Annotated in this window: 107 protein-coding genes and 1 other RNA gene (1 of these 108 running past the window's edge); 66 read left to right on the top strand and 42 right to left on the bottom strand. The window is 64.8% G+C overall.

The annotated features are described in order from the left end of the window. Window positions 1–66 precede the first annotated feature (66 nt). Window positions 67–240: a DUF1328 domain-containing protein gene (locus tag JQ616_RS33215; RefSeq protein ID WP_024580088.1), complete on the top strand. Its 174-nt coding sequence runs from the start codon at window positions 67–69 to the stop codon at window positions 238–240. A gap of 15 nt (window positions 241–255) precedes the next feature. Here JQ616_RS33215 and JQ616_RS33220 read toward each other — a convergent pair whose 3' ends face one another. Then, entirely contained in the window at window positions 256–771 is a 516-nt protein-coding gene (locus JQ616_RS33220; RefSeq protein ID WP_433996026.1) for a thioesterase family protein, read from the bottom strand. A gap of 110 nt (window positions 772–881) precedes the next feature. Between JQ616_RS33220 and JQ616_RS33225 the strand changes: the two genes are divergently transcribed. After that, window positions 882–2,306, top strand: coding sequence for an FAD-binding oxidoreductase (locus JQ616_RS33225; RefSeq protein ID WP_212022138.1), 1,425 nt, complete (start codon window positions 882–884; stop codon window positions 2,304–2,306). 199 nt (window positions 2,307–2,505) lie between these two features. Beyond that, window positions 2,506–2,898 carry a hypothetical protein gene (locus JQ616_RS33230; RefSeq protein ID WP_212022140.1) on the top strand — a complete coding sequence of 131 codons (393 nt, stop codon included), beginning with the start codon at window positions 2,506–2,508 and terminating at the stop codon, window positions 2,896–2,898. Window positions 2,899–3,182: 284 nt separating this feature from the next. Here the strand turns inward: JQ616_RS33230 and JQ616_RS33235 are convergent, their stop codons facing one another. The 9 genes from JQ616_RS33235 to JQ616_RS33275 form a co-directional block, all read right to left on the bottom strand. After that, entirely contained in the window at window positions 3,183–4,871 is a 1,689-nt protein-coding gene (locus JQ616_RS33235; protein WP_212022142.1) for a SulP family inorganic anion transporter, read from the bottom strand. 96 nt (window positions 4,872–4,967) lie between these two features. Beyond that, window positions 4,968–5,627 carry a hypothetical protein gene (locus JQ616_RS33240; protein ID WP_249137567.1) on the bottom strand — a complete coding sequence of 220 codons (660 nt, stop codon included), beginning with the start codon at window positions 5,625–5,627 and terminating at the stop codon, window positions 4,968–4,970. Between the two features lie 342 nt (window positions 5,628–5,969). Further along, on the bottom strand, window positions 5,970–6,755 hold the full coding sequence (locus tag JQ616_RS33245) for an HvfC/BufC N-terminal domain-containing protein (protein ID WP_212022145.1): 786 nt from the start codon (window positions 6,753–6,755) through the stop codon (window positions 5,970–5,972). After that, complete coding sequence (gene bufB / locus JQ616_RS33250) at window positions 6,752–7,600, bottom strand: MNIO family bufferin maturase (protein ID WP_212022416.1); 849 nt, start codon at window positions 7,598–7,600, stop codon at window positions 6,752–6,754. The genes JQ616_RS33245 and bufB overlap by 4 nt, the downstream gene beginning before the upstream one ends. Window positions 7,601–7,768: 168 nt before the next feature. Continuing rightward, entirely contained in the window at window positions 7,769–8,032 is a 264-nt protein-coding gene (gene bufA2, locus JQ616_RS33255; protein ID WP_212022147.1) for a BufA2 family periplasmic bufferin-type metallophore, read from the bottom strand. Between the two features lie 290 nt (window positions 8,033–8,322). Continuing rightward, window positions 8,323–10,113, bottom strand: coding sequence for a thioredoxin domain-containing protein (locus tag JQ616_RS33260; protein ID WP_212022148.1), 1,791 nt, complete (start codon window positions 10,111–10,113; stop codon window positions 8,323–8,325). 88 nt (window positions 10,114–10,201) lie between these two features. Beyond that, entirely contained in the window at window positions 10,202–10,666 is a 465-nt protein-coding gene (locus tag JQ616_RS33265; RefSeq protein WP_212022150.1) for a DoxX family protein, read from the bottom strand. Window positions 10,667–10,793: 127 nt separating this feature from the next. After that, window positions 10,794–11,525, bottom strand: coding sequence for a cytochrome c biogenesis CcdA family protein (locus JQ616_RS33270; RefSeq protein ID WP_212022152.1), 732 nt, complete (start codon window positions 11,523–11,525; stop codon window positions 10,794–10,796). A gap of 370 nt (window positions 11,526–11,895) precedes the next feature. Continuing rightward, window positions 11,896–12,642, bottom strand: a complete 747-nt coding sequence (locus JQ616_RS33275) for a FadR/GntR family transcriptional regulator (protein ID WP_249137570.1) — start codon at window positions 12,640–12,642, stop codon at window positions 11,896–11,898. A gap of 186 nt (window positions 12,643–12,828) precedes the next feature. Here JQ616_RS33275 and JQ616_RS33280 point away from each other — a divergent pair, with 186 nt between their 5' ends. The 8 genes from JQ616_RS33280 to JQ616_RS33315 all read left to right on the top strand — a co-directional run bounded on the left by JQ616_RS33280 (window position 12,829) and on the right by JQ616_RS33315 (window position 24,777). Continuing rightward, on the top strand, window positions 12,829–13,860 hold the full coding sequence (locus JQ616_RS33280; protein WP_212022156.1) for a TRAP transporter substrate-binding protein: 1,032 nt from the start codon (window positions 12,829–12,831) through the stop codon (window positions 13,858–13,860). 7 nt (window positions 13,861–13,867) lie between these two features. Beyond that, a complete protein-coding gene (locus JQ616_RS33285) occupies window positions 13,868–15,724 on the top strand; it encodes a TRAP transporter large permease (protein WP_212022158.1) in 1,857 nt (618 codons plus the stop codon). 12 nt (window positions 15,725–15,736) lie between these two features. After that, complete coding sequence (locus JQ616_RS33290) at window positions 15,737–16,720, top strand: hydroxyacid dehydrogenase (RefSeq protein ID WP_212022160.1); 984 nt, start codon at window positions 15,737–15,739, stop codon at window positions 16,718–16,720. A gap of 162 nt (window positions 16,721–16,882) precedes the next feature. Beyond that, entirely contained in the window at window positions 16,883–18,079 is a 1,197-nt protein-coding gene (locus tag JQ616_RS33295; RefSeq protein ID WP_249137572.1) for an ABC transporter substrate-binding protein, read from the top strand. 18 nt (window positions 18,080–18,097) lie between these two features. Next, window positions 18,098–18,955, top strand: a complete 858-nt coding sequence (locus JQ616_RS33300) for a branched-chain amino acid ABC transporter permease (RefSeq protein ID WP_212022162.1) — start codon at window positions 18,098–18,100, stop codon at window positions 18,953–18,955. Next, window positions 18,955–20,754 (top strand): branched-chain amino acid ABC transporter ATP-binding protein/permease, encoded by a 1,800-nt coding sequence (locus JQ616_RS33305; protein ID WP_212022164.1) that lies wholly within the window; start codon window positions 18,955–18,957, stop codon window positions 20,752–20,754. The genes JQ616_RS33300 and JQ616_RS33305 overlap by 1 nt, the downstream gene beginning before the upstream one ends. Beyond that, the gene (locus tag JQ616_RS33310) at window positions 20,735–21,481 is read left to right on the top strand and encodes an ABC transporter ATP-binding protein (protein WP_212022166.1); all 747 of its coding nucleotides are present in this window, start codon (window positions 20,735–20,737) and stop codon (window positions 21,479–21,481) included. Before JQ616_RS33305 ends, JQ616_RS33310 begins: the two co-directional genes overlap by 20 nt. A 164-nt stretch (window positions 21,482–21,645) precedes the next feature. Beyond that, window positions 21,646–24,777 (top strand): adenylate/guanylate cyclase domain-containing protein, encoded by a 3,132-nt coding sequence (locus JQ616_RS33315; protein WP_212022168.1) that lies wholly within the window; start codon window positions 21,646–21,648, stop codon window positions 24,775–24,777. Here the strand turns inward: JQ616_RS33315 and JQ616_RS33320 are convergent. Then, window positions 24,698–25,369: a class I SAM-dependent methyltransferase gene (locus JQ616_RS33320; RefSeq protein WP_212022170.1), complete on the bottom strand. Its 672-nt coding sequence runs from the start codon at window positions 25,367–25,369 to the stop codon at window positions 24,698–24,700. The genes JQ616_RS33315 and JQ616_RS33320 overlap by 80 nt on opposite strands. Window positions 25,370–25,384: 15 nt before the next feature. Continuing rightward, entirely contained in the window at window positions 25,385–25,861 is a 477-nt protein-coding gene (locus JQ616_RS33325; protein WP_212022178.1) for a hypothetical protein, read from the bottom strand. 205 nt (window positions 25,862–26,066) lie between these two features. On the opposite strand from JQ616_RS33325, the gene JQ616_RS33330 reads away from it, so the two are divergent. Then, window positions 26,067–27,353 (top strand): MFS transporter, encoded by a 1,287-nt coding sequence (locus JQ616_RS33330; RefSeq protein WP_212022186.1) that lies wholly within the window; start codon window positions 26,067–26,069, stop codon window positions 27,351–27,353. Window positions 27,354–27,357: 4 nt separating this feature from the next. On the opposite strand, the gene JQ616_RS33335 is transcribed toward JQ616_RS33330, so the two are convergent. Continuing rightward, on the bottom strand, window positions 27,358–27,969 hold the full coding sequence (locus JQ616_RS33335; RefSeq protein WP_212022188.1) for a TetR/AcrR family transcriptional regulator: 612 nt from the start codon (window positions 27,967–27,969) through the stop codon (window positions 27,358–27,360). Window positions 27,970–28,127: 158 nt separating this feature from the next. On the opposite strand from JQ616_RS33335, the gene JQ616_RS33340 reads away from it, so the two are divergent. Both JQ616_RS33340 and JQ616_RS33345 read left to right on the top strand, forming a co-directional pair. Next, a complete protein-coding gene (locus JQ616_RS33340) occupies window positions 28,128–29,360 on the top strand; it encodes a cytochrome P450 (RefSeq protein WP_212022190.1) in 1,233 nt (410 codons plus the stop codon). Window positions 29,361–29,588: 228 nt separating this feature from the next. Next, window positions 29,589–33,347, top strand: coding sequence for an AsmA family protein (locus JQ616_RS33345; RefSeq protein WP_212022192.1), 3,759 nt, complete (start codon window positions 29,589–29,591; stop codon window positions 33,345–33,347). Window positions 33,348–33,410: 63 nt separating this feature from the next. Here JQ616_RS33345 and JQ616_RS33350 read toward each other — a convergent pair whose 3' ends face one another. The 6 genes from JQ616_RS33350 to ssrA form a co-directional block, all read right to left on the bottom strand. Next, window positions 33,411–33,764 (bottom strand): VOC family protein, encoded by a 354-nt coding sequence (locus JQ616_RS33350; RefSeq protein WP_212022194.1) that lies wholly within the window; start codon window positions 33,762–33,764, stop codon window positions 33,411–33,413. Window positions 33,765–33,816: 52 nt separating this feature from the next. Beyond that, window positions 33,817–34,092, bottom strand: coding sequence for a ribbon-helix-helix domain-containing protein (locus tag JQ616_RS33355; protein WP_021077181.1), 276 nt, complete (start codon window positions 34,090–34,092; stop codon window positions 33,817–33,819). Further along, window positions 34,089–34,292, bottom strand: a complete 204-nt coding sequence (locus JQ616_RS33360; protein WP_212022196.1) for a DUF4169 family protein — start codon at window positions 34,290–34,292, stop codon at window positions 34,089–34,091. The genes JQ616_RS33355 and JQ616_RS33360 overlap by 4 nt, the downstream gene beginning before the upstream one ends. A gap of 276 nt (window positions 34,293–34,568) precedes the next feature. After that, window positions 34,569–35,984, bottom strand: coding sequence for a class II fumarate hydratase (gene fumC / locus JQ616_RS33365; RefSeq protein WP_212022198.1), 1,416 nt, complete (start codon window positions 35,982–35,984; stop codon window positions 34,569–34,571). A 177-nt stretch (window positions 35,985–36,161) separates the two neighbouring features. After that, entirely contained in the window at window positions 36,162–36,677 is a 516-nt protein-coding gene (locus tag JQ616_RS33370; RefSeq protein WP_212022200.1) for an SspB family protein, read from the bottom strand. A gap of 144 nt (window positions 36,678–36,821) precedes the next feature. Beyond that, window positions 36,822–37,200, bottom strand: a transfer-messenger RNA (tmRNA) gene (gene ssrA, locus JQ616_RS33375). Window positions 37,201–37,277: 77 nt separating this feature from the next. Between ssrA and JQ616_RS33380 the strand changes: the two genes are divergently transcribed. The 12 genes from JQ616_RS33380 to JQ616_RS33435 all read left to right on the top strand — a co-directional run bounded on the left by JQ616_RS33380 (window position 37,278) and on the right by JQ616_RS33435 (window position 47,802). Beyond that, a complete protein-coding gene (locus tag JQ616_RS33380) occupies window positions 37,278–37,889 on the top strand; it encodes a chromate transporter (protein ID WP_212022203.1) in 612 nt (203 codons plus the stop codon). After that, complete coding sequence (locus tag JQ616_RS33385) at window positions 37,886–38,419, top strand: chromate transporter (RefSeq protein ID WP_212022205.1); 534 nt, start codon at window positions 37,886–37,888, stop codon at window positions 38,417–38,419. The genes JQ616_RS33380 and JQ616_RS33385 overlap by 4 nt, the downstream gene beginning before the upstream one ends. Before the next feature lie 93 nt (window positions 38,420–38,512). Beyond that, window positions 38,513–39,013, top strand: coding sequence for a tripartite tricarboxylate transporter TctB family protein (locus JQ616_RS33390; protein ID WP_212022207.1), 501 nt, complete (start codon window positions 38,513–38,515; stop codon window positions 39,011–39,013). 7 nt (window positions 39,014–39,020) lie between these two features. Beyond that, window positions 39,021–40,535: a tripartite tricarboxylate transporter permease gene (locus JQ616_RS33395; RefSeq protein WP_249137574.1), complete on the top strand. Its 1,515-nt coding sequence runs from the start codon at window positions 39,021–39,023 to the stop codon at window positions 40,533–40,535. 133 nt (window positions 40,536–40,668) lie between these two features. Further along, window positions 40,669–41,649, top strand: a complete 981-nt coding sequence (locus tag JQ616_RS33400) for a tripartite tricarboxylate transporter substrate-binding protein (RefSeq protein WP_212022211.1) — start codon at window positions 40,669–40,671, stop codon at window positions 41,647–41,649. Between the two features lie 177 nt (window positions 41,650–41,826). After that, window positions 41,827–42,621, top strand: a complete 795-nt coding sequence (locus tag JQ616_RS33405; protein ID WP_050628412.1) for a thymidylate synthase — start codon at window positions 41,827–41,829, stop codon at window positions 42,619–42,621. Then, a complete protein-coding gene (locus tag JQ616_RS33410) occupies window positions 42,621–43,106 on the top strand; it encodes a GNAT family N-acetyltransferase (protein WP_212022213.1) in 486 nt (161 codons plus the stop codon). The genes JQ616_RS33405 and JQ616_RS33410 overlap by 1 nt, the downstream gene beginning before the upstream one ends. Further along, entirely contained in the window at window positions 43,106–43,618 is a 513-nt protein-coding gene (locus JQ616_RS33415) for a dihydrofolate reductase (protein ID WP_212022215.1), read from the top strand. The genes JQ616_RS33410 and JQ616_RS33415 overlap by 1 nt, the downstream gene beginning before the upstream one ends. Before the next feature lie 144 nt (window positions 43,619–43,762). Beyond that, window positions 43,763–44,902 (top strand): FtsH protease activity modulator HflK, encoded by a 1,140-nt coding sequence (hflK, locus tag JQ616_RS33420; RefSeq protein ID WP_212022217.1) that lies wholly within the window; start codon window positions 43,763–43,765, stop codon window positions 44,900–44,902. Next, window positions 44,899–45,798 (top strand): protease modulator HflC, encoded by a 900-nt coding sequence (gene hflC / locus JQ616_RS33425; protein ID WP_212022219.1) that lies wholly within the window; start codon window positions 44,899–44,901, stop codon window positions 45,796–45,798. The genes hflK and hflC overlap by 4 nt, the downstream gene beginning before the upstream one ends. Window positions 45,799–45,893: 95 nt before the next feature. Then, on the top strand, window positions 45,894–46,094 hold the full coding sequence (locus JQ616_RS33430; protein ID WP_050628416.1) for a DUF2065 domain-containing protein: 201 nt from the start codon (window positions 45,894–45,896) through the stop codon (window positions 46,092–46,094). 208 nt (window positions 46,095–46,302) lie between these two features. Next, window positions 46,303–47,802, top strand: coding sequence for a Do family serine endopeptidase (locus JQ616_RS33435; protein ID WP_212022229.1), 1,500 nt, complete (start codon window positions 46,303–46,305; stop codon window positions 47,800–47,802). Between the two features lie 100 nt (window positions 47,803–47,902). Here JQ616_RS33435 and serB read toward each other — a convergent pair whose 3' ends face one another. Next, window positions 47,903–48,808, bottom strand: a complete 906-nt coding sequence (serB, locus tag JQ616_RS33440) for a phosphoserine phosphatase SerB (protein WP_212022231.1) — start codon at window positions 48,806–48,808, stop codon at window positions 47,903–47,905. Here serB and miaA point away from each other — a divergent pair. The 8 genes from miaA to ilvC all read left to right on the top strand — a co-directional run bounded on the left by miaA (window position 48,807) and on the right by ilvC (window position 56,834). Further along, entirely contained in the window at window positions 48,807–49,736 is a 930-nt protein-coding gene (miaA, locus tag JQ616_RS33445; protein ID WP_212022420.1) for a tRNA (adenosine(37)-N6)-dimethylallyltransferase MiaA, read from the top strand. The two genes, serB and miaA, sit on opposite strands and share 2 nt — an antisense overlap. 361 nt (window positions 49,737–50,097) lie before the next feature. Further along, window positions 50,098–51,873 carry an acetolactate synthase 3 large subunit gene (locus JQ616_RS33450; protein WP_212022233.1) on the top strand — a complete coding sequence of 592 codons (1,776 nt, stop codon included), beginning with the start codon at window positions 50,098–50,100 and terminating at the stop codon, window positions 51,871–51,873. Window positions 51,874–51,887: 14 nt separating this feature from the next. Beyond that, window positions 51,888–52,874, top strand: a complete 987-nt coding sequence (locus JQ616_RS33455) for a threonine dehydratase (RefSeq protein ID WP_212022235.1) — start codon at window positions 51,888–51,890, stop codon at window positions 52,872–52,874. 21 nt (window positions 52,875–52,895) lie between these two features. Further along, window positions 52,896–53,438 carry an acetolactate synthase small subunit gene (gene ilvN, locus JQ616_RS33460; RefSeq protein ID WP_212022244.1) on the top strand — a complete coding sequence of 181 codons (543 nt, stop codon included), beginning with the start codon at window positions 52,896–52,898 and terminating at the stop codon, window positions 53,436–53,438. A 3-nt stretch (window positions 53,439–53,441) separates the two neighbouring features. Then, complete coding sequence (locus JQ616_RS33465; protein WP_050628421.1) at window positions 53,442–54,137, top strand: class I SAM-dependent methyltransferase; 696 nt, start codon at window positions 53,442–53,444, stop codon at window positions 54,135–54,137. Between the two features lie 35 nt (window positions 54,138–54,172). Then, window positions 54,173–55,048 (top strand): EamA family transporter, encoded by an 876-nt coding sequence (locus JQ616_RS33470; protein ID WP_212022246.1) that lies wholly within the window; start codon window positions 54,173–54,175, stop codon window positions 55,046–55,048. 7 nt (window positions 55,049–55,055) lie between these two features. Further along, window positions 55,056–55,664 carry a LysE family translocator gene (locus JQ616_RS33475; protein WP_212022248.1) on the top strand — a complete coding sequence of 203 codons (609 nt, stop codon included), beginning with the start codon at window positions 55,056–55,058 and terminating at the stop codon, window positions 55,662–55,664. Between the two features lie 150 nt (window positions 55,665–55,814). Next, on the top strand, window positions 55,815–56,834 hold the full coding sequence (gene ilvC / locus JQ616_RS33480) for a ketol-acid reductoisomerase (protein ID WP_028342350.1): 1,020 nt from the start codon (window positions 55,815–55,817) through the stop codon (window positions 56,832–56,834). A gap of 170 nt (window positions 56,835–57,004) precedes the next feature. Here the strand turns inward: ilvC and JQ616_RS33485 are convergent, their stop codons facing one another. Both JQ616_RS33485 and JQ616_RS33490 read right to left on the bottom strand, forming a co-directional pair. Continuing rightward, window positions 57,005–58,111, bottom strand: coding sequence for a DUF2336 domain-containing protein (locus tag JQ616_RS33485; protein ID WP_212022250.1), 1,107 nt, complete (start codon window positions 58,109–58,111; stop codon window positions 57,005–57,007). A gap of 187 nt (window positions 58,112–58,298) precedes the next feature. Continuing rightward, complete coding sequence (locus JQ616_RS33490) at window positions 58,299–59,318, bottom strand: adenylate/guanylate cyclase domain-containing protein (protein WP_212022252.1); 1,020 nt, start codon at window positions 59,316–59,318, stop codon at window positions 58,299–58,301. 136 nt (window positions 59,319–59,454) lie between these two features. On the opposite strand from JQ616_RS33490, the gene JQ616_RS33495 reads away from it, so the two are divergent. Both JQ616_RS33495 and JQ616_RS33500 read left to right on the top strand, forming a co-directional pair. Further along, window positions 59,455–59,853 (top strand): lysozyme inhibitor LprI family protein, encoded by a 399-nt coding sequence (locus JQ616_RS33495; RefSeq protein ID WP_249137578.1) that lies wholly within the window; start codon window positions 59,455–59,457, stop codon window positions 59,851–59,853. 28 nt (window positions 59,854–59,881) lie between these two features. Continuing rightward, complete coding sequence (locus tag JQ616_RS33500; protein WP_212022254.1) at window positions 59,882–60,115, top strand: hypothetical protein; 234 nt, start codon at window positions 59,882–59,884, stop codon at window positions 60,113–60,115. Window positions 60,116–60,232: 117 nt separating this feature from the next. On the opposite strand, the gene JQ616_RS33505 is transcribed toward JQ616_RS33500, so the two are convergent. Beyond that, window positions 60,233–60,853, bottom strand: coding sequence for a hypothetical protein (locus JQ616_RS33505; protein ID WP_212022256.1), 621 nt, complete (start codon window positions 60,851–60,853; stop codon window positions 60,233–60,235). Between the two features lie 108 nt (window positions 60,854–60,961). Between JQ616_RS33505 and JQ616_RS33510 the strand changes: the two genes are divergently transcribed. The 5 genes from JQ616_RS33510 to JQ616_RS33530 all read left to right on the top strand — a co-directional run bounded on the left by JQ616_RS33510 (window position 60,962) and on the right by JQ616_RS33530 (window position 66,833). Continuing rightward, entirely contained in the window at window positions 60,962–61,663 is a 702-nt protein-coding gene (locus tag JQ616_RS33510) for a TetR/AcrR family transcriptional regulator (protein WP_212022258.1), read from the top strand. 167 nt (window positions 61,664–61,830) lie between these two features. After that, window positions 61,831–63,543: a sulfatase-like hydrolase/transferase gene (locus tag JQ616_RS33515; RefSeq protein WP_212022260.1), complete on the top strand. Its 1,713-nt coding sequence runs from the start codon at window positions 61,831–61,833 to the stop codon at window positions 63,541–63,543. Window positions 63,544–63,719: 176 nt separating this feature from the next. After that, a complete protein-coding gene (locus JQ616_RS33520; protein ID WP_212022262.1) occupies window positions 63,720–64,898 on the top strand; it encodes a COG1470 family protein in 1,179 nt (392 codons plus the stop codon). Then, complete coding sequence (locus JQ616_RS33525; protein WP_212022264.1) at window positions 64,895–65,881, top strand: ABC transporter ATP-binding protein; 987 nt, start codon at window positions 64,895–64,897, stop codon at window positions 65,879–65,881. Before JQ616_RS33520 ends, JQ616_RS33525 begins: the two co-directional genes overlap by 4 nt. Next, on the top strand, window positions 65,871–66,833 hold the full coding sequence (locus JQ616_RS33530; RefSeq protein ID WP_212022266.1) for an ABC transporter permease: 963 nt from the start codon (window positions 65,871–65,873) through the stop codon (window positions 66,831–66,833). The genes JQ616_RS33525 and JQ616_RS33530 overlap by 11 nt, the downstream gene beginning before the upstream one ends. A 13-nt stretch (window positions 66,834–66,846) precedes the next feature. Here JQ616_RS33530 and JQ616_RS33535 read toward each other — a convergent pair whose 3' ends face one another. The 3 genes from JQ616_RS33535 to JQ616_RS33545 all read right to left on the bottom strand — a co-directional run bounded on the left by JQ616_RS33535 (window position 66,847) and on the right by JQ616_RS33545 (window position 69,563). Continuing rightward, window positions 66,847–68,406, bottom strand: coding sequence for an ABC transporter permease/substrate-binding protein (locus tag JQ616_RS33535; RefSeq protein WP_212022267.1), 1,560 nt, complete (start codon window positions 68,404–68,406; stop codon window positions 66,847–66,849). Continuing rightward, on the bottom strand, window positions 68,403–69,191 hold the full coding sequence (locus JQ616_RS33540) for an ATP-binding cassette domain-containing protein (protein WP_212022269.1): 789 nt from the start codon (window positions 69,189–69,191) through the stop codon (window positions 68,403–68,405). The genes JQ616_RS33535 and JQ616_RS33540 overlap by 4 nt, the downstream gene beginning before the upstream one ends. A 156-nt stretch (window positions 69,192–69,347) precedes the next feature. After that, complete coding sequence (locus tag JQ616_RS33545) at window positions 69,348–69,563, bottom strand: hypothetical protein (RefSeq protein ID WP_212022271.1); 216 nt, start codon at window positions 69,561–69,563, stop codon at window positions 69,348–69,350. Between the two features lie 230 nt (window positions 69,564–69,793). On the opposite strand from JQ616_RS33545, the gene JQ616_RS33550 reads away from it, so the two are divergent. The 4 genes from JQ616_RS33550 to JQ616_RS33565 all read left to right on the top strand — a co-directional run bounded on the left by JQ616_RS33550 (window position 69,794) and on the right by JQ616_RS33565 (window position 72,153). Continuing rightward, entirely contained in the window at window positions 69,794–70,630 is an 837-nt protein-coding gene (locus tag JQ616_RS33550; protein ID WP_212022280.1) for a metal-dependent phosphohydrolase, read from the top strand. Between the two features lie 125 nt (window positions 70,631–70,755). Then, a complete protein-coding gene (locus tag JQ616_RS33555) occupies window positions 70,756–71,466 on the top strand; it encodes a hypothetical protein (RefSeq protein WP_249137579.1) in 711 nt (236 codons plus the stop codon). A gap of 35 nt (window positions 71,467–71,501) precedes the next feature. Then, complete coding sequence (locus JQ616_RS33560; RefSeq protein ID WP_212022282.1) at window positions 71,502–71,774, top strand: DUF3551 domain-containing protein; 273 nt, start codon at window positions 71,502–71,504, stop codon at window positions 71,772–71,774. Window positions 71,775–71,892: 118 nt separating this feature from the next. Continuing rightward, a complete protein-coding gene (locus JQ616_RS33565; RefSeq protein WP_212022284.1) occupies window positions 71,893–72,153 on the top strand; it encodes a DUF3551 domain-containing protein in 261 nt (86 codons plus the stop codon). A 33-nt stretch (window positions 72,154–72,186) separates the two neighbouring features. Here JQ616_RS33565 and JQ616_RS33570 read toward each other — a convergent pair whose 3' ends face one another. The 7 genes from JQ616_RS33570 to JQ616_RS33600 are packed head-to-tail and all read right to left on the bottom strand — an operon-like array spanning window position 72,187 to window position 78,111. Continuing rightward, a complete protein-coding gene (locus JQ616_RS33570; RefSeq protein WP_212022286.1) occupies window positions 72,187–73,386 on the bottom strand; it encodes an FAD-dependent monooxygenase in 1,200 nt (399 codons plus the stop codon). A gap of 15 nt (window positions 73,387–73,401) precedes the next feature. Then, window positions 73,402–73,797, bottom strand: coding sequence for a hypothetical protein (locus tag JQ616_RS33575; RefSeq protein WP_212022288.1), 396 nt, complete (start codon window positions 73,795–73,797; stop codon window positions 73,402–73,404). Window positions 73,798–73,820: 23 nt separating this feature from the next. After that, window positions 73,821–74,015, bottom strand: a complete 195-nt coding sequence (locus tag JQ616_RS33580; RefSeq protein ID WP_249137580.1) for a hypothetical protein — start codon at window positions 74,013–74,015, stop codon at window positions 73,821–73,823. Between the two features lie 15 nt (window positions 74,016–74,030). Then, window positions 74,031–74,633, bottom strand: a complete 603-nt coding sequence (locus tag JQ616_RS33585) for a 3-phenylpropionate/cinnamic acid dioxygenase subunit beta (RefSeq protein ID WP_212022290.1) — start codon at window positions 74,631–74,633, stop codon at window positions 74,031–74,033. A 30-nt stretch (window positions 74,634–74,663) separates the two neighbouring features. After that, entirely contained in the window at window positions 74,664–75,470 is an 807-nt protein-coding gene (locus JQ616_RS33590; RefSeq protein ID WP_212022292.1) for an SDR family NAD(P)-dependent oxidoreductase, read from the bottom strand. After that, window positions 75,467–76,816, bottom strand: coding sequence for an aromatic ring-hydroxylating oxygenase subunit alpha (locus tag JQ616_RS33595; protein ID WP_212022294.1), 1,350 nt, complete (start codon window positions 76,814–76,816; stop codon window positions 75,467–75,469). The genes JQ616_RS33590 and JQ616_RS33595 overlap by 4 nt, the downstream gene beginning before the upstream one ends. A gap of 56 nt (window positions 76,817–76,872) precedes the next feature. Next, the gene (locus JQ616_RS33600; RefSeq protein WP_212022428.1) at window positions 76,873–78,111 is read right to left on the bottom strand and encodes an ABC transporter substrate-binding protein; all 1,239 of its coding nucleotides are present in this window, start codon (window positions 78,109–78,111) and stop codon (window positions 76,873–76,875) included. A 129-nt stretch (window positions 78,112–78,240) separates the two neighbouring features. On the opposite strand from JQ616_RS33600, the gene JQ616_RS33605 reads away from it, so the two are divergent. Continuing rightward, on the top strand, window positions 78,241–79,038 hold the full coding sequence (locus tag JQ616_RS33605) for an IclR family transcriptional regulator (RefSeq protein WP_212022296.1): 798 nt from the start codon (window positions 78,241–78,243) through the stop codon (window positions 79,036–79,038). Here JQ616_RS33605 and JQ616_RS33610 read toward each other — a convergent pair. Next, a complete protein-coding gene (locus JQ616_RS33610) occupies window positions 79,014–79,937 on the bottom strand; it encodes a ketopantoate reductase family protein (RefSeq protein ID WP_212022304.1) in 924 nt (307 codons plus the stop codon). The two genes, JQ616_RS33605 and JQ616_RS33610, sit on opposite strands and share 25 nt — an antisense overlap. 202 nt (window positions 79,938–80,139) lie before the next feature. Here JQ616_RS33610 and JQ616_RS33615 point away from each other — a divergent pair, with 202 nt between their 5' ends. Beyond that, window positions 80,140–80,955 carry an ABC transporter ATP-binding protein gene (locus JQ616_RS33615; protein WP_212022306.1) on the top strand — a complete coding sequence of 272 codons (816 nt, stop codon included), beginning with the start codon at window positions 80,140–80,142 and terminating at the stop codon, window positions 80,953–80,955. Beyond that, window positions 80,955–81,740: an ABC transporter permease gene (locus JQ616_RS33620; protein WP_212022308.1), complete on the top strand. Its 786-nt coding sequence runs from the start codon at window positions 80,955–80,957 to the stop codon at window positions 81,738–81,740. Before JQ616_RS33615 ends, JQ616_RS33620 begins: the two co-directional genes overlap by 1 nt. Here JQ616_RS33620 and JQ616_RS33625 read toward each other — a convergent pair. Both JQ616_RS33625 and JQ616_RS33630 read right to left on the bottom strand, forming a co-directional pair. After that, window positions 81,737–82,558 (bottom strand): phosphatase PAP2 family protein, encoded by an 822-nt coding sequence (locus JQ616_RS33625; protein ID WP_212022310.1) that lies wholly within the window; start codon window positions 82,556–82,558, stop codon window positions 81,737–81,739. The genes JQ616_RS33620 and JQ616_RS33625 overlap by 4 nt on opposite strands. A 305-nt stretch (window positions 82,559–82,863) precedes the next feature. Further along, window positions 82,864–83,712 (bottom strand): helix-turn-helix transcriptional regulator, encoded by an 849-nt coding sequence (locus JQ616_RS33630; protein WP_212022311.1) that lies wholly within the window; start codon window positions 83,710–83,712, stop codon window positions 82,864–82,866. 92 nt (window positions 83,713–83,804) lie between these two features. Between JQ616_RS33630 and JQ616_RS33635 the strand changes: the two genes are divergently transcribed. Beyond that, window positions 83,805–84,695 carry an SDR family oxidoreductase gene (locus JQ616_RS33635; RefSeq protein WP_212022313.1) on the top strand — a complete coding sequence of 297 codons (891 nt, stop codon included), beginning with the start codon at window positions 83,805–83,807 and terminating at the stop codon, window positions 84,693–84,695. A 19-nt stretch (window positions 84,696–84,714) separates the two neighbouring features. Then, a complete protein-coding gene (locus JQ616_RS33640; protein WP_212022315.1) occupies window positions 84,715–85,440 on the top strand; it encodes an SDR family oxidoreductase in 726 nt (241 codons plus the stop codon). A gap of 155 nt (window positions 85,441–85,595) precedes the next feature. Here JQ616_RS33640 and JQ616_RS33645 read toward each other — a convergent pair whose 3' ends face one another. Together JQ616_RS33645 and JQ616_RS33650 are read right to left on the bottom strand one after the other, a co-directional pair. After that, window positions 85,596–86,921: a 4Fe-4S binding protein gene (locus tag JQ616_RS33645; protein ID WP_212022316.1), complete on the bottom strand. Its 1,326-nt coding sequence runs from the start codon at window positions 86,919–86,921 to the stop codon at window positions 85,596–85,598. Between the two features lie 463 nt (window positions 86,922–87,384). Beyond that, window positions 87,385–87,834 carry a cupin domain-containing protein gene (locus JQ616_RS33650; RefSeq protein ID WP_212022318.1) on the bottom strand — a complete coding sequence of 150 codons (450 nt, stop codon included), beginning with the start codon at window positions 87,832–87,834 and terminating at the stop codon, window positions 87,385–87,387. A 169-nt stretch (window positions 87,835–88,003) separates the two neighbouring features. Here JQ616_RS33650 and JQ616_RS33655 point away from each other — a divergent pair, with 169 nt between their 5' ends. The 8 genes from JQ616_RS33655 to JQ616_RS33690 all read left to right on the top strand — a co-directional run bounded on the left by JQ616_RS33655 (window position 88,004) and on the right by JQ616_RS33690 (window position 95,602). Continuing rightward, window positions 88,004–89,029, top strand: a complete 1,026-nt coding sequence (locus tag JQ616_RS33655) for an ABC transporter substrate-binding protein (protein WP_212022320.1) — start codon at window positions 88,004–88,006, stop codon at window positions 89,027–89,029. A 64-nt stretch (window positions 89,030–89,093) separates the two neighbouring features. After that, window positions 89,094–89,795, top strand: a complete 702-nt coding sequence (locus tag JQ616_RS33660; RefSeq protein ID WP_212022322.1) for an NUDIX hydrolase — start codon at window positions 89,094–89,096, stop codon at window positions 89,793–89,795. Between the two features lie 191 nt (window positions 89,796–89,986). After that, window positions 89,987–91,297, top strand: a complete 1,311-nt coding sequence (locus tag JQ616_RS33665) for an ABC transporter substrate-binding protein (protein ID WP_212022324.1) — start codon at window positions 89,987–89,989, stop codon at window positions 91,295–91,297. A gap of 23 nt (window positions 91,298–91,320) precedes the next feature. Next, window positions 91,321–92,094 carry an ABC transporter ATP-binding protein gene (locus tag JQ616_RS33670; RefSeq protein WP_212022326.1) on the top strand — a complete coding sequence of 258 codons (774 nt, stop codon included), beginning with the start codon at window positions 91,321–91,323 and terminating at the stop codon, window positions 92,092–92,094. A 5-nt stretch (window positions 92,095–92,099) separates the two neighbouring features. Further along, entirely contained in the window at window positions 92,100–92,804 is a 705-nt protein-coding gene (locus tag JQ616_RS33675; protein WP_212022431.1) for an ABC transporter ATP-binding protein, read from the top strand. A 2-nt stretch (window positions 92,805–92,806) separates the two neighbouring features. Further along, window positions 92,807–93,688: a branched-chain amino acid ABC transporter permease gene (locus JQ616_RS33680; protein ID WP_212022328.1), complete on the top strand. Its 882-nt coding sequence runs from the start codon at window positions 92,807–92,809 to the stop codon at window positions 93,686–93,688. Further along, complete coding sequence (locus tag JQ616_RS33685) at window positions 93,685–94,695, top strand: branched-chain amino acid ABC transporter permease (RefSeq protein ID WP_212022330.1); 1,011 nt, start codon at window positions 93,685–93,687, stop codon at window positions 94,693–94,695. The genes JQ616_RS33680 and JQ616_RS33685 overlap by 4 nt, the downstream gene beginning before the upstream one ends. Continuing rightward, on the top strand, window positions 94,661–95,602 hold the full coding sequence (locus JQ616_RS33690; RefSeq protein ID WP_212022332.1) for a polyphosphate kinase 2 family protein: 942 nt from the start codon (window positions 94,661–94,663) through the stop codon (window positions 95,600–95,602). The genes JQ616_RS33685 and JQ616_RS33690 overlap by 35 nt, the downstream gene beginning before the upstream one ends. 152 nt (window positions 95,603–95,754) lie before the next feature. Here the strand turns inward: JQ616_RS33690 and JQ616_RS33695 are convergent, their stop codons facing one another. After that, entirely contained in the window at window positions 95,755–97,953 is a 2,199-nt protein-coding gene (locus JQ616_RS33695; RefSeq protein ID WP_212022334.1) for a hypothetical protein, read from the bottom strand. Window positions 97,954–98,295: 342 nt separating this feature from the next. Then, complete coding sequence (locus tag JQ616_RS33700; protein ID WP_212022336.1) at window positions 98,296–98,721, bottom strand: nuclear transport factor 2 family protein; 426 nt, start codon at window positions 98,719–98,721, stop codon at window positions 98,296–98,298. Window positions 98,722–98,859: 138 nt separating this feature from the next. On the opposite strand from JQ616_RS33700, the gene JQ616_RS33705 reads away from it, so the two are divergent. The 4 genes from JQ616_RS33705 (at window position 98,860) to JQ616_RS33720 (ending at window position 103,707) form a co-directional block, all read left to right on the top strand. Beyond that, on the top strand, window positions 98,860–99,429 hold the full coding sequence (locus tag JQ616_RS33705; protein ID WP_212022338.1) for a bifunctional transcriptional activator/DNA repair enzyme AdaA: 570 nt from the start codon (window positions 98,860–98,862) through the stop codon (window positions 99,427–99,429). 427 nt (window positions 99,430–99,856) lie between these two features. Then, the gene (locus JQ616_RS33710) at window positions 99,857–101,419 is read left to right on the top strand and encodes a 2-isopropylmalate synthase (RefSeq protein WP_212022340.1); all 1,563 of its coding nucleotides are present in this window, start codon (window positions 99,857–99,859) and stop codon (window positions 101,417–101,419) included. 524 nt (window positions 101,420–101,943) lie between these two features. Continuing rightward, complete coding sequence (locus tag JQ616_RS33715) at window positions 101,944–102,936, top strand: LysR family transcriptional regulator (protein WP_212022342.1); 993 nt, start codon at window positions 101,944–101,946, stop codon at window positions 102,934–102,936. Window positions 102,937–103,068: 132 nt separating this feature from the next. Further along, a complete protein-coding gene (locus JQ616_RS33720) occupies window positions 103,069–103,707 on the top strand; it encodes an HD domain-containing protein (protein WP_212022439.1) in 639 nt (212 codons plus the stop codon). 10 nt (window positions 103,708–103,717) lie between these two features. On the opposite strand, the gene mobA is transcribed toward JQ616_RS33720, so the two are convergent. Both mobA and JQ616_RS33730 read right to left on the bottom strand, forming a co-directional pair. Further along, window positions 103,718–104,335, bottom strand: a complete 618-nt coding sequence (mobA, locus tag JQ616_RS33725) for a molybdenum cofactor guanylyltransferase MobA (RefSeq protein ID WP_212022344.1) — start codon at window positions 104,333–104,335, stop codon at window positions 103,718–103,720. Next, window positions 104,328–105,212, bottom strand: a complete 885-nt coding sequence (locus JQ616_RS33730; RefSeq protein WP_212022346.1) for a formate dehydrogenase accessory sulfurtransferase FdhD — start codon at window positions 105,210–105,212, stop codon at window positions 104,328–104,330. The genes mobA and JQ616_RS33730 overlap by 8 nt, the downstream gene beginning before the upstream one ends. A gap of 184 nt (window positions 105,213–105,396) precedes the next feature. Between JQ616_RS33730 and JQ616_RS33735 the strand changes: the two genes are divergently transcribed. The 4 genes from JQ616_RS33735 to JQ616_RS33750 all read left to right on the top strand — a co-directional run. After that, window positions 105,397–106,650, top strand: coding sequence for a molybdopterin molybdotransferase MoeA (locus JQ616_RS33735; protein WP_212022347.1), 1,254 nt, complete (start codon window positions 105,397–105,399; stop codon window positions 106,648–106,650). 200 nt (window positions 106,651–106,850) lie between these two features. After that, on the top strand, window positions 106,851–108,563 hold the full coding sequence (locus tag JQ616_RS33740) for an NAD(P)H-dependent oxidoreductase subunit E (RefSeq protein ID WP_212022349.1): 1,713 nt from the start codon (window positions 106,851–106,853) through the stop codon (window positions 108,561–108,563). 37 nt (window positions 108,564–108,600) lie between these two features. Beyond that, window positions 108,601–111,387, top strand: a complete 2,787-nt coding sequence (gene fdhF, locus JQ616_RS33745) for a formate dehydrogenase subunit alpha (protein WP_212022351.1) — start codon at window positions 108,601–108,603, stop codon at window positions 111,385–111,387. 31 nt (window positions 111,388–111,418) lie between these two features. Continuing rightward, window positions 111,419–111,958, top strand: the 5' portion of a protein-coding gene (locus JQ616_RS33750) for a substrate-binding domain-containing protein (RefSeq protein ID WP_249137582.1). 171 nt of this gene lie beyond the right edge of the window; the window shows 540 of its 711 coding nt (coding positions 1–540); the start codon lies at window positions 111,419–111,421; its stop codon lies beyond the right edge, outside the window.

The following is a 111,958-nucleotide window of genomic DNA, read 5'->3' on the forward strand; positions in this document are numbered from 1 at the left end:
ATTGTTTCAACAGGTGCAGCGCTGGACCGAGGGGCCGCGCAACGAAACGAAGCGAGAGGTTTGATCATGTTGAGCTGGGTCGTCACATTCCTGGTCATCGCCCTGATCGCGGGCGTTTTGGGCTTCGGCGGCATTGCCGGCGCCTCGATCGAAATCGCCAAGGCGATCTTCTTCATCGCCATCATCCTGTTCCTGGTGTCGGCGGTGGTCGGATTGGCGCGCGGCCGAACACGTGTCTAGCGGGCGTTCGATCGATCACACCTTCGCCGAGGGCATCGCCACGTTGCGGCCGATGCCCTCGGGACGCGGAACGCCCGCATAACTCCCAACGATCGCTTGCGCCCGGGCGCGGATATCAGGCGGAAATGGCGCCACCTTGCGCGCCTCCATGTCGATATGCAGCGTGAGGTTTTCCGAGGTCGCCGACAGCCAGCCCTCGGTGGCGTGGCGCAGCTCCTCGAACGTGTGCAGCCGCTTCTCGTCGGCGCCGAGCAGGAAGACCGAAACCTGCACGGGATCGCCGAGATGGATTTCCCGCAAGTACCGGACGTGGCACTCTGCGGTGAAGGTCGAGCAGTGCCGCGTCTTCATGTAGGCCGGCCCGATGCCGAGCTGCAGCCACATCTCGTCGATGGCGCGGTCGAACATCACGTTGTAATAGGCCATGTTGAGATGGCCGTTGTAATCGATCCATTGCGGGTCGATCTGCATCACCGACGATTTGAACGGGGCTGATGGAAGCGGCATCTCGCTGGCGGTCACTGAAGTCATCTCCCATCCCGGTCTGTTGGCGTCTGAGCATGAACTTTTTTCAAGTCAGGCTCTCTTGACCCCTTATACAAGCTTTGCCACGGTCGGCTAAAGCCGGGAGGAATTTTGACGTGGCGACAACGATTTCGAGCAATCTGACGCGACCTGAGCCGCAAGCCCTGAAGCGCACGATCGACGCGCTGGCGGCGCGGTTCGGCAACCGGCTCGTGACGTCGCAAGCGGTGCGCGAACAGCACGCCCATACCACCACGTGGCTGCCGAACCAGCCGCCGGACGCGGTCGTCACGGCGCAGGAAACCGCCGACATCCAGGACGTGGTGCGGATCTGCTCGGCCAACCGCGTGCCCGTCATCGCCTTCGGCACCGGAACGTCCCTGGAAGGGCAGGTCAACGCGCCCGCCGGCGGCGTCTGCATCGATCTGCGCGACATGAACAAGGTGCTCGCGGTGCATGCCGAGGACCTCGACTGCGTGATCCAGCCCGGCGTGACGCGGAAGGCGCTGAACGAGCATCTGCGCGACCAGGGCCTGTTCTTCCCGATCGATCCCGGCGCCGACGCCTCGCTCGGCGGCATGACCTCGACCCGCGCCTCCGGCACCAACGCGGTGCGCTACGGCACCATGCGCGAGAACGTGCTGGCGCTGAAAGTGGTGCGCGGCGACGGCGAGATCATCACGACCGGCACCCGCGCCAAGAAGTCGTCGGCCGGCTACGACCTGACGCATCTGTTCGTTGGCGCCGAGGGCACGCTCGGCATCATCTCGGAACTGACCATCCGCCTGCGCGGCATCCCCGACACCATCGCGGCCGCTGCCTGTTCGTTCGAGACCGTGGCCGGCGCCTGCCAGGCCACGATCCTCGCGATCCAGACCGGCATCCCCGTCGCCCGTATCGAGCTGCTCAATGCCGCACAGGTGAAGGCCTGCAACAGCTACTCGAAACTGTCGCTGCCGGAAACGCCGCTGCTGCTGCTGGAATTCCACGGCAGCGAGGTCGAGGTCGCCGAGCAGTCGAAGAATTTCCGCGATATCGCCGCCGAATGCGGCGGCGGCGACTTCACCTGGACCACCAAGCCGGAAGACCGCACCAAGCTGTGGCAGGCCCGGCACGACGCCTACTGGTCCGTCAAGGCGCTGCGTCCCGGCGACAGCATTGGCGTTGTCGCAACCGATGTCTGCGTGCCGATCTCGCGGCTTGCCGACTGCGTCACCGAGACCGAGGACGATCTGAAGCGGCTCAATCTGCTGTCGCCGATCGTCGGCCATGTCGGCGACGGCAATTTCCACTGCTCGCTGCTCTGCGACGTCAACGACAAGGACGAGATGGCGCGCGGCGAGGAGTTCATGCATCGCCTGGTCGAGCGCGCGCAGGCGATGGACGGCACCTGCACCGGCGAGCACGGCATCGGCCAGGGCAAGCAGAAATATCTGAAGGCCGAGCTTGGCCCCGAGGCGCTCGACGCGATGCGGGCGCTCAAGCTCGCGCTGGATCCGCAAAACATTTTCAATCCCGGAAAGATCGTTCCTGCGCCCTGAGCGCGGAGCACTTTCTTGCCCGCTATGTGTGACGCAGTGTGATCACGGCTTCTCGCTTCGGGCGCGCATCGCGCACGGAGCGACCAATTTGGTGTGACCTCAACGCCATAGTTCACCGCTTGCTCGGCGTCGCGCAGACTCTGCCATTCACAGCTTGCACCAGGGCCAGCTATGCTTGCCACGCTTTCGAGGCACGGCAATGTGGTTGTTCAACAAGGTCAAGCGTAAGGATATCTGGGACGATCCCGTCGCGCAGCCGCTCGGCGACATCGAGGCTGCGCACAGGATTCGTGCGATCTGCCGCGATGCGGCCGGCTGCGCCGAGGCGATCGGCTCGCCCGGCAAGCGTTCGCCGAACCAGCAGCAGATCGAGCGCGATCGCTACGAGCGTGCCGCCAAGGCCGCGATGGAGACCGCGATGAAGATCTCCGACGAGCTGGTGCGGGATTCCGCGGTGCGCGAGATCGTCGGTCTGTGCATGAAGGCCAACAACATCAAGACCGGGCGGGCGCTGTTCCGCGCCATCCACGCGGGCTCGATCAAGGCGGAGGTGCTGAAGGAGCATCCGACGCTGGAGGGTGAGCAGGCGTGAGTCGCGCGACCCGAGCCGTTTGAAATCAGCCTCATCGGTCTCGCTTTGCCAAAAATATCGAAAACAACCCCATGCAAAGTAGCCGGCGGTGGCCGGCGTTCGACCAGCTACTTGACACGTCGGGCAATTCACGCGTATTTTTCCAATATTCCGAAATCGCGTAGACGCACGCTTACCCGGTTCCGTAGCCCGGATGGAGCGAAGCGAAATCCGGGGCTGTTCGTCGACGTTCGAGGGGATCCCGGATCACGCTGCGCTTCATCCGGGCTACGACTTCATTAAATCTACGCCTGCCCACCGAGCGTACGCACCGCCTCATCGACGCTGTGGAAGACGTGGTCCCGTTGCAGTGCCTGGTAGAGATCGAAGCGCTCGAAGGCGTCCTGCGCGCGGGTGGATTCCAGCCGTGCCACCGCCACCGTCACGCCGTCATCGCGGCATTCGCGAAACAGATCGCGCAGCGCCTGCGCAGCGGTGAAGTCGATCTCGATCATGCCGCTGGCCTCGATCACCAGCAGATGCAGCTTGGACGTCGCCCCGCCGATGATCTTGAGCACGCCGCTGTGGAAACCTTCCGCATTGAGGAACGACAACGGTGCCTGCAGGCCGACGACGGCAATGCCGGGCTTGCGCTCGCCGGTGACGTGCGGGCCCGTCGGCCACCAGATCGTGGTGCCGGGGACGTGGACGAATTCCACCAGCTGGCCTCGCGTCGTGGTCCAGATGCCATGCAGCAGCGACAGCGCGATGCCGACCGCGACACCTTGCTCGATCGGCAGCACGATGATCGCGGCTGCCGTCGCCGCCACCAGCAGGAACTCGTAGAACGACTGGCGGAAGATCGCGACGATCTGCTTCACACGAATGATGCGCAGCGCGACGAACAGCAGCACGCCGCCGAGCGCAGCATCAGGCACGTGCTGCAGCAGCGTCGCGCCGAATGCCAATAGCGCGAGCACAATGGCCGCGGCAAACAGCCCCGAGATTTGCGTCTGTCCGCCGGTCTCCGAGACAATGCCGGTGCGCGGCGGACTGGCGTTGACGGGAAAGGCGCCGAACAACCCGGACAGAACGCTGCCGGCGCCGGCGCCGAGGAAATCGCGATCGACGTCGGCCGGCTTGTTCGGATCTGACAGGAACGAGCGCGTCGTCGCCGCGGTCTGCACCATGACGACGACGGCGATCAGGATCGCCAGCGACAGCAGCTTGATCCATCGCTCCGGCGCGATGTCCGGAAATGACGGCTTTGGCAGCGTGCCCGGCACAATGCCGACCACCTTGACGCCCTTGCTCTCGAGATGACCGGCAATCACAGCGATGGTGGCGACGACAAGGCCGATCAGCGCGCCGGGGATGCGTGCGCTGATCTTCTCCGATCCGGCGACCAGCGCCAGCACGCCGAGGCCGATCACGAGCGTGTAGAAATTGGTCTCGCCGATTTTCTCGGTGAGAACGCCGAGCTTGTAGAGCGTCGGCCCGTCCGGCGTGGTCAGGCCGAGCACGCCGGGCAGTTGCGAGACCAGGATGTGGACGGAAATGCCGGCGAGGAAGCCGACCGTGACCGGCGTCGACAGCAGATTGGCGATCCAGCCGAGCTTGAACAGGCCGCCGGCGATCATGATCGCGCCGACCATCAGCGCCAGCGCCATCGCGAACGCCTGATAGTCCGGCGAGCCCGCCGTCGCCATCAGCGCCAGACCGCCTGCGAAGATCGGCGTGATGGTGGAGTCGGCGCCGCAGGACAGGAAGCGGTTGGCGCCGAACATCGCAAAGCCGAGCGAGCCCGCCATGAAGGCGAAGAAGCCGATCTGCGGCGAGAAGCCGCCGAGCCGGGCGGTCGCCATCTGCTCGGGGATCGCGATCGCTGCCAGCGTCAGCCCGGCGATCAGGTCGCCCGGCAGGTCGCTCGGCCGGAACGCCTTGAGCGAACGAAAGATCGGCCAATTGGCGCGCGTCGGATGAACTTCGGCCATCGGTCTCCCAAGCAGACTGCGGCGATTCGCCGATAGTCCGCCATCGCGCGGCCAAAAGCCAGTGGAGTTGGGCTGTGCGGCCGCGAAGGGCACCGGCTAGTGCGGAGGCGCGGCCGTGATCGCCTTTCGGACCGCCGCCAGCGGCGCGCCGTCGTCAAAGGTGACGCCGTCGCCTTGCAGCGTGACGCCGAGGTCGCGCCACAGTGCGGCGAGGTCGGGTGTCACCGGCTTTGACCCCCATTCGCTGTGCAGCCGCTCCAGCACATCGACGCCGACGGCCTTGTCGGCGGTCGCGAGCACACGTGCGATCGGCCAGTCCTTTTCATGGTTGCCGCCGGCGGCGAGCACGCCGCGCATGGCATCCTGCAACCCGAATTTGTTGCCGGTCCGCTTGCGGATCTCGACGTCAGCGAACAGGCAGAACATCGCGCCGCCCCAGTATTTGCGGCCCCAGGTATCGGTGTTGTCGAGGCCCTGGTCGCCGGCCTGCGGCAGGCCCTTGGGCATGTCGCGCATCATCGCCTGCCAGATCTCCTGCGCCGTGAGATCGCCGGCCTGCACCCGCGCGACCGGCTCGACATAGACCGCGAGCCCTTCCGACAGCCAGGCATAGCGGTCGTCGAGGTCGGGCAGGGCGGTGTGCACCATCTCGTGGACGATCACCCAGTCGCGCTTCAGATCGTCTGCGCCGGCGTCGCGGCCGATCGGCAACCGGATCGCGGCGCCGCGATAGCCCCAGGTGGTGCCGCCGCGCACGCGCGCGCCGTCGACCGGGACCAGCAGCAGCCGCAGCGAGCTGACGGGAAACCGGCCATAATAGATCGAGACCGCGCGGGGCCTTGATCCAGTCGAATATCGTGTCCTTGGGCAACGTCATGTCGCCGGGGGCAAAGGCGACATGGATGGTGCCGCCGGGCACGTCGAGATCGGTCTTCGACAACCGGTCGAAGGCGTCGTAGGGCATGCCGTTGCCGCGCATGAACTCGGACTGCGCCTCGACATGACAAGATGCGATGCCGAGGATGATGGCGGCGATCAGCATCGCTGCGGCGATCACGCGATATGTCGAGATGCCTTTCATCGCGGCCTGCCGCGTCCCTATTCGCGAATGGATGCCGCCGTCAGCAGTCCCGCCGTGATCCAGCCATGCAGGTAGCCGGCGCCGCGCGCCGCCGCATTGTCGGGATCGTCATAGGTCGCAAGCATCTCGCAGAGCACGCCGAACGGAATGCCGCCGGAGGCTTCGTCCCACATCATCGCTTCCTCCGCCGGCAGCTCGCGGAACATCGGCGTAGTGTCCTGGCGCCAGGTCAGGACGCGCGCGGGCTCGGCGAGCGTCTCCACATCGGGCGGCGTCTCGTCGTTCTTCAATGCCATCCAGATCGCGACGGCATTGGTGGTCAGGTCGATCCGGGCCGCGCTCGGATGCGGCCGGAACACCAGCTCGTTCCACATCTCGGGCGCGAAACCGGCCATGGCCTCGAGAGCAAGCACGTCGCCTTCGCCGGCGTCGAAGGCGTCGTTCAACGCCTTCTCCAGCGCGGCTAGGTCGGCGAGCACGGGATGGCTGCTGTAGGGCTCGGTGGATCTCAGGAACTCCGGCAAGCCTTGCGAGAACCAGCGCAGGTTCGGATGCTCGGACGGCCGTGCCTTGACGTAGGCATGACCCATGTCGTCGAACATCTCGTCGCCGAGAAAGCGATGCAGCAGTTCGTGGTCGTTGCGGACAGCCTCGACCAGCCGCGAGCCGTAGGCATGGCGGTAGACGCCGAATAGCGTGTCGCGCGTCTCCCGCGGGCTGTCGAGGATTTCGGACAGGATGCTCCCGTCATCGGTCAGGATGGCGCGCTGAAACTCGCTCTGCTGGCGCGCGAAGTCGCTCATTGCGTCGGCGCTCTCGCGGGCAGGTTTTGCTCCGCGATCTCGCGGGTCCGCCTGACCTCGATCAGCAATTCGTCGAGCGGCGGGATGTTGTCGTCGCGCTCGATCATGGTCGAGACGCGTCCGAACCGCTGCAAGGCCGCAACATAGAGGTCCCAGACATCCTCGCACACCGGATGGTCGTGCGTATCGATGATGTGCGTCCCCATATGGCTGTGGCCCGCCATGTGGAATTGCACCACGCGATCCGCCGGAATGCCGTTGAGGAAGGTCATCGGATCATAGCCGTGGTTGAAGGCGCTGACATAGACATTGTTGATGTCGAACAGCAACCAGCAGCCGGAACGGCGCGACAGCTCGGAGAGGAATTCCCACTCCGTCATCTCGGAATTGTTGAACTGCACATAGGTCGAGACGTTCTCCAGCACGATGGCGCGGCCGAGGAAGTCCTGCACCAGCTGCACGCGGCTGACGACATGGTCGAGCGCCTCCTGCGTGTAGGGGATCGGCAGCAGATCGTGCAGGTTCTTGCCGTGCACCCCGGTCCAGCACAGATGGTCCGACACCCATTTCGGCTGCACGCGCGTTGCGAGGTCCTTGAGGCCCTGCAGATACGCGAAGTTCGGTGGCGCGGTGGAAGCGATCGACAGCGAGACGCCGTGCATCACCACGGGATAGCGCTCGCAAATCCGGTCGAGGATGCGCAGCGGCTGGCCGCCCGGCAGCATGTAGTTTTCGCTGATCACCTCGAACCAGTCGATCGGCGGATTGCCGCTCAGGATCTCGTCGTAATGCTGCGCGCGCAGCCCGAGACCGAAGCCGAGGAAGGCCGGCCTGGCTGATGTCATCGGGCGCTCCGCCGACGCGATCGGCCGGTCGGGCAATCGGCTCGCGACGTTCATGGCGCCTCCACATCGCTGGCTCCGCAATCGCGGTGCCGAGGTCCGGAAATTATCATGAAAGCGGGGCCCGGCCTACACCGCGCCCCGCCGATCACGCGAGTTCGCCCCGGGCGATCAACCCTTGACGTATGAGCCGCCGAGCTTGGCGCACTGCTTCTCGGTGCTCATCGAGAAGCCGGTGCCCTTGCAGGCATTCAGGCCCTTGCAGGAATTGGCGCCGCCCTTGCAGGCGCTCTGGCCCTTGCAGGCATTGCCGGCCATGCACTTGCCCATGGCGGCGTTCGCGGGCGTCGAGGTGGTCGAAACCACGGAGCCGGCGAGGAACATGGTGGCCGCAGCGACGGCAAGCGTTGCGCCGGACTTCGAATTCAACTTCATGACGATCTCCTCGGTGTTTGTTTTGAATGCAGTCAGCGTGGCGCCGTGAGCATCCGATGATCGATCGATCCCCAGACCGCACAACGAGTGGTCGGAAAGCAGTCGGATCGCAGGAGGTTTGGCTCGGCTGCCGCGGTCTGAATGCTCGTCCGGAATCAGCTACGGGGCTCCGGCGATTTGGTTACACGGTTTCGGAAGAAAATTTTCGAACCGGCCGGTTGGGCGATGCATTCATGTCGCGCGGCGGCGGTTCATCGTTGTTCCGTTGCGTTGCACAACAGGTCGATCGGCTAGTTCTGGGCAGCACGCGCCGGTTTCAGCTTGGCCATCTGGCGCACATTGGCCTCCAGCTCCGCGGCATTGAACGCAGGGAACGAGCAGATGCGGTTGCTGCAGGCAAAGGCTGCGGGCTCACCGAGATCGGGATAGTCGACGTCGGCATTGGGCAGCTTGCCCTCGCGCAGGTCGAGCCATTCGAGTCGCTTGTAGCGGGCGGGCAGGGCACGCGCGACGACGTGCAGGGCCTGCGCACGGCCGTCGTCCTTGTGTCCGACGATCGTCACATGCGTCGGCTCGACTGCCAGTTCCTCGTCGGCGAGCAGCACGCCGGGCAATGGACGCGGCATCTCGGCGGACGCGGCCGCGAGATAGCGCATCGCATGCGCGGCCTGTTCGCGGCCGCGGTCGTCGCCCGTGTAGCGATTGAGCATGTTCATGAAGCGCGCGACCTGAATCTGGTCGTCGATCAGTTTTGCAGGTTTTGCGAACACGCCCGTCTGTCCTTCTGACGTCTTCGAGGTGAGGAAGCCGCCGGCGTCGTCGCGGAACGTCGCGGCGAAATTGCCGGCCTTGGTCGCTGCTGTCAGCCAGTCGCGATTGCCGGTCGCGGCGTAGAGATCGAGCAGGGCCTGTCCCATCGCGACGGTGTCGCCGAGGAAGGGGCCGCCGCGATCCTTGTCGCCATGGCGGAAGCCGCCATCCGGCAGTGCGCGGTTGGCGAGCACCCATCGTGCTGCGCGCTCGGCCGTCGTCAGTGCCTTCGGATCGTTGGTGATATTGTAGTAGGCCGCCAGTCCGGAGATCGCCCAGCCGTTCTCGCGTGCGTAGAGATTCTTGTCGATGCGCGGCAGGCCAAGCCTGCGGCGCTCGGCATCCGCGAGAGCATAGTATGTGTGGCCGTCGACATCGTGATTGAGGTCGGCGTCCTGGCTGACATAGAAGGCGCCGTCCCGGCTCAGCATGAAATCCGTGAGGTAACGCGCGACATTGCGCGCGGCGGCGAGATATTTCGGATCCTTCCACTGCGCATAGGCCTGGCTGTATTGCCGCAGATATTGCGACTGGAACGAGATGATCTTCTCGAAATGCGGATGGCTCCATGAGCCGGCCTCGGAATACTGGAACACGCCGCCCCACGCCGGATCGATCAGCGCGATCGCGGCATCGAGCGTCTGCCTTGCGCGTTTCGTCGCGGTGGCGTCGCCGGCCTCGGCGCGGCTGATCGCAAGGTCGAGGCTGTCGGCGTCGATATATTTCTGGTTCTCGCCCCAGCCGCCGAGCTTCTCGTCATAGGATTCGTCGAACGTTTTGGTCAGCTCAGCGCGTTGCGCCTTGCCGAGAAAGGCCGACGCGGCGGGCTTGATTTCGAAGGCCTCGCCGACCGATGGGCCCGGCGAGGGATCGTCGATGATCGCCTTGAGCAGCGATTGCATCCGTTCGGGCTCGATGTAGCCCCTGATCTTGGCGATCTCGGTGCCATCGGGCGCGAACACGATAGTGGCGGGCCAACCCCAGTCGCCGTAGCGGCTCGAAAGATCCGGATTGGCATCCTGGTCGACCCGAACCGGGAGATATCTTGCCGACAGCAATTCCTGCACCTTGGGGTCGGCGTAGGTCGTCTTCTCCATCACGTGGCACCAGTGACACCACACCGCTTCGAGATCGAGAATGACGAAGCGCTTCTCGGTCGTGGCGCGCGCGAACAGATCGTGGCTCCAGTCGCTCCATGCCGGGCCGTCGGCCGCCGACGCAGGCGATGCGATCAGCAGGGCGAGAATGGCGGCAAGGCGGACGGTCGACATGGCAAGCCCTCGGTCAGCGCGTGGTTGTGCCAGCTACGCGTCGATTGGGTCCGGGGCTCGCCACGTCACGGGATTGTGAGGGCGCCGCTCAGATCGGCTCCTTCCGGCCCGCCGTCAGGTTGACCAGCAGGCGATCGAGCGAGGCGGCGCCGGGACCCGCAATCGCAAGCCACATGAAGGCGGCGAAATAGGTCGCTTCCTCGAACCCGAGCAGCGTCTCCAGCGAGTCGACATCACCCCACTTCGCCGACTTGATCGCGACGATCATGACCACCGCAAGCATCGCGGCCGGGATGCGGGTGAACAGGCCGAAGATCAGCATCAGGCCGCCAAAATATTCGACGCTGGACACGAAGGGTGTGAGGATGTTCGGGAACGGAATGCCCCAGCCGACGAAGTTCTCGGTGACCTGGGCGAGGTTGTTGAGCTTGCCCCAGCCGGCCAGCATGAAGGTGTAGCCGACGACGAGCCGCATGATCAGCGGCCCGGCCCAGGAAAAATGCGAGGCGATCCGGGCCGGCAGCAGAATCAGCAGGTTGACGATGAAATTCATGCGAAACCCCTCCCGAATATCGCGCCGCGCCGTTTGCGTCGGCGATAACGGCGGCAAACGACACGAGCCAAAGTTACGGCCGCGTCTTGGCAGGAGTTTCGCTTGTTATGGCGGGCTTGTTACGCCGCTAGCCGATATTCTGCAGCGCCGGGAAGGTTTCCAGCAGCCAGACGCTGACGCCGGAGACGGCGCCGGTCAGGAAGCCGATGCCGGTGATCACCATCAGCACGCCCATCACGCGCTCGACGGTGTCGAGATGGCGTTTCATCCGCGCGAACAGCGAGGAGAACTGCTTGACCATGAAGGCCGCGAGCAGGAACGGGATGCCGAGCCCGGCGGAGTAGACCGCGAGCAGGCCGGCGCCTTTGGTCACCGTGGCCTCCGCGGCCGCGATCGAGAGGATCGCCGCGAGAATCGGTCCGATGCACGGGGTCCAACCGAACGCGAACGCCAGGCCCATGACATAGGCGCCCCACAGCCCCACCGGCTTGGGTGCGGTCAGCCGCCCCTCGCGCATCAGGAGGCCGATCCGGGTCACGCCGAGGAAGTGCAGGCCCATGATGATGATGACGATGCCGGCCAGGATCGAGAGCTCGGCCGACCAGGCGCGCACCAGCCCGCCGACGATGGACGCGCTGGCGCCGAGCGCGACGAACACGGTGGAGAAGCCGAGCACGAACATCAGCGCCGCGGTCATCACCGCGCGCTTGGACGCCGCGGTGGCGCCGTCCTGGTTGACGTGCTCGATGGTCGCCCCGGTCAAATAGATCAGATAGGGCGGCACCAGCGGCAGCACGCAGGGCGACAGGAAGCTGACCAGGCCGGCAATCAAGGCTGCCGGAATCGAGACGTCGTGCATCAAAGAACCTTCGCGGAATAGCTGGTCTGTCTTGGCGTCTACGCGGCCAACAATCCAGAAGTTTCGGCAGCCAGGCATTCAACTATGGTCACAGGCCCGTGTGCGGGGGCGGGTAGACCAAGGCGGGCGGCATCCGGCTGCTGGGCGGCATATGGTTCCGTCATTCTCCGGTGCGCAATTTCAGCGGCCGCGCAACATATTCGATGTCGTCCCTGCCTAGTGCGCAATTGCGCACGGGAGCAGGGACCCATAACCACCGGTGCCGATTATCGCGCGATGCCGGAATGTCGAGTCCCTTTCGCAGCACCCGCCGCGGCGTATGGGTCCCTGCTTTCGAAGGGACGACGATGAGGCGAAAGCTGTGCGCCCATCACCGCTTGCGCGCGTCCCGTGGCGCCGCCGTCTCGAACTCGCGGCCGCGAATCCGCACCAGATCGTCGGCGGAATGCGCCAATAGCACTACTGTGGCGGCGCGCGCGGCCTCCGCATCGCCGGCCACGATCGCGTCGAGCACCGCGCGGTGTTCGATCAGCGCGCGTGGACGGTGCGAGCCGGTTGCGGCGATCGTGAAACTCTGACGTAGCGTGATCTCGAACATCTGGGCGATCGGCCAGAAGAACTCGTTGCGGGTCGCGAAATAGATCGCCTGGTGGAATTTGATATCGGCGGCGACGAACTCCTCATTGGTCTTCGCCGCATCCATGCCGTCGCACCCGGCGCGGATGCGGGCGATGTCGTCTTCCCCGGCATGGGTCGCCGCCAGCGCTGCCGCGGCGGGCTCGACCCCGGAGCGCAGCTGGAACAGTTTTGCCAGATAGCGATCGATCTCGGCGCTCTCGAGGTGCCAGCGCAGCACGTCGGGATCGAGCTGATTCCACTGCTCGGGCGGCCGCACCCGCGTGCCGCTCTTCGGCCGCGACTCGATCAGGCCCTTGCCGGTCAAAGTGCGGATCGCCTCGCGCACCACGGTGCGGCTGACGTCCATCATCTCGCAGATCTGCATTTCCGGCGGCAGCGTCTCGCCGACGCCGATCTCGCCGCGCACGATGCTGCTGCCGACCCGGTCGGTGACCTGGCTGTGCACACTCCGGCGCAACGCGTTGGATGTCTGGAACATTGGAAGCCTCGCTGCGGTTGGTGCCAGCGTCGCCTCCGCGCCCTCTTGCACAACCGTATCGTATTTGTCATACATTATGACAAAAGCGCTGCCAAGCTGGCACCGACCGGCACCAGCGGCCAAGAGAACGCCAAGACCAACAAGATCCGTGACCGACAAGGTCCGTTCCTGGGGAGGAGCACCATCATGACGTCGAACCGCGTGAGCCGCCGCATTGTGCTGCAGTCGTCGGTCACCGCTGCCGCGTGGCTTGCCGCCGCGCCTGCCATCATCGGCCGCGCAGAGGCCGCGACCATGAAGATGCGGTGCTCGTCGTCGCTCCCCAACGATCCCAAATACGCCAACGGCCGCGTCTACTACGACAATCTGGTCAAGAGCCTGAAGGCGAACGGGCTCGGCGAGCAGATCGAGGTCACGTTCTTCCCCGACAACCAGCTCGGCCAGGAGATCGACGTCATCAATTCGGTGAAGCTCGGGGTCATCGACCTGATGGTGTCGGGCTCGTCGATCTCGGCGAATCTCGTGCCGTTGGTCGGCACGTTCGACCTCGGCTACCTCTTCAACAGCTTCCAGCAGCAGACCAAGGCGTTCGACGCCGGCGCGGCCAAGCCGATCGAGGATGCGCTGCTCAAGGGCGGCAGCATCCGCATCATCGCCTGGGCCTACAATTTCGGCGCGCGGAGCGTGTTGTCGAAGAAGCCGGTGAAGACGCCGGAGGATCTCGCCGGCTTGAAGATCCGCACGCTGCCCAACCCGATCATCACCGAATGTCTGCGGCTGATGGGTGCGGCGGCGACGCCGCTCGCGTTCGGCGAAATCTATACGGCGCTGCAGGCCGGCGTGCTCGACGGCCTCGAGCACGATCCGCCGACCATCCTGGCCAGCAAGTTCTACGAGACGTCAAAAAACTACGCCTTGACCCAGCACATCTTCTCGCCGCTCGCGGTCTATTTCAGCGACACCACGTTCAACCGCATGGATCCCAAGCTGCGCGAGGGGTTCCTCGATGCCGCAAAGAAGGCCGCGGCCGAGACCCGCACCCACGGCCTCGCGGTGGAGAAGGAGGCGCTGGCGTCGCTGGCCGAGAAGGGCGTCACGGTCGTCGAGTGCGACAAGGACGCATTCCGCAAGCGCGTGTTGCCGCAGACCGACAATTTCATCAAGGCGCGGCCCGAGGCGAAGGCCGTCGTCGATCTGATCCGCTCTAGTCAAGCCTGAGGCCGGCATGTCAGTCGCCGCAGTCGCGACGAGAAGCAGCACCGATCGGATCACGGCGCCGCTGCTCGCCATCAGTGATGCGATCGCCGCGATCCTGCTCGCCGCCGATCTCATCGTGGTCTGTGTCTCGGTGCTGGCTCGCTTCCTGTTCAACGCGCCGGTCGAGTGGTCGGACGACGTCGCCCGCGGCCTGATGGTCGGGTCGAGCTTCTTCGGCGCGGCCAGTGCGCTGGCTCGCAGCGAGAATCTCGGCGTCGCCTTTTTCGTCGACATGCTGCCGACGGGCGTGCGGCGCGTCGTCGACGCGGTCGGGGCGCTGCTCGTCACCATCATTGCGGCCTACGTCGCGTTCAACGCCGTCAAGATGGGCTGGCTGACCACCGGCCAGACCTCGGGTTCCGGCCTGCCGCTGGAGTGGACGTTCTATCCGATGGGCGTCGGCGCAGCCTTCATGACGGTGTTCGCCATCGAGACGTTCTGCGGCCGGCCGCTGCGCGACATGGTGTCCGGCATCGTCGCGACCGCAGTCATCGTCGGCCTCTATCTCGCCTGGGATGCGTTCGCGCCGTCGTCGGTTCCGTCGTCGCAGGCGTTGATGCTGATCGGCTTCTTCCTCACTTTGTTCGGCGGATTGCCGATCGGCTTCGCGCTGGCGCTGGCGGCGCTGATCTTCATCTGGGTGGAGGGCACGCTGCCCGGCGTGATCTTCGCCCAGCAGATGGCGCGCGGCATCGACAATTTCGTGCTGCTGGCGATCCCGTTCTTCATCCTCGTCGGCTATCTGATGGAAGCCAACGGCATGTCGGTGCGGCTGATCGAACTGCTGCAGCGCGCGGTCGGGCGGATGCGCGGCGGGCTCAACGTCGTGATGGTGATGTCGATGGTGCTGTTCTCCGGCATCTCCGGCTCGAAGATGGCCGACGTCGCCGCGGTCGGCTCGGTGCTGATCCCGGCGGCGCGCCGCTCGCGGCAGAATCCGGGCGGCGCCGTCGCGCTGCTCGCGGCCTCCGCTGTGATGGCGGAGACCATTCCGCCCTGCATCAACCTCATCATCCTCGGCTTCGTCGCCAATCTCTCGATCGGCGGACTGTTCGTCGCCGGCATGCTGCCGGCCGCGCTGATGGCGCTGGCGCTGATCGCGGTGTCGATCGTGTTCGGCAAGCGTCCGGCCGCGAACGAGGAAGCCGAGCCACGCGCGGCGGTGTCGGGGCTGTGGACCGGCGCGATCGCCTCATTCGGGCTGATCTTCATGATCTTCTTCGGCTTCAAGAGCGGTTTCGCCACCGCGACCGAGATCTCGGCCTTTGCCGCGGTCTACGCCATCGCGGTCGGCAGCTTCCTGTTCCGCGAGCTCGGCGCGAAGAGCCTCGCGCACTGCTTCGTGCAATCGGCTGTTCGTTCGGGGCTGGTGCTGTTCATTGTCGCCGCGGCGCAGTCGCTGGCCTTCATCCTGACCTTGCAACAGGTGCCGCACGCGGTCGGCGACCTCATGCTGGCGATCTCGGGCAGCCACGGCGTCTGGCTGTTCATGCTGCTGTCGATCCTGGTGCTGGTGGTAATGGGTTCGGTGCTCGAGGGCGCGGCGGCGCTGATCATCTTCGGCCCGCTGCTGCTGCCGGTCGCGGTCAAGCTCGGCATCGATCCCTTGCATTTCGGTGTCGTGCTTGTGATCGCGATGGGGCTCGGGCTGTTTGCGCCACCGCTTGGGCTCGGGCTTTATGGGGCCTGCCTGATCGGCAATGTGCCGATCGAGCAGACCATCAAGCCGATCGCAGGCTATCTCGGCCTGCTGCTGCTGTGCCTGCTGGTGATCGCCTTCGTGCCGGCGATCAGCACGGCCCTGCCGCATGCGCTCGGCTATTAGGGGAGTGGACGCGTGAAGGTGTTGCTTGCCCATACCCCGCAGATGCGCCGCGACTATTATGGCGAGCGTAGCCTGAGCGGCCTGCGCGCGGTCGCCGACGTCAGATTGCATGAAGGTAACGAGGCGCTCGACGCGGCGGCGCTGGTCAAGGCCGCCACCGACGTCGACATCATCGTCGCCGATCGCACGACCCAGGGGCCGGGCGAGATCTTTCCGCTTCTGCCGAAGCTCTGCGCCTTCGTGCGCTGCGCGGTCGATATCCGTAACATCGATGTGGCCGCGGCATCCGCCGCCGGCGTGCTGGTGACGCAAGCGAGTGCCGGCTTCGTCCAGTCAGTCGCCGAGCTCGCGCTCGGCTTCATGGTCGATCTGTCGCGCGGTGTTTCGCGGGCGACTGCGGACTATCACGCGGGCAGGGCGCCTGAGGTCGTGATGGGCCGCCAGCTCGCGGGCAGCACGGTCGGCATCATCGGCTATGGCAGCATCGGGCGCTATCTTGCGAACCTTGCCAAGGCGCTTGGTATGACTGTGCTGGTCGCCGATCCCTATGCGTCCATCGACGATCCAGCGATCGCACATCTGCCACTCGACGATCTCCTGGCGCGCGCGGACTATGTCGTCTGTCTGGCGATCGCCAATGCAGAGACCGAGAACCTGATCGGACAAGCGGCCTTGGCGCGGATGCAGCGGCACGCGTTCTTCATCAACCTGTCGCGCGGCAACCTCGTCGACGAGGCGGCACTTGCGGCCGCGCTGCGCGATGGCCGGATTGCCGGTGCCGCATTGGATGTCGGCCGCGCGCCGGACCAGATGCCGACGCCTGAGCTCGCAAAGCTCGGCAATGTGATCGCAACGCCGCATGTCGGCGGCCTGACGCCACAAGCCATCGAGCATCAATCGTCGGAGACCGTGCGCCAGGTCGCGAAGATCGTCGCCGGCGAGATTCCCGTCGGCGCGGTCAATGCCGCGCACTGGACGCGGCGGCCGCGGCCATGAAAGTTCGGCAACGCCTAATGCTATCGGAAGGGCTGGACAAGACCTTTACATCCAGCTCAAACTTGAGCCCGTCAAACCGCGGCCGCTGAGCGCGCGGATAATCAATGAACGGACGTCCCGCAGCAAACGACGGGCGCCGGAAGGAAACAGGGAGTGCATCACATGGCCATTTCACGCCGTGACGTTTTATTGGGCAGCGCCGGTGCACTGGGCGCCGCGTCGTTCTCCTTCCCCGCTCCAGCGATCGCACAATCGGAACCGATCAAGATCGGCTGTCTCGCCGCGATCACCGGGCCGAGCTCGGCGCCGACTGTCGGCTTCAACCGCGGCGTCAATTTCGCGGTCGACGCCATCAACGGCTCGGGCGGGGTGAAGGGCCGCAAGATCGAGCTCGTGATGCGCGACACCCAGGGCGATCCGACCAAGGCGGTGAACGCCACGCAGGAGCTGATCAGCCAGGCCAAGGTTCACGCGATCTGGGGGCCGCTGAATTCCGGCGAGGCGCTGGCGACGACGCCGATCATGGCGCGCGCCAAGATGCCGGACCTGCATCCCTGTGTGGTCGAGACCCTGATCGATCCGGTCAAGTTCCCCAATGCGTTCCGCATCGCGCCGTCGAACAGCCAGTGGGACGATGCGGTCCGCAATTATTGCCTGAAGATCCTCAAGGTGAAGAAGGTCGCCGTGATCGGCGATACCACCGGCTATGGCGTCACCGCGGTCGGTGCCTCCGTCGCGGCGTTCAAGAAGGACGGCGCCGAGGTGGCCTATCAGGCCAATGTCGATTCCACGCAGCCCGACATGACGCCGGACATGCTGCGCGCCAAGAATGCGGGCGCCGAGGCGATCGTGGTGTGGAGCGTCTCGACCGGCATGGAGGCGCGCATGTTCAACACCCGCGCCGCGATGAACTGGGACGTTCCCTTCGTCGGCCACCCCTCGATGGCGTCGGGTGAGCTTGCGAGCCTCGTCGCAAAACCGGAGAACTGGAAGAAGGTCTATGCGATCGGCTACAAGAGCTGCAGCTATGACAGCGCCGGCAAGCTGCCGCCGAAGAGCGAGGATCTGGTCGCGCGGCTGACCAAGGCCAATATCGCGCTGAACGATACGTTGCTGTGGTGGGTCGCCGGCGGCATCGACTGCATCGAGCTGATCGCCAAGGCGGTCGCGGAAAGCGGCTCGACCGATAGCGCAGGGATCATCAAGTACTGGAACTCGCTGTCGACCTATCCCGGCTATTTCGGCAATTATCGCTTCTCGCCGACCGAGCATAACGGATATTTGACCGAAGAGATCGTGATGTCGGAATCGAGCACGGCAAAGAACGGCACCTTCGCGCTGGCGCCGGGGTATACATAAAGGGCGAGGGCACAGCCGATGCTGGCCTCGATCCTTGCATCCGGTCTCGCGGCGGGCGCGATCTACGCGTTGGTCGGCGTCACCTACAACACGATGTTCTCGACGTCGCGGGTGATGAGCTTCACCGCCGGCCAGCTGGCGATGCTGGGCGGCGTGTTCGGCTCGATGTTCACGCTGAAGCTCGGCCTGCCGATCGCTGTTGGCTTCGTGCTGACGCTGGCCTGCTGTGCGGTGATCGGGATCATCACCGAATTCGTCGCGGTGCGGCCGGTGCTCAAGAGCCTCGACCAGCATCTCTACGTGCTCTCGACCTTGGCGGTCGCGCTGATGATCCAGCAGGTCACGGCGATCAAATGGGGCACCGAGCCGCAGCCGTTCCCGCGCATCGTGGGCTTGGGCGAGGGCGTGCTGGATGAGAAGTTCTGGCTGCCGGTGGTCGCCTGCGCCGTCACCATCATCGGCCTCGAATATCTCTACCGCCGCACCCTGGTCGGTCGCGCGTTCCTGGCCATCGCGGAGGACAATTTCGCGGCGCGGGCGCTTGGCCTGCCGGAGCGTAATCTGCGCGTCGCAAGCTACGCGCTCGCCGGAATGGTCGGCGGCATCGCCGGATTTTCCGGCGGGCAGTTGCTGCTCGCCTTCTTCGCCAATGGCGCGCTGCTGAATTTCTACGGCTTCGTGCCGGTGGCGCTGGGCGGGCTCGGCAACAACAGGGGCGCGATCATCGGCGGGCTGGCGCTCGGCCTGTTCCAGCAGGCGGCGAACTTCCTGGTCGGCGGCATCTTCTCCTCGGTCGCGGTGTTCACGCTATTCATCGTGGTGCTGCTCGCAGCTCCACAGGGACTGTTCGGCGCCTCGACCGCGCGGAGGGTGTGATGAGCTCGGTCGCAGCCGCTCCGCCCCGAACCGACAGCGGCGCCTGGCGCGCCGCGCTGCCGCACGTCCTGCCGTTCCTCGGCATTCTGGCCGCGGCCGCGCTGCTGCCTTTCGTCAGCAATGATTACTGGGTGCTGATCGGCACCCGTGCCGCGATCTACTGGGTGCTGGTGTCCGGCCTCAATCTGGTGGTCGGCTTTGCCGGCCATCTCGCGATCGGCTATGTCGCACTGCTGACGCTCGGCGCCTACACGACCAGCGTGCTGGTCGCGGGCAATGTGATGCCGGCCATTCCGGTGTTTGCCGCCTTGCCGGTTGCAGGCCTGATCGGCGCGGTGTTCGGCGTGATCGTCGGCCTGCCGGCGTTGCGGTTGCGTACCTTCTACTTCGCGATGTCGACCTTGGGCTTTGCGACCATCGTGACCCAGATCGCGCTGGCCTGGCAGAGCGTGACAGGCGGCGGCATCGGCATATCAGGTCCGGAATTCCCGGCGCCGTTCAACACGCCGTGGGGCTTTTACGGTCTCTGCATCGGCTTCGCCGCGTTCACCACCTGGATGAGCGCCAACATCGCGCGCAGTCGCTTCGGCCGCGCCCTGATTGCGGTGCGCGATGCCGAGGTCGCGGCCGAGGCCAGCGGCATCTCCAAGCCGAACATGCTGATCGCGATCTTCCTGTTCGCCGGTGCGCTGGCGGCGATCGCCGGCGGATTGTTCGCGACGTTGCAGACCTACATCACGCCCGACGCCTTCACCTTTGATCTGTCGGTGCTGTTCTTCATCGCGATCCTGATCGGCGGCCGCGGCTCGATCCTGGGGCCGATGCTCGGCACCATCATCCTGACCATCCTGCCCGAGATCGCAGCGCCCTTGGCGTCGTGGTCGACCTTCCTCTACGCGGTGCTGCTGCTCCTGATCGTGCTGGTGATGCCCGGCGGCATCGCGGCGCTGCTTGATTTCCGTAACCGCCGTCCGCTTGCCAGCAACCGCGCCATTGTGCCGCGTCCGGCCGCGCTCGCCGACATCGTGCGCCGGCGCGACGGCGGCAAGGCGCTGCAACTGCGCGGCATCGCGCTGAGCTTCGGCAATGTGAAGGCGATCGACGGCCTCGACCTCGATGTCGCGCCGGGCCAGATCCACGGCCTGATCGGCCCGAACGGCAGCGGCAAGACCACGACCCTGAACGTGATCTCGGGCTATTACGCCGCGAAGGCCGGCACCATGACACTCGGCGACGCGACATTGCCCGCGGGCCAGCCGGTCAAGCGCGCTGCATGCGGCATCGCGCGCACCTTCCAGACGCCGCGCGTGATCGGCGAGGCCTCGGTGCTCGAGAACGTCATGATCGGCGGCTCGATCGAGGGCAGGGCCAATTTCGTCGAGGCGATGCTCGCACTGCCGCGCAACGGTGCCGACGAACGGATGCTGGCCGCGAAGGCGCGCGCGCTGCTCGGCGTGGTCGGGCTGGAGGCGCTCGCCGATGTGCGCGCCGATCGCCTGCAGCACAGTGAGCTGCGCTTCATCGAGATCGCACGCGCCCTGATGCTCGATCCGGATTTCCTGCTGCTCGACGAGCCCGCCGCCGGCCTCTCCAATGACGAGATCGAGCGGCTCGCCACCCTGATCAAGGCGGTCTGCGGCCGCGGCACCGGTGTGCTGCTGGTCGAGCATCATGCCGATTTGATCTTCGACATCTGCCACCAGGTCACCGTGCTCAATCTCGGCCGCACGCTGGCGGCGGGAACGCCGGCGGAGATCCGCGTCCACAAGGAGGTCGTCAGTGCTTACCTCGGCGGCTGAACCGCTCCTTGAAGTGACCGCGCTGCAATCCGGCTACGGCAAGATCCGCGTGCTGCACGGCATCGACATGACGATCGCCGCCGGCGAAGTGGTTGCGCTGCTCGGTCCCAACGGCGCCGGCAAGACCACGCTGCTGCGGGCGATGTCGGGACTGCTGCCGGTCACTGCCGGGCAGGTCCGGTTCGGCGGCCGCGACATGACCAATGCCACGCCGCGCGATGCCGCGCGCGCCGGGCTCGTGCATGTCATCGAGGGACATCGGGTGTTCACGCAGATCTCGGTCACCGACAATCTGCTGCTCGCCGGCTACGACCTGCCGCGCGCCGAGCGTGCCGTGCGCATCGAAGAGGCGTTGGCGTTCTTTCCGGAGATCGCCGAGAAGCGGCATGAGCGCGGCGGCGCGCTGTCGGGCGGGCAGCAGCAGATGCTGACGGTGGCCCAGGGCCTGGTCCGCCGCCCGCGGCTCTTGATGCTCGACGAGCCGTCGGCAGGGCTTTCCCCGGTGCTGGTCGATCGCGTCCTCAATGTGATCGGTCGGTTGCGCCAGCAGGGCACGTCCGTACTGCTGGTTGAGCAATTGCTGGAAAAGGCGCTGGCCTCGGCCGATCGGGTCTACGCCCTGGTGCAAGGGGGAATCGCGTTGGAGGCACCGACCGGCGAAAACGACCTGCCGCACCGGCTCGAACGCGCCTATTTCGGCCACGAGAGCCACGCCCTGGGCGCCTGAGGCCGCCATATCCCCGCCCCGCTTGAAGGTAAGGCTTGGTTAAAGGTAAGGCTTGGCGCTCGGCGCCGATTCTGGCTTCATGGGGCCTCATGCGGCGGGCCTCCCGATTGTGCTAGGATGCGCCGGAGCCAGCCAACGGACAGCGGATCGGGAAGGTGGTGTGAATGCTGTGCCCGGCCTGTCAGACCGACACCCTGGAAGACAATGGCGTCTGCAGGTCGTGCCGCCTGAGCTTCACTGCCGTTTGTCTGAGTTGCGAGCATCCGAATCTCGAGACCGCGCGGTTCTGCGGTGCCTGTGGCGAGCGCCTGGACCAGCTCCAGCCGGTGGGCGAACGCAAGGTCGTCACCGTGATGTTTGCCGACATCGTCGGCTCCACCGAGTTGATCGGGGACAATGATCCCGAGCTTGCGCTGGATCGGTTGCCGCCCGCCTTGGCGCGGATGGGCAACGCCGTCCGGCAGTTTGACGGCAGCATCATGCGCAGCATGGGCGACGGGTTGATGGTGATCTTCGGTGTGCCGCACGCCCAGGAAGACCATGCACTTCGTGCCTGCCAGGCGGCGCTCGCCATGGTCCAGTCGTCGCGGGACAACGGTATCGTGCTGCGCGTCGGCATCCATTCCGGCGAGATCGTTGCGGGCGTACCGGACAAGTTCACCAGGGAACAAAGTGTCTATGGCGCGGCCGTGCATCTGGCGAGCCGGCTCGAGCATATGGCCCAGCCGGGCGATATCTGCTTCACCGAATCGACGTTCAAGCTGGTGCAGGCATCTTGCGATGCGCGTGCTCTGGGTCATCAGGACGTCAAGGGATTTCCGCGGCAGATCGGCGTCTACCGGCTGGTCGGAATGAAGCTATCGCGTGCGCCGTTCCGCGATGTCGTCGTCGGCACCTATCGAGGGCGCGATGCCGAGCTCGCCGTGCTGCAGGAGGCGTTTGCCGGAGCCGAGCACGGTGCCGGCAAGGTGATCGGAATTTCGGCGCCGCCCGGCCTCGGCAAGAGCCGCCTGTGCTTCGAATTTGCGCGCAGCGTCAAGGAGCGTCTGGTGCCGGTGCAGGAGGCACGCGCATCGCCCTACGACCATGCCGGTCCGCTGCAGCCGCTGCTGGAATTCTTCCGCAACTTCTTCCGGATCGTCTCGAGCGACGATGCGGAGACGGCGCGCGCCAAGGTCGCGGCGCGGATCGAGTCCTCGGTCCCGCATTTAATGGATGATGTGGCGGTGCTGAGCGATTTTCTCGGTATTCGCGACCCGCAGTCCCCGGCGCCTGCGATGGACCCGCGGTCGCGGCACACGCGGCTCGTCAATCTTGTTGCAAGTCTGGTGCGCGACGGCACGCGCACGCCCTCTGTGATCATCATCGAGGACATTCACTGGCTGGACGAAGCGAGCATCGAGTTCGTCTCGGCACTGGTGGATGTCGCGCATATCAGCCGGGCCTTGATCATTCTGACCTACCGGCCGACCTATCGGGCGCCGTGGCAGGAGGGGCCGGGATTTCACGAAATCCGGCTCGATGAATTGCGTAGCGAGGATGTCTCCGCGCTGATCGCGGACATGATCGGCGGTCATCCGTCGACCGCCGCAATTTCCGAACGCATTGTCGAACGAAGCGGCGGCAATCCGTTCTTCGCGGAGGAGTTGGTCCGTTCGCTGATCGACAGTTCGAATCTGACCGGCCGGCCCGGCGAATACGAGATGTCCGGGCAAGCATCGCCCGAGACGCTGCCTGCGACGGTGCAGACCGTGATTGGTGCACGCATCGACCGCCTCGCGCCGGGGGACAAGGAGGTGCTGCTGGTTGGTGCCACGATTGGGCGGGAGTTTCCTCTCTCTGTGCTGGCCGAAGTGACGCGCAGCAAGCACGTCGATCTCGTTGGCATTCTCGACCGATTGTCGCAGGTCGAACTGATCCAGGAGATCACCAGCGAGATCGAGCATGATCGTTATGCATTCCGGCATCCGCTGATCCAGGAAGTTGCCTATGCGATGCAGTTGCGCACCCGTCGCGTCGAGCTGCATCGAGCGGTGGCGCATGCGCTTGAACGCTTCCATCATAACCAACTCGGCGAATATGCCGATTTGATCGCGTATCATTTCGAATCCGCCAAGGATTTCGCGTCCGCGGCCAATTATCTGGCTCGTTCGGCGAGCTGGATCGGTACGACCAATTCGCGGCTGGGGATGAAGTCGTGGCTCAAGGTTCGGCTGTTGCTGCAATCGCTGCCGCGCTCGCCGGAAACCGACCAGCTGCGCATGCGCGCATCCGGTCACGTGTTGATCCTTGGCTGGCGCGAAGGCATCAGCACCGAAGAGGCTGCCCCGTTCTTCCACGAGGCGTTGGTTGCCGCACGAGACCTCAAGGACTCGCTGTGGGAGGTTCTGATCCTCGCCGCCTTTGGCCGGGTCTCCGCTGGTACGGGCTCGGCGGACGAATATGTTGCTCAGTTGCTGCACGCGATCGAGGTCTGCGAAGACCCGAGCATCAGGACCATCCTGCAAGCGCTTCTATGCCAGGCCTATGGCTACGCCGGGAAACTGCGAGAAGCGATCGCGGCCGCGGAATCCGCGCTCAAGCATGTCGCAAGCATCGATAGGTCCCACGAAGCACCGCTCGGCTTCGGTGTGGAGCGCTGGGTTGAGAGCCTGCACGCGCGCCTGCTGGTGCGAACGGGCAGTTTCGACGTTGCGCGGGAGCGCATCGCCAAGCTGGTGGCCAGTGAGAGGGGCCATCTCGATCCGGCGGTCTTGTTCATTCCGCATCACGCCGGGGTCGAAATGGCCTGGCTGACGCAGGACGAAAAGCTTGCGGACCTTCACAGCCTGCGGATCGAGGAAATCGCCAGGAGAAGCGACACGCCCTATGTCGCAGTGTATGCGAGCGTCTGCCGCGGACTGGCGCTATCGCTGGCGGGGGATCACGCTGCGGCGATCCAGATGCTTGAATCGGCGATCCGGCTCGCGCGAGAGGCTTTCGCCGGCCTCGAATATGAAAGCGACATTCTGGCATTCCTTGCCGAGATTCATCTGAAAAGTAACAACCTGGCCGCAGCCCTCAGCGCCGCTGAACAGGGGATCGCGGTCGCGCGGGAGCGGCGGGCGCGGCTCGCTGAATGCCGTTCGACGCTGGTGCTTGCGCATGTGGTCAATGCGGACGGCTTGCGCTATCCGCAGCACCGCTTGACCGAGGTGCTTGCGCGCGCCCGGCTTCTCATCGAGGAGACCGGCGCCTCACCCTACGAGCGGCTGTTTCCGGTCGTGCAGTCGTCGTCCTGCGGACAAGAAGCGTGAATTCACGCATGCCGTAGTCGGTGACCACCTCGACGCGGCCTAGTCGCTTGCAAAACCCAATCCATCGCTCCGGTGCGGTCCGATAAAGCCCGGCCTCGGTGCGGGCGTCGTCACGCGGCAACATGAAGTTGACGGCGAAGCCGATCCTGCTGCTGGCAGCAAGATCGGCGAGGATCGCCCCGACATACTCTTCCCATGCCGCGACCGGATGACCGAGCCGGACGTTGAATATCCCGCTCGCAAGCGAATAGTCGGCGACTGCGCCGCACTGCGAACCCTCGGTGAAGGTGGCCCGCGTGTTGCCGGCCCAGCGGGCGCGGGCGGCGGCGATCATCGCCGGGGAAATGTCGATGCCGCGATAGGTCACCTCGGCATCGCCATGCCGCGTCGCCAGGAATTCCAGCAGCGCGCCGTAGCCGCAGCCAAAGTCATTCAGGCTGAACGGCCGCGCGAAATCGCACAGCTTCAGGAGCTGCACGAAGCGCAGATGTTGCGAGAGCACGTTCGGCCAATCGACCCCGAGCGGGGTCGGGCCATGGCGCTCCAGCGTTCCCGAATAGTAATCGCGAACCTTGGCGTGCGGCTCGGGCATCGCCGAGGTTTCGGATCACTTCTTGCGCGCGCCGGCCTTGGGGCGGTCGGCCGCGATCGTCGGCATCGAGATCGTCAGAAAAACCAATGGGGAATAGCTCAGCACGCGATCGCCTGAAGTCACCTTCACGACACCTTTCGGAGACTCCGCCGGGTGCGAGGTAAAGTGTACCGGCAACGGCTTGCGGCTTTCAAGATTGGCCTGCAACGACGCGATGACCTGGTCGTGTCCATTCAGCTTCGTTGCCTTGCCGTCGACTGACGCGCCGGTCTTCTTCAGCAGATTCAGATACCGGAAAAACCCGTCGCGATCCGCTTCGCCAACTGGCGCAATATTGAGTAGCCCAAAGGACATCCGCAGCGAGCGTTGCGGCGAGAAGACCTTGAACTCCTTCTGAAACTGGACCATTTCGTCCAGGGCTTCTGCAATAAATCGGGACTTCATCTGCTGCAAAAGATCGGGAACGTATCTGTCGGCAACCAACCCGCCCATTGTATTCCTCCTGAAAATACCATGATAACCCGCTTCCCGGCTCCCGGCCAGCTGTGAGCGGATTGGCTGATGGTACAATCACCAGTTTGCGCCGCTGTCTATGAATTGCTTCACAGAGTTGGCCGTGCATGATGCAAAGCCGGCGTTTTTCGTGAGCCGCCGCGTCCGTTCGGCTTCCTGTCCATTCCCATTGCGCAGTGTTTCCATGCGACTTCCCTTCTTCTACGGCTGGATCATCGTCGCGGTGACCTTTGTCACCATGGCCATCGGCGTCAACGCGCGAACGGCGTTCTCGCTGTTCTATCCGCCGATCATCTCCGAGTTCGGCTGGGAGCGCGGCGTCACGGCGGGCGCATTCTCGTTCGGCTTCGTCGCCTCGGCGATTGCGAGCCCGCTGATCGGCCGGCTGATGGACCGCGGTGGGCCGCGCGCGGTGATGGAGCTCGGCGTGCTCTTGATGGGCTCGGGCCTGCTGCTGGCGCCGCTGACCACGCAACCCTGGCACCTCTATCTCACCATCGGCGTGCTGGTCGGCGCCGGCAGCGTCTGCCTCGGTTATTCCGGGCAATCGCTGTTCGTGCCGAACTGGTTCCTCCGCCGCCGCGGCCTGGCGATCGGGCTCGCTTTCGCCGGCGTCGGCATCGGCTCGGTGACGCTGCTGCCATGGGTGCAGCATATGATCGAGCATACCGGCTGGCGCACCGCCTGCACCGCGATGGGAATCGTGGTGCTGGTCGTGCTCGCGCCGATCAACCTGTTGCTGCACAAGCGGCCGGAGGACATCGGCCTGCAGCCGGACGGCGATGCCGCGCCTACGGCGACGTCGGCACGGCCGGCATCGAACATCGTCGATCCGGTGTGGGCCGGCACCGACTGGACACTCTCACGCGCGCTGCGCACCGCGCGGTTCTGGTGGATCGCGATCGGCTATTTCTGCGGCCTGTACATCTGGTACGCGGTGCAGGTGCACCAGACCAAATTCCTGCTCGACATCGGCTTCAGCTCCAATGTCGGCGTTTGGGCGCTGGGCGTCGTCAGCCTGCTCGGCATTCCCGGCCAGATCTGGCTCGGCCATCTCTCCGATCGCATCGGCCGCGAATGGGTCTGGGCGATAGCCTGCTTCGGCTTCGTGATCTGCTTTGCCGCGTTGGCCGCGCTGAAATACTGGCCGAGCATGCCGCTGATCTATCTGATGGTCTTCACCCAGGGCGCGCTCGGCTATGGTCTCACATCAGTGATGGGCCCGGTGGTGCTCGAGATATTCCAGGGCAGGCATTACGGCAGCATTTTCGGCACCGTGATGCTGGCCGCGCTCGCCGGCGGAGCCGCCGGCCCGTGGATCACCGGCCAGCTCTATGATCTCTCGGGCAGCTATACCAGCGCGTTCCTGCTCGGGATCGCCGTCAGCCTGCTGTCGGCATTCGCGATCTGGCAGGCTTCGCCCCGCAAGGTCCGCGCCGTCGCCGGACAGATGCACAAGATTGCCGCCTGACAGATCAGGCGGATGAAACGCCGATCGCGCGCTGCAGATCGGTGATCGCGCGCAGGCAGCTGTCGGCGGGCGTGGTGTCCGGATCGATCAGGCGATGCAGGCGGAAGCCGTCCTCCAGTGCCAGCACGATCGCGCCGGTCCAATCCGGATTGAGTTTGGGATTCCTGCCGCTGTTCTTCTGCGCGGTCGCGACGATGTCGGCGATCAGCTTGCGCCGGGCACGCAGGCGCTTGGCGAGTTCGGGCCGCCGCTTCTCGGCGCGCGCCACGAACAGGATCATCTCCATGTGCAGGAGAGGGGAGCGGCCGAGCGGGTCCTGCTGGCTGCGATCCATCGTGCGCAGCGCCTCCAGGAAGTCGGGCAGGTTGCTGTGCCTGGCGAGCAAGTCGAGATTGCGCCGGATCGACTGCTCGACGTGATCCTCGAGCATCGCAAAGATCAACTCGTCCTTGCTCTTGAAGTTCGAATAGAAGGCGCCGCGGCTGAAACCCGCTGCGGCCGCGATCGCCTCGATGCTGGCGCCGCCAATGCCCTGTTCCTCGAATACCCGCGCCGCCGCCTCGAACAGCTTCTCGCAGGTGTCGTCTCGTGTCGGTCTGGTTCGTACCCTTGACATCGGCGCATTTTAAGGCAGAATGCAACTCGATACAATAGTGTATCCAGTTGCAATTCGACTGAAGCAGAACCGCCGCATCCGTGATGATGCGGTCTTGAGGATGACACCAAGGCGCACCACGGTATTAGGCACCGGTGCAGCGAACGAACGAGGTCACCATGAACGAGCAAGTTCAGCCGGCGAACGGCGATCCGCTTTTCAATCCACTGGCACCCGAATTCATTCGCAATCCCTATCCGCATTACGAGCGGCTGCGCCGTCTCGATCCGATGCACGTCAATGCGCACGGCGCCTTCGTCGCCAGCCGCCATGCCGAGGCTAGCCTCGTGCTGCGCGACAAGCGCTTCGGCAAGGACTATGTCGAACGCACGATCCGCCGCTACGGCCCCAAGATCATGGATGAGCCGGTGATCCGCAGCATGAGCCACTGGATGCTGCAGCAGGATCCGCCGGATCACACGAGGCTGCGCGGCCTCGTCGTCAAGGCGTTCACCGCCCGCCGCGTCGAGGACATGCGCCCGCGCATCCAGCACGTCGTCGACGAGACGCTCGACCGCATCATTCCGCAAGGGCGGATGGACCTGATCGAGGATTTTGCGTTCCGCCTGCCGGTCACGATCATCTGCGACATGCTCGGCATCCCGGAGGAGCATCGCGAGGCCTTCTATAACGGCTCGCGCGACGGCGGCCGCCTGCTCGAGCCGGTGCCGCTGACACCCGAGGAAATCAAGCAGGGCAACGCCGGCAACGCGATGGCGGCGATGTACTTCCATCAGCTGTTCGAGCTGCGGCGCAAGCAGCCCGGCGACGACCTCACCACGCAGCTGGTGCAGGCCGAGGAAGATGGCCAGAAGCTCACCAATGAGGAGCTGACCGGCAACATCATCCTGCTGTTCGGCGCCGGCCACGAGACCACCGTGAACCTGATCGGCAACGGCCTGCTTGCGCTGTTCCGCAACCCGGACCAGCTCGCGCTGCTCAAGGCCAATCCGGGCCTGATCACCAATGCGATCGAGGAGTTCCTGCGCTACGATTCCTCGGTGCAGATGACCGGCCGCGTCGCGTTGGAAGACATCGAGGATCTCGGCGGCAAGCGCATCCCGAAGGGCGAGAGCGTGCTGTGCCTGCTCGGCTCGGCCAATCACGATCCGGCCGTCTATCCCGACCATCCCGAGAAGCTCGACATCCAGCGGCCGAACGTGAAGCCGCTGTCGTTCGGCGGCGGCATCCATTTCTGCCTCGGTGCCCAGCTGGCGCGGATCGAGGCCGAAATCGCGATCTCGACGCTGCTGCGCCGGATCCCCGACCTGCGGCTCGATGACGCGGAAAATCCGGAGTGGCGGCCGACCTTCGTGCTGCGCGGGCTGAAGCGGCTGCCGGCGAGCTGGTGACATCCGGGATGTGGTGACATCCGGGATCTGCGGCAGGGCAGCGATCCTGCCGCAGCGGCGGTCGCGCACGCACGCTTGAGCGGAAAACCACCTTCCGATTAACGTTGTAGCGGCAAAGCCGCTGTGACTTCGCCATACTTGTCTCTATATTTGGGCTGCTCCGGCCAAGGGTTGGCAAAGGGTTCAGCATAAGGAGGCTGCCGCGGAGCGGGCTCAAAGGGAGACACCGTGCAGACGACGCTGCTCGGCCTGGCAATCGCCTTCATTCTTGCATTGGTGGCCGCGCTGGTCGGTCCGTATTTCGTTGACTGGAACCAGTTCAGGCCGCAGTTCGAGGAGGAAGCGTCCAAGATCATCGGCGCGCCGGTCCGCGTCGCCGGCAATCTCGACGCGCGTCTGCTGCCGGCACCCTCGCTGCGGTTGAAAACCGTCACCGTCGGCGGCGCCAACGATCTCGGCAAGGTCCGGGCCGCCAGTCTCGACGTCGAGTTCAGCCTGAGCTCGCTGATGCGCGGCGAGGTGCGCGCCAACGAGCTCACCGTCAACGGCGTGTCGCTCGATCTCGGGCTCGATCCGAAGGGGCGGGTCGACTGGTCGCCGTCGAGCGGGAGCTTCAACCTGGCTTCGCTGGCGATCGACCGGCTCAATCTGACCGGCCGCGTGGCGCTGCATGACGCCGCGAGCCACAGCACGCTCGAGCTCAACGATATTGCCTTCAGCGGCGACGTCCGTTCGCTGGCCGGAGCGGTGCGTGGTGACGGCAATTTCATGTTCGATGGCAACCGCTACCCGTTTCGGATCTCGTCGGGGCAAGGTGCCGACGGCAACGGCACCCGCCTGCACGTCAACATCGATCCCGGGCAGCGGCCGGTGTCGGTCGATCTCGACGGCATCCTGACCTTCGAGGCCCGCGCGCCGCGCTTCGAAGGCAGCGTGACGCTGGCGGGCACACCTGGCCAGCGCGGCGGCAGCGACATGCCGCCCTGGCGGATCGCGGCCAAGGTCAAATCGGATTATTCGGCGGCACGTCTCGACCAAATCGAGGTGAGCTATGGTCCCGACGATCGCGCACTGAAGTTCGCGGGCAATGGCGATCTCCGCTTCGGCGCATCGCCGCTGCTGCGCGCCTCGCTCACGGCGCGGCAGCTCGACGGCGACAAGTTCGCGGCCAAAGACAGCGCCAAGGATAGCGCAAAGGACGGCAACAACGGCAATGTCGAGCCGGTGCGCGTGCTGCCGGCATTGCGCGCGGTGTTGTCAGGCCTGCCGCAAAGCCCGATCCCGGCACAGATGGAGCTGACGTCCGAGCAGATCATGCTCGGCGGGCGTCCATTGCAGGATATCTCGGCCGAGCTGCAATCGGATGCGAAATCGTGGACCGTGCGCCGGCTGGAGTTTCGCGCGCCGGGATCGACGCGGGTCTCGATGAGCGGCGCCAGCGCGCAAGCCGGGGTCTCGAACAGCTTCAAGACTGCGCTCAATGTCGAATCGTCCGATCCGGATGCGTTGATGAGCTGGCTGCAGGGCCGGAGCGACATCACCTATCGCAGCCAGAAGCCGCTGCGGCTGCGCGGCGACGTCACGGTGTCGCCGTCAGGTTTTTCGATCGATGCGATGAAGGCGGAGATCGAGAGCGGCACGCTCGAGGGCCGCGTCGCGGTCACCCATCGCGAGGCGGCCAACGGCTCCAAGGTCGAAGCTCAGTTGAAGGCGGAGCGGCTCGATCTCGACGCGACCGCTGCCTTCATCCGTTCGCTGGCCGGTCCGCAAGCCGAATGGCCCGACGAGGCGCAGCTGTCGCTCGACGTCGGGCGCGCGATCTCCTCGGGGCAGGAATTGCGGCCGCTGCTGGCGAAGATCACCTACGGCCCGAAGAGCATCGTGCTCGAGCGCGTCAAGATCGGTCAGCCCGACAATGTCACGCTTGACGGCAGCGGCAATTTCGACCGCGGCAATTCGACCGGCAAGCTCGCGGTCGACGCGAGTGCTGCATCGCTTGGTCGGCTTGTCGCGCTCGTTCAGCCGTTCGCGCCGGCGCTGGCCGCACGGCTCGGCGTGCTCCGCGCGGATGCCGGCCCGGTCCGTGCAAAGCTCGCGCTCGACCTCGCCAAGGGCAAGGCCGCCGATCGGGTTAGCGCACGCGCGACGCTCGATCTCGATACGCCGCAGCTGAAGGGCAATACGGTGATCTCGGCAACCCCGCAGGTGGCCGCGATCCGTGCGATGGATATCGATGCACTGCGCCGAAACGAGGTGACGGCGGAGGCGAAAGTCTCGGCCGGCGAGGGCCGTGCGTTGCTGGCGTTGCTCGGGCTTGACCACGCGGTCGCCGCCGGTACGGGCGCGACGCAATTCGAGGGCACCGTGAGCGGTGCATGGCAGGCGCCGTTGCGGCTGAAAGCACGGCTCTGGGGCTCCGGGCTCGACGCGGATGCGGAGGGGAGCGCGGAGCCGTGGTCCAAGGATGGGACAAAGGACAGGACCAAGGATGGGGCGAGCGAGAGCAAATCGAGCGTCAGCCTCCGCGTCCGCAGCGCCGACATCAGTCCGCTGCTCAATCTGAAATCATCCGATCCGGCCGCGAACATCCGCCTGTCATCGAAGGTCACGCTCGCCGGCGACCGGCTGACCTTCGATGATCTCGACAGCATCGTCGCCGGTTCGCGGCTGCGCGGCCGTCTGGCGCTGACGCTCGCCGATCAGAAGAGCATCGACGGCGAAATCGGCCTCGATCAGATCACGCTGGCGCCGATTTTCGCGGCCGCGATCGGCGCGGCCGGCCACGATGCGACGGAGCCGCTCGGCACCGGGCTCACCAGCGCCTGGCGCGGCAAGGTCACGTTCGAGGCTCTGCACGGCCTGCTGCCGGGCGGCGCCGAGCTGCAGCCGGTCAGCGGCACCATCAGGTCGGACGGGCAGGCGCTGACCTTCGACGGCATCAAGGGCAAGATCGGCGGCGGCGAGGCGACCGCCTCGATCGATGCACGACAGGGCGTCAATGGCCTTGCGCTGAACGCCAATGTGCAGCTGTCGGGCGTCGACGCTTCGGCCTTGCGCTACCGCAATCTCGCAATGCCCAAGGGCCGTGCGTCGATGCAGATGACGTTGTTGACGCAGGGCCGCAGTGCCGCGGCGTTGACCGGTGCGATGTCCGGAAGCGGCACCGTGACGCTGGAGGGGCTGAACCTCCCGGGTCTCGATCCGCGCGCGTTCGACGTCGCGATCCGCGCCAGCGATTCCGGTCAGGCGACCGACGATATCAAGCTGAGGCAGATCGTCGAACCGGCGCTCGCCGCCGGCGGTCTGTCGATCGCTTCGGCGCAAATTCCCTTCAACATCCGCGACGGCCGTATCCGTGTCGCGGCCACCACGCTCGCGGCCAACGGCGCCAACGCGATCGTGTCCGGCGGTTACGACATTCCGGCCGATCAGGCCGACATCCGCGCTGCGCTGGCATCGACGCAGGTTGGCAACGCCAACAGCCGCCCGGAAATCCAGCTGCTTGCCGTGGGCACGCCCGACGGGCTGTCGCGCAGCATTGACATCGCGGCCTTGTCGTCGTGGCTTGCGGTGCGCGCGATCGACCGGGAGACCAGGCGGCTTGACGCGATCGAGCGCGGCGAACCGGCGCCGCCGCCGACCCCGGCGGCCCTTCCGCCGTCCGCCGTGCCGGCGCCTGATGCGTCGAGCTCCAATCCGGCAGCGGTGCCTTCCGCCAATCTGCCGGCGCCAGGCCCCGATCCGCGCCGCGTCCCTCCGAAGCCGAAGATCGTGGCGCCGCGGCCGCCGATCGTCCCGCCGGTCGCCACGGCACCTGCCGTCGCGCCGCCGGCGCCGATCGCGAGCCAGCCCCAGATGGCGCCGTTGCCGCCGCCGATCGAGGTCAAGCCGGCGCCCGGCGCGGCCAGGCCGCGGCCGCTGCGTCCGCCGCTGTCGCTGACGCCGCAGGTCGCCAATCCGCCGCCGCGGCCGGCCATGCAGAACTGAAGGGCGCCTTCGAGTGACGCGGCTACCGGTTCGCGTGAAGCAACTGCGTCGAACCGAGACGGCTCACGATTGGTGCTGGAGAATGTTGATCAGCCGGCCGAAGGGATCGCGGACGTAGAACCGCCGCACGCCCCACGGCTCGTCCGCCGGGCCATATTCGATCGCGATGCGGGCAGCCTTGATCCGGTGCAGGGCCACGTCGAGATCGTCGACCTCGATCGAGAGATCGGGCACCGGCGTGCCGGAGCCACCTTCGGATGCGAAGCTGATTTGAACCTGCATTGTTTCGGATGAGCCGTAAGTCGCAACCCAACCGAAATCCATCAGCGGCTCGAGGCCGAGGATGTCACGATAGAACGATCTCGCTGCCGCGATGTCTGATGCGGCAACGTTCGCGACGATGCGATTGACCTTCATGCTGAAGTCCGCGCGATGGAACGACCGTCGCGATCGACGGTCGGAGAGGCCATCAGGCCTGCTGGCGCGTATCGACCTGCTGCGGCCTGACATCCGTCGGCACGGCCGGCGTGGCGCGCGAGCGGAAGTAATCGAGCACGAAAAGCCGGATCGCGGAGGACAAATTGCCCTGCTGACGGTTGCTGTCGATCTCGCCGACCAATTCCGACAACGTCATGTTCCGCAGTCCGGAAATTTCCTTCATGCCGTTCCAGAAAGCCTCTTCGAGGCTGACGCTGGTCTTGTGACCGGCAACCACGATCGAACGCTTAACGACGGGAGACTTCATGATGCGTCTCCACTTTCGACACGCTGCTGGTTGAGAAGGTGCTGATCGAGCACACGCGCATTGCGCTCGTCGAGAAATTCGTCACGCGCTCGCTCGGATTTGGTGCGACCGAATAGCGCACGATTGGCTTCGGCCTGCTTTGCAGCTTGTTCGCGCTCACCGCGCTTCTTGAATCGTTTCAGGTTGACCACGTCGCCCATGCTCGTCGTCCTCAATCGTCCCCAAAGCGGAATTGGTGATGCATCGTGACGAAAGCAAGAGCGACTGCACTACGCGCCCGGCTCGACATTCATCCCGAATCCCCATTTGATGCTCTGATAGCATCAAAGAATCCGTTTCGCTCTGCGAAAACTAGACGTCTGTACCACGCGCCAGCGCAGAGCTCATAGGTAACGCGCCTTAGTCTTTAGGCGTTATGATCCATAATTATATCACGCGCACTGACCGTAATTATCCGGACATTGCGCGTCGTCCATTCAGCCGGGGTGTGTCATTTTGTCCGGCTGCACGAGGCGATCGAATTCATCGGCAGACACAAATCCAAGCCGCAAAGCCTCTTCCTTCAACGTCGTTCCGTGCGCGTGCGCCGACTTGGCGACCTTGGCTGCGTTGTCGTAGCCGATCTTCGGTGCGAGCGCGGTGACCAGCATCAGCGAGCGCTGCATCAGCTCGTTGATGCGCTTTTCGTCGGCGCGTATGCCGACAACGCAATGCTCAGTAAATGAGCGGACAACGTCAGACAGCAACTGAATGGAATTTATCATACAATATGCCAAAACCGGCTTGTACACGTTGAGCTCGAAATGGCCCTGGCTGCCGGCGACGGTGATCGTGGTCTGATTGCCGAACACCTGGCAGCACACCATGGTCATGGCTTCGCACTGGGTCGGGTTGACCTTGCCCGGCATGATCGACGAGCCCGGCTCGTTCTCCGGCAGGATCAACTCGCCGAGACCGGAGCGCGGGCCGGAGCCGAGGAAGCGGATGTCGTTGGCGATCTTGAACAGCCCGGTCGCCACCGAATTGATCGCGCCATGCACCAGCACATAGGCGTCGTTGGAAGCCAGCGCCTCGAACTTGTTCGCTGCGCTGGTGAACGGCAGCTTGGTGATCTCGGCGACATGTTTGGCGAAGGCTTTGGCGAATTCCGGCTTCGAGTTGAGGCCGGTGCCGACGGCAGTGCCGCCCTGCGCCAGCGGAAACAGCTCCCTCACCGCGGTGTGCAAGCGCGCGATGCCGCTCTCGACCTGCGCGGCGTAGCCTGAGAATTCCTGGCCGAGCGTCAGCGGCGTCGCGTCCTGGGTATGCGTGCGTCCGATCTTCACGATCTTGGCAAACGCTTCCTGCTTCTGGTGCAACGCCTGATGCAGCTCGGTGAGCGCGGGAATCAGGTCGGCGATGATGCGGCTTGCGGCCGCGATATGCATCGCGGTCGGAAACGAGTCGTTCGAGGACTGACTCATGTTGACATGATCGTTCGGATGGATCGGCTGCTTGGCGCCGAGCTCGCCGCCGAGCATCTGGTTGGCGCGATTGGCGATCACCTCGTTCACGTTCATGTTGGTCTGCGTGCCCGAGCCGGTCTGCCAGACCACCAGCGGAAAATGATCGTCGAGCTTGCCGTCGATCACTTCCTTTGCTGCGCTGACAATGGCGTCGGCGCGGCGCGCATCGAGCTGGCCGAGGTCGCGATTGGTCTCGGCGGCCGCGAGCTTCACCATCGCAAGCGCGTGGACGATCGCGATCGGCATCCGGTCATGGCCGATCTTGAAATTCTGCCGCGACCGTTCGGTCTGCGCGCCCCAGTAGCGATCGGCGGGGACGTCGATCGGACCGAAGCTGTCGGTCTCGCTGCGGGTGGCGGCGTTGGATGGTGTGGTCGATTGAGCCATGGATGCTCTCCGTTGCGTCATCTGAACGTGGTCCGGCAAGGCGCCGGGCTGTCCGGCGCGACGACGCCAAGCGTCCGCGCGAGGGCACGTTCATGCAGAAAGATAGTCCGGGATGACGATCTGTCATCCCGAACCTCACCGACATCCTACAAGGTCGCGGCGTGATCTGCGCTTAGATTACTTCTTGCGGAAGCGGTCGAGCCGCACGACCTCGGCGCCTTCGCTGGGCTTCGCCGGCTCCTGCTCGGTCTCGGCCGTTTCGGCCTCGACGCGGGCCGCCGGCGCGGGAAGGGGAGCAGCCGGCGCGGTTGCGGGAGGGGCTTCCTCGGACAGCGCGTCCGAGACGTCGAAGCGCAGATCGAACGGTGCGGACGGATCGAGGAAGCGCGTCACTGCTGCAAACGGCACGGTCAGCCGTTCCGGAATCCCGCCGAACGACAGGCCGACCTCAAAGCGATCCTCGGTCACCACCAGATCCCAGAACTGGTGCTGCAGGATGATGGTCATCTCTTCGGGATATTGCGCGAGCAAACGGGGCGACAGCTTCACGCCGTCGCCGTGCGACAGGAAGGTGATGTAGAAATGGTGCTCACCGGGCAGACCATGTTCGGCGGCGTCGGACAGCACCCGGCGCAGCACCCCGCGCAGCGCGTCGCGCGCCAACACGTCATATCGGATGTGATCGGTCGCCATGGTGATCCTGTCGCTTCGAAAATGGCCGATAAGGCCGCGCCGGTCGGTCCGACTCGCCCTTTTGGTCATATGCTACCCCGCCGGGAGCCGGAAATCAGCAGGGCTGGTAGCTGAAATGCGGGCGGACGCCCGATCGGAGAATTAAGTGGAGGCTTCTGTTGCCAGGTGCCTCCGAACCCCGCCTAACGGAGCTTAACCCGTTAGGACTTTAAGATGGTCTTTCAAACTGCGTTACGCAGCCTGAGCAACCGGAGCAAAGTTGTCGTTGGCAACTATTGCATTAGCCCGATAACGGCGGAACCATACCGAGAAAAAACACGCCCTTTACGCCCTCGTCGATCCTATTTCGCCCCCGCCGAAAGCCACCGAAGCCAAGGCTTAGGAACCAGGGCTTGGAATGGGTTTTGGTGGAGGCGCCGGGTACCGCCCCCGGGTCCGAATGGTTTATTGCGACGGCCATTTATTTCCATAGCCGGCGAACCGGCACCCCCAATATAGCGGCAACGCAGTAGAAAAACAGAGCCGATTCAGGCCCTTTCGGCTGTGAAAACACACCAAATTTGGGTGGTCCGCCTCCGGGCCGCGTTCTAGGTTCTGCCTATGCCCCCGGAATCCCCGCCGGTTGCCGCCCCGGCGCCGGATGCCTCCGACCCATCGCAGCCCCACCAGCCCGGCCTGTTCGAGCTGTTCCTGGCCTTTGCCAAGATGTCGCTGGCCGGCTTTGGCGGGGTCCTGGTCTGGGCCCGGCGGTCGATCGTGGAGCAGCACCGCTGGATGACGGCGGAGGAGTTCAACGAGACCTTCGCGCTGTGCCATTTCCTGCCGGGTCCGAACATCGTCAACCTGTCGGTCGTGTTCGGCGCGCGCTTTCGCGGCATCGCGGGCGGGCTGGCGGCGTTCGCCGGGCTGGTGGGGCCGCCGATGGTGATCGCGACGGCGCTCGCCGCACTCTATGCCCGTTATGGCGATGTCGACGTGCTGCGCCGGACGCTCGCCGGCGTGGCCTGTGCCGCGGTCGGGTTGCTGTTCGCCGTCGTCTTCAAGATGATGATGCCGCTGCTGAAGCGGCGTGATGTCACAGGGCTCGTCATTCTGGCCGCGGTCTTTGTCGCGATCGGCCTGATCCGATGGCCGCTCCAGATCGTGCTGTTGGTGGCGATTCCGCTCAGCCTCGCAATCACGATCCTGACCCGCCGCATGGTGAAGCCATGAGTTCGGAGTCGAACCCGATCGCGGCGCTGCTCTGGACCTTCGGCCTGATGTCGCTGTTTGCGGTCGGTGGCGCCAATTCGGCGATCCCCGAAATGCATCGCGCCGCCGTCGACGTGCATCACTGGCTGACCGACAAGCAGTTCGCAGACGTGTTCGCGATCTCGCAGCTCTCGCCGGGGCCGAACGTGCTGATCGTGACGCTGATAGGCTATTCTGTCGCAGGCGTCGCCGGGGCCTTGGCTGCGACGATTGCGATGTGCGGACCGACAGCGCTGCTTGCCTATTATGTCAGCCGTTTCCTCGATCGCTCGCGCGACGCGCGCTGGCCGGCGCTGATTCAGGCGGCGTTGGTTCCGCTGTCGATCGGCTTGATGGCCGCCTCCGGCCTGATCGTGGCGCAGACATCAGACCAAAGTTGGATCGCGGTCCTGATCACCATTGGCGCAGCCGCGCTTGCTTTTGCGACGCGGATCAATCCCTTGTGGATGTTGCTTGCCGGAGGTCTCTTGGGTTTCGCTGGCGTTGTCTGACGAAAATCGCTAGCAAGGCTTGCGGTCAACGCACCACAAGCCAAGCCATTCAATCAAAACGGGCGGGACAGCCCTGACGGGGGAAGCGAAGTCATGAGCGATACGCCGAGTGAGGCGCCGGTCAAATCGATCTTGCCGGAATGGGTACGCGGTCCGCAGGACTTCGTCGGCGGGCTCGCCATGGTGGCGGTTGCGCTATTCGCGTTGTGGGCCTCGAGCGATCTGCAGGGCATGCACGGATTTTCGTTCGGCGCCGGAACTGCGCCGCGGATGTTTGCCGTGCTGCTGCTGTTGCTCGGCGCTGCCGTCGCGTTGATGGGCGTTCTCAAGGACGGCCCTGCTATCGCGGCCTATTCCTGGCGCGGCCCGTTGTTCGTGTCCGCGGCCATCGTGTTCTTCGCGGTGTCGATCCGCCCATTCGGGCTCGTGGTCTCCGCATTTGCCGCCTTCCTGATCGCGGCGCTCGGCTCGCATGAGACCAAATGGGTCGAGGCGATCATCGTCGGCGCCTGCCTGACGATCGGGTGCGCGCTGCTGTTTCCTTATGTGCTGGGACTTCCGATGCCGATGTTCCCGCGTTTCCTGATCCAGTGAGGGCGTGATGGACCTGTTTGCCAATCTCGCCCACGGCTTCGTCGTCGCCTTCTCGCCGATCAACCTTCTGATGTGTCTGATCGGCGCATTGGTCGGCACGCTGGTCGGCGTGCTGCCGGGCATCGGCACCATCGCCACCGTCGCGATGCTGTTGCCGATCACCTTCGGCCTGCCGCCGGTCGGTGCGCTGATCATGCTCGCCGGCATCTATTACGGTGCGCAATATGGCGGGTCGACCACCTCGATTCTGGTCAATATTCCCGGTGAGGCGACCTCCGTCGTCACCGCGCTCGACGGCCACCAGATGGCCAAGCAGGGTCGCGCCGGTCCGGCACTCGCGATCGCGGCGATCGGCTCGTTCTTTGCCGGTTGCGTCGCGACCGTGCTGATCGCCGTGCTCGGTGCGCCGCTGACCAAGCTCGCGCTGGCGTTCGGCCCGGCCGAATATTTCTCGCTGATGGTGCTCGGCCTGATCTTCGCGGTGGTGCTCGCCAAGGGCTCGGTGCTGAAGGCGGTCGCGATGATCGTGTTCGGCCTGCTGCTCTCGATGGTCGGCTCCGACATCGAGACCGGCGCTTCGCGCATGGCCTTCAACATCCCCGAGCTTGCCGACGGCCTCGGCTTTGCCACTGTGGCGATGGGCGTGTTCGGCTTTGCGGAGATCATCCGCAATCTCGACCACGGCGCGGAGATGGACCGCAATCTGGTGCAGCAGAAGATCACCGGTCTGATGCCGACCAGAAAGGATCTGGCGGACTCCACGCCCGCGATCCTGCGCGGCACCGTGCTCGGCTCGATCCTCGGCATTCTGCCGGGCGGCGGTGCCGTGATCGCGTCGTTTGCGGCCTACACGCTGGAGAAGAAGCTGGCGAAGGATCCGAAGCGGTTCGGCCGCGGCGCGATCGAAGGTGTGGCGGCGCCGGAGAGCGCCAACAACGCGGCGGCGCAGACCTCGTTCATCCCGCTTCTCACGCTCGGCATCCCGCCGAATGCGGTGATGGCGCTGATGGTCGGCGCGATGACCATTCATGGCATCGTGCCGGGTCCGCAGGTGATGCAGAAGCAGCCCGACCTGGTCTGGGGCATGATCGCCTCGATGTGGATCGGCAATCTGATGCTGATCATCATCAACCTGCCGCTTGTCGGCATCTGGGTCCGTCTGCTGCGCGTGCCGTACCGGCTGATGTTCCCCTCGATCGTGGTGTTCTGCGCGATCGGCATCTACTCGGTGAACAACGCGCCGGTCGACGTCGTTCTCGCCGGCGCATTCGGTCTCATCGGCTACTGGCTGATCAAGCACGATTTCGAGCCGGCGCCGTTGCTGCTCGGCATGGTGCTCGGTCCGCTGATGGAGGAGAACCTGCGTCGCGCACTGCTGATCTCGCGCGGCGACTGGAGCGTGTTCGTCTCGCGGCCGCTGTCGGCGGTGCTGCTGGCAATCGCGGCAGGTCTCCTGGTGCTTGCCGTGCTGCCGACCTTGCGTGCGAAGCGCGACGAAGTGTTCGTGGAGTCCGAGGGCTGAGTACTCTTTAGACCCTGCGTCGGCGCGCCGCAGGCGGAAGTCGAATCGACACTCGATGTCGTCTCATGAAATGAAAATGCCGGCCGATTTGGCCGGCATTTTTATTGGTCAAACGTTCCCGGGAGGAATCGAGATGATGTCCATTCGCTCGCTTGCGGGCGCATGCCTTTCGGCATTTGCCGCGCTCGGTGCATTCGCCGTGCCGGCATCCGCGCAGAATTATCCGACCCGCACCATCACCATGATCGTGCCGTTCGCAGCCGGCGGTCCGACCGACGTCATCTCGCGCATCGTCACCGCGCATATAGCGCAAACGCTGGGGCAGAGCATCGTCATCGAGAACGTGGTTGGCGCCGGCGGCACCACGGCGACGACGCGCGCCGCACGCGCCGCCAATGACGGCTACACGCTCGTCACCGGACACATGGGCACGCACGCGGCGTCCGTGCCGCTCTATCCGAAGCTTGCCTACCACCCGGAAAAGGATTTCGAGCCCGTCGCGCTGCTTGCCGGCACGCCGATCCTGATCCTTGCCCGCAAGGATTTCCCGCCGAAGGATCTCAAGGAGTTCATCGCCTACGTGAAGGCCAATGCCGAGAAGGTCAACGCCGCGCATGCAGGCATCGGCTCGGTCTCGCACGCCTCCTGCGAACTCTTGAACTCGATCCTCGACATCAAGCCGGTCGGCGTGCCCTTCAACGGCACCGGCCCGGCGATGAACGCGCTGGTCGCCGGCCAGGTCGATTACATGTGCGACCAGATCGTCAATGCGGTGCCGCAGATTAACGCCGGCACCATCAAGGCCTATGCGGTCGCGACCCCCGAACGCAATCCGTCGCTGCCGAACGTGCCGACCACGACGGAAGCCGGCCTGCCGGCGTTCCAGGCCCAGGCCTGGAACGCGATCTTCGCGCCGAAGGGAACTTCGCCCGCCATCATCGCCACGCTGAATGCCGCGGCCATCAAGGCACTCGACGACGAGAACGTCCGCAAGCGCCTGCTCGAGCTCGGTAGCGTGATCCCGGCGTCCGCCAACCGCACGCCGGAGGCGCTGGCGACCTTGGTCAAGAACGAGATCGCGAAGTGGACCCCGGTGCTGAAACCCGCGACTTAATCCAGCGCGATCAAGTGGATAGGCGAAGGGTGGAACGCGAGTTCCGCCCCTTGTCGTTTGGCGCAGGGGTGCTCACTTTTCAGGGTATAATCGGTGCACTCAGCCGAATCGGCATGTCGGCCGGCAGCCTCGGCCGTTAAGTTCGCCGCTTCCCCCGAAGGGTCCGAAACCAACGCCATGAACCAGTATCACGATCTGCTCGAACGCATCCTCGCCGATGGCGCGGAGAAGCACGACCGCACCGGCACCGGCACGCTGTCGATCTTCGGCCATCAGATGCGCTTCAACCTCTCGGCCGGCTTCCCGATGCTGACCACCAAGCGGCTGCCGCTGAAGGCGATCGTTCACGAGCTGCTCTGGTTCCTCGCCGGCGACACCAACATCAAATATCTCAACGACAACGGCGTCACGATCTGGGACGAATGGGCCGATGCCAATGGCGATCTCGGCCCGGTCTACGGCTCGCAATGGCGGTCGTGGCCGGCACCCGATGGCCGCAGCATCGACCAGATTTCGAACGTGATCGAGATGATCAAGCGCAACCCGGACTCGCGGCGGCTGATCGTCAGCGCCTGGAATCCGGCCGAGGTCGACAAGATGGCGCTGCCGCCGTGCCACTGCCTGTTCCAATTCTATGTCGCGAACGGAAAATTGTCCTGCCAGCTCTATCAGCGCTCCGGCGATGTTTTCCTCGGCGTGCCCTTCAACATCGCCTCCTATGCGCTGCTGACCATGATGGTCGCGCAGGTGACCGGGTTGAAGCCCGGTGATTTCGTGCATTCGCTCGGCGATGCGCATCTCTACTCGAACCACCTCGAGCAGGCGCGCCTGCAATTGACGCGGCCGACGCGGCCGCTGCCGACGATGGCGATCAACCCAGACGTGAAGGACATCTTCGCGTTCCGCTACGAGGACTTCAAACTCGAAGGCTACGACCCGCACCCGCACATCAAGGCCGAAGTCGCGGTCTGATGTCGCTGACGATCCGCCGCGCGCGCCCCGATGAGGCCGGACTGGTGTTCTCGCTGGTCCGCGAACTCGCCGACTACGAAAAGCTTCTGCACGAGGTCCATGCCAGCGAGGCTGATATCGCCGAAGCGCTGTTCGGTGCGAACCCGCGGCTGTTCTGCGACATTGCGGAATGGAACGGCGAGCCGGCCGGCTTCGCGGTCTGGTTCGTCAATTTCTCGACCTTCGCCGGCCGCCACGGCATCTATCTCGAAGACCTGTTCGTGCGCCCGGCGCTGCGCGGCAAGGGTATCGGCAAGGCACTGCTGGTGCATCTGGCGCAGCACTGCCTCGCCAATGGCTGGTCGCGGCTGCAATGGGCGGTGCTCGACTGGAACGCGCCGTCGATCGCGTTCTACAAGTCGCTCGGTGCCGAGATGATGGACGAATGGACGATTTGCCGCGTATCCGGTTCGGCGCTGTCGGCGCTCGCGGAAGGGACGCGCTGATGGAGATCGTGCTGGTCGTCGCAGTCGCCGAGAACGGCGTGATCGGAAACAACAACTCAATTCCGTGGCGGCTGAAATCGGACCTGCGGCGCCTGAAGGCGATCACGCTGAACAAGCCCATCGTGATGGGACGCAAGACGTTCGAGTCGCTGCCCAGGCCGCTGCCGGGACGCACCAACATCGTGGTGACACGCGATGCGAACTATCGCGCGCGCGGCGCCATCGTCACGAACTCTTTCGAGAACGCGCACGCAATTGCGCTTGGTGACGCGCTGCGGCGTTTCGCCACTGAAATTGCGATCATCGGGGGCGCGGAGATCTATGCGCAATGGATGGGCATCGCCGATCGCCTGGAGATCACCGAGGTCCACGCCCGGCCTGACGGCGATACGCGGTTCGACAAAATCGATGCGTCGGCTTGGGTTGAGGTCGCGCGCGTGCGGAATCCGGCAGGCCCGGACGACAGCGTCGACTTCTCCTATGTGACATATCGTCGGCGCAGCCAACGTTAACCAATGTTTGCATTGACAATTTTGGCCCGGCGCATAGCTCGTCGAGCCAGGAAGCTTGCGTTGTAAGGGCCCTGACGGTCCCCTATAACCGGGCCGGACATTCGAGCCCGGGCGTCCCGTCCGGACTTGCCGAGGAGATGTTTAATGCCGTGGAAAAATCAAGGCGGGGGGCCATGGGGCTCGGGTCCGAAAGGGCCGTGGGGCACGGGTCCGCAGTCAGCCGGGCCGAGGCCGCCGGATCTTGAGGATCTGCTGCGGCGCGGCCAGGACCGGCTGCAGCAGTGGCTGCCCGGCGGCCATTTCAGCGGCATGGGCATCGCGCTGGTGCTGGTCGCCGCGCTCGCGATCTGGTTTGCGACCGGCATCTTCCGTGTCCAGTCCGAAGAACTCGGCGTCGTCATGCGCTTCGGCAAGTATGACCGGGATGCGCAGCCGGGCCTGCGCTATCACCTGCCATATCCGATCGAGACGGTGCTGCTGCCGAAGGCGCTGCGCGTCAACACGATCTCGATAGGCATGACCCTGATCGACGATCCCGCTCGCCGCGGCCGCACCATGCGTGACGTGCCGGAAGAGAGCCTGATGCTGACCGGCGACGAAAACATCGTCGACGTCGACTTCACCGTTCTCTGGCGGATCAAGCCGGGCGGGGCCGGCGCCTATCTCTTCAACATCCAGAATCCGGAAGGCACCGTGAAGGCGGTCGCCGAAAGCGCGATGCGTGAGGTGATCGGCCGCTCGCAGATCCAGCCGATCCTGACCGGGGCGCGCAACGTCACCGAGCAGAACGTCCAGGAGCTGATGCAGAAGACGCTCGATACCTATAACGCCGGCATCCAGATCACGCAGGTTCAGATGCAGAAGGTCGATCCGCCGGCGCAGGTGATCGACGCATTCCGCGACGTGCAGGCGGCGCGCGCCGACCTCGAGCGCAAGCAGAACGAGGCGCAGACCTATGCCAACCGGATCGTGCCGGAAGCGCGCGGTCGTTCAGCGCAGATCCTGCAGGCCGCCGAAGGTTACAAGGAGCAGGCGGTCGCCGAGGCCAAGGGCCAGAGCGCACGCTTCCTCAAGGTCTATGAAGAGTACAAGAAGGCACCCGACGTGACGCGCGAGCGCATCTATCTGGAGACCATGGAAAAAGTGCTCGGCAGCTCCGAGAAGCTGGTTTACGACGGCGGCCAGGGCCAGAACATCGTGCCCTATCTTCCGCTCGGCGAACTGACGACGAAGCGTCCGCCGGCAGCGCCGGCCACGACCGGCCAGCAGGGAGCCACCCGATGAGGTCCCCTGTCACCGGCATCCTGTCCCTGATCGTTCTCTTCATCGTCCTTGCCGTCGGCTACAGCTCGGTGTTCACCGTGCAGCAGACCGAGCAGACCATCGTCCTGCGCTTCGGCGAGCCGGTCGAGGTCGTCACCGATCCCGGCCTGCACTTCAAGGCGCCATGGAATTCGGTGATCAATGTCGACAAGCGCATCCTCGATCTCGAAAACCCGTCGCAGGAAGTGATCGCCTCCGACCAGAAGCGGCTCGTGGTCGACGCCTTCGCGCGCTATCGCATCAAGAATGCGCTGCGCTACTACACCAGTGTCGGCTCGATTCAGGCCGCCAATCTGCAGCTGACCACGCTGCTCAACGCGGCGCTGCGCCGCGTGCTCGGCGAGGTCAACTTCATCACGGTGGTGCGTGACGAGCGCGAGAAGCTGATGTCGCGGATCCGCGAACAGCTCGACAAGGAAGCCGACGGCTACGGCATCGAGGTCGTCGACGTCCGCATCCGCCGTGCCGACCTGCCGGAGCAGAACAGCCAGGCGGTGTATGACCGGATGAAGACCGAGCGTCAGCGCGAGGCGGCCGAGTTCCGTGCCCAGGGCGACCAGAAGGCGCAGGAGATCCGCTCCAAGGCCGACCGCGAAGCGACCGTGATCGTCGCCGAGGCGAACTCGGCTGCGGATCAGACCCGTGGTGCCGGCGATGCCGAACGCAACCGCCTGTTCGCCGAAGCCTATGGCCAGGACAAGGACTTCTTCGCGTTCTACCGCTCGATGACGGCCTATGAGAACGGCCTCAAGCCCAACGACACGCGTTTCCTGTTGCGGCCGGACTCGGAATTCTTCAAATACTTCGGCAGTGCCAGCGGCAAGCCGCCTGAGGCGGCCGCCGCGCCGAAGCAGTAACGTCACGACGTAAACATCACCACTTGGCAGCGACGCGGACAACGCGTCGTTGCCGTTTCAAGAATAACAACATCGTGCGGGGAGGTTGCCATCCGATGAGGTCAATAGCGTTCGGCGACTTCCTCATCGGGTTGGGAATCCTGTTCGTGCTCGAAGGCATCCTGTTCGCGGCAAGCCCTGCCTGGATGCGCCGAGCGATGAAGAGCGCGCTCGCCACACCCGACAACATCCTGCGCATCGTCGGCATCGGCTCGGCGGTCGCCGGGCTCATCCTGATCTGGGTGGTGCGGCGCTGAACATTGCCTGTTCCGCTGCGCAGATCGCGCCAGAATCAACATAATCGTGAGCCTCGCGCTGCCGGTTTTTCGCCGAAATGCCCGGCTGAGATGCTTGCGCCATACGCCCGTTCGGGCGCACTCTGCCGTCACGGGCGCACAGCTGCGACCTCGGGCGCATGCCTGCGACCAACCTAGTTTGAACCCGTTTGCCTGGAGAAACTCCGACATGATCGCTGCCAGACCAGCCCTGAGCCGTCGCCTCCGCATGATGGGAGCCGCGATCTCGATCGGTGCTGCGAGCATGCTGAGCTCCGTGCCGGCGTTCGCGCGCGGACCCGAGGGCATTGCCGACATCGCCGAGAAGGTGATCGATGCCGTCGTCAACATCTCGACCTCGCAGACCATCGAGGCCAAGAGCGGCGGCGCGATGCCGCAGCTTCCGCCAGGCTCGCCGTTCGAGGAATTCTTCGACGACTTCTTCAAGAACCGCCGCGGCCCGCCCGGCAAGGGCGGCGAGAAGGGCGGCGAGTTCCAGCCGCGCAAGACCAACTCGCTCGGCTCGGGCTTCATCGTCGACACCGCGGGGATCGTCGTCACCAACAACCATGTCATCGCGGATGCCGACGAGATCAACGTCATCCTCAACGACGGCACCAAGATCAAGGCCGAGGTGGTCGGCGTCGACAAGAAGACCGACCTCGCGGTGCTGAAGTTCAAGCCGCCGAAGCCGCTCACCGCGGTCAAGTTCGGCGACAGTGACAAGATCCGCCTCGGCGACTGGGTGGTCGCGATCGGCAACCCGTTCAGCCTCGGCGGCACGGTGACCGCGGGCATCGTCTCGGCCAAGAACCGTGACATCAGCCAGGGTCCGTATGACAGCTACATCCAGACCGACGCCGCGATCAATCGCGGCAATTCCGGCGGACCGCTGTTCAACCTCGACGGCGAGGTGATCGGCGTCAACACGCTGATCATCTCTCCGACCGGCGGCTCGATCGGCCTCGGTTTCGCGGTGCCGTCGAAGACGGTGGCCGGCGTCGTCGACCAGTTGCAGAAGTTCGGCGAGCTGCGCCGCGGCTGGCTCGGTGTGCGCATCCAGCAGGTCACCGACGAGATCGCCGACAGCCTCAACATCAAGCCGGCGCGCGGCGCGCTGGTTGCCGGCGTCGACGACAAGGGCCCGGCCAAGCCGGCCGGCATCGAGCCCGGCGACGTCGTCGTCAAGTTCGACGGCAAGGACGTCAAGGACCCGAAGGACCTGTCGCGCATCGTCGCTGACACCGCGGTCGGCAAGGAAGTCGACGTCGTCATCATCCGCAAGGGCAATGAGGAGACCCGCAAGGTCACGCTCGGCCGGCTTGAGGACAATGACAAGGTTCAGCAGGCCAATGCCAAGCCGAAGGACGACACCGCCGAGAAGCCGGTGACCCAGAAGGCGCTCGGTCTCGACCTGGCGTCGTTGAGCAAGGACCTGCGCACCAAGTACAAGATCAAGGACAGCGTGAAGGGCGTCGTCGTCACCGGCGTCGACAATGCCTCCGACGCTGCCGAGAAGCGGCTGTCGGCCGGCGATGTCATCGTCGAGGTGGCGCAGGAGGCGGTGGCCAGCGCCGCCGACATCAAGAAGCGTGTCGATCAGCTCAAGAAGGATGGCAAGAAGTCCGTGCTGCTGCTGGTCTCCAACGGCGACGGCGAACTGCGCTTCGTCGCGCTCGGCGTGCAGTAACGCTGATTGTCATTGCCGGGCTCGACCCGGCAATCCATCATCTTGCGATGAAGATGGATGCCCGGGTCAAGCCCGGGCATGACGGCCTTGTGTGAGCCCGTCAGGCTTCGACGAACTCATCCCGCCGATAGCCCTGCGCGTACAGCAGCGCGGTGAGATCGCCGTGGTCGATCCGGACCGCCGCGGCGGCCGCGACCGCGGGCTTGGCGTGATAGGCGACACCGAGGCCCGCGGCCTGGATCATGCCGAGATCGTTGGCGCCGTCACCCACCACCAGCGTGTCGATATCGTCGAGATCGAAGGATTCGGTGAGCTCGATCAGGGTGGCGAGCTTGGTGGCGCGGCCGAGGATCGGCTCGACTACTTCGCCGGTCAGCTTGCCGTCCGCGACCTGCAACTGGTTGGCGCGGTTCTCCTGGAAGCCGACCTTCGCCGCGACCACGTTGGTGAACAAAGTGAAGCCGCCGGAGATCAGGCAGGTATAGGCGCCGTGGGCGCGCATGGTCATGACCAGCTCGCGGCCGCCCGGCGTCAGCGTGATGCGCTTGTCCAGCACTTCGTCGACGACGCTGACCGGCAGACCCTTGAGCAGCGCCACGCGCTCGCGCAGCGCCGATTCGAATTCGATCTCGCCGCGCATTGCGCGTTCGGTGATGGCGGCAACATGGGCCTTCAGCCCGGCGAAATCGGCGAGTTCGTCGATGCACTCCTGGCCGATCATGGTGGAATCCATGTCGGCCAGAAAAAGCTTCTTGCGCCGGCCGATCCGAGGCTGCACGACAATGTCGATCGGCAGGTCGCCGCGGGCCTGGCGCAGCCGGGCTTCGATCGCCTTGATGTCGTCCCTGCTGGCGTCCTGTTGCTCGAACGGGATGTCGACGGCGACCTCGTTGAACAGCCACTGCGCCGGGCCGGGTGAGGGCAGCACGGCCCGTGCGCCGTCGACCGTGGTGGAGTCGAGCGCGGGGCTTGCAGGATTGCAGATCAGCGTGGCAACGAGGGACATGCAGGCGCATTCGGGATTGTTGGACAAGGCAGTGCTTATCGCAGGGCCGACCGCAAGCGGCAAGTCGGCGCTGGCGCTGGCGCTCGCGCAGCGGACCGGCGGGGTCGTGATCAACACCGACTCGATGCAGGTCTATCGCGACCTCCGGATCATCACGGCGCGGCCGACCGTAAGCGAGGAGGCGCTGGTTCCGCACCGGCTTTACGGCCATGTCGATGCCGGCGTGAATTTCTCCGCCGGCGCCTGGGTGGCGGATGCGACCAGGGTGCTCGGCGAGGCCCGTGCGGACAAGCGCCTGCCGATCTTCATCGGTGGCTCCGGCCTGTATTTCAAGGCGCTGACGCGCGGCCTGTCGGCGGTGCCGCCGATCCCCCCCGATGTGCGCGACGGCGTGCGCGCAAGGCTGGAGCAGCGCGGCGTCGAGGCGCTGCATGCCGAGCTAGCCGCGCGCGATCCGGTGTCGGCCGAACGGCTGAAGCCGCGCGATCGCACCCGCATCGCGCGGGCGCTCGAGGTCGTCGAGGCCACCGGCCGCCCGTTGCCGGACTGGCATCGCGAGGGACTGCCGCCGCTGCTGCCGCCTGGTGAATTCCATGCGCTGTTTCTCGCGCCGGATCGCGCGCAGCTCTATGCGCGGATCGACGCGCGGTTCGGCACGATGCTCGATGGCGGCGCGCACGACGAGGTCGCGGCGCTGGCTAAGCGCGGGCTCGATCCGCTGTTGCCGGCGATGAAGGCCCATGGTGTCCCGGCGCTGATCCGGCATCTGAACGGCGAGATCAGCCGGGAGGAGGCCGCCGAGATCGGCCGGGCCGACACCCGCCATTACGCCAAGCGTCAGTTCACCTGGTTTCGCCACCAGCTCCCGGAATTCGAGTGGGTGGCGCCGGAGGCGGCCAAGGAGCGGCTGGAGAGCCTCATCCCCTAGGCCAATGCGGCCTACCGGCGTGCGCCCGTCAGCCATGCGCGTTGTGCCGCGCAAAAACACTCGCCGAACGGCCGGAACCCCGTTACACTCCAAAAATCGCGAAAGTGCTTGCCTTGCCTTGACATTCAGGCTTTGGCCGCTATGTTCGCGCAACCTTTGGGAAGACTGGGTCGTCTCGTGCGCAACATTATTACCAAACTGCTTATCGCCGTCGTACCCAGACACACCGCCGGGGATGGCTAGCGGCCATCCAAATTCGGGCGGTGTGCATGGGGCCTCTGGGGCCCCTTTTTATTGCCCGAAGCCGAACTGACGAGAACTGACAAAAGCCGCGCAAAAACAAGCGCATCCGGAGCGAACCATGACCGACAAGAGCCACGATCCCAATCAGATGACCGGCGCCGCGATGATCGTGCGCGCGCTCATCGATCACGGCGTGCAGCATGTCTTCGGCTATCCCGGCGGTGCGGTGCTTCCGATTTACGACGAGATCTTCCAGCAGAGCGAGGTCGAGCACATCCTGGTCCGCCACGAGCAGGGCGCCGGCCATGCCGCTGAGGGCTACGCCCGCTCGACCGGCAAACCCGGCGTTGTGCTGGTGACGTCGGGTCCCGGCGCCACCAACATGGTGACGCCGCTGACTGACGCGCTGATGGATTCGATCCCGCTAGTCTGCATCACCGGCCAGGTACCGACCCATCTGATCGGCAACGACGCCTTCCAGGAGTGCGACACCGTCGGCATCACGCGGCCCGCCACCAAACACAATTGGCTGGTGCGCGACGTCAACGACCTCGCCAGGGTGCTGCACGAGGCCTTCTATGTCGCCACCACCGGCCGGCCCGGCCCGGTCGTGGTCGACGTGCCGAAGGACGTGCAGTTCGCCACCGGCACCTATCATCCGCCGCGCAAGTCCGACGTGCACATCTCCTACACGCCGCGCGTCAAGGGCGACGCGACCCAGATCCGCAAGGCGGTGGCGCTGCTCGCCAACGCCAAGCGCCCGGTGATCTATTCCGGCGGCGGCGTGATCAATTCCGGCCCCGAGGCCTCGCAGCTGCTGCGCCAGCTGGTGGAGGCGACCGGCTTCCCGATCACCTCGACCCTGATGGGGCTGGGCGCCTATCCGGCGTCGGGTCCGAACTGGCTCGGCATGCTGGGCATGCACGGCACCTACGAAGCCAACATGACGATGCATGATTGCGACGTCATGCTGTGCGTCGGCGCGCGCTTCGACGACCGCATCACCGGCCGCACCGACGCGTTCTCGCCGGGCTCGAAGAAGATCCACATCGACATCGACCCGTCCTCGATCAACAAGAACATCCGCGTCGACGTGCCGATCATCGGCGACTGCGGCAACGTGCTCGGCGACCTGTTGCAGGTGTTCAAGGCGGAAGCCAAGAAGTCCGACATCAAGGCGTGGTGGCAGCAGATCGCGCAATGGCGCGCGCGCAACTCGCTGTCCTATCGCAAGAACAACGATATCATCCTGCCGCAATATGCGATCCAGCGCCTGTTCGAGCTGACCCGCGGCAAGGACACCTACATCACGACCGAGGTCGGCCAGCACCAGATGTGGGCCGCGCAGTTCTTCGGCTTCGAGGAGCCGCACCGCTGGATGACCTCGGGCGGTCTCGGCACCATGGGCTACGGCCTGCCGGCCGCGGTCGGCGTGCAGGTGGCGCATCCGGACAGCCTGGTGATCGACATCGCCGGCGACGCCTCGGTGCAGATGACGATCCAGGAGATGTCGACGGCAGTCCAGTTCGAGCTGCCGATCAAGATCTTCATCCTGAACAACCAGTACATGGGCATGGTGCGGCAGTGGCAGCAACTGCTGCACGGCAATCGCCTGTCGCATTCGTACTCCGAGGCGCTGCCGGACTTCGTCAAGCTCGCCGACGCCTATGGCTGCGTCGGCCTGCAGGCGCACAAGCCCGCCGATCTCGACGGCGCGATCAAGGAGATGATCTCGATCAAGCGCCCGGTGCTGTTCGACTGCCGCGTCGCCGCGCTCGAGAACTGCTTCCCGATGATCCCGTCGGGCAAGGCGCATAACGAGATGCTGTTGCCGGAAGAAGCCACCGATGAGGCGACTGCGAAGGCGTTCTCCGGCGGCAAGGCGCTGGTGTGAGGTGAGGGCGGATCATGTTTGATCTCGACGAGCTCGAGCGCGCGCACAGGATCGTCGGCACCGCGGTGCCAGCGACGCCGGCGTATGCCTGGCCGTTGCTGGCCGAGCGGCTCGGCACCGAGGTCGTGGTCAAGCATGAGAACCATACGCCGACCGGCGCCTTCAAGGTGCGCGGCGGCCTGGTCTATCTCGAGCGGCTGAAGCGGGAGCGGCCCGACGTGCCCGGCATCATCTCGGCGACGCGCGGCAATCACGGCCAGAGCCTGGCATTTGCCGCGGGCCGTCACGGCGTGCCGGCGACCATCTACGTGCCGCGTGGCAATTCGGTCGAGAAGAACCGCGCCATGCACGCGTTCGGCGCCGAGCTGGTCGAGCATGGCGAGGACTTCCAGGCCGCACGCGAAGAAGCCGAGCGCCGTGCCCAGTTCGCCGGCCTGCACATGGTGCCGTCGTTCCACACCGACCTGGTGCTGGGCGTTGCGACCTATGCGCTCGAACTGTTTCGGTCAGCGCCCGATCTCGACATTCTCTATGTACCGATCGGGCAGGGCTCCGGCATCTCCGGCTGCATCATGGCCCGCGACCTGCTCGGGCTGAAGACCGAGATCGTCGGCGTGCAGTCGACCGAGGCGCCGTCCTACGCGCTGTCGTTTGCGGCCGGAAAGATCGTGACCACCGAGACCAGCAACACGCTGGCCGACGGCATGGCGACGCGGATTCCGGACGCGGATGCGTTCGCTCTGATTCAGAAGGGCGCCTCGCGCATCGTGCAGGTTACCGATGACGAGGTCGGACAGGCGATCCGCGCCTACTGGACCGACACCCACAATCTCGCCGAGGGCGCAGGCGCTGCGGCGCTTGCGGCCGCGCTGCAGGAAAAGGCCAAGCTCGCCGGCAAGCGGGTCGGCCTGATCCTGAGCGGCGGCAATATCGATTTCGATCTGTTCCGGACCTGGATCGGGACGGATGCTGCGCCGGCCGCCCGACGGGCGGTGGCGTGAAAAGAATGTAAGGGGACGACCATGAACCAGCCCGCATCCGCCTATTTCCTCGAAGAGCGTCACGATCCGAACGAGACGCACACGCTGTCCGTCCTGGTGCAGAACGAGCCCGGCGTGCTTGCGCGCGTGATCGGGCTGTTCTCCGGCCGCGGCTACAACATCGAAAGTCTCACCGTCTCGGAGACCGAGAGCCAGAAACATCTCTCGCGGATCACCATCGTCACCACGGGCACGCCGATGGTGATCCAGCAGATCAAGCATCAGCTCGACCGCATGATCCCGGTCTACCGCGTCGTCGACATGACGCTGACCGGCAGCTCGATCGAGCGCGAGCTTGCGATGGTCAAGGTCAAGGGTGGTGGCGATCACCGCGTCGAGGCGCTGCGGCTGGCGGATGCGTTCCGTGCCCGGGTGATCGATGCCACGACCGAGAGCTTTGTCTTCGAGATCACGGGCAATTCGTCCAAGATCAGTCAATTCATCGACCTGATGCGCCCGCTGGGCCTGGTCGAGGTGTCACGAACCGGGGTGGCCGCGATCACGCGTGGGCCGGAAGGGATGTGAGTCATGTTGGCGCGCGACTGGTACTACACGCAACGGCGGCAGGTCGGTCTCGATACCGCAGTTGCCTCGATCTATGACGTCAGCGAGGACAGCGATGTCCGTGCCCGCCAGGCGCTGACCATGCTCGGCGTCAAGCCGGGCTGGCGGATCGCCGATATCGGCTGCGGCAACGGCGTGTTGGCGACCGAGGCGGCGCTGATGGGTGCCGAAGTCGACGCCATCGATATCTCGCCGGCGATGATCGGGCTCGCCGAAATCTATGCGCGCGACCGCAAGGCCAAGATCCGGACCCAGCCCGCCGGGCTGTTGTCCTTTGCCTATCAGCCGAACTCCTACGATCTGATCGTCAGCGAGTTCACGCTGCATCATCTGCCCGACTTCTGGAAGGCCGTGGCGCTGTCGCGGATCTTCAACGCGCTGAAGCCCGGCGCGAACTTCTATCTGCGCGACATGGTGTTCGTCAGCATGCCCGACGGCGTCGATCGCGATGTCGAGGGCTGGGCCGATTTCTCGATCAAGAATCACGATTTCGAGCGCGAGAGCGTGATGACGCATATGCGCGACGAATACTCGACCTTCGGCTGGGTGATGGAGCGCATGCTGACCGAGACCGGCTTCACGCTGGTCGCCGCCGATTATCACGCGCCGCTGCACGGCACCTATCTGCTGCGCAAGCCGAAGCCGGACGAGCAAATCTAGATCCCGACCGAAACGGAAGCAAAAGAAGAACAACAATGAAGCCGGCCGATGTTGGCATCGCCGTCATGGTCGCGGTGATCTGGGGGCTTGCGTTCGTCGCAAGCCGGATCGCGCTCAATGAGTTCTCGCCGGAACTCATGACGACGCTGCGCTTTGGCATCGCCGCGCTGCCGTGCCTGTTCCTGCGCAAGCCTGACGTTTCGTGGCCGCTGCTGATCGGGATCAGCTCCACGCTGTTCCTCGGCCAGTTTCTCGCGCAGGCTTTTGCGATCGCGCACGGCGTCCCGGTCGGGCTTTCGAGCGTGATCGTGCAGAGCCAGGCGCTGTTCACCATCGGCTTCGCCGCGATCGTCTTCGGCGAGATCCCGACACGGACCCAAGCGATCGGGATCGCGATCTCAGCACTCGGACTGCTGATGATCTGCGGCACGGTCGGCTACGACTTCAGCGTCGCGGCGTTTGCGATCATCATGATCTGTCCGATCAGCTTTGCGATCGGCAATCTCTTGCTGCGGCAGGCGCAGGGCGCGCCGATGTTCGACCTGTTCGCCTGGCTCTGCCTGTCCGCCGCGGTGCCGCTCGCGGTGCTGACCCTGATCGGCAACGGGCCGCAGCCGACCTGGCAGGCGCTGAGCCACATGTCGCTGACGGGGCTCGTCTGCGTGCTCTGTCTCGGCGGCATATCGACCAGCATCGCCTATTGGCTGTGGGGCCGGCTACTGCGGGATTATCCGGCGGCACAGGTAGTGCCGTTCGCGCTATTGGTGCCGTTCGTCGGCTCCGCCGCGTCCAGCATCGTGTTCGGTGAGACCTTCGGGCCGCTGCGGCTGGCCGGCATGGTCACGGTGATTGCCGGCATTGCCGTCATGCTGCTGTCGAAGCGGCCCAAAGCGCTGCCGAAAGTCGCGTGAGGGCATCATGTCGAATTCGCTGCTGTTCGCCTTTGTCGTGTTCGCCGTCGTGATGTTCTTCACGCCGGGCCCCAACAACATCATGCTGCTGTCGTCGGGGCTGACCTACGGCTTCCGTCGCACGGTGCCGCACATCGTCGGAATCACGGTGGGCTTCGCCTTCATGGTCGGCGCGGTCGGTGTTGGGCTCGGGGCCGTCTTCATCGCCTATCCGGTGCTGCAGACGATCCTCAAATATGGCGGCGTCGCCTACCTGGTCTATCTCGCCGCCGTCATCGCCATGGCCGAGCCGCCCTCGGCGGACAGCGATGACAAGTCCGGCCGCGGCCCGATGACCTTCTGGGGCGCAGCCATGTTCCAGTGGATCAATGCCAAGGGCTGGGTGATGGTGATCGGCACCATCACCGCCTATGCGGCGATTGCCGCCTTCCCCTGGAACATCGCGATCCAGGTCGGCCTGAGCCTGATCCTGGGGACGGGCTCCTGCATCGCCTGGGCCCTGTTCGGCACCGCCCTGCGGCCGGTCCTGACCTCGCCCCGGGTGATCCGTGCCTTCAACGTAGTCATGGCCATGCTGCTCTTGGCCTCGCTCTACCCGGTCTTCATGGACGCATGATGCCGCACCGCGCCATGCGAGATGAGGGTTTCCCCTGAGGGGAAAAATGCTCTAGACAACGCCGGAAATTCGCGGGCGTCCGGCGGTTCTGACCTTCCGAAAGCCTGATTCATCGGCCGATTTTGGCCCCCTTCAAACGAGGAAACCACGATGCGAGTTTACTACGATCGCGATGCCGACCTGAACCTGATCAAGGGCAAAAAGGTCGCCATCGTCGGCTACGGCAGCCAGGGCCACGCCCACGCGCTCAACCTGAAGGATTCGGGCGTCAAGGAAGTGGCGATCGCGCTGCGCAAGGGTTCGGCCTCGGCCAAGAAGGCCGAGAACGCCGGCTTCAAGGTGATGGAAGTTGCCGAAGCCGCCAAGTGGGCCGACCTCGTCATGATGCTGACCCCGGACGAACTGCAGGGCGACATCTATCGCGAGCACCTGCACGACAACATGAAGAAGGGCGCGGCGCTCGTGTTCGCCCACGGCCTCAACGTGCACTTCAACCTGCTCGATCCGCGCGCCGACCTGGACGTGCTGATGATCGCGCCGAAGGGCCCCGGCCACACCGTGCGCTCCGAATATCAGCGCGGCGGCGGCGTGCCCTGCCTGATCGCGATCGCCAAGGATTCGTCGGGCAACGCCCATGACCTCGGCCTCAGCTACGCTTCGGCGATCGGCGGCGGCCGCGCCGGCATCATCGAGACCACCTTCAAGGAAGAGTGCGAGACCGACCTGTTCGGCGAGCAGGTGGTGCTCTGCGGCGGCCTGGTCGAGCTGATCAAGGGCGGCTACGAGACCCTGGTCGAGGCCGGCTACGCGCCCGAGATGGCCTATTTCGAGTGTCTGCACGAAGTGAAGCTGATCGTCGACCTGATCTATGAAGGCGGCATCGCCAACATGAACTACTCGATCTCCAACACCGCCGAATACGGCGAGTACGTCACCGGTCCGCGCATCGTCACGGCCGAGACCAAGGCGGAGATGAAGCGCGTGCTGGCCGACATCCAGGGCGGCAAGTTCGCCCGCGACTGGATGCTGGAGAACAAGGTCAACCAGACCTCGTTCAAGGCGACCCGCGCCAAGCTCGCCCAGCACCCGATCGAGGAAGTCGGCGCCAAGCTGCGCGACATGATGCCCTGGATCAAGAAGGGCGCGCTGGTCGACAAGAGCAAGAACTAAGGCTGACGCGTAGGGTGGGCAAAGCGCAAGCGTGCCCACCTTCGCGAGCAGGCGTTTGATGGTGGGCACGGCGCAAGAGCGCCTTTGCCCACCCTACGCACCTACACATCGAATCAAAAAGGGTGGGCGCGTTGCCCACCCTTTTTCTTTGTCACGCAAGGCAGCGGCCGCTAACCGGCCGCCATCGGCTGCTTCTCGATCCGGTTGTGCAACTGCCAGAACCGCACAGTGCGCTGCGCGGTCTCCAGTGACAGCCGCCGGTAATCGCGTTGCGCGATCTCCAGCGTCGCATGATCGATGGCATGCGGCAGCGGCCGCTTGCGCAGGATGGTTTCGACCGTCGGCCAGTTGAGCCGCGCCGAGCGGCACGGGATCAGCAGCAGGTCGGAGCGCAGCCCGAGCATCAGGCGTTCGATCATCGCGATCGGCATGTCGTTGAGCACTGCGAGCGCGACCGTGACCTCGTCGAACTTGCCTTGCTCGGCGAATTTGTAGACCGCCGCATCGTCGAGCTCGTTGAGCTGCTTCATCAGCTTGACCAGCTCTTCGGCGATGCCGTAGTTGCGGCGCGGGGCGGCGGCCTCTTCCTGCGCGATGTCGTTCAGCACCTGGCCGATCTCCTCGCGCGCCCGGGGCGATGCGATCGCGAGCAGGCGGGCGCGCACGGTATCCTTGGCGCGCTGCAGGAGGTCGCGCAGCAGCTTGGCCGGAATGTCGATGCGCAGCCCGAGGATCTCGACCAGTTCGTCGTCGCCTTCGGCGCGCGCGACGATGCTGGAATAGCCGTTGTCGGAGAACTGCGCGCCGGCATTCTTGGCGAGGCGTCGGATCACCTTGTCTTCGCCGCGATCGATGATCACGTCGGTGACCGAAGCGGGCAGGTTTTCCCGCGCCGAGATTGCGAACAGATGGTCCTGGCCCTTGCTGCTGGCGATCTCGCGCAGTGCGGCGTTTGAGAGGCGGCTGGAGTGGGTCAGGACCTCGCCCGCGACGCCGATGTCGTCGTCCCAGGCCAAGTGCTGAATCACCTCAAACGGCGCATAGTCGAGCGGCGCGAGCCGCTTGCTAAGCTCGACCCGCGCACGCGTCTCGACGCGCGCGACGAGCAGGCAGAGCACGTCGTCGAACACCTTGACCTGTTCGTCGTTGAGGCGGTCGCCATCGTTCAGGAACAGGTCGGTGACCTGCCGCAGCGTCTGCACGCGCTTGGCCGACGTTCCGTCCCGGACCGCATCCTCGAGTTCGGCAATAATCGATTGTGACGCCTGTTGCGCCATCGACGGGCAACCTTGTTTTGTTTGATAACAACAGCCTGCAAGATATCGATAGTGACCTTACACCTGCGTTAAGGTGGAACCCGGTGCAAATACGGGTCCATCGTCATCCTTAACGGGCCGCGACCGGATCCGATTCAATTCGCGCTTTCGATGCAGCCGCCAAGGTACGCGCGTCTTAAGGGATTGTTTAGCACGATGCGCGCCGCGCGACGGCGAAGATGTCGATCGGCGCGGCGCGACCGCGCAATTGCGTCGCGCCGAGCGGCTCGATGGCAAAGTCCGGCTCCGACGGCAGCAGGCGAAGCAGCTCGCGCGATATCAGCAACGGCCGGCCAGCCTCCTTGCAATGCGCCTGCAGCCGCGCCGTGACGTTCACGGTGTCGCCGAAATAGGCGATCTGTCGTCGCGAGTCCCCGCATTCGGCAACCACCACCGGACCGGCATGCATTCCTGCCCGGAAGGCAGGCGCCACGCCGAACTCCTTGCGATAATAGTCGGCCCGCTTGGCGAGGCGATCCTCGATCGCGAATACGCAGTCGAGGTAGCGTCGTGTCGGTTCGCCCGTGCCGGCCGGCCAGGTCACGATCACCTCGTCGCCGACATAGGCGTGAACCTCGCCGCCATGCGCCACGATCGGCGCGTCGATGTCGGAGAAGAACCGCGTCAACAGCTCCTGCACGCGCAGCTCGCCCATCGCTTCCGCCAACGTCGTCGAGCCGACCAGGTCGAGAAACAGCAGCACGCGCTGCTCGCGCACCGGCTGGCGATAGCGTCCGAGCACGACATTGAGCAGCGTTCGCCCGCCGATCATTCGGACCAGCTCGTAGATTGCCGTGACCGGGATGGAGAGCAGCAGGCCGACGCCGATAATCTTCAGGAAGGTGTCGCGAACCCATTTCGTCTCGAGCCCGTGCCGGTACAGCACGACTTCCAGCACCACGGCGGCGATGGCGACGACGAGGGCCATGATCACGGAGCGCACGACCAGCTCGGCCATCAGTGGCAGACGCCGCAGCCAGCCGCCGTGCGCGGTCAGATAGAGATGCGTCGTCCAGACAATCAGCGCGATGGCCGCGCCGTCGACTGCGCTGAGCACATAGTGCTCAACCGACGCCTCGCTGCTGTCGTCAACGGCATAGTGAAACAGCCCGCCGACGAGCAGGCCGAATATCGCCAGGACAATCACAGGCGTCAGGGTGCGCCGCATAGGCTCCTCCACCTGCATCAAATATCCTGCGCAGATCGGGAAGGCCAGCCGCCGTCCGACAGGGTATGAACGGGATGTGCTGCGGCCGCACTAATGTATGGTCCGACTGCACGATCGATCGGAAAGGGATGGCGGCATGACATCGGTTCTTACGACAGGCGTGTGGAGGCTCGGGCCTCTGGTTGCGGCCGTTTTCATCGCCGCCGCATCGATCGCGCATGCCGGCGATCAAGGTGATCCGGAGCAATCCTGCGACGGCAGCACCTACCAGATGGTCGAGTGCCTCAAGGCCAAGACCGCGCAGTGGGACAAGCGGATGAACGTCGCCTATCAGCAAGCGCTGAAGGATGCCGCCGGCGACAAGCAGCGCGAGCAACTCCGCACCGCGCAGCGGTTATGGATTCAGTACCGCGACGCCAACTGCCTGTATTACGACCTCGGCGAGGGCACCATCGCCCGGCTCGATGCCGGCGAATGCATGCGCAGCATGACGGAAGCTCGCGCCAAGGAACTGGGGAATCTCGGCCATCAGTGAGCCATGTTCCGGAGTCAGGACCGAGGTCATGACTGACGGAAAGAGCCAGCACGAATTGACCCAACTTGCCGAGGAGGCGCTGCGCGCCCAGCCCGGCTGCGAGACCGCGCGCGTGCCCGCGGTCGCCGCGCTGCCAGATGCGCAGATCGGCCGCAACTGGGAGATTCCGAATGTCGTGCTCGGCGACAGCCTGATCAGCGACGTCGATCGCGCGGTGCTGTCGGTGCATCGCCGGCTCGGCCGCAAGTTTCATTTGGTCTAGCGGCGCGCCGTCGATCTAGAGCCTTTCCCGTTCCGATGGAATCGGAACGGGGCTCCAGACTTTTGTTTTGACGCGTTTTCTTCACGCGAACCGGTATCCACTTCGCTCGAAAACGCTCTAGCCCGCCTGCACCGGCTGCGGCGCGGGCCGTGCGCTCATGCTGATCATCCTGAGCGCGAACACGGCGGCGAGCGGCAGCAGGAACAGCGCATAAAGCGGCATCTCGGGAATCCGCTTGCCGAACGAGACCATGAACTGCGCCAGCAGATAATAGCCGCCGACGAGATGCAGCCTGCGCCAGGCGTGCGGGCCGAGCAGCGCCGCGCTGGGCCGGAACGAGGTCGCGGTCATCGCGATGATGACGAGATAGCCGATGCCACCGAAGACGTAGGACACGACCGAGGTCGCGGCCGCGAAGCCGGCTGGATCGAGGGTCGCAAACGCGGCGATTGTGATCGCATGGATGCCATGCGAGGCGGCGAACGTCAGGCCGAGATAGCGGCGGTTGCGGCGCTGCCACCGCGTCCAGGGGTTCGGCACGAGCCGCACCAGCGCCGCCGCCGAGAAGGCGAGGCAGAACAACAGCAGCGAGGTACGTGCCGTGAAGCGGATCACCATCCGCACGCCCTCGACCTCGAAATGCTGCATCCCCGCGATCCAGAGCGAAAGCCCGATCAGCGTCAGCGTGAGCAGGGCGAACAGCCGCCAGCCTTCGAACCAGGTATGACGCATCCACATATCCAGCCTCCCTCGAAATGTAATCACCAGTTACATGTCGATCGCCGGTGCGGCAATCCGTGTAATCGGCGCTTACATTCACAAGGGGGTGATGCTAGAGGATGCTCGATGCGCCGCCCCGCCAAACCGCCCTCCGTCCGTCCGGCCAAGCCACGCCGCGCCGCGGCGCGCGCGCCGGCGGCCAGGCCCTATCATCACGGCGACCTCCGCCGGGTCCTGATCGATGCGGCGATGCAGCTGGTCGGCGAGGGCGGGCCCGAGGCGGTCAGCGTGCGCGAGGCCGCCCGACGTGCCGGGGTCTCGCCCGGCGCGCCGTTCCGGCATTTCCCGAGCCGGGATGCCCTGATGAACGCGGTGGCCGAGGAGGCGCAGCGCCGCTTCCGCGCCGAGATCGAGACCGCGCTGGTCGATGCGCCGGCCGGCGATCCGCTCGGCCGTTTCCGCTGCCTCGGGATCGCCTATCTGCGCTGGACGATGCAGAACCCGACTCATTTTGAGATCATCTCCAGCCGCCGCTTCTTCGACCACGACCGCTCAGCCGGCGTCTCCAGCGACAATGCCGAGTTGATCGGCTTGACCGAGCGCACGCTGGCCGAGGCATTTTCAGCCGGTCAGCTCGTGGCACGCGACCTGAAGCAGGTCCAGATCGCCGGCCGCGCGCTGGTCTACGGCTTTGCGCGGATGCACATCGATGGGCATTTGCCGCGTTGGGGCGTCGGCGAAGCGGAGGTCGAGCGGATGGCCGCTGACATCGTCGACCTCTTCATCGCAGGCATTGCAAGGCCCGCGACGCCTGCGGCCAAGGTCTAGCGGCGCACGGCTCGTCGCGGCATGTCAGCGCGGGCAAATTCATTGCACGTTCATGACGATTCAATTACGGTTTTATGACATGGTGCAGACACCGGCTGTGCCGTGTGCCTCCTGGCCGTTGCCAGTCCAGGCCGTGGCATTGCGCCGGGTAGTATTGCGTCCCGCCCATGGCGCCCGCGCCTCAGCAAAACTCCTCGGTTGCCGCGCTCGCCGGCGGTCTCGCCGCGATCGGCATCTGGCGGCTGATGGCGGTCGCCGCACCGCATTTCGGCGCGCTGATCCTGATGCTGCGGACCGAGACCGATTTCGGCTCGCGACTCTGCTTCCTGCTGACCTGGGGAATCCTGAACTTCCTGTTCATCGCGCTGCTGCGCCGGCCGGCGTTGTCGGGTGCGCTGTCGCTGACGCTGGTCGTGGTGCTGGTACTGCTCTCGCGCTTCAAGCACGACGTGGTGCAGATGACCGCGAACTTCGTCGACCTGATGGTGATCGATCGCGACACCGCGGCGTTCCTGCTCACGATCTTTCCGAGCCTGCGCTGGTCGATCATCGGCGCCGGCCTCGTCACGCTGCCTCTGATGTACGCGCTGTGGTGGCTCGATCCGTTCCGCATCCGCCGCCTGCCGGCCGCGGCCGCCTGCCTTGCCTGCACCGCCGCACTCTCGGGCTATGCCTTCGCCTGGCCGGATGAAGCCTGGCGCGGCTATTACGACGACGGCTATCTGTCTAAATTCGCGCGCTCCGGCGTGACCGCGGTGTCCGACTTCGTCGCCTATGGCTTCATGGAGTCGGATCCGAGCGTGAGCGACCAGCTCAAGATACCGCTGGTCGATGCCTGCCATCCCGCCGGGCGGCGGCCGAACATCATCATGATCCATGATGAATCGAGCTTCGACATCCGTGCCGCATCCGGCGTCAAGGTTCCGCCGGGCTATGGCAGCCAGTTCAAATCCTATGATGGGATCGAGCGCAAATTCCTGGCCGAGAGCAATGGCGGGCCGAGCTGGTTCACCGAATACAACGTGCTGGCGGGATTGTCCTCGCGCTCGTTCGGCCGGTTCTCGTATTTCGTCACCCGCATCGCATCGGGCCGGGTCGAACGCGGCCTGCCGCTGGCGCTGCGCCGCTGCGGCTACGACACGCTGTCGCTCTATCCGGCGTTCGGCGCCTTCATGAGCGCGCGCAATTTCCAGACGACCACCGGCATCCAGCACTTCTACGACGCGCATGATCTGCATGCCAAGGACGTCGAGCCCGACAGCTTCTTCTACGACAAAGCGCTGAACCTGATGGCCGAGCAGAAGGCGTCCGGCACGCCGCTGTTCACCTTCGTCTATCTCGCCGCCAACCATTTCCCGTGGGAGACCAAGTTCCGGCCAGACCTGCTGCCGTCATGGAAGCGGCCGGGCAACACGCCGTCGGTCGACGAATATCTGCGCCGGCAGACAATGAGCGCCAACGACTATGCCGGCTTCGTCGCGGCGCTGAAGAAGAAGTTTCCGGCGCAGCCGTTCCTGATCGTACGCTACGGCGATCATCAGCCGGAGTTCTCGCCGCAGCTGCTCGATCCCGAGCTCGATGAGGCCGGCATCGGCAAGAAGCTGATGGACTACGATCCGCGCTACTACGCAACTTATTACGCGATCGATGCCATCAACTTCGAACCGGTGAAGAGCCCGGCGGTGATGGACACGATCGACGCCGCTTATCTTCCGCTGGTGATCCAGGAAGCCGCCGGCATTCCGCTCGACCCGTCATTCGAGGAGCAGAAGGCGATCATGCTTCGCTGCAACGGCGCGTTCTATTCCTGCAAGGAAGGCGCGGAAGCGCGCCGCTTCAACCGCCTGTTGATCGACGCCGGGATGATCAAGGGACTTTAGACTAACGTCGTTAGACGAAGGTCGTCGCGCGAAACCGCGAGCATTACTCATTTGTAATTGCCTCGCCGAGATTTCGTCACGATTAGCTCGATGATCGGTCGCGTCGCTGCCACGATGTTCATCAGCGCGCAGCGTCAACTCAACCAATCCCGCCCTTCTTGCAGGAGTGTTTGCCCATGCGAGCGCTCGATGTTGCGCGCCTTGTCGCCACCTTCGGACTTGCTGTTCCCCTCGCCATTTCCTCGGTCCATGCCGCAGAGCCGCCCCACGATATCAAGGGGCTCTACATGATGACGGACTATCCGGCCGTCACCGTCAGGCCCGGCACCACCTCCAACATCTCGCTGCGCTTGCAGAACTACGATCTCGGTCCGCAGCGCTACAAGCTTTCGGTCGAGGGCGTGCCGAGCGGCTGGACCGCGACCTTGCTCGGCGGCGGTCAGCCGGTTGCAGCCGCGATGCCCGCGCCCGATTCCAGCGTGCCGCTGCAACTCCGGCTCGACGTGCCCGCGAACGCGTCGCTCGCCGAGCAGACCTTGACGGTGAAAGCCGAAGGGCAGGGCAGTGAGGCAACGTTGCCGATCGTTGTCGCGCTCGCCAAGGAATTGCCGGCAAAGCTGACGGTGTCGTCGAAGCTTCCCGAATTGCGCGGCAGCCCGAAATCGAACTTCGAATATACCCTCACCATCAAGAACGACAGCGGCCGCAATCTGGTGGCAAGCTTTGCGGCGGCGGCTCCGCAGAACTTCGAGACCTCGTTCACCGAGGCGTATGGCACGCAGGAATTGTCGTCGATCCCGATCGATGCCGGGCAGTCCAAGGACATCAAGCTCAAGGTGCGGCCGCCGAGCGCGATCGATGCCGGGCATTTCCCGGTCAAGGTCACGGTCAATGCCGAGGATGCGTCGGCGCAGACCGAGGTGGCGCTCGATGTTGCCGGCCAGCCGCAGCTTCAGCTCTCCGGTCGCGACGGGCTGCTGAGCGCGCGTGCCGTCGCCGCCCAGCAGAGCACGATCCCGGTCGTCGTCACCAACAGCGGCACCGCGCCGGCCGACAACATCGAGCTTGCCGCGACCGCCCCGAGCGGCTGGAAGGTCACGTTCCAGCCTGCCAAGATCGAGCGCCTGGTGCCCGGCAAGGACACCGAGGTGCAGGCATTGGTGACGCCGAGCGACAAGTCGCTCGCCGGCGACTATCAGCTCGCGATGCGTGCGACTTCGCGTGGCGAGACGGCGTCGAGCCAGTTCCGCGTCACCGTGAGCACGTCCACCGTCTGGGGCATGGCCGGCGCCGGCGTGATCGGCGTCGCGCTGTTGCTCATGTTGGGTGCGGTTGCGAGGTTTGGACGGCGATGAGCGAGCAGCAGAACAATAGCGCTGCCACGCGGCCGGCGGCCGTCATCGCAGCGCGCGATCTCACCAAGCGCTACGGCAAGACCAGTGTCGTCGACGCCATCAACTTCGATATCGCCAAGGGCGAGGTGTTCGGGCTGCTCGGCCCGAACGGTGCCGGCAAGACCACGACCATCCTGATGATGCTCGGCCTCACCGAGATTTCGGCGGGCCGGGTCAGCGTGCTCGGCTTCGATCCGGCGCGGCAGCCATTGCAGGTCAAGCGGCGGGTCGGCTATCTGCCCGATGCCGTCGGCTTCTACGACCATCTGACCGCGGTCGAGAACCTCGCCTACGCCGCCAAGCTGATGGGGCTCGCGATGGCCGAGCGCTCGCGGCGGATCGCGGCGGCACTCACCCGCGTGCGTCTGCTCGACGTCGCGGAGAAGCGGGTTGCGACCTTCTCGCGCGGCATGCGGCAGCGGCTCGGGCTTGCCGAGATCATCGTCAAGCGTGCCGAGATCGCGATCCTCGACGAGCCGACCTCGGGTCTCGATCCGCAGGCGACGATCGAATTCCTCGACCTGATCAGGGAACTGAAAGCCGAGGGCGTCACCGTGCTGCTGTCGTCGCACATGCTCGATCAGGTGCAGCGGGTCTGCGATCGCGTCGCGCTGTTTCGCGCCGGGAAGATCGCGATGATGGGCTCGGTGGCCGAGCTCTCGGTCCAGGTGCTGGGCGCGGGCTTCGTCGTCGAGGTCGAGGCCGACGGTGCCGGGATTGCGCGGCGGCTGGCGGCGATCCCGGGCGTTGGCAATGTCGAGACGCTGGCCGACGACCGCTTCCGCATGACCGCCGATCGCGACGTCCGGGCCGATGCCGCGCGCGCGGTGGTCGCGGCCAACGGCGCGCTGCGGCGGCTCTCGGTCGACGAGCCGAGCCTCGAGGCGATCTACGCCCATTACTTCCAGGCCACCCCATCAGGAGGCGTGCGCGATGCGGCGTGAAGGTTCAGCATTCCAGGGGGTCGGGGCGGTCTTCGTCAAGGAGCTGTCGGACAACATTTCGAGCGTCCGCATGCTGATGCTCGAGCTTCTGATCGTGCTGACCGCGATGGCGGCGCTCTACGAGGCGATCACCGCGCTGCGCCAGAACACCGCGGAGGATCCATTCCTGCTGCTGCGGCTGTTCACGGTGAGCCAGGCGCCGCTGCCGTCGTTTGTCGCCGTCCTCGGGTTCCTGATCCCGCTGATGGCGATCGGGCTCGGCTTCGATCTGATCAACAGCGAACACAACCGACGCACGCTGTCGCGGATCCTGGCGCAGCCGATCTACCGCGATGCGCTGCTGCTCGGCAAATATCTCGCCGGGCTCGCGACGATCGCGATCAGCCTGACCGCGCTGTGGCTGCTGGTGATCGGGCTCGGCCTGATCTTCCTCGGCGTGCCGCCGGGCGGCGAGGAGATCGCCCGCTCGCTCGCCTTCCTGGTCATCGCGGTCTTCTATGCCGGGGTCTGGCTGTCGCTCGCGATGCTGCTCTCGATCGTGTTTCGCTCGCCGGCGACCGCGGCATTGGTCGCGCTCGGGGTCTGGCTGTTTCTGACGGTGCTGTGGCCGATGCTGGCGCCGGCGATCGCGCAAGCCATCGTGCCACCCGATCCGCGCTTTGCCGCGCTTGGGCTCGATACGCCGGGCACCGTGATCTGGACCCAGCTGTTGCAGCGCTTCTCGCCAAACGATCTGTTCGGCGAGGCGATGCTGGCGGTGTTGTCGCCGACCACGCGCACGCTCGGCCCGGTGTTTCTCGACCAGATCCGCGGCGCGGTGATGGGCGCCCCGCTGCCGTTCGGGCAGAGCGTGATGATCGCCTGGCCGCAGACGGTCGGGCTGATTGCCTGCACGATCGTGCTGTTCGTCGCGGGCTACGTCCTGTTCCAGCGCCAGGAGGTCAGGGCGTAAGTGAGACGGCCGCTCAGCGCGGCCCGATCTTCTCCCACAGCCAACGCGCGACGGCATCGGGCGACGACGATGCGTCATTGCCCGATGCGCGCAGATTCGCCTCGCGCATCGCTGCGATGTCGATCTTGCCGAGCAGCGGCCGCAGCGCCGTCTTGAAGGTCTCGTCGTCGCCCCGCTTCGGCGACAGCAGCACGATCGCGTCGTAGGGCGGGATGGCATGCCTGTTGTCCTCGAGCGCGACGAGGTCGTATTTCGCGATCAGCCCGTCGCTGGTGTAGCCCGCGATGACGTCGACCTCGCCAGAGGCGACCGCGGCATACATGAAATCCGGCTGCATCTGGCGCTGGGCGCGGAATGTCAGCCCGTAGGTCTTCTGGATGCCGGCCCATTCCGGCCGCGAGAAGAATTCATAGTCGCCGGCGATCGACATCGTCGCGGCGCGCGATGCCAGGTCGGCGATCGAATGGATGCCGAGTTCATCGGCGCGCTTCCTCGGCATCACCAGGGCATAGGCATTTTCGAAGCCGAGCTCGCCGAACAGCGAGATGTTCTGCTTGGCCAGCGTCGTTTTCAGCTCGTTCAGCAGCTCGGTACGCGGCCTGATGTCGGTGTGGTGGAACTGGTTGGCCCACAGCGTGCCGGAATAGTCGACATAGACGTCGATATCGCCCGATGCGAGCGCGTCGAAGATCACGTTGGAGCCGAGGCCGGCGCGGGTTGTGGCCGACAGATCGGCCGCTTGCAGCCGCTGCGCGATCAGGGCCGACAGCACATATTGCTCGGTGAAGGTCTTGGCACCGACGACGTAGCGCGCATGCGGACGTGCGAGCGCGGGCACCAGCGTCGCCGCGATCAGGGCGGCAATGCCGAGCCCGCCGAGCGCCGTCCGGATCCGACTGCGATTGCGCAGGCCGTTCTCGATCAACGCCAGCAACTGGTCGACGACAAGCGCGAGCGCGGCGGCGGCGAAGCAGCCGAACAGCACGAACACCCAGTTCTGGGTCTGCAGCCCCGCGAAGATATAGTTGCCGAGGCTGGTCTGGCCGATCGGCGTCGACAGTGTCGCTGTGCCGATCACCCACACTGCGGCGGTGCGGATTCCCGCCATCATCACCGGCAGCGCCAGCGGCAGCTCGACCATGGTGAGCGATTGCCGCGGCGTCATGCCGACGCCCTCGGCGGCCTCCAGTACCGCGGGATCGACGCCCGAAAGGCCGGTGATGGTGTTGCGCAGCACCGGCAGCATCGAATAGAGCGCGAGCGCCAGCACCGCCGGCAGGAAGCCGAAGGCGGAGAAGCTGAAGCCGAGCCATGCCGCGGTCACAGCCGCGAGCGCCAACAGCAGCGGATAGAACAATGCGAGCAGCGCGAGACCCGGTACGGTCTGCACGATGCTGGCGAGCCCGAGCAGGGCGGTGCGCAGCACCGGCCGGTTGCGCGCGACGATCGCGAGCGGCAGGCTGATCAGCAGCCCAAGCGCAAGCGCTGACACACTGACCCGCACGTGACTGCCGAGATAGTCAGGCAGATGGGAAAGCGCTTCGCTCCAGCGTGGATCGGCGGTCAGGTTCATGCCGTTCCGTCCCGCGGCAGCAATGCGCCAAGGCGCTCCGCCTGTCGTCGCGGTGTGCGCATGAGTTCGCCGACATAGGCGTCGGTGCTGGCCGAGAGGTCCGCCGGCGTACCCTGGGCCAGCAGCCGGCCGCCATGCATGACGGCGACGCGATCGGCCAGCAGCAACGCCTCGGTCATGTCGTGGGTGATCATGATTGTGGTCAGGCCAAGCTCGCGGTGCAGCGTTCGATAGTCGTCGCCGAGCGCGTCGCGGGTGAGTGGATCGAGCGCGCCGAACGGCTCGTCCATCAGCACGATGCGCGGCTTCGCAGCCAGCGCACGCGCGACGCCGACGCGTTGACGCTGGCCGCCGGAGAGCTCGTGGGGGAGACGGTCGCGATATTGCGCGCGGTCGAGCCGCACGAGATCGAGCAGTTCGTCGACGCGCGCCGCAATATCCGCTTGCGGCCAGCCGAGCAGCTTCGGCGTGATGCCGATATTGCCGGCGACGGTGAGATGCGGAAACAGCCCGCCGCTCTGGAAGACATAGCCGATGCGGCGGCGCAGCAGGATGGGGTCGATCCGGCTGACATCTTCGCCCTCGACGGAGATCCGGCCGCGGTCGGCTTCGATCAGGCGGTTGGCAAGCCTGAGCAGCGTCGTTTTGCCGGAGCCCGAGCCGCCGACAATTGCCAGGAATTCGCCCGCGGCCACGTCAAGCGAGACATCGTCGACCGCCACCACGCGACCATTGTTAAAGCTCTTGCCGACATGCGCGTAGGCAATCAGCGGCGTTGCAGGCATTCCAGGGCGACCTCAGTCTCACTATCGTGAACGACAGTGATAGCCCATAAATTGGACTTTGACTCGAGGTGCACGCGCCTGCATCACGTGGTTTCGCAGGCTGTTCCAATCGGACCCTTGAAGTGGATCAGCCCCTTTCGGGGCTGTGAGCACACATCACACTTCGTTCTTGGGGACGTATTTACCCATGATGCACTTATAACTTTGCAGGTGCCATTCGTGATACGGCCCCTTGGCGAGCCAGTCTGCGATGCCGATTTGGGCATTCGTAGCGCAGGCGCCCATGGTGATGCCGGATTGGTCGCTGTTGGTGACGACCTTTTCCATGCAGAGCTGAGCATTGCAGAGGATGGCAACGAGCGTAACAAGCATGATGGTCTTTATCCGTAGAATTAACCCGGTCTGAGTCGAATCATGCACGGTTCATGCCACTATCAGTGGCCCGGGCATGTTCGCCCGCAACACCGGGAAAGTACCGCCGGAGCCATTCGTCGCGCCCGTCAGCGCGTAGCCGCACGTCGGCAGATACGCTATACTCGTTGCCCAACTACGGCGTGAGATCGGGGCTAACGAAGAAGGTTGCGCGGTCGGGGGCTGCATCGATGATGACGTTACCTGAGTTGGCGGCAGGTGCTTTGGAGAAGTTTTTCGCCACCCATGTCAGCCGCACCTTCGGGGCTTCGCAGGCGCGCTTCGGCGAACTGCTGCCGGCCGCCGCGCGGATCGCGCTGGAATGCATCGGCAACAGCGATGCGCTCTACCACAATGTCGAGCATACGATGCTGGTCACGCTCGCCGGGCACGACATCATCCGCGGTCGCGCGCTGCACACCCACGTCACCGCGGAGGATTACACCCACACCATCATCGCCTGCCTGACGCACGATATCGGCTATGTGCGCGGCCTGCTGAAAGGCGATGGACCGGATGGTTACGTCATTGATGCCGCCGGCAACAAGGTGGTGCTGCCGCGCGGCTCGTCGGATGCCGGCCTGATGCCGTACCATGTCGACCGCTCGAAGCTGTATGTGCTCGACAGGCTCGAGGCCGTGCTTCCGCTTGATCGCGAGCGCGTCGCGCGCAACATTGAGGGCACGCGGTTTCCGGCGCCCGAAGGCCAGCAATATGACGATGAGGCGGCGATCGTCCGGGCGGCCGATTTCATCGGGCAGCTCGGCGATCCCAACTACATCAGGAAGGCCAACGCGCTCTATCACGAGTTCGAGGAAGTCGGCATCAACCGCCAGCTTGGTTATGAATCGCCGGCCGATATCGTCGATCGCTATCCGCAATTCTACTGGAACATGGTTGCGCCGCACATCCAGGGCGCCATCAACTGTTTGAACATGACGGCAAGCGGCCGCCAGTGGATCGCCAACCTCTACAGCAACGTGTTCCGCGCCGAGCGCGAAGTGACCTTGTCCGGCCCGCAAATCTGACGCAAGGCGCCGACGCCGCGGCCTTTCAGCACGGGCTGTGCTGCATCCACCGCTCGGTTGCGGGCTCTCCACATTTAGGCCTGCTTCGGCGTTGCACAGTCCGTGGAAATCAGCGACCTTGGGCCATGGACTTCCCGATTGACCCCGTTTTCCGCCGCTTCAGCATGATCTCCCGTTTCGCTCAATTGATTGCGGCTGCCGTCGTCTGCTGGCCCGCGCTCGCGGGTGCCGCCGGTCCGGTCTATGATGTCGATCTGTACGCGCTGATGTCCGGCACCTGCCGCAACGTCACCGTTGCGGGCCGCAGCTATACCTGCAAGGCGGTCGCGTATTTCCACACCCTGCGCGGCCGTTCCGAATTCACCGTGGTGCTCGACGATCCTGCCGACAAGAGCCACATCGTCTCGTTCTCCGGCGAGAGCAGCGAGCGCACCCAGGACAATCTGTTCGAGCTCTCGGTCGACCGCATGTTGCTGAAGTCGAGTGACCGCCCGCGTGTCGACGGCCTGCCGGTGCCGCTGGTCGAGATGTCGACAGGCTCCTGCCGTCAGATCGGCAGCTTCATCACGCGGCAGGTGTCCAGCATCACCTGCGCTGCTACCGACCAGAACGGCAAGAAGTACGAGCTGAGCTTCGAGTCGGACGGAACGCCGATGACGTTGCGCCGGTTGCGGCAATCGGCGCTGCCGTCCGAACGGCTACGGGCGCGCCAGATCGCGCAGCTCGAATGCCGCCTCAAGGCGCGCGCCGCGCAGGTGCTGCCGCGGGACACGACCGCCTTCTTGATCCGTTGTCTCGGTGAAGGCGACGGCAAGCCAGCCGACGAACAGCGATAGCCGTGTGGCCCGCGTTCAGGCTCGAGGAGACCGCGATGCGCTTGACATTCTTCATCGTCGCCGCGATCGGTGTCGGCATTGCCGGGCCTGCTGCCGCGCAGATGTATGATCCGAACTATCCGGTGTGCCTGGAGGTCTATGGCGGCAGGCTGACGCCGGAATACATCGATTGCAGCTACACCTCGCTTCCGCAGTGCCAGGCAACGGCCTCGGGGCGCGCGGCGACATGCTCGGTCAATCCATTCTACAAAGGTCCGAAAAAGCCGCCCAGGGAGCGAGGGCAAAGACAACGTCAGCCCGCCAGCTAGCCCGTTCACGCAACGGCGCATCGCGTGCCTGTGATCGGCTGCATGGCGGTCCCGTCGGCCCTGCTGTTGACTAACTCCAGCAGTTGTGAGGAAACCTTGCAATGCCGAGGAGAGACCGATGCGCCTGAAGCTGCTCGCGATCGCTGCATTTGCGGTCACCCTGACCGGACCTGCCGCCGGGCAGGCGTATGACCCGAACTATCCGGTGTGCATGCAGGTCTTTCAAGGCCGGGCCGGAAACTACATCGATTGCAGCTTCACCTCGATCCCGCAGTGCCAGATGAGTGCGTCAGGCCGCTCCGCGATGTGCTCGGTGAATCCCTTTTTCGCGCCGCCGCTCCCTCCGAAGCGCCGGGTGCACCGCCATCGCGCTCACTGACGCGTGGCGGCCTGCGCCTCAAAATGGCGGCCATCAAACCGGCACACGCAAGGCGTCGTAGGTGAACAGCCAATCATAGCGCTCGCGCACCCGGTCCGGTTGCCATTCGCGCGAGACATAGGCGTCGGCGCCCTCGGCGTCGGCGAGCGCGGGATTGTGGAAGCGTTTCGCGTTCTCGGCCGACTTCATCACGATCGTGTTGGTTCGCGTCAGCCGCGCGGCCTGGTAACGCTGCAGCGCTTCCTCGGGCGGGAAGCGCTCGAGGCAGCGCGCCAGCACCATGCCGTCCTCGATCGCCATGTTGGCGCCCTGCGCCAGGAACGGCAGCGTTGGGTGCGCTGCGTCGCCGAGCACGCAGGCGCGCCCGATGGCGAAGCGCTCGAGCGGGTGGCGGCCGAGCAGGGCCCATTTGTAGGGAATATCGAGATTGTCGATGATGCAGTGGATGTCCGGATTCCATCCGGCAAAGGCCGCGCTGCAGGCCTCGCGCGTGCCGCGCTCGGTCCACGATTCGACCGACCAGCTCTCGCCCTCGAAGATGCCGACGAAATTCAGCAATTCGCCGCGGCGAACCGGATAGGTGATGACGTGACCGCCGGGGCCGACCCAGTTGGTGCCGACGTCGCGCCTGAGGCCCGCCGGTAGCCGTTGCATCGGCACCAGGCCGCGCCAGGCGGCCACACCCGAAAAGAACGGTTTGGCGTCACCGCCGATCTGCCGGCGACTTTCAGAATGCACCCCGTCGGCACCGACCACGATGTCGCCGCGGCGCCGCTCACCACCGGCAAGCCGAAGCCAGATGCCGTCGCTATCCTGGTCAAAGCCGATGCAGCGGCTGTCGAGATGCAGATGCCCCGGCGCCCGGGCATTGAACGCGTCGACCAGCACGCGGTGAAGGTCGCCACGATGCAGCATCCAGTAGGGGGCGCCATAGATCGCGCGCGAGGCGGCGCCGAGGTCGAACAGCTTCCAGGTCCGCCCGGTGCTGAACAGCCGGATCTCCTTGCCCGAGGGCTCACAGGCGATCGCCTGCATCTGTTGCTCGAGGCCGAGCGCGATCAGCACGCCTGTGCCGTTGGCGCTGAGCTGGACGCCGGCGCCGAGCTCGCGCAACTCGGACGCCTGTTCGAAGATCTCGACCTCGATGCCCCGTTGCAGCAGCGACAGCCCCGCGACGAGGCCGCCGATCCCGGCGCCGGCGATCAAGACTTTTGGCTTGTGTTGTGAATTCACGCGATATGTCCGCTGTTATCTGCGCGTAACCAGGAAGTCATCGGTGAACTCGCCGCGCGAGATCTTGACCGGGATTTCGCCCTCGCTGCCGATCTCGACGATTTCCGAGCCGGATTTGTTATCCTCTGATGTCAGAAGCTCGATACGCTCGGCGATCCGTTCCGCCTGCCAATCCGTCAGCTTCCAGGCAAACCGGCCGCCGAGATCGCGCATGCCGAATTCGTCGTCGGCGGGTGCCAGCACCAGCTGGTTGCTCGAGACGGTGCCGGGAATCCGCTCCGCCACCGCGATGGCTTGCGGGTGCTCGGCAAAGCGCCGCAACAGCCTGGCCAGCGCGGCGATATCAGCGGCTTCGCCGAGGAACAGGAACAGCGGATGGAAATCGCTCGGCATGTATTCAAATCGCAGCATGATCCGTTGTCCGTTGGCCGTAACTACTCGCCGAGCACCTTGATGACGTCCTGGGCGTGGCATAGCTCGACGGTGCCGACATCGTCAGGCCGGGAAGGGCACTCCAGATAACGCACCTGAAGCCACTGGCCGTCGTCCATGTTCTCCACCACCTCGGCCACGATGCCGGCCTCGAGTTTCAGCCGCGTCCCGACCTTGATCGCCATCACGTCAATCATCGCGCCACACCTGGCTCAGAAGAACGTGGTGAGATTTTTGGCGAGCAGGATGTTCTGCTCAAGCAATATCTCGCGTCGCGCGATCTTCCAGCCGTTGTCGGTCAAGCGCAGCGTGTCGTTGCGGCGGCCGACGAAGATGTAAGTCTCGTACTCGACGCGGTTCTGGTAGACGAGAAAGCGGCTGGTGACATCGAGTTCGCGCGCCGCGTCGATCTGCGGCCGCGCGCCCTTGATCTGCACATTGCTGACCATGTGCGTGATGCGCGACAGCGGCTCCTCGGCATAGTGCACGCCGGTCAGGATCTGTTCGACGCGCTTGGTCAAGGTCCACTTGTCCTCGTCGAACCAGCTGATGCCTTCGCCGCGCTTGGTGTTCTCGCGTGCGGCCTGCTGGCCGAACTTCACATTGCGCCGGATCGGCATGAAATAGCTGATGTCGTCGGTGAGCAGCTCGAGCCAGTCGCGGAAGCGCCGGTCGTCGAGCAGATCGGCCTCGTGGTAGTAGAAATCCTCGACATCGGCCTTCAGCCGGTAATAGGCCGCCGATCGCTCGATCGGGGCATTCGTCGCTGGCGCAGCCTGCTGTTGTCTGTCCTGATCCTGAACGGTCGTCGTCATCGGGTTCTCCTTAATCAGGCATCACGGTTGTCAGAGTGCGGGCTTGGGTGGGATCGGCCCGCCCTGCTGGGCGAAGCAGCCCACATCGATCACGGTGCCGGACAGCGTTTCCGCATCCGGTGACAGCAGGAAGGCCACCACATTGGCGATGTCGTCGCCATCAGCGACGCGGCCCGCGGCGGTGCCCGGCGCGCTCTTGCCGAGGCGTGCCGCATCACCGCCGACGCGGCCGAGGCTCATGCCGCTGACGATGCCGCCGCCGCCGGGGATCACGGTGTTGACGCGGATGCGCTGGTGGAAGAAGTCGTAGGCCATCGCCGCGCTCAGCGCGACAACGCCGCCCTTGCTCGCGCTGTACACCGCCATGTTCGGCTTGCCCCAGCCGGCGCCGGATCCGATGTTGACGATCGAGCCGCCGCCTTGCGCGATCATGTGCGGGATCGCCGCGCGGCTGGTCAGATACGGGCCTTTCAGATTGACGGCGATGATGCGATCGAACAGCGCTTCGTCGGTGTCGAGCACGGTACCGAGCGGACCGATCGCGGCATTGTTGACGACGCCGTCGATGCGGCCGAACCGCGTCATGGCGTGTGCGACCACCTTGGCGACATCACCCGCTTGCGACACGTCGGCTTCCATCAGTTCGGCCGAGAGGCCTTCGCGCTCGAGCTCATCTCGCAAAGCCGGAATGGCGTGCTGCGCGATGCTCGAGACCTGCGGCGCCTCGAGACCGAAGGCGACCACCGCATGGCCGCGCCGCGCGAGGCCGAGCGTGATCGCGCGGCCGATACCGAAGGTGCCCCCGCTGACGAGGACGGTCTTTTGGAGCGTGCTCATTCTGCGGCCTGCCGGTTGCCTGCGGGCGATCCGAGCAGCTCGTGCCAGTCGCCGCCCTGCATGTAGGTGGTCCAGCGGCGGTAGAAGCCGCGCGCGATCTGCTCGGTGACCTGCAAGCTGACATCGCCGCCGAGCGGATGGTCGGTGACGTAGGCGCCCATCGACTGCTGGTAGTTGAAGGGGTAGCGCCGCGCGACCGTGCCGGTGCTTGCCGCGGTCGCATAGAGCCAGTTCTCCATGTCGTCCTGCTCGGTCATCCCTGCGGGGCCGGAGTAGCGCATGTAGTAACGGCGCAGATATTCCTTGGCCTCCTTCGGCGCGTCCTTGTCGACCAGGAAGAATCGCCAGCCCTCGGTCGAGGTCGGGCTGTGCGGATGCCAGGCGCACAGTCCGCGCGGCTGGCGGCCGTGATAGGAGGTGTTGGGGAAGATCGTGCCGACGAACGGCAGCAGCCGTGCGCCTTCGCCGAGCCGCCGCTTGCGTTCCTCGAAGCAGTGCCGGAAGTATTGTTCGAGGATCGGGTTGTCGAGGAAGGACTCGATGTATTCGTTGGCTTCCGGCTGGATCGCGCTGTGCACGCCATGGCCTTCCGGAAAGCTGATCCAGACGTGCTGCGCCTTCTCCAGCTCGTCGTCGCGGCGGCCCTTCTTGCCGGCGGCGGCGCTCGGGCCGATGCCGATCAAATCGACCGAACGATGGCTCGGATTGTGATAGGTGTCGCCGAGGAAATTCTCGGCGGCGAATTTCCAGTTGGCGGGGAACACCCATTTGTGGACGCCGATCACCTCCGAGCCGCCCTCGCGGCCGTCGCGGCAGTCGAGCGCCTGGTCGAGATGGATCTTGGCATCGCCCAGATAGGTGATGAAGTCGGGCGCATTCTTGTCCCAGGTCGCCCAGATCGAGCCTTTGTAGTTGCAGAGCTTGGCCACCGAGACCAGCGAGTTGGCCTCACGGTCGAGCACTCCGTCATAGAGCGTCCGGTGCAGCGGAACGCCCTGCAGCTTGCCGTCGGTGGTGTAGGTCCAGCTGTGATACGGACACGTGAACAACGAGGTGTTGCCCTGCTCGTAGCGGCACACCTTCATGCCGCGATGCCGGCACGAATTCAGGAAGACGTGGATCTCGCCCTTCTTGTCGCGGCAGAGGATCACGGATTCCTCGCCCATCCGCGAGGTGTAGAAGTCGCCGGGATTGGGCACCAGGCTTTCGTGGCCGACCAGCAGCCAGGCGCGGGTGAAGACCTTGTCGAGCTCCTGCCGGTAGATATCGGCATCGACGAAGATCTCGCGGCTGATGAAGCCACCCTTGACGTCAACAAGCTGATCGAAATCGTTGCGAAGCGGCATCGGCTCCTCCTTATCTCGTATGCGCGACCGTGCGTCGCGGCGAATGATGGTGCGTCCTATTTGTCGAGCTTGCAGCCGCCCGTCCCCTCGGGGCGGAACGCCTTGTCGCCGGGAATGACCGCGATCTTCTGGTAGTAGTCCCAGGGATATTTGCTCTCCTCCGGCTTCTTCACGCGGTAGAGCGAGAGGTCGTAGACGACGCGGCCATCTTTGCGGATGTGCGCGGGGCGGCCGAAGAAATCGACCGGCAGCTTGCGCATCTCGGCATTGACGGCCTTGGCCTCGTCGCTGCCGCCGGCCTCGATCGCCTTCAGATAATGGCGCACGGCGGCGTAGGTCGCGGCCTGTAATTTGGTCGGCTCGCGCTTCTCGATCTCGATGAAGCGCTTGGCGAAGGCGCGGGTGCCGTCGTCGTCATCCCAATAATATTGGGAGGCGATGTACATGCCCTGCGCGTCGCGCAGGCCGATCGAATGAACGTCGGAGATGAAGGTCAGCATGCCGACGATGGTCTGCCCGCCCTGTTGCAGGCCGAATTCGTGGGTCTGCTTCACCGCGTTGACGGTGTCGGCGCCGGTACCGGCCAGCGCCACCACCTTGGCGCCGGAGTTTTGCGCCGCCAGCAGGAAGGATGAGAAGTCGGTGGTGTTGAAGGGATAGCGCACCGCGCCGATCACCTTGCCGCCGTTATCGGTCACCGCGCGCGAGGCATCCTTCACCATCGCGGTGCCGAACGAATAGTCGACCGCGACGAAGAACCATTCCTTGCCAACGCGGCGGCTCAGCTCGCCGACCAGGCCGGCCGACAGCGCGTAGGTGTCGTCGGCCCAATGCGTGATGACGGGCGAGCATTTGTCGCCGGTGAGGTCGGAGGTCGCTGCGCCTGAGACCAGCGCGGTCCGGTTGCTCTGCGTGGCAAGTCCGGCAACCGCAAGGCCGACCGAGCTCACCGCGAGATCGGTCACCGCGTCGACATGGTCGACATCGAACCATTGCCGCGCGATCCCGACCGCGACGTCGGGCTTGTTCTGGTGATCCGCCGAGATGATCTCGATCGGCTTGCCCAGCACCTTGTTGTGAAAATCCTCGGCGGCGAGCTTGGCGGCGGTCACCGAGCCCGGCCCGCCGAGATCGCGGCCGCTGCCGTAATCGCCGAGGACCGCAATCCGCACCACGCCGTCCGAGATGCCTGAACCGTCGGGCGTGGCGTGCGCCAGCGGCGTCGCGAGCATCAGTATGGCGATCGCCGCGGCGGCGGCCGACCTGCGCGAGGCGTGTGTCTGTAGCAATTCCAATCCTCCCGTCGTTTTTCGTATGTCCATCTGGTGGACATCGTTCTCATTATTTGAGATAGTATCCGGGCGAGCCGGTTGGTCAAGCGCGCTGGATGCAGTGCGCCCCGCCGAATTTGCGGATGTGGACGGATGACGAAGAAACCGAAGGCGGAAGTTCAGGACGCGGAGCAGGGGGTCTCAGGGGTGCGCGCGGTCGATCGTGCGATCGCGATCCTGCAATGCTTCACGCCCGAGCACCCGGCGATGAGCGTGATCGAGATCCAGAAGCGGGTCGGGCTGAGCCGACCGACGCTCTATCGTCTGTTGCAGACGCTGGCGCAGCGCGACCTGATCCAGGCCGAAGGCGACCCGCAGCGCTTCCGGCTGTCGCACGGCGTGATGAAGCTGTCCCATGTCTGGCTGAAGGGACTCGAGGTCGTGGCGGTTGCGCGCCCGGTTGTCGAAGGCCTGCGCGAGGCGACCGGCGAGACCGCCGCGCTGTTCCGCATGCAGGAGGATCGCGGCATTTGCATCCTCGAATGCGAGAGCCGTCATGTGCTCTCGATCAGCCGCGGCGTCGGCGACAGCTTGAGCCTGACCCGGGGTTCGACCGGCAAGGCGATGCTGGCCTTCGCGGAGCCGGCGCGGCAGGCCGAACTGCTTGCTACCATTGCGAAGAGCGCCGACCGTGCGCGGCTGGAGGAAGACCTGGCATTTGCCCGGCGCAACGGCTATGCGACCAGCCACAGCGAGATTTTCGCCGGCACAGTCGCGGTCTCCGCGCCGTGCTTCGATCACCGCGGCAGCGTCGTCGGTTCGGTCGGTCTCTATGGACCAAGCGCGCGGATCGACGAAAAGAAGCTGCTGGAATATTCCAAACTGGTGCGCGAGGCGGGCCGGCAGATTTCAGTCCTGCTGGGATATCAGGACGGCGCGCCCATCGCGTAGGGCTTCAGCACCGCATAGAGGAAATCGTGCGTCGGCGTCGGAACGCCGAGCTTGCGGCCGAGCTCGACCACCTTGCCGTTCAGCCAGGGCAGTTCGAGCCGGTTGCCGCGCTCGAGATCGAGCGCCATCGAGGCCTTCATCGCCGGCGGCGCGTGCCCGATGAAGGCGAGCACCTTCTCAAGCGCATCCGGCGGCAGCTTGATGCCGCCGGCGTGGGCGACGGCGATGGTCTCCTTGCAGGCCGAGACGAACAACGGGCGCAAATCGGGATCGTCGCGCAGCCCGCCGATCGGCTGTCGCGTGACCGCGGTCATGCCAGCGTTGGTGGCGAGGCCGACGAACTTCATCCACAGCTCGGTGTTGATCTGCTCGCTCAGCGTGGCATCGAAGCCGGCCTTCAGGCAGAGCTCGAGCAGCGCCTTGCCGCGCGGCGTGATGCGGCCGTCGAGCTCGCCGAAGATCATGCGCATGAAGGTGCCGACCTGGTTGATCACGCCGGGCTTGATGATCGAGGCGGAGATCTGCGCCACGCCACCCATCACGGCGTTGCGTCCCAAAATCGGGATCAACCGGTCAGGCGCGTCGATGCCGTTTTGCAGCGGGATCACCGCGGTGTCGGGATCGACCATCGGCTTGATGTGCACGCCGGCGCTTTCGACGTCCCACAGCTTGACGCAGAACAGCACGATATCGACCGCGCCGACGCTGGCGGGATCGTCGGTTGCCTGGGTCGGGACCAGATGGCTTTCGCCGCGGCCGCCCTGGACCTTCAGCCCCTCGCTGCGCATCGCGGCGAGATGGGCGCCGCGCGCGATAAAGGTGACATCGGCTCCGGCATGCGCGAGCGCCGCACCGAAGCCACCGCCGACGCCGCCCGCGCCCACTACTGCGATCCGCATGATTGTCTCCTGGTCCTGCAATTTGGCCGGCAGCCTCGACGATGTCGCGCCAATTCGCAACCCCGGTTGCGCAGTGCGCAACCCGGCTGCGCTGAAAACTGCGTGACCGCAGCCTTGGCTGTCTGCGCCATCTTCCTCCGTTGAACTTGCCGTTCCGAACCGCTAAGCCATCCTGCAAAGTTCGGGAGGCAGTGCGGTGGGGATGACGGAGCCGACGGCGGTCGCGCTTGACAATGCGACGGTGGCGTTTCGGTTGGCGGATGGACGGGTCTATACCGCGGTGGAGCAGGCCAATCTTGCGGTCGCGCATGGCGAGTTCGTCGCCATTGTCGGCCCGACCGGATGCGGAAAGTCGACGCTGCTCAACGTCATCGCGGGGCTGTTGAAACCCGCCGCCGGATCTGCGCGGATCTTTGACAAGCCGCTCGGCGGCCTCAACCGCGACGCCGGCTACCTGTTCCAGGCCGATGCGCTGTTTCCGTGGAAGACCGCGATCGACAATGTCGCGATCGGGCTCGAGATCAGGGGGACGCCGCGCACCGAGGCGCTCGCACGCGCGCAAAAATGGCTGACATCGGTCGGGCTCGGCGCCTTCGCCAATCGCTATCCGCACATGCTGTCGGGCGGCCAGCGCAAGCGTGTTGCGCTCGCGCAAGTCCTGATCCGCGATCCGAAGATCCTCTTGATGGACGAGCCGTTCGGTCCGCTTGATGCCCAGACCCGGCAGATCATGGGTAATCTGTTGCTGGAATTGTGGACCGCCGACCGCAAGGCGGTGCTGTTCGTCACCCATGATCTCGAGGAGGCGATCGCGCTGGCCGACCGTGTCGTGATCATGTCGGCCGGTCCGTCCGCGCGCATCATCGGCGACTGGCGCATCACGCTGCCGCGGCCGCGCGACATCGCCGAGATCAGGATGGAGAAGGACTTCCATGCCTTGCACCGCGAGATCTGGGGCGTGCTGAAGGACGAGGTGATGAAGGGCTACGTCCAGTCGACGCAGGCAGGGGCCGCCTGATGTCGCGCATCACGCTGCTCTCTCTTCAGATTCTGGTCGCCGTCGTCACGCTGGCCTTGTGGCAGGTCTTTTCCTCCGTGCCGGTGTTCGGCAAGGTGCTGCTGCCGCCGTTCTTCTTCTCCAACCCGGTCGATGTCTTCAGCCAGATTGTCAAATGGTTCTCGACCGGGGTGATCTGGAAGCACCTTGCGATCACGCTGTGGGAATCGATCCTCGCTTTCGTGATCGGATCGGCCGGCGGCATCCTGGTCGGCTTCTGGTTCGCGCGGCAGCCGCGCGTCGCCGCGGTGTTCGATCCTTATGTGAAGATGGTCAACGCGCTGCCGCGCGTGGTGCTGGCGCCGATCTTCGCGCTGTGGTTCGGGCTCGGCGTCTGGTCCAAGGTCGCGCTTGGCGTGACGCTGGTGTTCTTCATCGTGTTCTTCAACGTCTACCAGGGCGTCAAGGAGGTGCCGACCACGGTGCTCGACAATGGCCGCATGCTCGGCATGAACGAGCGGCAGTTGATGCGCCACGTCTACTGGCCGTCGGCGCTGTCCTGGATGTTCTCCTCGCTGCATACCTCGGTCGGCTTTGCAGTGGTCGGCGCTGTGGTCGGTGAGTATCTTGGCTCCGCCGCAGGTCTCGGCTACCTGATCCAGCAGGCCGAAGGCGTGTTCGACGTCGCCGGCGTGTTCGCCGGCATGTTCGTGCTGTCGGCCTTCGTCATCCTGATCGACATGGGCGTGACGATGGTGGAGAAGCGGCTGCTGGTGTGGCGGCCGACGGCGGCGGCGCGGGACTAGCCGATTTCGTATGACGGCGCGACAGTCCAGCGTGCGAACAGCGCCCGCCATGAGGACCGGCGCAAGACCACCAGGCCGAGTACCACGGCTGCGCCCGCGACGACATCGATGAAATAGTGACCGCCCATGTTCGGCGTCGCGGCGATCATCAGCAGGTTCAGGACAAGGAAGACCGGGAACAGCGGCTTCACGCCTCGGCTTGCGTACGTCAGGATGACTGCCAGCGCCGTATGGAAGGATGGAAAGCTGATCAGGCCCTTCACGTCGGCCAGTGCGATCTGCCTCATCTCGCCGGCGCGAAGGGCGTTGAAATCGGCGAGGATGGATGCGTCGTTCGCGTCGACGCGCGCCACGACGTCGAAATGGACCCAGGCGTTGGCGGCGGGGACGATCCACGCGATCGGGATGATGACGACGAGCGACATCACGAACAGCCAGACGAACTCCTGCATCCGTTCGAACCGGCCAGTCGCACTCAGCAGGATCAGCAGAACTGCGATCTGAGCCATGCAGCTGTTGTAGGCGAGGGCGAGAACACGTTTTACCGCGGGATGGGTCTCGACCCAGTCGAAATAGGCCAGCCAGTTCAGATGCAGCGCGGCGTCAACCGCGGCGAACTGACGATCGGCGAGCGGGAAATTCGAGGTGACGGTCAGATAGCTGAGGACAGCGCCGACAGCGGTAAAGGCGATCAGTTGGGCGCATGCGGTCGCCAGCTCGGCAATGCGTTGATCCGGCCTGACATTGATGTAGATGAAGGCGAGCAACGCAGCCGCGCAGAACAAGATCGCTTTCACGGGATCGAGCGCGACCGACATTCCAGACGCGCGGAGCCACACCAGGTCGATCACGGCGATGATGGCGATGACGAGCCACAGGGCCCGTGTCTCGATGACTTGATTGGTCATTCTTTCTTACCCCGCTCTGCGACAATTTCATCGCATTCGCGCCTTAAAGTTGCATACCCTCATTTGTTAAAAATGCGGAGAATGTCGCGCACGTCGCGTTCGGCGATGCCATGGTCGGCATTCGGCGCGGGAATGATCGCACGAAAGGCAGTCGGGCGATGGTTAACGGTTCATTGCTACGCGAAAAGGTCGCATGATGATGGAAATCGTCATCATCAACTGCGATTGGCCGCCGCCGCCGCGTTCATCAGCCCACGGATCTTTTCCGTCACACCGGGGTCGATCGGATTGTAGACGATCATGCTGAGGTCGGAGCGGCCGTCGACCGCGAACGCCGAATATTCGAACTTGACCGGGCCCAGGATCGGATGCCGGAGCTGCTTGACGCCCTCGCCATGGGTGCGCACGTCGTTGTCGCGCCACAGCGCCGCAAATTCCGGGCTCAGCCGGCAGAGCTCTTCGACAAAGGGCTGCACCTCGGCGGCGGCTCCAGCGCGCGCCGCGTCCACCCTGAACGCGCCGACCACGAAGCGCGCCACGTTGGCCCAGTCGTGTTGCGCGGCGCGGACGCGCTGATCGAGGAACATGAAGCGGAGCACGTTGCGCTCGCGCGGCGGCAGCGAGCCGTAGTCCGTCAGCATCACCGTCGCCGCCCGGTTCCAGGCGACGACATCCCATATCGCGGTCCTGATCACAGCAGGGTGCGGCTCCAGCGCGTCGAGCACGCGTTGCAGCCGCGGCGTCACGCCTTCGCTTTTCTGGTAGCGTACCTCGGGCGCGCGGCCGAGGCCGAGCAGGAACAGATGCTCGCGCTCGACCTCGGTCAGCATCAGCGCCCGCGCGATGCGGTCGAGCACGTCGGCCGACGGCGCGCCGCCGCGACCTTGTTCGAGCCACGTGTACCAGGTCGCCGAGATGTTGGCGCGCTGTGCCACTTCCTCGCGGCGCAGGCCCGGCGTGCGGCGCCGCTCCGGCGGAAAGCCGAACGTCGCCGGATCGAGCTTGCTGCGGCGGTCCTTCAGGTAAGTGCCGAGCAGGTTCTCTTGCACGGGCGGTTCGCTCATCCTGTTAGCCATTATACCATGATAATGTTACTACTTTACCACGATAGCGCAATGCCCCAGATTTGTCTGCAACGAAACCTTGGAGACTGCTGATGCGCGTGTTTGTCACTGGAGCCACCGGCTGGGTCGGCTCGGCCGTCACTGACGATCTGATTGCCGCAGGCCATCAGGTGCTCGGCATGACCCGATCCGAAAAGGGCGCGGAAGCGCTCGCTGCCGTCGGCGCCGAGGTTCATTACGGAACGCTGGAAGATCTCGACAGCTTGAAGAGCGGCGCCGCGCAGGCGGATGCCGTCATCCACTGCGCGTTCAACCACGACTTTTCGAGGTTTGCGCAGAACTGCGCGGACGACCGGCGCGCGATCGAGACGCTGGGTAGCGTGCTCGAAGGCTCGAAGCGTCCGCTGATCACCACCTCGGGCGTCGCACGGGTGGCACAGGGGCGCGTCGCGACCGAAGAGGATCCGCCGATTCCCGTCTCCGAGGCTTATCCGCGTGCGTCCGAAGCGACGACGATGGCGGTCGCATCGCGCGGCGTGCGTGCCGCCGTCGTGCGGCTGCCGCCCTCGGTGCATGGTCACGGCGATCATGGCTTCGTGCCGCGCCTCGTGGCTTTTGCGCGCGAGAAGGGCATCTCGGCCTATATCGGCGAGGGACAGAATCGCTGGCCCGGCGTGCATTGCCTCGACGCGGCACGCGTCTATCGGCTTGCGCTCGAGCGCGGCGTCGAAGGCGGCCCGTTCCATGCGGTGGCCGATGAGGGCGTGCCGTTCAAGGCGATCGCCGAGGTCATTGCGCGCCGGCTCAACGTTCCGCTGGTGTCGAAATCGCCGGAGGAGGCGGCCGAGCATTTCGGCATGTTCGGCAGGTTCGTCGCCTTCGACGTGCCGACCTCGAGCGCCCGAACGCGGTCGCGGCTCGACTGGCAGCCGCAGCAGGCCGGGCTGCTCGCTGACATCGACCATCCTGCTTATTTCGCTTAAGCGCGCCGGAGCACGGGTCATGACAGACTCCATGATGTCGCTCGCCGGCAAGCGCGTGATCGCAATCGGGGGATCGTCGGGGATCGGCTTCGCCGTGGCCGCGCTCGCGCAGGAGCGGGGCGCGGAGGTGGTGATTGCCTCCAGCAATTCCGCAAATGTCGATGCAGCGGTTACGCGGCTGCCGGGATCCTCCGGCATCACCGTCGACCTGCGCGACGAAGCCGATGTGTCGCGCTTCTTCGACCAGGTCGGCAGCTTCGATCACCTCGCGATCACGGCAGGCGATCAGGGCCTGCCGGCGTTCGGTGCGACGCGCGATCTCGACCTCGCTGTCGCGCGGAAGGCTCTCGCACTTCGCTTCTGGGGCTCGCTCGCGGCGGTCAAGTACGGCAGCCGAATGATCGCTGCGAACGGATCGATCATCCTGACCGGCGGCATGCTGGCGCATCGTCCGCAGAAGGCGATGCCGTTCGTGACTGCCGCGGCGGGGGCCATGGAGAGCCTGGCTCGTGGCCTTGCCGTCGATCTTGCGCCGGTCCGCGTCAATGCCGTGTGCCCGGGGCTCATTCTGACCGAGCGCGTCACGCAGATGCCGGAGGAGCGGGTGCGTGGCTATGTGGCAGGCTTGCCGCTGCCGCGCGCCGCATCGCCGGGTGAGGCGGCCACGGCCTACCTCTATCTGATGCTGAACAGCTACGTCACCGGGCAGACGCTTGCGGTGGATGGCGGTGGGCTGTTGGTGTGAGATCGCAGGCTCAAGATTGTAGGGCGGGTTAGCCGACGGGTCCGCGCGAAGCGCGGCCCGATGACAGGCTCCGCGTAACCCGCCATCTTCGGTCCACGCGACTGGCGGCGGGTTACGGCTGCGCCTAACCAGCCCTACGCAAGGAAGCATTCGGCTCAGAGCGGGAAGCACCGCATGTAAGCCGCGAACAATTTCTCATCGCTGACGCTCACCAGCCCAGCGGCCAACGCGTCGGCAAGGTCGAGGTCGCGGTTCTGCACGCGCAGCCATGCCTCGGTGTCGGCGCTGATGGTCAGGGCCGCATCTCCGACATGCCGCCCCGGCACCACCTGGAGCTCCTTGCCCTTGATCGTGACCGTCATATCCAGCGCGCTTGCTCCGGTGAAGCGCAGATGGGTCACAAGGTCGAGGCCCCGCGCCCTGCCGCGCTGGAATCCGAGCGAGAGCGAAAAGATGTAGGCCTGGATGCTGCCGGTATGACGGCCGGACGTGACCTGCTGGACCTTCTTGTGCGGAAAGCGCCGCGTCACCGTGTCCTCGGCGTCGGTATCCGGGATCACATAGACGAACTCGTCCTTGTCGATCAGCGGCTGCACCACATCGGCGAAATGCGCGTCGCGATTGCTCAGGAACGGCCCGATCACATCTTCGCCGGCCGGGCAGGCCGAGATGCAATAGGCCGCCTTGTAGCCCGGCTTGAACGACAGCGATTGCCAGATATTCATCGTCTCGGTGCGGGGCACGCGGGCACGATAATCCCTTGCATCTTTCGAGTCCGCGACCTTCTCGACCCACTGCGAGAAATTGCCGAGGAAGTCGTGATAATTGTGGGTGTGGCAGGACAGGAAATCGAAGCCGCCGTCCGGCTTGATGGCGCCGACCGGGCAGGCGGCGACGCATAATTTGCACTCCAGACAGGGATTGTAGTCGATCGGCTGGTCGTGGGCGTCGACCTCGCAGCCGAGCAGGATGGTGCCGAGCAGGACGAAGCTGCCGAATTTCGGGTGGATGACGCTGCGATGGATTCCCATCCGCCCAAGCCCGGCCTCGACCGCGATCGGCTTGTGCTGGACCATCATGATCCGCGGTAAGTCCATCTCCATCGGGAACGCGGCGACCGAGTTGCAGGCCGGGATGCCGTGCTCGTCGAGCGCGCGAACGATGGCGCGCGCGGTTTCGTTGACGTGATCGTAGGTGCTGTGGAATTCCTCGTTGGCGACCGATCGTGACGGCGAGCGCACAGGCTCGCGATTCATGTGGCAGGCGATCGCGAGCAGGGCGCGCGTCCGGCCGTAGACCTTGCGAATGAAGTCACGCTGCGGCGCGACCGCCGCGCGTTCGAACTCGATGATGCCGACGTCGTCCGCCCCGCAATTGCGCGCGATCTGCTTGATGAGATCAGATGAAACCGGAGCATCGTGGATGGGCTGGCTGCTGCGCGCCCGGACAGCCCTGACCGTCGGGTGGTCGTCGAGGTTCATGGTTCCGCCCTCTATAAAATGACGAGTATAATATTATGGAGCGAACGGAGATGAGGCAAGTGAATTATCTGACGATCGTCATGTAATGGAACTGACGTTATGCGACGAGATTTGCAAATGCCCGGATGGCGCTCATGCACGACCCAACGAAGTCGGCCCCGTCATCCTGAGGTGCGAGCGGAGCGAGCCTCGAAGGATGCACGGCCCAAGCTGTGGCCGATTCATCCTTCGAGGCGCGCCCAGCCGCGCAAGAGCGCCACTGGGCACGCACCTCAGGATGACGGGGATACTTAGGTGGTCTCCCTCTGGAAGCATGGTCATTGCGAGGAGCGAAGAACCGTAGGGGGTAGCCAACGGGTCCGCGTGAAGCGCGGCCCGATGACAGGCTCCGCGTAACCCGCCGAATTCTGCGTGACCAAGATGGTGGGTTACGCCTCCGGCTAACCCACCCTACGCAGCGGGATCAATCCAACAGTTTCGTATCATCCGGCGCCTGCGGCGGCGTCTTGATCGCGATGGCCTTGAAGGCACGGCCGTTCGGCTTGGTGCCGCCATGCGGCGTGCCCTTCGGGATCACGATCAAATCGCCCGGCTTCACCGTCACTTCCTTGTCGCCGAGCCAGACCGTGCCGGTGCCTTCCAGGATGAACTGCATCTCGTTGGTGTTGGGGTGCATGTGCTTCGGCACATTGCCGTCCTGGATCGAGACGGTGGCGCCGTCGGCGGAGACGAACGTCTTGGAGCGGAAGCCGGCCTTGTTGGCGTCGCCGAGCTTGTCGCCCTCCATCTCACCGGTGTGGATCACCTGCGCGGTGATGCTCTCGGCGGCGAGTGCCGGCCGCAGCAGATGGGTGACGCCGCAGCCGGCGGCGAAGGCAGCAGTAATCGACAGCGCTGTTGCAATCCGATTCATGAAAGACCTCCCTTGATGTCTGCCTTGAAGCATTCTTGGTGCTTCTTCGGCGTTTTGTTGTATCGGCGATGCTATGCCGCCGCGGCAGACTTGACCAGCTATCGGAAAGTCGCCTTCTCAAGGCGTGCCGGCTCCTCTATCTTGCCGGTCAATTCGATCGGAGGACGTCATGAACAAATGGCTTGGCAAGCTTGCCGGAACGCTGCTGGCGCTGACCCTGTCCACGGGCCTTGCCGCGGCGCAAAGCAAGATCACCATCGCGGTCGGGGGCGGCGCGTGCCTGTGCTATCTGCCCACCGTGCTGGCCAAGCAGCTTGGCGAATATGACAAGGCCGGGCTTGCGGTCGAGCTGGTCGACCTCAAGGGCGGTTCCGATGCGCTCAAGGCCGTGCTCGGCGGCAGCGCCGACGTCGTCTCCGGTTATTTCGACCACTGCGTCAATCTCGCTGCCAAGAAGCAGGAGCTGCAGGCCTTCGTCGTCTATGACCGCTACCCCGGGCTCGTGCTGGTGGTGTCGCCCAAACACACCGGCGAGATCAACTCGATCAAGGATCTCGCCGGCAAGAAGGTCGGCGTCAGCGCGCCCGGCTCCTCGACCGACTTCTTCCTGAAATATCTGTTGAAGAAGAACGGCCTGGATCCAACCGGCACCGCCGTGATCGGCGTCGGCCTCGGCGCCACTGCGGTGGCCGCGATGGAGCAGGGCCAGATCGATGCTGCCGTGATGCTCGATCCCTCCGTCACTGTGCTGCAGGGTACTCACAAGGACCTCAAGATCCTCAGCGACACCCGCACCGCGCATGACACGCTCGCGGTGTTCGGCGGCGAATATCCGGGCGGGGCGCTTTATTCGACCGCGGCCTGGGTCAACGGCCACGAGAAGGAGGTCCAGGCACTGACCAATGCGATCATGGCGACGCTCGCCTGGATCCATTCGCATTCCGCCGAAGACATCATGGCCAAGATGCCGGAGGAGATCGTCGGCAAGAACAAGGACCTCTATCTGGCCGCGCTCAAGAACACGATCCCGATGTTCTCGGAAACCGGCAAGATGGACCCCAAGGGCGCCGAAGCCGTGCTCGCCGTGTTCAGCGAGGGCTCGCCCGATGTCGCAAAGGCCGGCATCGACGTCACCAAGACCTACACCAATAAGTTCGTCGATCAGGCCAAGAAGACGACCGGAAGCGCGAAGTAGGCATGATCCGCAAAAGTGTGAAGCGGTTTTGCGAAGAGATCATGCCCAAATGAGCGGTACAGACATGCAGTCTCCGCTCATTTGTCGCGTCACCGCGCTCGACCTCGCCTTGCAGCGGCGTCCCTGGCCGTTCGCGGACCAGCGGCGCGGCGAAATCGACGCGCATTTTGCCGAGGAGCAGCGGCTGAACCCGAACCTGTGGAACGGCCGCGTGCTGCTCGGGCGCGATCCGGTGTTCGCCGGCGAGCGGCTCAGCGCGAACTATTTCGAGACCGATTTCGCAAGCTTCCTCGCCTGGCGCGACTGGGGTTTCCCGGACAAGGGGATATTCAACGGTTTCGGCATGGGCGCGCTGCTCTCCAGCGACGGCGTCTTCGTCTGCGGGGTGATGGGCGCGCAGACCGCGAACGCCGGACGGATCTATTTTCCATCCGGCACGCCCGATCTCGACGATATCAGGGGCGACACGGTCGATATCGCCGGCAGCGTGATGCGCGAGCTCGAGGAGGAGACCGGGCTGTTGCCCTCGGATTGCCGCGGCGACGCCGACTGGCATTGCATCTATACCGGGCCTGCGCTTGCGATGATGCAGATTCTGCGCGTCGACATGCAAGCTGACGTCCTGCGCGCGCGGATCGAGGCTAATCTCGCACGGCAGGAAAATCCCGAACTCGCCGGCATCCATCTGGTGCGCAGCCGCGCCGATCTCACCCCCGCGATGCCGCGCTTCGTCACCGCGTTCATCGAAACGCAACTGCCGGCGTAGAGGCGTGTAGTTGGAATAGTGGAAGTACGGATGTCGTCCGCGCCCTGAGGCCGCGCATCACCCCGCCGAAACTTTGCGCAAGCCTGCGCCGTGGCGACGCAGCCATCGCGCTTGACATCATCGGCGGCTCCCCCTGTGATAGGGCGGCACGATAACAAAAAATGCAGTGCACAATCTCTGGGGAGGGATTCATGCCGGTCAGGAGGCTTGCCCGCTGGCTCGCGGGTCTGTCTGTCGTGGTTGCGGCGCTGGGCGTTGCCCATGCCGCGCAGGCGCAGGACAAGAAGATCAAGATCGGGGTGATCTTCGATTTGACCGGCCCGCTGGCCGGTGGCGGCTCTGAGCTGCAATATACCGGCGTCAAGATCATGCTCGACCACTACGCCAAGACCGGCGTCGAGGGTTACAAGGTCGAGGCGGTCTACGCCGACGCGCAGAGCAAGCCCGACATCGCCATCAACGAGGCCGTCCGCCTGCTCGAGCAGGAAAAGGTCGACATGGTGATGGGCTTCTTCTCCTCGGCGCAATGCGTGCCGGTGGCGGCCCGGGTCGACCAGATGAAGAAGTTCATGTGGATCACGACCTGCATCTCCTCGGGCGTGTTCGACGGCAAGAACTACAAGTATGTGTTCCGCCCGCAGGCCGCCGGCAACCAGTACGGCATGATGACGACCGACTTTATCGCGCAATATTCGCTGTCCAAGTTCGGCAAGGAGCCGAAGGACCTGCGGGTTGCGATCATCCATGAGGATGGCGCCTATGGCGTCGACGTCGCCAAGGGCAACGAGGCCGGCGCCAAGAAGGCCGGATTCAACGTCGTGCTCAAGGAGGGCTATTCGGCGACCGCGCCCGATCTGTCGGCGCTGGTGACCAAGCTGAAGCGCGCCAAGCCTGACGTGATTTTTCACACGGGCTACAATCCGGACATCACCCTGCTGTTCCGCCAGGCGCGTGAGCAGGGCCTGAAGTTCGGCGCCATCGTCGGCCATGGCGCGGGCTATGGCGTCTACGAGAAGCTGAAGGAAGGCCTCGGCGCCGACGCCAATTATCTGTTCAACACCGACCCGATCTCGATCTGGCTTGCCAACCAGAAGGACATGGATCCGAAGCTGCCGCCGGTCATCAAGATGGTCGGCGAGGAATTTGACCGGCTGAAGCCCGGCGTGCCGATCCGCTCCGCGCATGTCGGCATCGGCGCGGCCAACGCCTATGTGTTCCTCGACGACGTGTTGCCGCGCGCGATCAAGAAGTATGGTGGCGTCGATCCCGATGCGCTGCGCAAGGCCGCGCTCGACACCGACATTCCCGAGGGCGGCACCATGCTCGGCTACGGCGTGAAGTTCTATGGCGAGGGCGAGCAGTACGCCGGGCAGAACGCGCGCTCGTTCCCGGTGGTGCTGCAATATATCGACGACAAATCCTATGTGGTGTGGCCGAAGAGCCAGATGCAGCGCGAGACCGTGCTGCCGCTGCCGGCCGGCACCACCTACAGCTATAAATAGCTGGCTCGCGAAGGGGACCCGCCGTGCTCGCCGTGGAAGGCCTGGTCAAGCGGTTTGGCGGCTTTCGTGCCGTCAACAACGTCTCGTTCCGCGTCGAGCAGGGCGAGATCCTCGGCCTGATCGGCCCGAACGGCTCGGGCAAGAGCACGATCTTCAACATGCTGTCGGGCACCTTGCCGCCGACCGAGGGTTCGATCCTGTTCGACGGCCGAGAGATCGCGGGTCTCGCGCCGCACCGGATCATCGTCGGCGGCATTGGGCGCACCTTCCAGATCCCGCGGCCGTTCCATCGTTTGAGCATTTTCGAGAACGTCGTGCTCGCCGGCTTCTACGGCCAGGGCCGCCATAGCCGCAGCAAGGCCGAGGAGGCGGCCGAACGCGCGCTGGCGATGGTGGGGCTGCCGACCGATCGTCACAGCAGCGTCGAGGGCCTGGGCGCGGCCGGCTTGAAGAAGCTCGAGCTGGCAAAGGCGCTCGCGACCGGGCCGAAGCTTCTGCTCGCCGATGAAAGCCTGGGCGGGCTCGACGAGGCCGAGATGGACCAGGCCGCCGACATGCTGCGCCGGATCCGCGACGAGCTCGGCATCACCATCATCTGGGTCGAGCACATCATGGGCGTGCTGATGCGCGTGGTCGATCGCGTCATGGTGCTCGATCACGGCGAGAAGATCGCCGAGGGGCTGCCGGCCGATGTCGCCGGCAATCCACGGGTGATCGAGGTCTATCTCGGCACCGATGCGGACGCCAGCCTTGCGGCGGCGGCCGCAGCCCAAGCGCGCCGGCGGATCGGGGCGTGACCGGCATGCTGGAGCTGAAATCGATCGATGCGGGCTATGGCAGCTTCCAGGCGCTGTTCGACGTCAGCCTCGACGTCAGAGCGGGCGAGGCGGTCGGTGTGATCGGCCCGAACGGCGCCGGCAAGACCACCTTGATGCGCGTGATCTCCGGGTTAATTCGTCCGATCCGCGGCACGATCGCGATGGAGGGCACCGACGTCGTCGCGACGCCGCCGCACCGCATCGTCAGCCTCGGGATCGCGCATGTTCCGGAAAATCGCCGGCTGTTTCCGCGGCTCACGGTTGCCGACAATCTGAAGATGGGTGCCTACATGCCGGGCGCCCGCGCGCATTACGCCGAGCGGCTGGAGTTCGTGTTCGAACTGTTCCCGCGGCTCAAGGAGCGATTGCAGCAGATGGCGGGCACCATGTCCGGCGGCGAGCAGCAGATGTGCGCGATTGGCCGCGCGCTGATGTCGAACCCGAAGCTGCTGCTGCTCGACGAGCCCTCGGCCGGGCTCGCGCCGGTCGTGGTGCAGCAGGTGTTCGAGCTGGTCAAGCGCATCCGCGCCTCGGGACTGACGGTCTTGATCGTCGAACAGAACGTGCAGCAGGTGCTGCGCGTGGTCGACCGCGCCTATCTGCTGGAAGCCGGCAGCATCCGCGCCGCCGGCACAGCGGCGGAGCTCGCGGCGAGCGACACTATCAAGCAGGCCTATCTCGGGGTGTGAGCATGCAATCCTTCCTCAACATCTTCGACATCTACCTGCTGGAGGCCGTCATCAACGGCATCCTGCTCGGTGGCGTGCTGGCGCTGCTGGCGCTCGGGCTGAACCTGATCTTCGGCGTCATCGACGTCACCTGGATCTGCTACGCCGAGCTGGTGATGATCGGGATGTACGGCATGTACTACCTCGTGCAGGTGTTCCATTTGCCGTACTGGGCTGCCGCGCCGCTGGTCATCCTGCTGGTGGCCTTGTTAGGGGCCGCGCTGCATTTCCTGGTGATCGCGCCGCTGCTGACTGCGCCGCCGATCAACCAGCTGCTCGCCACCGGCGGCGTGCTGTTCATCCTGCAGAGCTTTGCGACCGTCGCCTTCGGCATCGACTTCCGCAATCTCGGCATCCGCCTGCCGGTGCTGGCGCTCGGCGAGATGAATTTCAGCTACGCGCGACTATTGTCGTTCGGCGCTGCGCTGGTCGGCATGATCGGCGTCTATCTGTTCCTGACCCGCACCTTTACCGGCACTGCGATCCGCGCCATCGCCCAGGACCGCCAGATCATGCCGCTGATGGGCGTCGACCCCAAACGCATCTACCTGGTCACCTCGGCGATCGGCGGCGGCCTCGCCGGGCTCGCGGCTTGCCTCCTGGTGCTGCAATATGACGTGCATCCGTTCGTTGGCCTGTCGTTCGGGCCGATCACCTTCCTGATCTGCGTGCTCGGCGGGCTCGGCAATTTCATCGGCGGCTTCATCGCCGCCTTCGTGTTCGCCGAGATCATCTCGCTCGGCGGCCTGTTCTCCGATCTCGAATGGGGCTACGTGCTGGCGTTCGCGTTCTTCATCGTCATGATGTTCATCCGGCCCGCGGGCCTGCTGGCGAGGCGCTCGTGAACAGGCAGGCCGCTGGCTGGATCGTTGCGCTGCTTGCGCTGGTCGCGCTGCCGTTCGTGCATCGCGATCCCTATCATCTGCACGTGCTGGTGCTGATCCTGATCTGGTCGTTCGCCTACACCTCGTGGTCGATCATGGGCCGTTTCGGCCTGGTCTCGCTCGGCCATGGCGGCTTCATGGGCATCGGTGCCTATGTCACCGCGTTGCTCTGGAACCACCTCGGCGTCTCGCCCTGGATCGGCATCCCCCTGAGCATGGCGACCGCGGGTGTGCTCGCGCTGATCGTGGCCTATCCCTGCTTCCGCTTCCGTATCACCGGGCATTATTTCGTGCTGGTGACCTTGGCTCTGTCCGGCATCGTGCTGCAGGTCATCACCGCGACCCGCGACTATACCGGCGGCTCGCTCGGCTACACGCCGCAGCGCGCGCCGAGCGGCAAGGGGCTGTTCGCGCTGCAATTCGACGACAAGACCACCTGGTACCTGATCGCGCTTGTGGTCTGGGCCGCAGGGTTGGTGATCTGGCGCGCGATCGACCGCAGCATGATCCGCCACGCCATGGAGGCGATCTCGGAGGACGAGGACGCTGCGGCCGCGGCCGGCGTCAACGTCACCGCCGAGAAGCTCAAGATCACCCTGATCAGCGCACTGATGACCGCGCTGGCCGGCGCGCTGTACTGCCAGTACCAGATGTTCATCTCGCCCGACACGGTGAGCGGCATCGCGGTGTCGCTCCAGATGGTATTTGCGGCGATCGTCGGCGGCGTCTATGTCGCGCTGGGGCCGACAGTCGGTGCCGTCATCACCATCGTACTGGCCGAGGTGCTGCGGATCTCGTTCGGCACCAAGGCGGTCGGCTGGGACAATCTGGTCTATGGCGTGCTGCTGGTGCTGTTCATCATCTTCCTGCCCAAGGGCATTCTTGGTAGCGTGATCGACCGGATCAAATCGCCACGCAAGCCGTCGAGAGGCCATGAGCAACAAACCGTCCCCATCGCTCGCCGATGAACTGAAGCCCTACGTCGCGCCGTTCCGCTTCGACGGATCGGGTGAATTTCACCTGAGGTCATATCCGACCGCCGAGAAGGGCGGCATCGACAAGGACGCCGGCAGCAAGATCATCGAGGCCAACCGCAAGCGGCTCAGCGACTTCCAGGAGAAGCTCTACGCCCAGGACCGCTGGTCGCTGCTGCTGATCTTCCAGGGCATGGACGCAGCCGGCAAGGACTCGGCGATCAAGAGCGTGTTCGAGGGCGTCAACCCGCAGGGCTGCGAGGTCTCCTCGTTCAAGCAGCCCTCGAGCCGGGAACTCGACCACGACTATATGTGGCGCGCCATGATCGCGCTGCCGGAGCGCGGCCGCATCGGCATCTTCAACCGCTCCTATTACGAGGAATGCCTGGTGGTACGCGTACACGAGGGCGTGCTCGCCAAGCAGAAGATCCCGAAGAAGCTCGTGACCAAGAATATCTGGCGCGAGCGCTTCGAGGACATCTCAGCGATCGAGCGCTATCTGTCGCGCAACGGCACCATGATCCTGAAATTCTTCCTGCACGTCTCCAAGGACGAGCAGCGCCAGCGCTTTCTCGACCGGCTCGAGGAGCCGGCGAAGAACTGGAAGTTCTCCATGGCCGACATTTCCGAGCGGCAGCTGTGGGCCAAATACCAGGCCGCCTATCAGGACATGATCCACCACACCGCGGCCAAGGACGCGCCCTGGCACATCGTGCCGGCCGATCACAAATGGTTCGCCCGCGTTGTGATCGGCTCGACCATCGTCAATGCACTCGACAAGCTCGACCTGAAATTCCCCGAAGTCGACAAAGCCGAGTTGAGCGAATTCAAGCGCATTCGCGATGCACTGGAAGCGGAAGGCAAGGGCGCGGCGGCGAAGAAGGCGCCGGCGAAGAAGTAAGCCGCAAAAGGGTAGTTGCCCGCTTTTCTCGCGCGCTGCCAATTCCGTCAGGTGAGTACGCTCGTTAGGCTCCCTCCCCCGCAAGGGGGGAGGGAACCCTGTGGCCGGTGCGTCCCTTACTCGCGCGCGGCCTGCCGTTCGTGTCGTGGTAGCTACTTGCGCGACGGCATCCAGGCCGACAGCAGATAGAAGCCGATCGCGACGAGCAGGAGATAGCGGAAGCCGAGCAAAGTCGAACACGACTCGGCGAGGCCGCCGATCACCGATCCGGCGATGTTGGACCCGAACGCCTGGTCGGGATTGGCTTCGTCGCGGAAGGTGCGGGCGAAGATCACACCGGCGAAGAACATCGGGCCGAGCGCCAGCGCGCACGGGATGACGTAGCGCCAGACGATGCCGCCGCTGAGGAACGTGTCGAGCGGCACCAGCACCGAGACTGCCAGCAGCAGCAACAGCCCGGCATAATGCCGCGCCAGTCGTGTCGACGGCACCTTGATCACATAGAGATTGGCCGCGAGGATCAACAGCAGCGCGGTGAAGAACACCGCAGAGTTCACCAGCCAGGTGCTGCCGAACAGCAGCGCCATCTGCACCACCGCCTTGGTTTCCAGCAGCATGAACGCGGCGCCGAGGAAGAACATCCGGCTGTTGGGCCGCCAGGCGCCCTTCGGCTTGAACAAATAGACGAGGCCAAGCCCGAGCACGCCGAGCAGGATCATCGAGCGAACGGTCAGGTCGGGGATCAGCCGTCCGCTGACATAGAGGAACGGCCAGTCGTCGCTGGTCGATTGCTTGGCGCCTTCATTGTCGACCACGAGCTTTGCCGGCGCCAGCGGCACCCAGTCGCCGCGCGCGGATGGTGCCTTGTCTTGCGGCTTGTCGAAGCCGTCGATTGCCAGGTTCTCCGGCGGCACGCTGTTCAGCCAGAACTTGCCGTGGTCGCGGAATGCGGTGGAGATGCGCGGATTGCAGCCCGCGATGATGGTCGTGAAGCCGACCGTCTCCGACGAGGTCAGCGTCTCCTTGTAGGGCAGCGGCAGCACTAGCGGATCGCAGCCGAACACCTGCTTGGCCATCTCGGCCACGCGCTGCACGATCCAGCCCTGCCGGTAGTAATTATACATCACGAAGATGCCGTCCTGCTTCAGCACGCGGCGGACGTCCTGGAACGCCTGCTCGGTGAACAGATAGCTTTCCAGGCGGATGTTGGCGTAGCCGCTGTGCAGGATCAGCGAGTCGACCAGCGCGTAGATCACCAGATCGTATTTGCGGTCGGTGGTGCGCAGGAAGTGCCGGCCGTCATCGAGATGCGGCACCACCCGCGGGTCCTGATAGGGCTTGTCGGGGTGACGGTTGATGCCGATGTTCTGGATCACGGGATCGATCTCGACCGCATCGATGCGCTCGACACCGAAGCGCAATGCGTGCGCCAGGTCGTTGCCGGAGCCGGCGCCGATCACCATGACGTCCTTGAACGGCGCGCCGCCGCTGTGCTTCTGCAGCAGATGGATCAGCGAATAGGAGGAGCCACGTTCGGCGAACGGCATCATTGCCTGATGGCCGATATTGTTGACGGTGATTTCGTCGTTCGATTTGTTCAGGTCGACCGCGTAGTACGGCGACCAGCGGAATTCATGGACGTCGGAATTGTCGACGCCAGTGTAAAGCCCGGTAAAGGCCAGCACGATGACGAGCGTCGCGAGACGCATGATCGACAGGCCCTTGTCCTGATAGAGCAGGTAGGCGATCCCGCCGAAGCTGACCAGGAACCAGACCGCCGGCGGCGCCTGCGCGAACGATAGCAGCGAGAATCCGACGATGCCGGCGAGGCTGCCGCCGATGTTCAGGGAGTAGCCGGCAACGCGGTTGGGGTAGGCGTCGAAGGCGCGGCCGAGCGTCTGGCCGAGGCCGACGAACATCAACGCGATCAGCACGAAGAACAGCCCGGCGATCGCCTCGATCGGCACGACGAATTGGGCGAGATCGGGGTTTCGAACCTCGGTGCCGAAGAACACCTCCTGCGGCGAAGCCTGGTGGCCGACATCGACCGCGAGCCCGCCCCAGTTGGAATACGCCGCCATGATCAAGAAGACCGCGGCAAATGTCAGCAGCACGAGGCCCGGAAACAGCGCAAGCCAGTTGGTGCTGCGACGTGCGGCAAGGCAGCCGCAGGACATGCCGAGAAAGGACGCGAGCAGAACGACGTTGGTGAAGAACTGAAGGAAGACGACCTTGGCCGAGAACCAGCGGATGCAGGCCAGTTCGAGGAACAGGATCAGGAATCCGACGAGGAAGAGATTGAGGCCGACTTGTCGCTGATTGAGCCCTTCGGCCATTTTCGTCGCGGGCATGATCCCCATATCTCCTTAACCATCATCGCTGAAGCGACGGCAGACTAGATTCAACGTGTTGAGCAAAGATTGATTTACCCAGGCGCACGCGCCTTGGTTGTCGGCGGCGACGACGCGAATGGCGCCATGGTGTATGATAGGTTTAGCTCGCGAGAGGCTCACGCCGAGGCTTGCCCGGAGCATTCATGCGTCCATGCGAAGAGCGACGGGGATGACGAGGGCAGGGCATACGAGGGACGCACCCCTTCGGTTCCCTCCCCACAAGGGGAACGGAAACTCTTCCGTTCTCGCGCGATTGTGGGCAGAGAGGGGTGCCAGAGTATTGCTGTCAGATTGCGATCGTCACGCCGCAGCTTCGCCGAACACCATCTGCCAGCCCTTGCGCGTGTCCATGTATTCCCGCACCTGCTTGATGCGGCCGTCCTCGACCACGAATACGAAGCAATAGTCGTTGTCGTAAGCGCGGCCGCCCGGCAGCGTCGCGCGCATGCGCTCCTCGACGATCACGTTGTTGCCGTCGGCGTGAACCGCGCGGAATGCGATGTCGATCTCGGAGAACAGGCGGTGCATCTCGGTCGAGATAAAGTGGGCAATCGCATCCGCGCCGACCATGTGATCGGTGTGATCGAGCGCGACCGCGGTGGCGTTGCGCGCCGGTGCGATCCATTCGGCATCCGGCGCGAACAATGCGGCGATCTGACTGGCGTCGCGGGTCCTGAAAGTCTGCCAGGCATTGAGGACAATTTCCTTTGCGGTGGGGCTGGGCATTGCGATGTCTCTAGGGGATGGATGCGGGGTTGATCGATCGGTTCGATCTAGGTCAGTGCGGTACCGCGTGCTGGCCGGAATCGGACCTCATCACCGCCGGCCACTTTTCCTGATCGTATGATGCGCTAGTGTCCGGCCATGCTCAGCTTCGAGGTCTGCAACGCCGCACGGCTGCGGCGCGACGCGCGCTATGACGGCCGCTTCTTCACCGCGGTGAAGACGACGCGGATCTATTGCCGCCCGGTCTGTCCGGTGAAGCATCCATTGCCGCGCAACGTCACCTACTATCCGACCGCCGCCGCGGCCGAGGCGGCGGGCTATCGGCCCTGCCTGCGCTGCCGTCCCGAAACCGCGCCGTTCTGTCCGGCATGGAACGGCACCCGCTCCACGGTTGCGCGTGCGCTGAAGCTGATCGACGGCGGCGCGCTCGAGCGCGGCTCAGTTGCAGCGCTGGCCGACCGGCTCGGCATCACGACGCGCCATCTGGCGCGGCTGTTCGAGCGCCATGTCGGCGCCAGCCCGCAGCAGGTCGCGACCACTCGCCGCGTCCAGCGCGCCAAGCGCCTGATCGACACCACCGATGACGCGATGACCGAGATCGCCTTCCGCGCCGGTTTCGGCAGCGTCCGCCGCTTCAATGCCGCCTTCGCCACCCTCTACGGCCGCTCGCCGTCCAGCTTGCGCGCGTCTTCGCGCGGACGGAGGTGAGGGGCCGAACGGAGCGTTCTTGCGGGTGCCCGAGCCATGCTGCCGCATTAGGTCAACCCCGCTGACCATCTTTACCCATTGCGGCAGCTTGCCATAATCGTCTAGAACGACCGCCTAAGCGCTTCCCGGCAACCAACCGTCAATGGTTTTGACCGAGGATTTTGGCGCTCAACAGGGTCTGGCAATGCTGATTCGCGGCCAAATTGATGGGATTTCGGGGGAGGTGGCCGAGGCTACCGCCACGATCCCGGCCGGAACGCCCACCCTGCTTATTGGCGGCCTGCTTCTTACCTGCCCCTGAGGGCCGGCTGGGCGTCTGCGCCTGGGCACTCAGGGGTTTGTACGAGATCACCGGACCCTGATAATCGCCCAACCAATCGCTCAAAGCAGCAACTGACGGGCGCAAAAGCTCAAAGGAATTTCTGACATGGCCACCGCTGATAAGTCCGAGAAGGACCGCGTCATCATTTTCGACACCACCTTGCGCGACGGCGAGCAGTGCCCCGGCGCCACCATGACCTTCGAGGAGAAGCTCGAGGTCGCCGAGTTGCTGGATGATATGGGCGTCGACGTCATCGAGGCCGGCTTCCCGATCACCTCGGAAGGTGACTTCCAGGCGGTCAGCGAGATCGCCCGCCGCTCCAAGAACTCGGTGATCGCGGGCCTGTCCCGCGCCCATCCGGCCGACATCGACCGCTGCGCCGAAGCCGTGAAGTTCGCCCGCCGCGGCCGCGTCCACACCGTGATCGCGACCTCGCCGCTGCATATGCGGGTGAAGTTGAACAAGACCCCCGAGGAGGTCATCGAGACCTCGGTCGCGATGGTCGCCCGCGCCCGCAACCAGATCGACGACGTCGAATGGTCGGCCGAGGACGGCACCCGCAGCGAGATGGACTATCTGTGCCGGATCGTCGAAGCCGTCATCAAGGCCGGCGCCACCACGGTGAACATCCCCGACACCGTCGGCTATACCGTGCCGGAGGAATACACCCACTTCATGCGGACCTTGATCGAGCGGGTGCCGAACTCCGACAAGGCGATCTTCTCGGTGCACTGCCACAACGACCTCGGCATGGCGGTCGCAAACTCGCTGGCCGGCATCGTCGGCGGCGCGCGGCAAGTCGAGTGCACCGTCAACGGCATCGGCGAGCGTGCCGGCAATGCCGCGCTGGAAGAGATCGTGATGGCGATCAATGTGCGGAACGACAAGTTTCCGTACTGGAACAAGATCGACACCACGCAGCTGACCCGCGCCTCGAAGGTGGTCTCCGCCGCGACCTCGTTCCCGGTGCAATACAACAAGGCGATCGTCGGCCGTAACGCCTTCGCCCATGAGAGCGGCATCCATCAGGACGGTGTGCTGAAGGACGCCTCGACCTACGAGATCATGCGGCCGGAGATGGTCGGCCTGAAGCAGTCCTCGCTGGTGCTCGGCAAGCATTCCGGCCGCCACGCCTTCATCCACAAGCTGGAGGAGATGGGCTACAAGCTCGGCGCCAACCAGCTGGAGGATGCCTTTACGCGAATGAAGGCGCTGGCCGACCGCAAGAAGGATATCTACGACGAGGACATCGAGGCGCTGGTCGACCAGGAGATGGCGGCCGCGCACGACCGCATCAAGCTGACCTCGCTGACCGTGATCGCCGGCACCCATGGCCCGCAGCGCGCGACCATGAAGCTCGACGTCGACGGCCAGATCAAGATCGAGGAAGCCGAGGGCAACGGCCCGGTCGATGCCGTGTTCAACTGCATCAAGCGGCTTGTGCCGCACGAAGCCAAGCTGGAGCTGTATCAGGTCCACGCGGTGACCGAAGGCACCGACGCGCAGGCCGAAGTCTCGGTGCGTCTCGCGCATGAGGGCCGCTCGATGACCGCGCGCGCCGCCGATCCGGACACCCTGGTCGCGTCCGCCAAGGCCTATCTCGGCGCCCTGAACAAGATCGTGATGAAGCGCCAGCGCGACGTCCCGGCCTCGAAGGTCGCGGGCTGACGGTTCATTCGATCAACGCATTCGGAGACGCGGCGCCCCGGCGCCGCGTTTTTCGTTTGGACACAGATTGCAGATCGTAGGGCGGGTTAGGCGCAGCCGTAACCCGCCGCCCGTTGCGCGGACCGAAGATGGCGGATTACGCTTCGCTAACCCGTCCTACATTCCTGATTTTCGATGGTCTCAATTTGGAGCACTGAAACGAAGAGTGATGGCACAAACTGTAACCGGTGTTCTCCGGACGAGAACAGTTTTGCGTCTTCATAAAAAACCTTGATATCGGCAGTTTGTGCCAGCCGACTCAATCTCTTCCGACACCGCGTGTTAACGCTAAGCGCTGCGGATCATTTCACCTGACCAATCGCCGCTCGCTCGACCTGCGTTTCCACATCCTGGAATCGAAAGCGTCTTTCCGCCGGATTGTTGGAATCCTATCCCAACAATCCGTCTTCTCCCGCACTGCTTTGGAATCTTCCGCGCCACCCCCGGCGCTAACCTGCGCCCATTCCACCCCGGGGACGCCGCCCATGTCGCTCACCTCCCTCGACGTCGCTCTCCCGCGCGCCGCCACCCCGGCCGAGACCGCGCTGACGCGGCGGGTGGACCTCACCACGCTCCGCCTGTTCGTCGCGGTCTGCGACGAGCAGAACCTGACCCGCGCGGCGCTGCGCGAGGGGATTGCGGCCTCTGCCGTGTCGAAGCGGATGAACGACTTCGAGCTGGCATTCGGCGTCACGCTGTTCAAGCGGCTCGCCAAGGGCATGGCGTTGACGCCGGCCGGGGAGGCGCTGCTGCATCACGCCCGGGTCACACTGCTCAATGTCGAGAAGATCGCGGTCGAGCTGTCGGAATATTCGCAAGGCGTGCGTGGCCATGTCCGCATGCTCGCCAACCTTTCGGCGATCGTGCAGTACTTGCCCGAGGATCTTTCGGCCTTCTTCGCAGCGCATGAATTGCTGCGCGTCGATCTGCAGGAACGGCCGAGCGGGCAGGTGGTGCGCGGCATCGAGGAGGGCGCGGCCGAGCTCGGCATCTGCTCGGGTGAATCCGACAGCCGTGCGCTCGAAGCCTTTCACTACCGCTACGACAATCTGGTGGTCGTGATGCGGCCGGACCATCCGCTGGCCGGCCGCGACAAATTGCTGTTCACCGAGACGCTCGATTTCGACCAGATCGGCCTGCACACCGCGAGCTCGATCTATCTGCGCTCGCAATATGCGGCGACCCAGGCCGGCAAGACCATGCGGTTGCGGATCAATGTGCCCGGCTTCGATGCGGTCTGCCGCATGGTGCAGGCCAATATGGGGCTCGGGCTGATCCCCGATCGCGCGTTCCAGGTCGTCGGTGCCGGCATGGGCCTTCGTGCGATCCCGCTGCGCGACGATTGGGGACGACGTGAGCTGAAGATCGTGGTCCGTGATGTCGCGCATCTGTCCGCAACCAGCCGCCTGATGCTGGACTATCTGCGCTCCGCGGAAGCGGGGAATGCAACGGGAGACCGCAGGGCGGCTGAGGCGTAAGCCCTCGCGCGGGATGCTGCATCAGCCTCACGATCCTCCTGCAGAATCTTCACGCAGCAAGACCTTTCGTTTGCTCATGCCCAGGTTACGTATTGGGCAACGATTCCCAGCGGCGGAGGCAGGAGTGTGATGATAGGATACACGATTTCCGGCATTCAAATCCCGGATAGCAAGATCGCCCGGGAAGCAGCGGAGCTGGTGCGACAGTACGAGACCGAGATGCTGTTCAATCATTCGGTCCGCGTGTTCATGTTTGGCGCGCTGAAGGGCGTCAGGCAAAATCTGAAGTTCGACCCCGAACTGCTTTATGTCGCCGCACTGTTTCATGATCTCGGCCTTGTCGATCACTTCCATACGGAGACCAAGCGGTTTGAAATCGACGGCGCCGATGCGGCGCGCAAGTTTCTCAGGAGCCATGGCATCCCGGAGCCGAAGGCGGACCTGGTGTGGGAAGCGGTTGCCCTGCACACCACGCCCGGCATCCCGCAATACATGCGGCCGGAAATCGCGCTCACCAATGCGGGTGTCCTCGTCGATGCCGTCGGCATTGGATATGATGATTATACGGCCGAACAGCGCGACGGCGTCCTTGCTGCGTTTCCGCGCGGTGACTTCAAGAACGAGTTCATCGAGGTTCAGACCTGCTCGGCCCTGAAGAAGCCGCAGACCACGTTCGGCACCGTCAATTTCGATTTTGTCGTCGATCGCGATCCGACATTTCACCGGCCGAACGCCTGCACCCGGATCCGCAACACGCCGTGGCCGAGCTGAGCGGCAGACGTTATCCGCCATCGAGCGCGGCAAGACGATCCGCTTCCGCGATGTCTTCCACGGTGTTGGCGTTGAAGAACGGATCGAGCGGCTCGGTCGGCCATTCGACCGTTGCGAGCGGATAGCGCGCGGTCCAGCGATCGATCTTGCGTACGTCCTCCTCGACGAGCGCGTGGCGCAATTCGCTCCGCAGCCGCACGCTCCAGAGTCCGATCACGGGATGGGTCTGCCCGCCGGATGACGCGACCGCGAGCTCGGCATTCTCCACCGCGCGTGCCCGTTCCAGGCGTGTAACGAGATCGCGGGGCAGAAACGGACAGTCGCCCGCCGCGCTCAGCACCCATTTCACATCCGGCCGGTTGGCCGCGGTCCAGTCGAGCGCGGCCAGGATGCCGGCAAGGGGGCCGGGATAATCGGCGACATCGTCGGCGACGACCGGAAGGTCGAACGCGGCGAAACGCGCGGGATCGCCATTGGCGTTGATGATCAGTCCGCCGCATTGCGGCGCGAGACGATCGATCACCCGTTGCAGGATGGTGCGGCCGGCGATCGTGCGCATCGGCTTGTCGCCGCCGCCCATCCGCCGCGCGAGCCCGCCGGCGAGCAGCACGCCCGGGATCTCAGTCATTGTCGGTCTCGCCCTTGCGCTTGTGTCGCATCGATTCCTCTTCGACGTAGTCGAGGTTCTGGTCGTAGACGATCCGCTCCTGGCCTGACAGCGCGATGAAGCGCTTGCCGCGCGCGCGTCCGACCAGCGTCAGCCCGACCTGCCGCGCCAGATCGACGCCCCACGCCGTGAAGCCCGAGCGGGACACCAGGATCGGGATGCCCATCCGCACCGTCTTGATCACCATCTCCGAGGTGAGCCGCCCGGTCGTGTAGAGGATCTTGTCGGCCGGATCGACATTGTGGCGATAGATCCAGCCCGCGATCTTGTCGACGGCGTTGTGCCGGCCGACATCCTCGGTGTAGCAGACCGGCGTGCTCTCCTTGCACAGCACGCAGCCGTGGATGGCGCCCGCTTCCAGATAGAGCGATGGCATGGTGTTGATGGTGTGCGTCATCCGGTAGAGCCAGGACGTGCGCAATTCGGCCTTCGGCAGCGCGACCTTCTCGACGGCTTCCAGCAGGTCGCCGAACGCCGTGCCCTGTGCGCAACCCGAAGTCTGCGTGCGCTTCTTCAGCTTGGCCTCGAAATTGGTGTGGTGCGCGGTGCGTACCACGACGACCTCGAGATCGTCGTCATATTCGACCTCGGTGACGACGTCGTCGTATTTCAGCATGTTCTGGTTCAAGAGGTAGCCGAGCGCGAGGTATTCGGGATAATCGTTGATCGTCATCATCGTGACGATCTCCTGCGCGTTGAGGTACAGCGTTAGCGGCCGCTCCACCGGCACCTTGATCTCGGTCCGCGCGCCGGTCTGATCGACGCCGATGACGCGCTCGGTCAGGCGCGGATCGTCCGGATCAGGAACAATGATGGGAGCGGTGGTTTTCGCGGTCACAGGTCGCAGTCCTGATGGGTTCACATGGTAGCGAAGCTAGGGATATAAGCACGGTCGGAGACCGACTGGCCACTCTCTGCCGGCTTGCCGGAACTGTCATGGTTGGTCCGGCTTTAAGGATAACGCCGCAGTTCGCGATCCGGGTCGAACAAATCCTGTCGATGGCCGAGGACTGAGAAAGATCATGGCGCAGCTTTCGGACGACTGCTTCGCATTCGGCGGACCGATGATGTCGGTCGACGAGGCCGTTGCGATCATCGCCACGCGCGTCAAGCCGGTCGGCGAGACCGAAGCCGTGGCGCTGGTGGATGCCGACGGGCGCATCCTGGCCGGCGATATCGCAGCGCCGCTGCCGCTGCCGCCCTTCATGAATTCCGCCGTCGACGGTTATGCGGTGTCCGGCGCAGATTTGCCGGCGAACGGCGAGCGCGCGTTTCCCGTTGCCGGGCGGGTGCAGGCGGGAGCGCCGGCAGAGCCCGCACAGCGCGGCCAGGCGGTGCGGATATTCACCGGGGCGCCGATGCCCGACGGCACCGACACCGTGTTTATGCAGGAGGACGTACGGATCGATGACACAGGCAACGTGATCCTGCCGTCCGGCCTGAAGGTGGGCGCCAATGTGCGCCCCGCCGGCGAGGACATCGCACGCGGCCATGTCGCGCTGGCGTCGGGTAGGCGCCTGCGCCCGCAGGACATCGCTGTCGCTGCGGCCTTCGGGCTGACCACGCTCGATGTGGTGCGGCGGCTGCGCGTCGGCGTGTTCTCCACCGGCGACGAACTGGCCGCACCCGGCAGCGCGCGCACTGCGGCGCAGTTGTTCGATTCCAACCGTTTCATGCTGATGGCGATGTTGCGTCGGCTCGGTTGCGAGGTCGGCGATCTCGGCATCCTGCGCGACGAACGGGCCGAGCTCGCCGATGCACTCAAGCAGGTCGCGCGGCGCTACGACCTGATCCTGACCACCGGCGGCGTCTCGACCGGGGAAGAGGACCACGTCAAGGCCGGCATCGAACAGGCCGGTTCGCTGGTGCTGTGGCGGATGGCGATCAAGCCGGGTCGGCCGGTGGCGATGGGAATCATCGACGGCACGCCGCTGATCGGCTTGCCCGGCAATCCCGTGGCGAGCTTCGTCACCTTCGTCCACGTGGTGCGGCCGACCGTGCTGGCGCTGTCGGGCGCCTTGCCGTCGCCTTTGCAGCCGATGCCGGTTCGGGCCGCCTTCAGCTACAAGAAGAAGAGCGGCCGGCGCGAATATGTCCGTGCCTCGCTGCGCCGGGCGGCGGACGGTGCGCTGGAGGCGACCAAGTTTCCCCGTGAGGGGGCCGGTCTGCTGTCGTCGCTGGTCGAGACCGATGGGCTGATCGAGCTCGGCGAGTCCATCGTGCGGGTCGAGCCGGGCGATGCTGTCGGCTTTCTCGGTTACGCCGACCTGCTGTGAGACCGCAGACTCGGTTGTCTCGTGATTTGAAAATCGGATCGCCCGATAGGCAAACACTAACAATGGCCTGCGCGGCAACCGGACGCCCCTAGAGACGTTCTAAATCTGCTTGCCTGTGGCATGCCAGAGAATAGAGTTGGGTTGAACCGACGCTATCAGTGCAAGCGGAGTTCCAAGACGCGGTTTCAAGGCGAGGATTCATGAGCCAAGGCGACGTTCACAAGGTCCGCGCGTTCGAGCATCCCGGACAGGGCAGGAAGCGGGCGAAAGCCACGCCCAAGGGACGCCAGGTCGACCCTGTGGCCGCGCATGAGATCGAGGCGCTGCTCGCCGATCGGCCGCGGCGGCGCGATATGCTGATCGAGTACCTGCATCTGATTCAGGACAAGTATCATCAGATATCGGCGGCGCATCTTGCCGCGCTCGCCGACGAGATGAAGCTGTCCTTCGCCGAAGTGTTCGAGACCGCGACCTTCTATGCGCATTTCGACATCGTGAAGGAGGGCGAGCCGGATATCGCACCGCTCACCGTGCGCGTCTGCGATTCGCTGACCTGCGCGATGCTCGGCGGCGAGCAGTTGTTGAAGGATCTTCAGTCCCGCGCCGGCCCCGGCATCCGCGTGGTGCGGGCGCCGTGCGTCGGCCGCTGTGACACCGCACCCGCTGCGGAAGTCGGCCACAACTTCGTCGATCATGCCACCGTCAGCAATTTGCTCGCGGCGGCGAAGAGCGGCGACACCCATGTGCACCTTCCGCCATACGTCGACTACGACGCCTATGTTGCCGGCGGCGGATATCAGCTGCTGACGCGGCTGCGCTCGGGCGCGCTGCCGCGGGAAGATCTGCTGAAGGCGCTCGACGATGCGTCGCTGCGCGGTCTTGGTGGCGCCGGTTTTCCGACCGGCCGCAAATGGCGCGCCGTACTCGGCGAACCCGGTCCGCGGCTGATGGCGGTCAACGGCGACGAAGGCGAGCCCGGCACGTTCAAGGACCGCTATTATCTCGAGACCGATCCGCATCGCTTCCTCGAGGGCATGCTGATCGGCGCGCATGTGGTCGAGGCGCCCGAAGTCTACATCTATATCCGCGACGAATATCCGGCCTGCCGCGAGATCCTCGCGCGCGAGATCGCGAAGCTGCCGCCCGGTGGTCCTGTGCTGCATCTGCGGCGCGGCGCCGGCGCCTATATCTGCGGCGAGGAATCCTCGCTGCTGGAATCGATCGAGGGCAAGCGCGGCCTGCCGCGGCACAAACCGCCCTATCCGTTCCAGGTCGGGCTGTTCGGCCTGCCGACGCTGATCAACAACATCGAGACCTTGTGGTGGGTGCGCGACATCGTCGAGAAGGGCGCCGACTGGTGGAAGAGCCATGGCCGCAACGAACGCCACGGCCTGCGCAGCTTCTCGGTGTCCGGACGCGTCAAGGATCCCGGCGTCAAGCTTGCGCCGGCCGGCATCACGCTGCGCCAGCTGATCGACGAGTTCTGCGGCGGCATGGCCGATGGCCACACCTTGCAGGCCTATCTGCCGGGCGGCGCATCCGGCGGCATCCTGCCGGCCTCGATGGACGACATCCCGCTCGATTTCGGTACGCTGGAGAAATACGGCTGCTTCATCGGCTCCGCCGCCGTCGTCGTGCTCTCGCAGGCCGATGACGTCAGGGACGCCGCGCTGAATTTGATGAAGTTCTTCGAGGACGAGAGCTGCGGGCAGTGCACGCCCTGCCGCGCCGGAACCGAGAAGGCAGTGCTGCTGATGCAGCAACCGGTCTGGAACAAGGAACTGCTCGACCAATTGAGCCAGGCGATGCGCGATGCGTCGATCTGTGGCCTCGGTCAGGCGGCCTCCAATCCGCTGACCTCAGTGATCAAGTATTTTCCGGACGGCTTTCGTCCGCAGCAAGCCGCCGAATAGGCGGACCAAGCAGGGCGAATTTCGACGAGGATTTTGAATGAGCAACAATCAGAACTCCGGCCAGGTCATTCAATTCGAGCTCGACGGCCACCAGGTCGAAGCGCGGGCCGGCGAAACCATCTGGCAGGTCGCGAAACGCCAGGGCACCGAGATCCCGCATCTCTGCTATTCGCCCGCGCCGGACTATCGGCCTGATGGTAACTGCCGCGCCTGCATGGTCGAGATCGAAGGCGAGCGCGTGCTGGCGGCATCCTGCAAGCGGACGCCTTCGGTCGGCATGAAGGTGAAGTCGGCGAGCCAGCGTGCGGTTGCGGCGCAGAAGATGGTGATGGAGCTGCTCGTCGCCGACCAGCCCGCGCGCGAGACCTCGCACGATCCGGATTCGAAATTCTGGCATTGGGCCGAGAAGACCGGCGTCACCGAAAGCCGCTTCCCCGCGACCGAGCGTTGGCATGCCGACACCAGCCATCCGGCGATGAGCGTCAATCTCGACGCCTGCATCCAGTGCGGCCTCTGCGTGCGGGCGTGCCGCGAGGTGCAGGTCAACGACGTCATCGGCATGGCCTACCGCAATCACGACGCCAAGATCGTATTCGACTTCGACGATCCGATGGGCGAATCGACCTGCGTCGCGTGCGGTGAATGCGTGCAGGCCTGCCCGACCGGTGCGCTGATGCCGGCCGTGATGCTGGACGACAAGCAGACCCGCGTCACCTACCCGGACAGGAAGGTGGACTCGCTGTGCCCGTATTGCGGCGTCGGCTGCCAGGTCACCTACGAGGTCAAGGACGAAAAGGTGATCTACGCGGAAGGCCGCGATGGTCCCGCCAATCACAACAGGCTCTGCGTCAAGGGCCGCTTCGGCTTCGACTACATCCATCACCCCAATCGCCTGACCAAGCCGCTGGTGCGGCTGCCCGGCGTCAAGAAGGACGCCAACGACCAGGTCGATCCGGCCAACCCCTACACCCATTTCCGCGAAGCATCCTGGGAAGAAGCGCTCGATCTCGCCGCGGCGGGCCTGCGAAAAATCCGCGACGAGAAAGGCGCCAAGGCGCTTGCCGGCTTCGGCTCGGCCAAGGGCTCGAACGAGGAAGCCTATCTGTTCCAGAAGCTGGTCCGCACCGGCTTCGGCTCCAACAATGTCGATCACTGCACGCGGCTGTGCCACGCCTCGTCGGTGGCAGCGCTGTTCGAGGGACTGAGCTCCGGCGCGGTGTCGGCGCCGTTCGCGGCCGCGGCCGACGCCGAGGTGATCTGGGTGATCGGCGCCAATCCGACCGTGAACCATCCGGTCGCTGCGACCTACATCAAGAACGCCGCAAAGCGCGGCGCCAAGCTCTACGTGATGGACCCGCGCCGGCAGACGCTGTCGCGCCATGCCACAAAACACCTGCAATTCAAGCCGGGCAGCGACGTCGCGATGCTGAACGCGATGATCCACACCATCATCACCGAAGGCCTGACCGACGAGCAGTACATCGCCGGCTATACCGAGGGCTATGACGACCTCAAGACCAAGATCCAGGAGTTCACGCCGGAGCGCATGTCTGCGATCTGCGGCATTCCCGCCGAGACGCTGCGCGAGGTCGCGCGTGCTTACGCGCGGGCCAAGTCGTCGATCATCTTCTGGGGCATGGGCATCAGCCAGCATGTTCACGGCACCGACAATGCGCGCTGTCTGATCGCGCTTGCGCTGATCACCGGTCAGGTCGGCCGTCCCGGCACCGGGCTGCATCCGCTGCGCGGCCAGAACAACGTGCAGGGCGCCTCCGACGCCGGTCTGATCCCGATGTTCCTGCCGGACTATCAGCCGGTCGGCCGCGACGACATGCGCGGCGCCTTCGAGAAGCTGTGGGGGCAGGAGCTCGATCCGGTCCGCGGCCTTACCGTGGTTGAGATCATGAACGCGATCCACGCCGGCGAAATCCACGGCATGTATGTCGAGGGCGAAAATCCCGCGATGTCCGATCCGGATCTGCAGCATGCGCGTCAGGCGCTGGCCAAACTCGATCATCTCGTGGTGCAGGATCTGTTCGTCACCGAGACCGCGTTCCACGCCGACGTCATCCTGCCGGCCTCGGCGTTCGCCGAGAAGTCCGGCTCCTTCACCAACACCGATCGCCGCGTGCAGCTCGCGCGCGAGGTGATCAAGCCGCCGGGCGATGCGCGGCAGGATCTCTGGATCATCCAGGAGATCGGCAAGCGGATGGGCTTGCCGTGGAATTATGCGGGGCCGGGCGAGGTCTTCACCGAGATGGCCGAGCTGATGCCGTCGCTGAAGAACATCACCTGGGAGCGGCTGGTGCGCGAGGGCGCGGTGACCTATCCGGTCGACGATCCCGACAAGCCCGGCAATGAGATCATCTTCACCACCGGTTTCCCGACCGAAAGCGGCCGCGGCAAGATCGTGCCGGCCAAGGTGATCCCGCCGGATGAATTGCCCGACGACGAGTACCCGATGGTGCTGTCGACCGGACGTGTCCTCGAACATTGGCACACTGGCTCGATGACGCGACGCGCTCAGGTGCTCGACCAGATCGAGCCCGAAGCGGTGGCGTTCATGACGCCGAAGGACATGCGCAAGAAGGGGCTCGCGCCCGGCGACTTCATCCGGCTCGAGACCCGCCGCGGCGCGGTCGAGGTCAAGGTGCGCGCCGACCGCGACGTGCCCGAAAACATGGTCTTCATGCCGTTCTGCTATGCAGAGGCGGCGGCGAATTTGTTGACTAACCCGGCGCTCGATCCATTCGGCAAGATTCCGGAGTTCAAATTCTGCGCCGTCCGCGCCGAGAAGATCGATATCCGGACCGCGGCGGAGTAGCGGCCGCGAGACGGAATGGGGGGCCGCTGCATTGACGACGATCAAGGTCATCATTTCCGGCGGCTTCGCTGCGGTCTACCGGGAGGTGCTGCCTGAATTCGAGCGAAGCACCGGCATCACGGTGGAAACCGGATCCGGCGCGTCGGAGGGCATCGGTCCGAAAACCATCCGGCACCAGCTTGCGCACGGCACCGAGGCGGATGTCGTAATTCTCTCGCGCGAGGGACTTCGCACGCTGATCGAGGACGGACGGATTCGTCCGGGGTCCGATGCCGGGCTGGCGACGGCGCCTCTGGCCGCCGCGGTTCGCGCCGGCGATCGCAAGCCTGATATCAGCAGTGATGCAGCGCTCACCAAGGCTTTGATCGATGCCGGCCAGGTGGTGGCGCCGAGCAGCACCAGCGGGCAGTACGTCCGCGACAAAATCTTCCCGAAGCTGAATTTGCCGGACACGGTGCGGCTCACCCTCGAAGCGCGCGGAACAGAGGCGGCCGAAGCGCTGCGGGCAGGCAAGGCAAATCTCTCGATCGGGCCGACCAGCGAACTGGTTCAGGAGACCGGCGTCGAATTG

Origin of the sequence: Bradyrhizobium tropiciagri (assembly GCF_018130545.1) — a bacterium.
GTDB classification, from domain to species: Bacteria; Pseudomonadota; Alphaproteobacteria; order Rhizobiales; family Xanthobacteraceae; genus Bradyrhizobium; species Bradyrhizobium tropiciagri_A.

What these genes read in the sequence shown, in the direction of transcription:
- JQ616_RS33215 (WP_024580088.1), top strand. Translation starts at nt 67, where the DNA reads ATGTTGAGCTGGGTCGTCACATTCCTGGTCATCGCCCTGATCGCGGGC.
- JQ616_RS33220 (WP_433996026.1), bottom strand. Translation starts at nt 771, where the DNA reads ATGACTTCAGTGACCGCCAGCGAGATGCCGCTTCCATCAGCCCCGTTC.
- JQ616_RS33230 (WP_212022140.1), top strand. Translation starts at nt 2,506, where the DNA reads ATGTGGTTGTTCAACAAGGTCAAGCGTAAGGATATCTGGGACGATCCC.
- JQ616_RS33235 (WP_212022142.1), bottom strand. Translation starts at nt 4,871, where the DNA reads ATGGCCGAAGTTCATCCGACGCGCGCCAATTGGCCGATCTTTCGTTCG.
- JQ616_RS33245 (WP_212022145.1), bottom strand. Translation starts at nt 6,755, where the DNA reads ATGAGCGACTTCGCGCGCCAGCAGAGCGAGTTTCAGCGCGCCATCCTG.
- bufB (WP_212022416.1), bottom strand. Translation starts at nt 7,600, where the DNA reads ATGACATCAGCCAGGCCGGCCTTCCTCGGCTTCGGTCTCGGGCTGCGC.
- bufA2 (WP_212022147.1), bottom strand. Translation starts at nt 8,032, where the DNA reads ATGAAGTTGAATTCGAAGTCCGGCGCAACGCTTGCCGTCGCTGCGGCC.
- JQ616_RS33260 (WP_212022148.1), bottom strand. Translation starts at nt 10,113, where the DNA reads ATGTCGACCGTCCGCCTTGCCGCCATTCTCGCCCTGCTGATCGCATCG.
- JQ616_RS33265 (WP_212022150.1), bottom strand. Translation starts at nt 10,666, where the DNA reads ATGAATTTCATCGTCAACCTGCTGATTCTGCTGCCGGCCCGGATCGCC.
- JQ616_RS33270 (WP_212022152.1), bottom strand. Translation starts at nt 11,525, where the DNA reads ATGCACGACGTCTCGATTCCGGCAGCCTTGATTGCCGGCCTGGTCAGC.
- JQ616_RS33275 (WP_249137570.1), bottom strand. Translation starts at nt 12,642, where the DNA reads ATGTTCCAGACATCCAACGCGTTGCGCCGGAGTGTGCACAGCCAGGTC.
- JQ616_RS33280 (WP_212022156.1), top strand. Translation starts at nt 12,829, where the DNA reads ATGACGTCGAACCGCGTGAGCCGCCGCATTGTGCTGCAGTCGTCGGTC.
- JQ616_RS33285 (WP_212022158.1), top strand. Translation starts at nt 13,868, where the DNA reads ATGTCAGTCGCCGCAGTCGCGACGAGAAGCAGCACCGATCGGATCACG.
- JQ616_RS33295 (WP_249137572.1), top strand. Translation starts at nt 16,883, where the DNA reads ATGGCCATTTCACGCCGTGACGTTTTATTGGGCAGCGCCGGTGCACTG.
- JQ616_RS33300 (WP_212022162.1), top strand. Translation starts at nt 18,098, where the DNA reads ATGCTGGCCTCGATCCTTGCATCCGGTCTCGCGGCGGGCGCGATCTAC.
- JQ616_RS33305 (WP_212022164.1), top strand. Translation starts at nt 18,955, where the DNA reads ATGAGCTCGGTCGCAGCCGCTCCGCCCCGAACCGACAGCGGCGCCTGG.
- JQ616_RS33315 (WP_212022168.1), top strand. Translation starts at nt 21,646, where the DNA reads ATGCTGTGCCCGGCCTGTCAGACCGACACCCTGGAAGACAATGGCGTC.
- JQ616_RS33320 (WP_212022170.1), bottom strand. Translation starts at nt 25,369, where the DNA reads ATGCCCGAGCCGCACGCCAAGGTTCGCGATTACTATTCGGGAACGCTG.
- JQ616_RS33325 (WP_212022178.1), bottom strand. Translation starts at nt 25,861, where the DNA reads ATGGGCGGGTTGGTTGCCGACAGATACGTTCCCGATCTTTTGCAGCAG.
- JQ616_RS33330 (WP_212022186.1), top strand. Translation starts at nt 26,067, where the DNA reads ATGCGACTTCCCTTCTTCTACGGCTGGATCATCGTCGCGGTGACCTTT.
- JQ616_RS33335 (WP_212022188.1), bottom strand. Translation starts at nt 27,969, where the DNA reads ATGTCAAGGGTACGAACCAGACCGACACGAGACGACACCTGCGAGAAG.
- JQ616_RS33340 (WP_212022190.1), top strand. Translation starts at nt 28,128, where the DNA reads ATGAACGAGCAAGTTCAGCCGGCGAACGGCGATCCGCTTTTCAATCCA.
- JQ616_RS33350 (WP_212022194.1), bottom strand. Translation starts at nt 33,764, where the DNA reads ATGAAGGTCAATCGCATCGTCGCGAACGTTGCCGCATCAGACATCGCG.
- JQ616_RS33355 (WP_021077181.1), bottom strand. Translation starts at nt 34,092, where the DNA reads ATGAAGTCTCCCGTCGTTAAGCGTTCGATCGTGGTTGCCGGTCACAAG.
- JQ616_RS33360 (WP_212022196.1), bottom strand. Translation starts at nt 34,292, where the DNA reads ATGGGCGACGTGGTCAACCTGAAACGATTCAAGAAGCGCGGTGAGCGC.
- fumC (WP_212022198.1), bottom strand. Translation starts at nt 35,984, where the DNA reads ATGGCTCAATCGACCACACCATCCAACGCCGCCACCCGCAGCGAGACC.
- JQ616_RS33370 (WP_212022200.1), bottom strand. Translation starts at nt 36,677, where the DNA reads ATGGCGACCGATCACATCCGATATGACGTGTTGGCGCGCGACGCGCTG.
- JQ616_RS33380 (WP_212022203.1), top strand. Translation starts at nt 37,278, where the DNA reads ATGCCCCCGGAATCCCCGCCGGTTGCCGCCCCGGCGCCGGATGCCTCC.
- JQ616_RS33385 (WP_212022205.1), top strand. Translation starts at nt 37,886, where the DNA reads ATGAGTTCGGAGTCGAACCCGATCGCGGCGCTGCTCTGGACCTTCGGC.
- JQ616_RS33390 (WP_212022207.1), top strand. Translation starts at nt 38,513, where the DNA reads ATGAGCGATACGCCGAGTGAGGCGCCGGTCAAATCGATCTTGCCGGAA.
- JQ616_RS33395 (WP_249137574.1), top strand. Translation starts at nt 39,021, where the DNA reads ATGGACCTGTTTGCCAATCTCGCCCACGGCTTCGTCGTCGCCTTCTCG.
- JQ616_RS33400 (WP_212022211.1), top strand. Translation starts at nt 40,669, where the DNA reads ATGATGTCCATTCGCTCGCTTGCGGGCGCATGCCTTTCGGCATTTGCC.
- JQ616_RS33405 (WP_050628412.1), top strand. Translation starts at nt 41,827, where the DNA reads ATGAACCAGTATCACGATCTGCTCGAACGCATCCTCGCCGATGGCGCG.
- JQ616_RS33410 (WP_212022213.1), top strand. Translation starts at nt 42,621, where the DNA reads ATGTCGCTGACGATCCGCCGCGCGCGCCCCGATGAGGCCGGACTGGTG.
- JQ616_RS33415 (WP_212022215.1), top strand. Translation starts at nt 43,106, where the DNA reads ATGGAGATCGTGCTGGTCGTCGCAGTCGCCGAGAACGGCGTGATCGGA.
- hflK (WP_212022217.1), top strand. Translation starts at nt 43,763, where the DNA reads ATGCCGTGGAAAAATCAAGGCGGGGGGCCATGGGGCTCGGGTCCGAAA.
- hflC (WP_212022219.1), top strand. Translation starts at nt 44,899, where the DNA reads ATGAGGTCCCCTGTCACCGGCATCCTGTCCCTGATCGTTCTCTTCATC.
- JQ616_RS33430 (WP_050628416.1), top strand. Translation starts at nt 45,894, where the DNA reads ATGAGGTCAATAGCGTTCGGCGACTTCCTCATCGGGTTGGGAATCCTG.
- JQ616_RS33435 (WP_212022229.1), top strand. Translation starts at nt 46,303, where the DNA reads ATGATCGCTGCCAGACCAGCCCTGAGCCGTCGCCTCCGCATGATGGGA.
- miaA (WP_212022420.1), top strand. Translation starts at nt 48,807, where the DNA reads ATGCAGGCGCATTCGGGATTGTTGGACAAGGCAGTGCTTATCGCAGGG.
- serB (WP_212022231.1), bottom strand. Translation starts at nt 48,808, where the DNA reads ATGTCCCTCGTTGCCACGCTGATCTGCAATCCTGCAAGCCCCGCGCTC.
- JQ616_RS33450 (WP_212022233.1), top strand. Translation starts at nt 50,098, where the DNA reads ATGACCGACAAGAGCCACGATCCCAATCAGATGACCGGCGCCGCGATG.
- JQ616_RS33455 (WP_212022235.1), top strand. Translation starts at nt 51,888, where the DNA reads ATGTTTGATCTCGACGAGCTCGAGCGCGCGCACAGGATCGTCGGCACC.
- ilvN (WP_212022244.1), top strand. Translation starts at nt 52,896, where the DNA reads ATGAACCAGCCCGCATCCGCCTATTTCCTCGAAGAGCGTCACGATCCG.
- JQ616_RS33465 (WP_050628421.1), top strand. Translation starts at nt 53,442, where the DNA reads ATGTTGGCGCGCGACTGGTACTACACGCAACGGCGGCAGGTCGGTCTC.
- JQ616_RS33470 (WP_212022246.1), top strand. Translation starts at nt 54,173, where the DNA reads ATGAAGCCGGCCGATGTTGGCATCGCCGTCATGGTCGCGGTGATCTGG.
- JQ616_RS33475 (WP_212022248.1), top strand. Translation starts at nt 55,056, where the DNA reads ATGTCGAATTCGCTGCTGTTCGCCTTTGTCGTGTTCGCCGTCGTGATG.
- ilvC (WP_028342350.1), top strand. Translation starts at nt 55,815, where the DNA reads ATGCGAGTTTACTACGATCGCGATGCCGACCTGAACCTGATCAAGGGC.
- JQ616_RS33485 (WP_212022250.1), bottom strand. Translation starts at nt 58,111, where the DNA reads ATGGCGCAACAGGCGTCACAATCGATTATTGCCGAACTCGAGGATGCG.
- JQ616_RS33490 (WP_212022252.1), bottom strand. Translation starts at nt 59,318, where the DNA reads ATGCGGCGCACCCTGACGCCTGTGATTGTCCTGGCGATATTCGGCCTG.
- JQ616_RS33495 (WP_249137578.1), top strand. Translation starts at nt 59,455, where the DNA reads ATGACATCGGTTCTTACGACAGGCGTGTGGAGGCTCGGGCCTCTGGTT.
- JQ616_RS33500 (WP_212022254.1), top strand. Translation starts at nt 59,882, where the DNA reads ATGACTGACGGAAAGAGCCAGCACGAATTGACCCAACTTGCCGAGGAG.
- JQ616_RS33505 (WP_212022256.1), bottom strand. Translation starts at nt 60,853, where the DNA reads ATGTGGATGCGTCATACCTGGTTCGAAGGCTGGCGGCTGTTCGCCCTG.
- JQ616_RS33510 (WP_212022258.1), top strand. Translation starts at nt 60,962, where the DNA reads ATGCGCCGCCCCGCCAAACCGCCCTCCGTCCGTCCGGCCAAGCCACGC.
- JQ616_RS33515 (WP_212022260.1), top strand. Translation starts at nt 61,831, where the DNA reads ATGGCGCCCGCGCCTCAGCAAAACTCCTCGGTTGCCGCGCTCGCCGGC.
- JQ616_RS33520 (WP_212022262.1), top strand. Translation starts at nt 63,720, where the DNA reads ATGCGAGCGCTCGATGTTGCGCGCCTTGTCGCCACCTTCGGACTTGCT.
- JQ616_RS33525 (WP_212022264.1), top strand. Translation starts at nt 64,895, where the DNA reads ATGAGCGAGCAGCAGAACAATAGCGCTGCCACGCGGCCGGCGGCCGTC.
- JQ616_RS33530 (WP_212022266.1), top strand. Translation starts at nt 65,871, where the DNA reads ATGCGGCGTGAAGGTTCAGCATTCCAGGGGGTCGGGGCGGTCTTCGTC.
- JQ616_RS33535 (WP_212022267.1), bottom strand. Translation starts at nt 68,406, where the DNA reads ATGAACCTGACCGCCGATCCACGCTGGAGCGAAGCGCTTTCCCATCTG.
- JQ616_RS33540 (WP_212022269.1), bottom strand. Translation starts at nt 69,191, where the DNA reads ATGCCTGCAACGCCGCTGATTGCCTACGCGCATGTCGGCAAGAGCTTT.
- JQ616_RS33545 (WP_212022271.1), bottom strand. Translation starts at nt 69,563, where the DNA reads ATGCTTGTTACGCTCGTTGCCATCCTCTGCAATGCTCAGCTCTGCATG.
- JQ616_RS33550 (WP_212022280.1), top strand. Translation starts at nt 69,794, where the DNA reads ATGATGACGTTACCTGAGTTGGCGGCAGGTGCTTTGGAGAAGTTTTTC.
- JQ616_RS33555 (WP_249137579.1), top strand. Translation starts at nt 70,756, where the DNA reads ATGGACTTCCCGATTGACCCCGTTTTCCGCCGCTTCAGCATGATCTCC.
- JQ616_RS33560 (WP_212022282.1), top strand. Translation starts at nt 71,502, where the DNA reads ATGCGCTTGACATTCTTCATCGTCGCCGCGATCGGTGTCGGCATTGCC.
- JQ616_RS33565 (WP_212022284.1), top strand. Translation starts at nt 71,893, where the DNA reads ATGCGCCTGAAGCTGCTCGCGATCGCTGCATTTGCGGTCACCCTGACC.
- JQ616_RS33575 (WP_212022288.1), bottom strand. Translation starts at nt 73,797, where the DNA reads ATGCTGCGATTTGAATACATGCCGAGCGATTTCCATCCGCTGTTCCTG.
- JQ616_RS33580 (WP_249137580.1), bottom strand. Translation starts at nt 74,015, where the DNA reads ATGATTGACGTGATGGCGATCAAGGTCGGGACGCGGCTGAAACTCGAG.
- JQ616_RS33585 (WP_212022290.1), bottom strand. Translation starts at nt 74,633, where the DNA reads ATGACGACGACCGTTCAGGATCAGGACAGACAACAGCAGGCTGCGCCA.
- JQ616_RS33590 (WP_212022292.1), bottom strand. Translation starts at nt 75,470, where the DNA reads ATGAGCACGCTCCAAAAGACCGTCCTCGTCAGCGGGGGCACCTTCGGT.
- JQ616_RS33595 (WP_212022294.1), bottom strand. Translation starts at nt 76,816, where the DNA reads ATGCCGCTTCGCAACGATTTCGATCAGCTTGTTGACGTCAAGGGTGGC.
- JQ616_RS33605 (WP_212022296.1), top strand. Translation starts at nt 78,241, where the DNA reads ATGACGAAGAAACCGAAGGCGGAAGTTCAGGACGCGGAGCAGGGGGTC.
- JQ616_RS33610 (WP_212022304.1), bottom strand. Translation starts at nt 79,937, where the DNA reads ATGCGGATCGCAGTAGTGGGCGCGGGCGGCGTCGGCGGTGGCTTCGGT.
- JQ616_RS33615 (WP_212022306.1), top strand. Translation starts at nt 80,140, where the DNA reads ATGACGGAGCCGACGGCGGTCGCGCTTGACAATGCGACGGTGGCGTTT.
- JQ616_RS33620 (WP_212022308.1), top strand. Translation starts at nt 80,955, where the DNA reads ATGTCGCGCATCACGCTGCTCTCTCTTCAGATTCTGGTCGCCGTCGTC.
- JQ616_RS33625 (WP_212022310.1), bottom strand. Translation starts at nt 82,558, where the DNA reads ATGTCGGTCGCGCTCGATCCCGTGAAAGCGATCTTGTTCTGCGCGGCT.
- JQ616_RS33630 (WP_212022311.1), bottom strand. Translation starts at nt 83,712, where the DNA reads ATGAGCGAACCGCCCGTGCAAGAGAACCTGCTCGGCACTTACCTGAAG.
- JQ616_RS33635 (WP_212022313.1), top strand. Translation starts at nt 83,805, where the DNA reads ATGCGCGTGTTTGTCACTGGAGCCACCGGCTGGGTCGGCTCGGCCGTC.
- JQ616_RS33640 (WP_212022315.1), top strand. Translation starts at nt 84,715, where the DNA reads ATGACAGACTCCATGATGTCGCTCGCCGGCAAGCGCGTGATCGCAATC.
- JQ616_RS33645 (WP_212022316.1), bottom strand. Translation starts at nt 86,921, where the DNA reads ATGAACCTCGACGACCACCCGACGGTCAGGGCTGTCCGGGCGCGCAGC.
- JQ616_RS33650 (WP_212022318.1), bottom strand. Translation starts at nt 87,834, where the DNA reads ATGAATCGGATTGCAACAGCGCTGTCGATTACTGCTGCCTTCGCCGCC.
- JQ616_RS33655 (WP_212022320.1), top strand. Translation starts at nt 88,004, where the DNA reads ATGAACAAATGGCTTGGCAAGCTTGCCGGAACGCTGCTGGCGCTGACC.
- JQ616_RS33660 (WP_212022322.1), top strand. Translation starts at nt 89,094, where the DNA reads ATGCAGTCTCCGCTCATTTGTCGCGTCACCGCGCTCGACCTCGCCTTG.
- JQ616_RS33665 (WP_212022324.1), top strand. Translation starts at nt 89,987, where the DNA reads ATGCCGGTCAGGAGGCTTGCCCGCTGGCTCGCGGGTCTGTCTGTCGTG.
- JQ616_RS33675 (WP_212022431.1), top strand. Translation starts at nt 92,100, where the DNA reads ATGCTGGAGCTGAAATCGATCGATGCGGGCTATGGCAGCTTCCAGGCG.
- JQ616_RS33680 (WP_212022328.1), top strand. Translation starts at nt 92,807, where the DNA reads ATGCAATCCTTCCTCAACATCTTCGACATCTACCTGCTGGAGGCCGTC.
- JQ616_RS33690 (WP_212022332.1), top strand. Translation starts at nt 94,661, where the DNA reads ATGAGCAACAAACCGTCCCCATCGCTCGCCGATGAACTGAAGCCCTAC.
- JQ616_RS33695 (WP_212022334.1), bottom strand. Translation starts at nt 97,953, where the DNA reads ATGCCCGCGACGAAAATGGCCGAAGGGCTCAATCAGCGACAAGTCGGC.
- JQ616_RS33700 (WP_212022336.1), bottom strand. Translation starts at nt 98,721, where the DNA reads ATGCCCAGCCCCACCGCAAAGGAAATTGTCCTCAATGCCTGGCAGACT.
- JQ616_RS33705 (WP_212022338.1), top strand. Translation starts at nt 98,860, where the DNA reads ATGCTCAGCTTCGAGGTCTGCAACGCCGCACGGCTGCGGCGCGACGCG.
- JQ616_RS33710 (WP_212022340.1), top strand. Translation starts at nt 99,857, where the DNA reads ATGGCCACCGCTGATAAGTCCGAGAAGGACCGCGTCATCATTTTCGAC.
- JQ616_RS33715 (WP_212022342.1), top strand. Translation starts at nt 101,944, where the DNA reads ATGTCGCTCACCTCCCTCGACGTCGCTCTCCCGCGCGCCGCCACCCCG.
- mobA (WP_212022344.1), bottom strand. Translation starts at nt 104,335, where the DNA reads ATGACTGAGATCCCGGGCGTGCTGCTCGCCGGCGGGCTCGCGCGGCGG.
- JQ616_RS33735 (WP_212022347.1), top strand. Translation starts at nt 105,397, where the DNA reads ATGGCGCAGCTTTCGGACGACTGCTTCGCATTCGGCGGACCGATGATG.
- JQ616_RS33740 (WP_212022349.1), top strand. Translation starts at nt 106,851, where the DNA reads ATGAGCCAAGGCGACGTTCACAAGGTCCGCGCGTTCGAGCATCCCGGA.
- fdhF (WP_212022351.1), top strand. Translation starts at nt 108,601, where the DNA reads ATGAGCAACAATCAGAACTCCGGCCAGGTCATTCAATTCGAGCTCGAC.